This is a genomic window from Coprococcus sp. AM100_B19A (assembly GCF_027662015.1).
GTDB lineage: Bacteria > Bacillota > Clostridia > Lachnospirales > Lachnospiraceae > Allocoprococcus > Allocoprococcus comes.
Window position 1 is genome coordinate 57672 of record NZ_JAQDKN010000008.1, and the last position, 87464, is coordinate 145135.

Below are 87464 nucleotides of genomic sequence, written 5' to 3' on the forward strand. Positions count from 1 at the left end.
ATGTTTTTCCCTTATATGAAGATGCACCTTCTAACAGCGAATTTAAACAATAACAAGAGACCATTGTCTTGCTTTTATCACTTAACTTTAAATCAATAGGAACGATAAAATTTTTACCGTCGATTTGCATACCATGCCCTGCATAAAAAAATACCCCTACAGCATATTCATCTAATGCCTGTAAAAAATCATTAACAGATTTTTGAATATCTATTAAATTTGCATCCATTATTTTTGTAACATCAAAATTTAATTTATTCAAAATACTAGCAATATCGTCAGCATCATTCTTAGGATTATTCAATTTCCCTACATTTGAATAATCAGAATTACCGATTACTAATGCAATTCTATCCATTATTCTCACCTCTGAAATTATCTTACGTTTTATTTCATAATTAAAAATTTTAAATTCATTTCTTAATATAAATTTTAATCTGTTATTTTGATCATACCACCTTCTTAGCCCATTTTATATAAACTCTTACAAACACTGAAAAGCTCCCGAAGGAGCTTTCCACGCTTTAAATATACACTAATTCTTTCAACACAATCTCTTCTGCAGCATTCCGGGCATTATTTACCGCTCTAACCCATTCCATCTGGTCACGAGCTTTCAATTCTTCCGTAATGCCCTGCTTCTCCATCATCTGACTCATCAGAATATCCATTCTCTCCTGTGCTTCATCGTCCACAGTATTCAGATGTTCTGTCAGTCTGTCTTCCAGCATATACAGTGAATACATTGCCGGACGATGCTCTTTCAGATATGTTTTCCGCATCATTCCATATTTCCCATAATGCGGTTCTTCATCTGTACTGACAAGATTCGAATAGTAAATTCCGTCTGCGCCAAGTGTGTAGGTTCCACCCATTTTTCCAAATGTGCTTTTCATGTGTTATTCCTCCTTGAAATCAGCGATGTCCTTAAATCATCGCAAAATATTTCAGGGCAGCCTTGATAGCATCTTCTTTCTCTTTCGGGCATTGTGGAACTCTTGCATTTTCTGATTTTGGAAGATTATGGTTTTCTCCCACTTCAATTCCACATTTGCGTTTTACCTGAGAAATATATAAACTTGAAACCTTCAAGCCAAATTCTTTCAGCACATAATCTTTGATTTCCTGATAGGTTGCTTTCAACTCGGCACTGGTGGCATCCAGCTCGTCCAGGTCTAAGTCGATCTCTATCGTGTCATCTGGTTTTTGTTGGGACAAAAGAACAACCGTCTCAACGTGCACACTCATCGGAAACATATCAGTCGCCTTCACCTTCCTGATCTCATACCCATTCTCCCGCAGATACTTCACATCCCGAGCCAAAGTTGCTGAATCGCAGCTCACATATACGATCCTCTCTGGCTCCATCTGAACCATCGTATCCAGTACGCTTCTCTCACATCCTTTTCTCGGTGGATCGATTACGATCACATCCGCTCTCGCATGCTCTCCCGGATGCTCTTTTGCATAATCCGCATAATACTCCGGCAGCACTTCTTCTGCCTTTCCTACAAAAAACTCCGCGTTTGTAATCTCATTGATCTTAGCATTATGCTTTGCATCTTCAATTGCCTGCGGCACGATTTCCACGCCGTAAACTTTCTGTGCTTTCTGCGCAAGGAAAAGGGAAATCGTCCCGATACCACAATACACATCCCAAACCGTCTCTTTTCCAGTAAGCCCGGCGTATTCCAGTGCGGTTCCGTAAAGTACCTCTGTCTGTACCGGATTCACCTGATAGAAAGACAGCGGTGAAATCTGGTATTTGACATTACCGATATAATCGGTGATATACGTCTGTCCCCAGAGCGGACAAACCTTTGATCCCATGATCACATTCGTCTTTTCTTTATTGATATTATAAGTAATACTTGTCATTCCCGGAATCTTTGTCAGCTTTTCCAACAATTTTTCACTGCTGGGAAGCTTATCCCCGTTAATGATCAGACAAACCATGATCTCTTTTGTTGTAAATCCATACCGGACCAGGACATGGCGCACCAGCCCTTTGTGCCGTTCCTCATCATATGCAGAAATCTTCTCTTCCCGCATGTAGTCCAGAATCTGATCCAGGATCACTTTATTCTCCGGTACTCCAAGTACGCAGTCCCTGTTCGGAACCGGGATGATCTGATGGGTTCTTCCGGCATAGAATCCGGCAATCAGATTCCCTTCTTTATCCACTCCGATCGGGAACTGTGCTTTATTCCGGTAACGGAACGGTTCCTCCATTCCTGCGATCGGCTCCATAATCTGATCCAGCAATTCTTCTTCCACACTGCCAAGACGGATCAGGTTATTTCTTACTTTTGTATTTTTAAACTCCAGCTGTTTCCGGTAATCCATCTCCTGAATCTGGCATCCGCCACAGCGTCTTGCCTCCGGACAGCGTGCAGATACACGAAATGCGGATTCTTTTACAATCCGCATTAATCTCGCATATCCGTAGTTCTTTTTTGCTTTCATTACTTTTACTTCAACGGTATCTCCAATGACTGCATCCTTGATAAACAGAGTATATCCATCAACCTTTCCGATTCCTTCACCACCGATTCCGATATCTGTAACTTCTACCGTCACTACGTCATTTTTCTTCATTTTTATACTCATCTTTCTTTCAGAACTTCTCTTAGATACTGGTCTTTCTTAAGTTAGATTCAAACAGACGGTTATAACCTAACCAGTCCTTTGTATCTTTTGCCTTAAAAATCTCTGTCAGTGTCTGCATCTTTGCATCAGCATTATCTGCACAATTAAGTGCCATTGCTTCAGCAAGCGCCGGTTTCTTCGGCGAACCGTATTCGAGTTCTCCGTGATGCGCTACGATACAGTGCTTTAATTCGCTGGCAAGCTTCTTTGGGAAATCCGGGATCTCACGAATTGCATCATCCAGCATTTCCACACCGATCACAATATGACCGAGTAGCTGCCCATCATCGGTATAATCATTATCCGGGAACAGGGAAAGTTCCTGTGTCTTTCCGATATCATGACACATTGCCGCTGTATACAGAAGATCCTTATTCAGGATCGGATATGCCCCTGCCATATATTCACAGAATTTCACTACGCTTAATGTGTGCTCCAGAAGTCCTCCGGCAAATCCATGATGTACACTCTTTGCTGCAGAATGTGCCTTGAAGCTCTTGATAAACTGTTCATCATTCACAAAATAATACCGGATCACCTGCTGCAGATACGGGTTTTTCACCTGCTTTCCATAACGCATCAGTTCTTCATACATTCCATCCACACTTTTCTCGCTGGTCGGCATATAATCCGCCGGATCGTATTCTCCCTCGTCTGCTACACGGAGCTGCTTGATGTTCATCTGAAGATTGCCGTTATAGCTGATGATCTCCCCGTAAACTTCAATAAAATCTTTTTCGCTGTAATCTGCAATTCCATTTGAATTCGGATCCCAGATTTTTCCATCTAAAGTTCCTGTCTTGTCCTGAAGGATCAGGTTGTCATATGGTTTTCCGTTCCTTGTCTCCGCACTTCTTTTCCCTTTGCAAAGATACGTATTTCTGATTGTCTCGCCTTCGTGTAATGTCTCAATATATCTCATGTCATTCCTCTTCCTGCTCTATATTTTAAATTTATGGTTGCTTTTTATCTGCAAATCTATTCTTTACTTCCAACTGTCACATCAAATGTTACATCGACATAACCATCTGCGCCACGCCTCTGCCCTTTGATCCTGATCTGTGTACCGGTTCCGGCTTCTGCGATCTGTTTATGAAATCCTGCTATACCGGTGATATCTGTCTTGTTAATCTCTGTGATCACATCACCATTCTGGATCCCCGCCTGCATCGCAGGCGAATCAGCCTCTACTTCCCTGACATAAATGCCTTTCGGGATTCCCTGTTCACCGGCAAGCTTCTCCGTCACTACAACTCCGTGAACGCCAATATACGGAACTCCCTGTCCATTTGCCAGAAGTTCGATCTCTTCCTTGATATCCGAAATCGCATAAGCACTTACAAGATTTCCGTCTCTCTGCAGTTCTGACTGGTCACAGATTCCAATCACTTCACCCGCCGTGTTAAACAGAATTCCGCTCCCTTTTTCACTTCCTGCAATATCTGTATCAAGCAGCCGGTACTGCCCGTCCGCCACTGTCCGGTAATTTCTGGTGGAACTGATGATCCCATATCCGACACCACCTGCATATCCAAACTGCTCACCAAGAACGATCACGCCGTCCCCACGGTTCACTGCATTAGAATTACCAAGCATCGCCGTCTGGATCTGGTTCCTCGTACTATCCGACAGATCTGATCTCTTGATCGCAATGATCGCAAGTCCAAGATTCCGGTCCTGCTTTTTCAAAGTTGCGTTATATGTAGTATTGTCTGAAAATGTGGCTTTCAGTGCTTCTGCATCTTTTACAATTCTTGCCGGTGCCGCAATCAAAAGATCTGCTCCATTATCCCAGAAAATAACTCCCGATACAGCCTGCTCCCCTGCATTCTCCCAGCCTTCATCCCGGTGCACGGCATAGATCTCAACCACACTTTTTCCTGCTGACAATGCCACCTGGTATAATGCATGGTTCATCTCCTGATAATCTTCGACAGTCAGATCCGGATACTGAATCTCTTCCTCCTGTGCTTCCTGATCCTTGGTATCCGTCTCATTCTCAATCGGAGTTTCCTCCTGATCTAGCGGAATCGTTACCTTCTCTCCGCCCAGATGTGTCATCGCCCATGGGCGAAGGGCATAAAACGCAAGGCCTGCTGCAAGTCCAAAAATCAGTCCTCTTCCTGCAAGCCTGCACAGATTTCCCATGATTCCTTTTTTACTTCGTTGTTCATCTTTTACTGTTTCCTGCAAAAACGAATATTTTTCTTCCTCACTATCGTGCGGTTCTTCGTTATGCTTATTCTCCCGATTATCAGACATTGTGCTTCTCCTTAGGCCTCCGGAGTGCTTTCAGCCACACCTGGTTTTAGTATACATGATTCCCCGCAAATGTTCAACGAAATTTCACCTTTCCACTTTCATTTAGACGGTAAATAAGTTAGAATAGAACCAGACAAAATATGAGGTATAAATGTATTATGAATCAAAAATCTTTAACAAAATTGGAATTTCCAAAAATTATAGAGATGCTGACCGATCACGCTTCTTCCCCTGGCGGAGCTTCATTCTGCCGACGGATCAAGCCGATGACCGACCTTAACAAAATCATCACTGCACAGGAACAGACTGCCGCAGCATTTACCCGCATTGTAAAGAAGGGAATTCCTTCTTTCAGCGGCTGCTATGCTGTCTCCGACTCTCTTAAGCGCCTGGAGATCGGAAGTGCCTTAAGCGCACCGGAACTCCTCCGGATCGGCAAGCTTCTTCAGACAACCGCCCGGATCAAATCCTACGGCCGTCATGAAAATGCAGACGATCAGGCAGATTGTCTGGATGTATATTTTGAACAGCTTGCGCCGCTTACACCACTTTCTGCCGAAATTGATCGCTGTATTCTTGGTGAAGATGAGATCAGCGATGATGCCAGCAGCAAATTAAAGCAGATCCGCCGCAGTATTAACGGCATGAATGACAAGATCCATTCTACCATGACCGGACTTTTGAACGGTTCCATGCGCACCTATCTCCAGGATGCCATTATTACCATGCGTGGCGATCGTTACTGTCTCCCGGTAAAAGCCGAGTACCGCAGCCAGGTAAATGGTCTGATCCATGACCAGTCAGCAACCGGCTCCACACTTTTCATTGAGCCGATGGCCGTTGTCAAACTGAACAATGATCTGAAAGAATTATATGCCCAGGAGCAGGAAGAAATCCAGGTGATCCTTGCCCGCCTCAGTGTGAATGCAGCTGAATATATTGAAGAAATCCGTCTGAACTACAAAGCACTTGTAGAACTGGATTTTATTTTTGCAAAAGGTGCACTGGCACTGGATATGAACGCCAGCCGCCCAGTCTTTAACACCGAAGGCCGGATCCGGATCCGTGAGGGAAGACACCCTCTTCTGGACCGTAAAAAAGTTGTTCCGATCAGTCTGACACTTGGAGATACCTTTGATCTTCTCGTCATAACCGGTCCGAACACAGGTGGTAAGACCGTTTCCCTCAAAACTGTGGGACTTTTTACCCTGATGGGCCAGGCAGGTCTGCACATTCCTGCACTTGACCGTTCAGAACTTGCTGTATTTAACCAGGTTTATGCTGATATTGGTGACGAACAGAGTATTGAACAGTCTTTAAGTACCTTCTCTTCTCACATGACAAATGTGGTTTCTTTCCTAAATCATGTGGATGAGAATTCATTAGTCCTTTTCGATGAACTTGGTGCGGGAACCGATCCGACTGAGGGTGCTGCACTCGCTATCGCCATTCTGTCACATCTGCATAACCGTGGAATCCGCACTATGGCAACGACACACTACAGCGAACTGAAGGTATTTGCTCTTTCTACTCCGGGAGTAGAAAATGCCTGCTGTGAATTTGACGTGGAGACATTGAGCCCGACTTACCATCTTCTGATCGGTATTCCTGGAAAAAGTAATGCTTTCGCGATTTCCGAAAAACTCGGCCTTCCGGATTATATCATCCAGGATGCCAAAACGCATCTGACCGAGGAGGATGAATCTTTTGAAGATCTCCTTACTGATCTGGAACAGAGCCGCAAGACCATCGAGAAAGAGCGGGATGAGATTGCTTCTTACCGCCGCGAGATGGAACGTCTCAAGTCCGAACTCAAGCACCAACAGGAAAAGCTGGATACACAGCGCGACCGGATCATTCGTGAGGCAAATGCCAGAGCGACCGACATTGTTCAGGAAGCCAAAGATTTTGCAGATGAGACGATGAAGAACTTCCGCAAATTCGGCAAAGCCAGTATTTCTGCTTCCGAGATGGAAAAAGAAAGAGAACGGATCCGTAAGCAGCTTTCCAAAACTGAAAATAAAAACCGTCTGGAAAAGAAAAAACCTTCCAAAGCTTACAAGGCAAGCGATTTCCATCTGGGCGATTCTGTAAAAGTACTGAGCATGAATCTGACCGGAACGGTAAATTCACTACCGGATGCCAAAGGCAACCTGTTTGTCCAGATGGGTATTCTCCGGTCACAGGTCAATATTTCCGATCTCGAACTGATCGAAGAACCGCTTACGGTTACTGCAAAACAAATGCGCAGAACCAGCAGTGGCAAGATGAAGATGGGCAAATCCATGCATGTCAGTCCGGAGATCAATCTTCTCGGCAAGACAGTCGATGAAGCAGTTGCCGAACTTGACAAATATCTGGATGATGCCTATATCGCACACTTAAGTCCGGTACGAATTGTACACGGGAAAGGAACCGGCGCACTCAGAAACGGAATCCATCAGTATCTGCGCCGCCAGAAACACATCAAATCCTTCCGGCTGGGAGCTTTCGGGGAGGGCGATGCCGGTGTAACTATCGTAGAATTCAAATAATCATTGGGGGAACTATCATGGTGACTAAACAGAAAATCTTAATTGTAGATGACGACGAGAATATTGCAGAATTGATTTCTCTCTACCTTACAAAGGAATGCTTCGATACGATGATCGTACACGACGGGGAAGAAGCTCTTACCGCATTTGAATCCTATCAGCCAAACCTGATGCTGCTCGACCTGATGCTTCCGGGCATCGATGGCTATCAGGTCTGTCGCGAGATCCGCAGTAAGCACAATACCCCAATCATTATGCTTTCCGCAAAAGGAGAAGTATTTGACAAGGTGCTCGGTCTGGAGCTTGGTGCTGATGATTACGTCTTAAAACCATTCGATTCCAAGGAGCTTGTCGCAAGAGTAAAAGCGGTACTCAGACGCTATCAGCCTGCCAAACCAGAAACTCCTGCCGCCAGCCGCGGAAAGGTTGTTGACTATCCGGGAATCGAGATCAATCTTACCAATTACGCAGTAACCGTTGATGGTAAGAATGTAGATATGCCGCCAAAAGAACTGGAACTTTTGTATTTCCTCGCCTCTTCACCAAACCAGGTATTCACACGCGAGCAGCTCCTTGACCAGATCTGGGGCTATGAGTATGTCGGCGACACCCGTACCGTTGATGTTCATATTAAGCGTCTGCGCGAGAAGATCAAGGATCATCCTTCCTGGGGACTTAGTACCGTCTGGGGAATCGGTTACAAATTTGAGGTGAAGTAATGAAAAGTACTCTTTACCTTAAATTTATCCTCTTATATATTATTCTCGGATTTTTAAGTATTTTTACAGTGGCATCCCTGTCATCCACACTGACAACCCACTATCTGGAAAGCAGCATTTCCGGCAATATGTATCAGTCGGCGAATCTGCTTGCATCCAATTATCTGCCGGACTATTTTTCCGAAACCATTACTCTGGCAGATGTTTATACACAGCTCAATGGTATGAGCGATTATCTGAATTCAGATATCTGGTTTGTTGATAATGAGGGATCTTTGCTTGCATCTGCCAAATCCGGCGATGTATCGTATGCCCCTTCCCGAATTGAAAATTTTGATCCTGCCGAATCCGGCGGCTCCACTTATCTGACCGGTGATTATCACGGGTACTTCAACTCAGAAATGATCACCGTGATTGCTCCGGTCACAGAGAATTTTTCAACTCACGGATATCTACTTGTACATAAGCCTTACTCGCAGATCACAGACGCACATTCTGTTCTGATGCGTAACACGTATATCGTGATTCTGATCATTTATGTGCTCTCATTCATTATTTTGCTGGGTGTACATTTTCTGATCTACCGCCCGCTCGTCAAGATTACGAATGCAGCAAAGCAGTATGCTTCCGGCAATCTGGATGTTGTCATCCCGGTTAATACGCAGGATGAGATAGGATATCTTTCCGCATCTCTCAACTACATGTCTTCCCAACTGAAAGATATGGAGGATTACCAGAAGAAATTTGTGGCAAATGTATCCCATGATTTCCGTTCTCCTCTGACTTCCATCAAGGGCTATGTTGAAGCCATGGCGGATGGCACGATTCCACCTGAAATGCAGGGCAAATACTTAAATATCATCTTATTTGAAACAGAACGTCTTACTGACCTTACACGCGATCTGCTGACATTGAATGAATTTGATACGAAGGATCTTCTTCTTAATAAAACAGATTTTGATATTCACGAAGTGATCCGTAACACAGCAGCTTCTTTCGAAGGTACCTGCACTGCCAAAAAAATTTCTATCGAACTTCTTCTGGCAACTCGTACCCTGTATGTACATGCTGACCGGCACAAAATCCAACAGGTTCTATACAATCTGCTGGACAACGCGATCAAATTCAGTAATCCGGAGTCTACGATCACGATTGAAACCACACCGCGCGGTGACAAAGTATATACTTCCGTCAAAGATTATGGAATTGGCATTCCGAAATCAAGTATCAACAAAATATGGGAACGTTTTTACAAAAGCGATCTCTCCCGCGGAAAAGACAAAAAAGGAACCGGACTTGGGCTTTCGATCGTAAAAGAAATTATTCAGGCACACAATGAAAATATCAATGTGATCAGTACCGAGGGAGTTGGAACAGAATTTATCTTCTCCCTTCCACTGACGAAAAAATAGCAAAAAGAAACGGTTGTAGCCGGCATAAATAATATGTCACTCACAACCGTTTTTATATAAAAATGTCTGAAACCCATTTTCCACAGATTTCAGACATTTCTTCTTACTAATAAAGCATCTTCTTAATCGAATCTTTATTCATATTATCTTTTGTAACCCAGGTATATCCGGTACTTACCATTGCTTCATTTCCCTGACCAAGCACTGCTCTTGCGCAGGCAACAACCGTTGCATAGCCGATTCCGTATGGGTTCTGAACGATCAGTCCATCAATCTTCCCATCTTCCAGAAGCTTCATCTGATCCTCCCCGCCGTCAAAGCTCACTACCTTGATTCGGTCTTCCCCCGTTATTTTGTCCATAGAGTCCAGAACATTCACCACAAGGTCTGCTACTGTTTCATTGGTTGCAAAAATTCCTTTTACATCCGGATACTTTTCAAGAAGATACTTGATTGCATCCTGCTGTGCCGTCTGGGTATCCCGGCTATCTGCGTTCTCTTCCTCTGCTTTTTGCACATTATCTGCAGTCTCCTGGGAATTCTTTTCAGATGAATCTGCATTGATCTCTTTCGAGATCGCATCCAGATCATCCAGATGCCAGATCTCTGCAACCGTTACATTCGGATCATTCTTTTCCACTTCCTGTACAAATCCCTGCTCTCTTTCTTCAGAAGAAGTAGACTTGGAGTCATGTGCGATTACAAGGATCTGACCACTCTCACCGATACTGTTGCACAGCTTACTTGCTGCTGTTGCAGCGGCAGTTGTATTATCTGTATCAATCATGGATACAATATTCTGATAATCGGTCCCGGAATCAAATGCTACGATCGGGATCCCATTCTCTGCAGCAAGATCAAACTGAACCTCACATGCCCCTGAATCAACTGCTGCGATCCCGACCGCAACCGGATACCGTGCAAGCTCCTCATCCAGAATATTTACCTGATCATCTACATCATTCTCTGTCTCCGGCGCAGAATAAACAAGCTTTACTTTATCATTCCCTTTATATCCCAGGTTTGTATTAATATCCGCTACCGCCTGCTTTGCACCTTCCTGAACAGCTTTCCAGTATGCGGAAGAACTTCCTCTTCCTATAATAGAAATCGAGCTTCCTTTCTCCAGATTCAGTCCCTGCACATTGCCATATGCAGATGGCTGTAAAACATCCAGGTTACTCTGATGCTCATTCTCTTCCCTTGTCTCATGGCTGAATGTCTGCTCTTTTCCTGTACCTGCATCATTCTTGCTTCCAGTTCCACATCCACCAGTCAAAAGTGCCACACAAAGTACAGCCGAAAGTATACTCCACCGTTTTTTCATAAATCCACTCCACTTTCTCTATCTTAAAATCAGTTTCATTATTGGTTATAAAATGATACAGTACCCACTATACACCAAATCGCCCTGGAAAGGTAGAAAAATTTCTTAAGATTTCATAAATTCTTTTTGTTTTCATTTGTAAGTTTTATATTACTAACCTTTTGGTTTTATATTTCTAACCAAAGAAATGCCCATTTCGCGCTATTAGTTTGACATTTCTAACTCGATTGTATCTATTTTTAAGCATAAATTCCTCTTGTATATTTTCAAGTTCTGTATTAGAATAAAGTTATGCGAAAGGCATATCGATTTTAACTTTTTCATAATAATAAGGAGGATACATATCATGGCACACGTAATTTCAGACGAATGTGTAAGCTGCGGAGCTTGCGAAAGCGAATGTCCAGTAGGAGCAATCTCTATGGGTGCAGATCATATGCAGATCGATGCTTCTGCATGTGTTGACTGTGGCGCTTGCGAATCAGCATGTCCTACAGGAGCAATCAGCGCTGAGTAATCAGAACACGTAGATTGAATAAGACAGTAAGAAAGAGACGGTTTTCATCTGAAGATCGTCTCTTTTTATGTATACGTCTGAATCAAATACAGATCCAGTAAGCATCATCCTATCTGACATTCTTCCCTCTGCAACATTTGTCGAACGATTTTTCTTTCCATCTCTTCTTCTTATGCTACAATAGACTTGTACTCAATCTATATCACATACTTATTTTAATAAGGGGGTTATCGTATGGGCGACGTTCATTACATGATCTCAGAAGCTGCCAAACACGTTGGCGTAGAATCACATGTTCTTCGCTACTGGGAGGAAGAGCTTGATCTTCCGATCGGACGCACTGAGATGGGACATCGGCACTATACGGAAGAAGATATACAGCTTTTTAGCTGTATCAAAGAACTCAAAGAACAGGGACTACTCCTGAAGGAGATCAAACAGCTCCTTCCGGACATGCTTCGCACAAAAGCACTTCTGAAGGCCAGAAAATCGGATGCACCAAAGGCTGCCGCTTCGATAAACGAAGTTGCTGACCCCCAGGATCCGGCTCTTTCTGTTTATACAGCAGACAACCTTTCTCTTTCTGTTTATCAGCCTCTGCTCGAAGAGTCTCTCCGAAAAATTCTTTTGGAAAACAACCAGATCCTGGAGGGATCTCTCGGCAAATCCGTATCTGAAAAAGTAACAAAGGAAATGGATTTTCTTTTACAGGCAAAAGAACGCCTGGAAGAAGACCGTTACCGGAAGCTTGATCATTTACTTCGTCAGCAGCAGGCGCTCCGGAAAGAAGCTTCAAAATCTGGCGCCGGACATTACCTGCGGAAATTATTTGGCGAAACCACATAAAAGTCAAAAGACAGCGAACAGTTTTGATTCTGTTCCCTGTCTTTTTCATTTCATAATTTCTCATTCCCCATCCACAACTTTTCGTTCTGAATTGGCAAATTTCGTGTACTGCGGAAGCCATGTAAGCGTTACGGTTCCAATCGGACCGTTTCTCTGTTTGGCAATAATGATCTCTGCCTCATTGACATGCTCCGTATCCTTATTATAATAATCATCTCGATAAATGAACATAACCACGTCGGCATCCTGCTCGATTGCTCCGGACTCACGCAGATCAGAAAGCATCGGTCTGTGATCTGGTCTCTGCTCAACCGCACGGCTCAGCTGTGACAGCGCAATGACCGGCACACTTAATTCTCGGGCAAGCGCTTTTAAGGAACGGGAAATATCGGAAATTTCCTGTTGACGGGACTCATTACGTCCACCAACACTTCCGCTCATCAACTGCAGGTAGTCGATGATGATCAGATCAAGATTATATTCCATTTTATATTTTCTGCATTTGGAACGCATTTCCGAAATCGAAATACCCGGTGTATCATCAATGATCAGGTTCGATCTTCCAATTGTTCCGGCACCTTCGATCAGCTTTTCCCAGTCAGAATCCTTCAGATTACCGGTTCTTAAAAGCTGTGCATCTACATAGGATTCCAGCGAGAACAGACGGTTTACCAGCTGTTCCTTTGACATTTCCAGACTGAATATGGCAACTGTACGGTTCTGTTTAAACGCCACATGCTGTGCAATGTTCAGTACAAACGCCGTCTTACCCATAGAAGGACGGGCTGCGACCAGGATCAGATCGGAGGGCTGCAGACCGGATGTCTTGTAATCCAGGTCAATAAATCCAGTCGGAATTCCTGTAACAGTTCCCTTACTCTTAGATGCTTTCTCAATTTTCTCAAGGGCATTTAACACTACCTGCTTGATCGGCACGTATTCACCGTTTCCTCCGCGGTTTTGCACCAGCTCAAAAACCTGCTTCTCTGTCCTTTCAAGGATCGCCTCCAGCGGCTCCTGTCCCTGATAACATTCATCCGCAATCGCTTCATTCATCTTGATCAGATGCCTCAACGTTGCTTTTTCAGAGACGATCTCAGCATAATACTTTACATTTGCCGAGGTTGGAACTGCTGTTACCAGATCCCGGACAAATTCAAGACTACTGATCTCTTCCGGAACAGCTTTTTCACGCAGACGGTTCTGCAGTGTAATCAGGTCAACGGGTTTTCCCTCATTAAAAAGTTCTACCACTGAATCGAAAATTACACCATATGCCTTTTGATAAAAGTCGTCTCCACAAATGATCTCGGCAGCTACTGTAATCGCATCCCGGTCCATCAGCATCGCTCCGACAACAGACTGCTCTGCCTCTATGCTGTGTGGCGGTACTCTCTTAATGAGTGCTTCATCCATGTCTCAGATCCTCCTAAGCTTCCCCAACGTGCACTTTTAATTCAGCAGTCACTTTCTGGTGAAGTTTGACCGGTACAAGATGCATTCCAGGTGTACGGATCGCTTCTTTGATCTGGATCTTTTTCTTATCAAGATCATATCCAAGCTGTTCTTTTACTGCAATTGCAATTTCCTTTGAAGACACAGAACCGAATGTTCTTCCACCTTCCCCGGTCTTGATCTTGAGTTCTACTTTTGCTGCCTCTAATTTTTTTGCAAGTTCCTGCGCTGCTTCCAGATGCTCCTGTGCAACCTTTTCTTCATTCTGTTTCTGAAGCTTTAAGTCATTTAAATTCTTTCCATTTGCTTCCAGTCCAAGGTTTTTTTTGAAAATGAAGTTTCTTGCATATCCGTCACTTACATTTACAACCTCGCCTTTTTTTCCAAGGGATTTTACATCTTCCAATAAAATAACTTTCATCTTAAATATCTCCTTCTTCTATCATAATATCGATTGTCTTTTTCAGAGTTTCAATCGCTCTTTCCATATCGGAATATGGGAACTGGGCACCGGCAGTGTTGATATGACCGCCTCCGCCGAGCCGCTCCATAATGATCTGTACATTGATCTCATCAATGGAACGTGCACTGATGTAAATCTTACCATTATATTCAGTCAGTACAAAAGAAGCCTTGATCTCCTCAATATTGAGAAGCTCATTTGACGCCTGTGCTCCGATAATAGTGGGACTTTCAATTCCCAGATGTTCGCCTCGCGCGATCGCAAATACATCCCGATATACCTCAGCACTGCTGATTACTGCAGCTTTTGCCCGGTAAGATGCCATATCATCACGGAGGAGTTTTCTTACATAAGTAACATCTGCGCCACATCTTCTCAGGTACGCAGCTGCCTCAAAGGTCCGGACTCCTGTTCTGGACATGAAATTGTTGGTATCAACCAGAATACCTGCATACATACTGTTCGCTTCCATGGAATTCAAACGCAGATCATCGCCGATATACTGAAGAACCTCTGCTACCATCTCACACGCCGAAGAAGCATATGGCTCAATATACGACAGAACCGCATTCTCAATCACTTCATCACTCTGTCTGTGGTGATCCAGAACTGCAATCGTCTTCGTCAGACGAAGCAGGCGTTCACATTCTGTCATCTTTGGCTTATTGGTATCAACAACAACTACCATTGTATTGTCATCTGCCAGTTCCTCCGCCTCATGGGAAGTCACAAACAGATCATCCGGATACTTCGGATCATCAGTAAATGCTTCATAAAGCGGTCTGAGTGTCACAGAAATATCGTTCAGGACAATATTGACTTTCTTTTCCATCGCACTTGCTGCCCGGTAAATACCGATTGCCGCACCAAATGAATCCACATCTGCCATCTTATGTCCCATTACGATCACACGCTCTTTTCCGGTGATAAACTCCCGGAGTGCTTCTGCTTTTACTCTTGCTTTTACCCGGGTATTCTTAGAAGTCTGCTCACGCTTTCCGCCATAATAGCTGATTCCCTTGTTATTCTTCACAACTACCTGATCTCCGCCTCTTGCAAGTGCAAGATCGATCGCTATACGGGCATAATTATATCCTGCAGCATAGGTATCTGTACTGAGTCCAAGCCCAATACTTAGTGTAACCGGAATCTGATTGCCGATACTGACTCCTTTTACCTCATCAAGTAAAGAAAAACGGTCTTTTTCCATTCGATTGAAGCTTTCTTTTTTAATTACAACAAAATATTTGTCTTTCTCAAGCTTCTTCACAATACCGGAAAAATCCGCAATATACTGGTTGATCTTACGGTCGATCAATGCCACCAGAAGAGACTGCCTTACTTCCTCGACACTTTCCATGACCTCTTCATAGTTATCAATATAAACCAGTCCGGCCACCAGCCGCTGCTCTTCATTCGCCCGGATATACCGGTTCAGCTCTGTCACATCCTGAAGATGTATCGCAATAAAATATTCCTTTTCCTCCGGTATCTCCAGAAGCTGCTCTGTCTCACTGAAACCTTCGACCGATACGCACTGGATCTCAGCCTGATAATCTCTGTCAAGATAATTGAATTCCAGGCTTACCGATTCATTGTCTTCCTTTGGAAACACGCCCCGGTTCAACTCCGGAATATATTTACTCAGATAGGTATCCTTCCGGATAGTCGTCCCAAGGACTTCCCGGAACTGTGTGTTCGTCCAGATGATTTTTCCATCATCCAGTAAAATCGCATACGGAATCGAAAGTTCCTTCAGAAGTGTATTCTGGACAATTCCGTACTGCGCTGCAAACTCTACCATGTCTGCCAGAATCAGAGACTTGTTGTAAAAATACATAATGCCAATGACGACTGCATAAACCAACACAAACGCACTCATAAGCAGCCCGGCCTTTCGATCCATCCTGAAGATCCAGATATTCATCAGGATAAGGAAAAGAATCATAATTCCCGGCCATTGCATATACAATTTCAGTTGTCCCTTTAACTTTATATCCTTTTTCATCTTTCAGCCCTCTTAAAACCTATAGATATTTGTATTATATCACCTTTCCGGATATTAGGGAACTAAAAAATGTGCCAGGGCAACGTTCACCCTGACACATTTTTCTTTCTTTTTTTAAGCTTCGTATCCATTCGGATTCATTGTCTGCCATCTCCATGAATCCTCACACATCTTGTCGATTCCGCGTTCTGCAACCCATCCGAGCTCGTTCTTTGCTTTTTCTGCATTACAGTAGCATGTTGCGATATCTCCGGCTCTTCTTGGCTTGATCTGGTAAGGGATCTCTTTTCCGCATGCTTTTTCAAATGCATGCAATACATCCAGTACTGAATATCCTACTCCGGTTCCAAGATTGTAAATGCTTACGCCTGATTTTTCCTGGATCTTCTTCAGCGCCTTTACGTGTCCAATTGCAAGGTCAACTACATGAATGTAGTCTCTCACACCTGTTCCGTCCGGTGTATCATAATCATCACCAAATACACCCAGGCATTCCAGCTTACCGATCGCAACCTGTGCAATATATGGAAGCAGGTTGTTCGGGATACCCTTCGGATCTTCTCCCATCAGTCCGCTCTCATGTGCGCCGATCGGGTTGAAGTAACGAAGAAGAACAACATTCCACTCCGGATCAGCCTTATGCAGGTCTGTCAGGATCTGCTCAAGCATCCATTTTGTCCATCCATAAGGATTCGTGCAGGTTCCCTTCGGGCATTCTTCTGTAATCGGGATAAATGCCGGATCACCATATACCGTTGCTGAAGAACTGAAGATGATGTTCTTCACATTATGGTTACGCATAACATCACAGAGTGTAAGTGTACCTGCAATATTGTTCTGATAATATTCAAGTGGCTTTGCAACAGATTCTCCGACTGCTTTAAGTCCTGCGAAATGAATGACACATTCTACACTTTCTTTGTCAAAAATCTGATCCAGTGCTTCTTTATCTCTGATATCTGCTTTATAAAATGTAACGTTCTTACCGGTGATCTTCTCTACACGTCTGATTGCTTCTTCAGAAGCATTGCAAAGATTATCTACTACAATAACTTCATATCCTGCATTCAGCATCTCTACACATGTGTGACTGCCGATAAATCCGGCTCCGCCTGTTACTAAAATTGCCATGATTTTTTCCTCCTGAAATTAGAATCATTTACTTTTCTTTACACACTATAGCACACATTCTGCCTATATGGAAGTGTTTTTACTAAATTATTTGTATTTTTTTAGTAAATCAAATGAACTATTTACTAAATTTTAACACATTTCTACTCTTCCCAGAGATTTTCCGGATAAAGACCTTCTTTTTTCAGATTGCGGATCGCTTCTACGACAACCGGTTTGTCTTCTTTATAAGTTACGCCGTACCATTTATCTGCCGACGGAAGAACCGCTGCTGTTGCGCGGTCTGCCTCCAGAAGATTGCTTACGACTGCCGGCAGGAAATATTCACACTTCATCGGATTTTCAGTAAGTCCTTTCTTCAGGAACTGTGGAAATTCTGCTTTCAGCTCGTCCAGTATGCTTCTCGTAAATCCCCACATATTCATGGAAACCAGTGTATCCTCTGGTAAATTTTCCCAGGTTTCTCCATCATTTTCAGTAAATGCAATCTTACCGTCACGCTTCTCAATGCGGGTTCTTTCGGTAATATTTACCAGTTCCCCCTCTTCATTGGTCATACAGATTCCTCTTGCCACATGACCATTGTCTGTTACTGTATTCTTCAGAAGATATCCGACCATCGCATAACGATACTTATCATCATCCTCATGCTCAGACAGATAATTATAAATTGCTTCAAACGCATGTTTTCCATAATAATCATCTGCATTGATAACAGCAAATGGCCCGTCGATCTCATCAATGCAGCTGAGGACTGCATGTCCGGTTCCCCACGGTTTCACTCTGCCTTCCGGAACTTCAAAACCTTCCGGAATATTGTTGATATCCTGAAATACATAAGAAACCTCCATATATTTTGCCATACGGTTTCCTACTGCTTCTCTGAAACTGTCTTCATTTTCTTTCTTTATAATAAAAATAACCTTCTCAAATCCGGCTCTTTTTGCATCAAACAGGGAAAAATCCATAATGATGTGTCCCTCTTTATCAACTGGATCGATCTGTTTAAGTCCGCCATAACGGCTTCCCATTCCTGCTGCCATAATTACTAAAACTGGTTTTTTCATAATTGATTCTCCAATTCTTTTTTAGATTTCAAAACTTTCTCTTTCTTATTCTAACCCCAAATGACTCCTTTTTCAATCGTCTGCCAGACAGAAAAACAGTAAAAAAACAGGACTTCCAAAATGGAAATCCTGTTCTGATCATATTCGATTAATCCTGAACGTATGGCATTAAAGCGATATGTCTTGCTCTCTTGATTGCTACTGTAAGAGCTCTCTGATGTTTTGCACAGTTTCCTGTGATTCTTCTCGGAAGGATTTTTCCTCTCTCAGAAACATATTTCTTTAATTTTGCTGTATCTTTGTAATCGATTTCGTTGTTTTCTTTACCACAGAATACACAAACTTTTTTTCTTCTGCGTCCGCCTCTTCTCTTCATTGGAGAATCCGGTCTGTTTCCTTTTTCGAATGCCATTGTACACATCTCCTTTCAACCTTAATTAAACGGTAACTCCTCATCAATTCCGTCTGGAATGTTCATGAAACCGTCACCTGCATCAGCGCTTGGCGCCGGTGCCGGGGCTGCCTGATAAGACTGTGTATTAGCACTGCTAGCATTCTTACTTTCTGCGAATTCCTGTTCCTCAACAACAACTTCTGTTGTATAGACCTTTACACCATCCCTGTTGGTATAGCTTCCGGTCTGGATTCTTCCGCAAACCACTACGCGCATTCCCTGACGGAAATAACGTTCTGTAAATTCAGCACTCTTTCCGAACACAACACAGTTAATAAAATCTGCGGTCTGTTCTCCGTCACGCTTGAATCTGCGGTCTACAGCTAATGTATATCTTGCAATAGCGAGAGCGTTCTCACCTTGTGAATATCTCACTTCAGGATCTCTTGTCAGACGTCCCATTAAAACTACTTTATTCATACGTTGCCTCTTTCTAAGCTTCCTGTTTCACGCATAAATATCTGATTACACCATCCATGATACGAATTCTTTCTTCGATTTCGCCTGGTGTTGTTGTTTCAGATTCAAAGTGAATGAAGTAGTAGTAAGCTTCTTTCATCTTCTGGATTTCGTAAGCTAATCTCTTCTTTCCCCATTCGTCAACGTCAGTAATGTTACCACCGAAACGTGTAACAAGTGCTTTCACCTTTTCGATTACTTCTGCTCTGGCGTCGTCTTCGAGTTTTGCGCTGACAACAACTGCTAATTCATATTTGCTCATGTCCTGCACCTCCTTATGGTCTTTTGGCTCCCGGATCCGCCGGGAACAAGGATAAATAATATATCACAAGTTGGTATGATATCATAATTCAGGCTTTGTTTCAAGCCTTTTTCCTTATTTCTTTTGTATTTTTTTCAACCAGTCTGCGTGGTACCATTACCTGGTGTCCGCATCCCTGACATTTCAGACGAAAATCCGCCCCTACTCTCAGGATTTCCCACTCTGAGCTTCCGCACGGATGTGGTTTTTTCATCCGGATCACATCTCCGACTTCAAATTTTGCTTCTGCTGCCATCTCTTTACTCCTCTTTTATTCTCCTGCCGGCTGTACATTTACCCTGACACCGTGTACGATCGTTCTGTCATCATTTCCCTCCCGTGTACAGGTGGACAACGTCACGATCTGCGAATCATTTCCCACTTCCACACCTGTATCATACAAAGAAGACGCCTTCGTTGCTTCAAGGAAGGATGCAAACGCCGCATCATCTGCGAACTGATATGTATAGCCTTCGGAAGTATCTTTTACCACTCCAACAGAATAAATCTGATAAGTAGCCACATTGCCATCCGGTGTATAAATATAGAAGGAAGGGTATTTTTCCCAGAAACTTTTTTCGTGATACTGCTCCAGCTCATTAAACATCGTTCCATTATACATATAATGTCCGTAAATGATCGTGTTTCTGTCATTAAAATCCGCATGATTATAAGCATTTACAAAAATCGTTCCTACGGTATTGTCATATCCTTTGAATGTCTTACTCAGATATTCTGAATTATCACTTCCTTGCACAACCGGATAATTGATCACCGCCGGTTCATCAAAACGGATCCATGCAACCACATCCGGATTGATCTGTCTGAGTGCATCAAAATCCACGGAAAATCTGCTTCCATCCTGATCGTCCGTCCCGTTCTCCTGTTCCCCCTTATCTTCCGTAACCGCAAGCTTTACCAGATCATCATACTCACTTTCCCCTTTGTGATATCCGTTAAAGATTTTATACAGCTGAAAGGCAGAAAATGCAAACACACAGATTGCAACGATCAAAATGACCGTACTGATGATTCCACCTTTTTTCTTGCGCCGGTCACGCCTGGAATGCTTTCCATACCGACCATATTCTTTCCGTCCCATAATTTCCTCCTTGGCTTTTTATATATGATGTTCCCGGATTGCTCCATTGCCATGCAATCCCAGAAGTCCTATTTTCTTCCATATTTTCACGATATCAGCAGTATAACATACTTTTTAGAGTTTTTTAATAGAGAGTTTATTGATTTTTGTGTGTGCAGGCGTACAATGTGAACTATCGTATAGTATCATATTCTATAAATAAAAAAGATTGGGTGAATATTATGAAAGAAAAACTGATGCGTTTTATGTATGGAAGGTACGGAGTAGATACCTTCGGCAAATTTCTCTTATGGAGCGGCGTAATTCTGATGCTGATCACAAGCATCTTCCATTTTCGTATTTTTTATGTAATTGGGTGGGCATTCGTGATATACTCTTACTATCGCATGTTTTCACGTCAGACCTACAAGCGTGCACTGGAAAACCAGAAATTTCTCCAGCACACTTCAAAGATCCGTGGATTTTTTGCAAAACAGAAGTATATGGCAGCGCAGCGCAAGACACACCACATTTACAAGTGTCCAAACTGCAAACAGAAGATTCGTGTCCCAAAGGGAAAAGGTAAAATTGAGATCCGCTGTCCAAAATGCCAGACTACTTTTATCAAAAAAAGCTAATGATCAGGAGAATAATCAATTATGCAGGATCCTTACTCAATACTCGGCGTTTCACGGGATGCTTCCGACGAGGATATCAAGAAAGCCTACCGCAAATTAAGCCGTATTTATCATCCGGATGCCAATATCAACAATCCAAATAAAGATCAGGCAGAAGCCAAATTCAAAGAAATCCAACAGGCTTACCAGCAGATTATGAAAGAAAAAGAAATGGGTGCTTCCGGATATACCGGAACAGGCTCCGGAGGTTATGGTGATGCCGGAAGCGGATACGGAGGTTTTGGCGGTTTTGGTCCATTTGGCGGTTTCTACGGTCAGTATACCAATCAGAATCAGCAGACAACCGAGACAGAAGAAGATATTCATCTGCGTGCCGCCGCCAATTATCTGAACAGTGGCCATTATAAAGAAGCTTTAAATGTCCTTTCAGGGATCAAAGACCGTTCTGCCAGATGGTACTATTACAGCTCTATCGCCAATTCCGGCATGGGCAATAATGTCCTTGCCCTGGAGCACGCCAAAGAAGCACTTCGTCTGGAGCCGTCCAACTATCAATATCAGTCCCTTGTCAGCCGTCTTGAAAATGGCGGGAGCTGGTATCGTACACAACAGACAATGTATGGCGGTACACCAACGATCAACAATGATTTCTGCGTGAAGCTCTGCATTGCCAACCTCATGTGCAATCTCTGCTGTGGCGGCGGTGGATTCTTCTGCGGTTCTCCTTATACATACCACTAAATAACAGGAGGAAATATTATATGTTAGATTATCTTGTTGTCTATGAGAGTGAGACAGGAAATACAAAAAAAATAGCAACAGAAATTTTTGCATCTCTTCCGGGGATGTCCAAAGATCTGATAAATCTTCATGAACGTACCGATTTCCCAGAGGCCAAAATTTATTTTGTCGGTTTCTGTGTTCACCGCGGAACCTGTAGCCTCGAGATCGGCAACTTCCTTTCCGGTCTGTCGTACAAATCCGTTGCTCTCTTTGGAACCTGCGGTGCTGGAAACAGCCTGGAATACTACAAAAAGATCGCATCCAGTGTCCGGATCTGGCTTGAAGACGACAATCGTTATCTTGGTTCTTTTATCTGCCAGGGGAAAATGCCACTTGCTGTCCGTCAAAAATATGAATCCTTGCTGAATACACCAGAAGATTGCGATTGCCAGCAAATCCGCCGGCAATTACAGAATTTTGACGAAGCAATGATTCATCCGACACGCACAGATCTTGAAAATGCGGCCCTTTTTGCTACCGAATGTATAGAAAAAGTTAAGTCTATGTAAAAAAAGTGTAAAAAAATATCGTTTCAGTCTACCTATGGAAACTTTCTTGTTATATAATAAGGGTGTCGTATAGCGTCACTTTGTGTGATCTGCATGCAGACTTTTCATATTTAAAGTAGCTGTACGATATTTTTTTGCGACAAAATGTAAACTAATGCTTAAAGAAAAGGAAAACAAAATTATGGGAATTACAATGGTTTTGTCATTGCTCAGTGGGGTAGCCCTGTTTTTATACGGTATGTCACTGATGGGCGACAGTCTGAAGAAAGTTGCCGGCAATAAGCTTGAACTTATTTTATACAGGCTGACCAATACTCCTCTGAAAGGACTTCTGCTCGGTACTGTCGTAACCGCTATCATTCAGTCATCCTCTGCAACGACAGTTATGGTAGTCGGATTTGTAAACTCTGGTATGATGAAGGTCGCACAGGCAATTGGTATCATCATGGGTGCCAACATCGGAACCAGTATCACCGGATGGATCCTATGTCTCTCCTACATTGATGGTTCCAGCGGAATCGCGCAGCTTTTATCAACCGCTACAATTTCTGCAATCGTAGCAATCATCGGAATTATTTTCCGTACATTTATCAAGAAAAAACCGTATTCTGATATCGGTGACATCATGCTTGGCTTTGCGATCCTGATGATCGGAATGCAGACCATGAGCGGTGCTGTCTCTCCTCTGAAAGAGAATCCGCATTTCGTCAGACTTCTGACCATGTTCACGAATCCATTTATGGGAATCCTTGTCGGGATCGTATTTACAGCAGTTTTGCAGAGTGCTTCTGCTTCTGTAGGTATCCTCCAGGCACTGTCCATTACCGGATCGATCACCTTTGCAGCTGCACTTCCGATCACAATGGGTATCGGCGTTGGCGCCGCATGTCCGGTTCTTCTTTCCTCAATCGGAACGAACAAGAACGGAAAGCGTACTGCTCTGATCTATCTGCTGAACGATTTATTTGGTATGATTTTCTGGTCCATCGTATTCTATTCTGTAAATGCCATCGTGCATTTCCCATTTATGGGTGAAATTATGTCACCTTTCCGTGTGGCACTTTTGAATACGGTATTCCGGCTTCTGACGATCCTTGTTCTTGCTCCATTTATCGGCAAGATTGAAAAGCTTGTCTTCTTCCTTATTAAAGATACCGATGAAGACAACGAAGAGCAGGCAGATTTCGATCTTCTTGAGGAACGTTTCCTCAATTATCCGCCACTGGCAATCACACAGAGCCAGCTTGCAGTCAACGGAATGGCAAAGAAAGCATACAAAAATATCCGTCGTGCCCTTGCACTGCTGAAAGATTTTTCAGATAATAAGTTCAACAAAATTCAGGAAAAGGAAAATCTGATCGACAAATACGAAGATAAACTGGGAACCTATCTGATGCAGCTCAATATGCATGACCTGACACCGGAGCAGTCCAAACAGACCGCCAAGTTCCTTCATACGATCAGTGATTTTGAACGTCTGGGTGACCATGCAGTCAATATTTCCCGTGTTGCACAGGAACTTCATGAAAAATCACGTATTTTTTCAGATGCAGCCAAATACGAGCTTCATGTTCTTGAATCCGCATTAAAAGAGCTCCTTGATCTCACGATCAATTCATTTGTAGATGAAGACCTTGTAAATGCTGCCAAAGTAGAACCGCTTCGCGAACTGATCGGTATTTTATGCAATGATTTGAAAATGCGTCATATTAAAAGGCTCCGTAACGGGCAGTGTGATCTGAACACCGGATTTGCATTTAACGATCTGCTCACCAACTATGATCGTATTGCAGCCCACTGTTCTAACATTGCCGTTGCAATCCTGGAACTGGATTCTTCCAATTTCGATATGCACGAATACACTAAGAGTGTACGGAAATTGAAAGACAACAATTATGTATCCACCTTTGATTATTACGAGCAGAAATATAATATCAACGGTTATCAGCCGGAAGCGGAACAGGATACAAAAGCAGCCGCCAAAAACCCGGTCAAAGCTGTTGAAGCCAAAAAATAATCTTACAACGAGAAAGGAATCTGCTGTAATGTCTTCTTTAAATATTTCATCACAGGCGCACATTGCCAGTCAGTCCGTCATCCTAGGTGATGTCACCATCGGTGCAGACTCAAGTGTGTTCTATTATGCCGTTGTCCGCGGTGATGAATCGTCTATCACGATTGGCAAGCGAAGTAATATCCAGGATAACAGTACTGTCCATGTAGATTACGGTTTTCCGACCGTTATCGGTGATGATGTCACTGTTGGTCACAACTGTGTGATCCACGGCTGTACAATTGGTGACGCATCTCTAATCGGGATGGGAAGTACGATTTTAAACGGTGCAAAGATTGGAAAGCATTGCCTGATCGGTGCCGGAAGTCTGGTTACTCAGAACACAGTTATTCCGGATGGAATGCTGGTTATCGGAAGCCCGGCAAAAGTAAAAAGACCTCTTACCGAGAAAGAGATCCAGTCAATTTATAAAAATGCTGCGGATTATGTTGCATTATCGACTGAGCAGTTTGAATAGAATATCAAATCTGAAATATGTACACTAGTAAAAAAAGGTATCGAAAATCATTTATGTTTGATTTTCGATACCTTTTTTATTTACTACAACACTTTATTTTTCATCCACGATCTGGAACACATAGAATTTAAGATAATACGATTCTTCTGCAGACCACAGAATCGGATGATCCGGTGCCTGTGTCCGGTATTCTACCTGTCTGATCCTCTTATGCACATTCTGCGCTGCCTGGTGGATCGTCTTCGTAAAAAGCTCATAATCCATAAAATGCGAGCAGGAACAGGTTGCCAGATATCCGCCTGGTTTTACCAGCTTCATTCCGCGCATATTGATCTCACGATATCCCTTTGTCGCATTCTTGATCGTCTTACGGGATTTGGTAAATGCAGGTGGATCCAGGATTACCACATCATACTGCTTTCCTTCTTCTTCCAGCTTTGGAAGCAGGTCAAATACATCTGCACAGACAAATTCAACTCTATCCTCTAATCCATTGAGTCTTGCGTTCTCTCTTGCCTGTTCTATACCAAGTTCTGAAGCATCTACACCTGTCACATGCTTTGCCCCTGCAATCCCTGCATTCAGCGCAAAAGAGCCTGTGTGCGTGAAGCAGTCCAGCACCTCTGCATCCTTGCAAAGTCTCTGGATTGCCAGACGATTGTATTTCTGATCCAGGAAAAATCCTGTCTTCTGTCCGTCTTTGACATCAACCATATATCTGACACCATTTTCCACAATCTCAACTTTGGTATCAAATTCTTCACCGATAAAGCCTTTGACTCTCTCCATGCCTTCATTCTGACGAACCTTTGCATCGCTTCGTTCATACACGCCACGGATCGTAATTCCATCTTCTGAAAGTACCGCTTTCAAAATGTCCACGATTTCTTCTTTCATCCGGTCAATTCCGAGTGCAAGAGACTCTACAACCAACACATCCGAAAATTTATCAATCACCAGTCCGGGAAGAAAATCCGCTTCCCCGAAAATCACACGGCAGCTTGATGTATCTACTGTCTTTTTCCGGTATTCCCACGCATCTCTCACCCGCATTTCCAGAAATGCATGATCGATCTCCTGATCCTGCTTTCTTGTCATCATACGGATCCGGATCTTAGAATTCATATTGATAAATCCTCTTCCCATTCCGTACCCGTCAAAATCATGGACGATCACAATATCACCATTCTCAAATTCTCCCATAATCGAATCAATTTCATTATCGAATATCCAGGCGCCGCCTGATTTCAGCAGACGTCCCTCGCCCTTTTTCAATGTCACTATAGCCTGACGCATCTTTTCTCCTTCCACATACTCTTACGTATTCTTCTGCAAATATTATCCACGGAGTCCTGCAATGATCCGACCTGGATAGAGCAGAAGATCCAGTCCATCCTGCATAGATCTGACACAGAGATCCGCATTTTTCAATAATTTCCCATAGACCCCTTCCCGGTCCATAACAGCGATGGAAAGCGCCGCCTCTTTCAGCATCCACTCATCGTTTCTGCCATTACCGATTGCCACACAGCGTTTTGCACCGGTTGCTTTTACCAATTCCCTTTTATACTCCTTTGCATTACCTGTCGGAAATGTCTCCAGGATCACCGGAAGCCCTTCGCACTGCGCTTTCGCATTTCCATGCGTATCTGCAGTCAGTACATAAATTCGGAACTGCTCTGAAAGTGCGATAAGACGTTCCTTCACACTCGGCGGGATCACGCCGTCCACAGCGATCGTCCCGTTCATATCTAAAAATATCGTATCAAGTTCTAATGTTTTATATTCCGGAATAACCAGTTTCATAGGAACTCCTTTCCTGCCATCTGGCATGTTGCTTTTTCTATTATAATACATATTTCATACAGACTCCACATATTTTGTAACAACTGATTTATCTGATAAAGAGGAGGATTGTAAATATGAAACCAGTTGTTGGAATCTTATGCTGTGGCTTCGACGGCAAAAACCAGTTTGTAACCGATACCTATGTGCGGGCAGTCCGCATTTCCGGAGGAATCCCCCTACTGATACCGATTCTTCCTCAGGACTTCCCGATCAATTCTTATCTTGACATATGCGATGGATTTCTGCTCCCCGGAGGAGGTGATTTTACACCGTTTCTCTTCAATGAAGATCCACTTCCAGGTGTAGGACAGACCAATCTTTCTGTGGATCTTTTCCAGATTCATTTTGCAGAGGAAATCTTAAAACGTCATCTTCCGGTAATCGGCATCTGCCGGGGTATGCAGGTGCTCAACGCCGCCTGTGGCGGAAGTATCTACCAGGATCTTTCCTGTCAGCCCGGAGATCCTTTTCTGCATATGCAGACCTCACAGAACCGCAGCGATATGTGGCACCAGATTTTCATCACCAAAGACAGCCATCTTCATGAACTAACCGGAGACACTCTGTATACCAATAGTTTTCACCATCAGTCCGTTCATCTGCTCGGGAAAAATGTCCATGCATGTGCACACACTTCTGATGGCACAGTTGAGGCAATTGAAATCGAAGGACAGCCTTTTGCACTTGGCGTTCAGTGGCATCCGGAATCCATGTTTTTTACTTCTCCATGTATGCGGGAATTGTTTTCACTTTTCGTCCGGTCGATGCTTCCCGGAACAGACTAAATCCCTTTTGTCGGGCTGCAGACTCTGCTGTCTGCGGTCCCTTCAGAATATATGTATAATATGTTCACAAACGTTCATAATTCTTTCAAATTATAAACACACTTTTTTCACAAGATACGAGTATACTAATAATTGTCAAAAGGAAATAAACCTTTTCACATAATAAAATTTTTCTTTTTCATAAACGCCGATATTCGGGAAACCGGATATCGGCTCTCCTCATTTTCAGGGGTTATTTCAGATATTCCAGAAGTCCTCGCAGGTCTGGAACGACATGATCTGCCATCTTTTTGACCTCTTCGTCTGCAGGTGTCAGATCCGGAACCATCGTCACATGGCAGCCCGCCTGGTAAGCCGCATTTACCCCGTTTGGTGAATCTTCGACCGCCATGCACTCTTCAGGCTTCCGCCCGATCTTCTCACAGGCATAGAGATACACATCCGGTCTCGGTTTTCCCAATTTCACCATAGATGCACTGATGATCTCATCAAACAGCTCTTTAAATCCGACCATTTCCAGATAACGCACAGCCCTGTCTTCCGCTGTAGCCGTCACGACTGCCGTCTGATAACCACGTCTTTTCAGCTCCTTGATCGTCTCTTCCACATACGGTTTCTTCTCAATTCCGAAACGCGCAATGTGATCACTCATCAGTTCCTGTCTGCGCCGTCTGAGCTCATCGTATGGGAAATCCTCTCCAAAAATTCCCTTCATCTGTTCTCTTGCAAATACGGATGCACAACTGCGGAATTTGTATGCCGTTTCCAGATCCAACCGGTATCCCGCCTCCCGCATTGCCTTTTGTTTGTATACTGTCAGATATTTCTCTGTATCGATCAGGATGCCATCCATATCAAAAAGTACTGCTTTCATCTTGTCCTCCTGTAGTATATTTCATTTTGTAAAAACAATTACTTTCTATATCATACCATTCCCTTCAGGAAGAAAAAAGACGGAGATTTTATTCTCCGCCTTTTGAATGTTTGCTTATATCTATTTTGTACTTTCTGTGCTGCCGGTACTTCCTGTACTGTTTGAACCGCTTTTGCTGCTGTCAGATGAAGTACTTTTCACCTGCTTGCAGTTGTCTGCTACCCAGTCTTCTACGATATCCAGTCTTGCTGTCTTCTCCAGATTCTCCAGGTTTCCGGCATCTTCCAGTGCTTTTTTGAGTGCATCTACATCTTCGTATCCGTAAGCCTTTGCATACTCCTTATACTTCTTCTCAAGTGTCTTATCTGACACATTGATCTTTGCTTTCTCAATGATCAGATCTGCCGCAAGGTTGGCCTTTACCTGATCCTTTGCAGCCTGAGTTGCCTTTGAATTAAAAGTTTCCTCATCCATATTCATATACTGTTTAAGGAAATCTGCAAAATCAACGTTATAATAAGATGCCATATTCTTATACTGTGTCTTGATCGAACTGATCATATTCTTCAGATCCTTCTTCGGATACTTGTTCACAGTTGTGTTCTCAAGTACTGCTTTCCATGCATTTTCCTTGATTGTATTCTGCTGGTTTTCTTTGCTGTTTTTTTTCAGAGATTTTTTAATTTCCTTTTTGTACTCTTCCACCGTCTTGGAAGTATCAGAAACACTCTGTACAAATTCATCGGTAAGTTCCGGTAGATCGGTCTGGCTGATTCCCTTCAGTGTAACGGTAAATACAACTGCCTGACCTGCAAGATCTTCATTTCCATAGTTCTCCGGGAAAGTCAGATTCAGATCAAAAGTATCGCCAATATTGTGTCCGACAACGCCATCCTCAAATCCGTCAATAAACTGACCACTTCCTAATGTAAGCTGTGCATCTGTCGCTGTTCCACCATCAAATGCCACACCATCTTTCTTTCCTTCGTAGTCGATCGTTACCGTATCTCCGGTTTGTGCTGCACGGTCTGTAACTTCTGTTGTAGTTGATTTAGACTGAAGTACACTGTTGATCTGTGCTTCTACATCATTATCCGATACCGCATCCGCATCTACTTTATCAATCTCCACACCTTTATATTTTGTAATCGTAACATAATCATTGGAAATCTCACCGGAGCATCCGGTAAGAAATAATGACAATGCACAGATACCTGCTGCCAGTACTGCTAATTTCTTTTTCATTTTCTTTTACACCTCTTATATCTTCATTCTCTCTGACTGTCCGAATCACCCACATCAGAGCGCTACATATGATTATAACACATAATCCGTCATTGAAAAGGGATTTCCCAAAATTCACATTTATTTCAGATTTTCCATTACTTTCAAAAAGCCGCCAAAAACTTCAAATTACTTGCACTTGTCTACAAACAATGCTACAATAAGCTATGTGTAAATATGATTTGAGGAGGAAAACCCGTGAGTAAGATAACGATCGTATTACTGGTAATTCTTGCCGTACTGCTTATCGCCCTGGTTGTTCTGTATTTCCTCGGTAAGAAAGCGCAGAAAAAGCAGGCAGAACAGGAAGAGATGATTGCAGCTGCTGCACAGCAGGTCAACATCCTGGTTATCGACAAAGGTAAGATGAAGCTTAAAGATGCCGGTTTCCCGTCAGTTGTTCTTGAGAATACACCTAAGTATCTTCGTCGTTCAAAGGTACCTGTAGTCAAGGCAAAAGTCGGACCAAAGATCATGACTCTGATGTGTGATGCAAGCATCTATGATCTTATTCCAGTCAAAAAAGAAGTAAAAGCAACCGTAAGCGGTATTTACATCACTGCAGTAAAAGGAGTCAGAGGTTCTCTTGAGACTCCACCTAAGAAAAAAGGATTCTGGGCAAGACTGCGGAACAAGTAACAAAAAAGGGTAAATGATTCTGAGCTGATTGAATCATTTACCCTTTTTGTTTTATTTTCCTGAAATTGCTTCCTCTGCCTGTGCTTTCGGTCTTATGCTCATTGCGATCCGGCAGTCTGCCGTCGCTTCATGATTCACATCAAGCCCGTACTCCACAGCAATATCAATTCGCTCATCATCCACATTCACATCCAGCTTCCGTGTATGAATTCCGACATGAAGCTGCCCATACGGTGTATCATAATATGTGACATTCATCTGATTCTTCTCAAATACCATATGTGCATTCGTAATTCCGCTCTTCATGATCTCCATCGAATCTTCACCGGTGATCTTGATCTTATTCTTAACCACCCCCGGAATCCCTTCCATTACTTCATCATAAAGAATATAATGCTTTCCGTTCTTCCAGTAATAGCTCGCCGGAGTAATCACTTCGATCGGCTCATTCTCTTCATTTTCTTCCGGATCTGCAAATGCCATATCATGCAGTCCGGAAATCGTCAATAATACATCCTGTGTCATACACGTCATCCAATCTGTCTGTTATTAGATGGCAAGCTGTTTTGCGATATCGTACTGGTACTCCGGAATTCCTTTCTGCATTGCCAGTGCTTCGTTGATATCGAAGTCAATATACTCGCCATGTTTGTATCCTACTACACGGTTTGTTTTTCCTTCAAGAAGAAGATCTACAGCAAGAGATCCCATGATAGATGCATAAACTCTGTCTTTTGCTGTCGGGCTTCCTCCACGCTGCATATGACCAAGAATAGTAGCACGTGTCTCCATACCCGTCTCTTTTTCGATTCTCTTTGCCATATTCATAGAATCACCGATACCTTCGGCATTGATGATAATGTAATGCTTTTTACCGCGTTTTCTGCTTTCTTTGATGTCTGCAATAATCTTTGCTTCATCGTAGTCATGTTCCTCAGGAAGAAGAATCTTCTCTGCTCCATTGGCAATACCGCACCACAGTGCAAGGTATCCCGCATCACGTCCCATAACTTCGATAACACTACATCTTTCATGTGATGTAGATGTATCACGTACTTTGTCAATTGCTTCCATCGCTGTATTAACCGCTGTATCGAATCCGATTGTGTATTCTGTACATGCGATATCAAGATCGATCGTTCCCGGAAGTCCGATTGTATTTACTCCAAAATCAGATAATTTCTGTGCTCCCTTGAAGGAACCGTCTCCTCCGATAACTACCAGACCGTCAATTCCATATTTCTTACAGATTGCTGCTGCTTTCTGCTGTCCTTCTGGTGTACGCATTTCCTCGCAACGGGCTGTCAAAAGAATCGTTCCACCTCTCTGGATCGTGTCTGATACATCTCTGGCACTTAAATCAATAATTTCCTCGTTAAGAAGTCCTGAATAACCTCTTCTGATTCCTCTTACCTTCAGTCCTTTTCCCAATGCGGTTCTTACAACTGCACGGATTGCAGCGTTCATTCCCGGTGCGTCTCCACCACTGGTCAATACGCCGATAGTTCTGATTACTTTTTCTGCCATGATATGTCTCCTCCGTCTCTTCTACTTTGTAACTTTACTATCCTTTTGCTTAATTTATCTCAATCCACACGTTATTGTATAATATTCACCCCTTCATTTCAATGGGTTTTTCTATTACTTTTACACAATCTTCTCCAAAATAATTCGTCAATCTGCTCAAAATTCCAGGTTCTACCTGGATATTTGCGTTTTTAGGAAGTCTTTTTACCGCTCTCTCCGCTTTGCAGAAGATTACAACCTGGTCCTCACCCTCACTTTCCGCGAGCATCCGGAACAGATTCTGCTCATCTTGAAGGTAACTCTGTTTGTCGGTATACTGGATCCACAGTTCTTTTTTCATCATCTCAAACGGAATCACCTCTTCACAGATCAGCTTACTTGCATTATCATCTTCTTCCGATACACGTCCCCGCACAAATACTTTGCTGTCCTCCTGCAGATACTGCTGGCTTTTCTCATAGCTCTGCGGGAAAATGACAACCTCTACCGTTCCAAGAAGATCCTCTACGGTAATAAATGCCATCGTTTGATTCTTCTTTGTATATTTGATCGTCTTCGATGTGATCATACCACCGATGATCTCCCTTGACCCGTCACGCACTTTTGTCCGTCCGGTCTCTTCATCAAGCTGAAAATCCAATGTCGTTGCGGAAATACTCTTGCGCCATTTCTCTTCATATTCTTCCAATGGATGTCCGCTGATATACACGCCGAGTACTTCTTTTTCAAATGCAAGCATCGTTTCCTTCTGGTATTCTCCCACATCCGGAAGCGTGACCTCAAATTCTTTTTTCTGTTCGTCATCTACAATATCAAAGAGCGACATCTGTCCGGCAAGCGAATTTTTCTTGTTCTGTGCTACCTGATCCATGATCTGTACATAAATGATCATAAACTGCTTTCTGGTCCCTTTCAGACTGTCAAATGCGCCGGATTTGATAAAGTTTTCTACCGCACGTTTATTGACTTCCTTACCGGAAAGCCGTTCCAGAAAATCCTTCAGATCACGAAACGTGCCATGCTCTTCTCTGTCCCGGATGATTTGCTCAATCACCGGTCTTCCAACCCCCTTGATCGCCGCAAGTCCGTAACGGATATTACCGTTATCTACAGAAAAATCACCAACCCCACGATTGATATCCGGCGGCAGGATAGAAATTCCCATCTGTCGGCAAGTGTAAATGTATTCGGCAACCTTTCCCGGATTGTCGATGACAGAAGTCATAAGCGCTGCCATATATTCTACCGGATAATAATATTTCAGATACGCTGTCTGGTATGAGACAACCGCATACGCTGCCGCATGTGATTTGTTGAACGCATACTTCGCAAAATCGATCATTTCATCATAGATCTTATTCGCAACCTTTTCATCGATTCCATTTTTGACACAGCCCGGAATGCCTTCTTCTTCATTACCATATACAAAATTCTGACGCTCTCTCTGCATCACGTCGCCCTTTTTCTTACTCATGGCACGGCGTACAAGGTCGCTTCGCCCAAGTGAATATCCGGCAAGGTCACGCACGATCTGCATAACCTGTTCCTGGTATACAATGCAGCCATAGGTCGGTGCCAGGATCGGCTTTAACTGCGGGCATTCGTAAGTAATCAGCTCCGGATGGTTCTTTCCTTTGATATACTGTGGAATGAAATCCATCGGACCTGGCCGGTAAAGAGAAATTCCGGCGATAATATCTTCCAAACTCTGTGGACGAAGTTCCTTCATGAAGCTCTTCATCCCTGCACTTTCTATCTGGAAAATACCGTCCGTCTTTCCGGTTCCGATATAGTCAAGCACTGCTTTATCATTATAATTTAATTTTTCTGTTACCAGCTTCACACCGGTACTTTTTTCAACCAGTCTGATCGCATCCTGGATGACGGTCAGGGTACGAAGCCCAAGGAAATCCATTTTCAGAAGTCCCAGTTCTTCCAGCGTGGTCATGGTAAACTGTGTGACTACATTGTTGTCCGCTCCAAGTGCCAGCGGAACATATTCATCCACATCCTTCTGGCTGATCACGACTCCCGCGGCATGCATGGATGTATGCCGTGGCAGACCTTCCAGTCTCTTTGACATATCGATCAGCTCTTTTACCTGTGGGTCTTCATCATAGAGCTTCTTCAGCTCATGGTTCATCTTCAGGGATTTATCCAGTGTAATATTCAGTTCTTTCGGAATCATCTTTGCAATTGAATCCACAAAAGCATACGGAAGATCCATAACTCTTCCCACATCCCGCAGCACCCCGCGCGCCTGCAGTGTACCAAAGGTTACGATCTGCACTACCCGGTCTTTGCCGTATTTACGCACAACATAATCAATGACTTCCTGCCTTCTTTCAAAACAGAAGTCCACGTCGATATCGGGCATGGACACACGTTCCGGATTCAGAAAACGCTCGAACAGCAGCTGATACCGGATCGGATCGATATTGGTGATCGCAAGTGTGTACGCCACAATGCTTCCTGCCGCAGATCCACGCCCAGGTCCAACCATGATTCCGTTGCTTTTTGCAAAATGAATGAAATCCCATACAATAAGGAAGTAATCCACGTAACCCATGCTTTTGATAACGCCCAATTCATAATTCAGGCGCTCCACAAGGGCTGGATCCGGGTCTTCTCCATATCGTCTTTTTAGTCCGTCAAAACAGAGCTTATTCAAATATTCCCATGAGGTAAATCCTTCCGGCACATCGAATTTCGGAAGCTTTGTCACACCAAATTCAATCTCTACATGGCATCTGTCTGCAATCTTCTGTGTATTTTCCAGCGCCTCCGGTGCATATGGGAAAAGTGCTGCCATCTCTTCTTTGGACTTCACGTAGTACTGTCCGCCTTCATAGCGCATCCGATCCTCGTCTGCGAGCTTTTTCCCTGTCTGAAGGCAAAGCAGGATATCATGTGGCTTTTCATCTTCTGCGTAAGTATAATGCACGTCATTTGTCGCCACAAGGTCGATTCCAATTTCCTGCGACAGACGCATCAACTGCTGGTTAACGGTGCGCTGTTCCGGGATCCCATGATCCTGCAGTTCCAGGAAAAAGTTGCCTTTCCCAAAAATCTGTTCATAATGAAGCGCAGCTTTTTTTCCTTCTTCATACATCCCTCTCGCCAGGTTTCTCTGTACCTCTCCGGCAAGACATGCACTGAGGGCAATGATTCCTTCGTGATAGGTCTCCAGAAGCTCATAATCTACTCTTGGCTTATAATAGTAACCTTCCGTAAATGCACGTGACACGATCTTCATCAGATTGGCGTATCCTGTATTATTCTCGGCAAGAAGTACCAGGTGATAATATCGGTCCTCATCGCGTCCTACGGCTGTTTTATCGAATCTGGATCCCGGTGCCACATAGACTTCACATCCCAGTACAGGATTGATTCCTGCCGCTCTTGCGGCTCTGTAGAAGTCAATGACGCCATACATGACACCGTGGTCTGTGATCGCAGCCGCTGTCATCCCCAGTTCTTTGACTCTGGCAACATATTCTTTAATTTTATTCGAACCGTCCAGAAGGCTGTATTCCGTGTGGACGTGCAAATGCGCAAAATTCATATTGTGTTCGCTCCTTTTCTCTGTGTTCCATTTTAGCAGAAATGATGGGGATTTCCAACTGGTGTGGGGAAAATTTTATAGGTTGGTGGGCGGCGGATTTTCAAATATATGTACTCCGGTTCCCCTCGGCAAAACATTCCGATGAACCCCTGAAAGCGGGAATCGTGTTAACTTTCTTTTTGGGGCGTTGGTGTCACAACCTTATTTATCCTCTAACGCAAAAATACCGCCGCATCAGATCTCATTTCCAATGCGGTGGTTTCTTTTCTTACTCCACTGCTTTTACCGCAGCAGACATTTTTTCTTCATTTCGTTTTGAAAAATACAGTTTTGTTTCCCCAATGATCACTTTTCTAAGTGCAATGATTGCGATCAGGTTTGGAATGATCATCAGCGCATTCGTGATATCTGCAAGAAGCCAGATTGGTTCCAGTGATAAAAACGGTGCCAGTGCAATCGCTGCAATGTAGATGATCTTATATGGTTTGATCCATTTTGTTGTGCCGGTCAGATAAACCAGGCAGCGTTCTCCGTAATAATTCCATCCCAGAATAGTGGTAAATGCAAAGAACATAATTCCTACTGCGATCAGATGCATGCCTATATTGTGTGGCAGACACATGTTATAAGCAGCTGTAACAAGTGTGCTTCCGTTCATATCCGAACTGTCCATCAGCCCGCTGCTGATGATAACTAGTCCTGTCATGGAACAGGTCAGAATCGTAGTAACAAACACACTTGTCATGGAAAGAAGGCCCTGTCTTACACCGGAATTCGTCTTCGCCGCTGCTGCCACGATCGGTGAACTTCCAAGTCCTGCCTCATTTGTATAGACACCTCTGGCAATCCCGGTTCTCATAACCGTCATAAACGTAATGACACCTGTTCCTGCAGTTCCTCCTATTACCGATTCTTTTGCAAATGCACAGGTAAAAATGGCCTTAAAAGCACCCGGTACTGCAGCCCGGTTAATCACCAGCGCCACTACCGAGCCTCCGAGAAAAGTAAGCGCCATGATCGGCACTACAATTTCAGCAACCTTTGAAATACTTTTAATTCCTCCGATCGTTACAACTGCAGTAAGCACTGTTATGATGACTCCTGCTACAATGATCGGTATATGAAATGTCACATTGACAGATTCTGTGATCGCATTTACCTGCGGGAACGTTCCGCAGCCAAATAACGCTGTACACATGCCAAACACAGAAAAGACTTTTGCAAGCCAGATAAATCTCTCTCCCATACCATTTTGGATATAAAACATCGGTCCGCCGGCCATCTGGTTATTCTCGTCCGTCACTCGGTATTTTACCGCTAAAAGACTTTCTGAGTATTTCGTCACCATACCAAGTATGGCTGAAATCCACATCCAGAATAACGATCCCGGTCCACCAATTCGAAGCGCCGTTGCAACTCCAACAATACTTCCCGTTCCTATGTCTGCTGCCATCGTTGTACATAGAGTCGCAAATGCCGATACATCTCCTTCTCCGCTTCCGGTCCCACTTTCTTTTTCAAAAATGGCCCTTACTGCACGTGGAAATTTTGTGATCTGCAGTCCTCTCAATTTAATCGTAAAGTAAAGCCCTGTACCGATCAACAGCAACAATGTCGGAGGTCCCCATACATAACTTTGGATAGTCGTCAGCATCCCCATTAAATTACTCATTTCACTTCTCCTTCGCCTCTGTTATTGTTTTCCATCCATATTCTATTTTTACGATAATCTTTTCCCCACTAGATTTTTTTCTTCACCTTCTTAATCAACTTGTTTTTTGAAAAAGCTCTCTCCGTTCATAAAATTGTTCATTTTTCTTATTTCCGCTTCGACTTTCTTTATGCATATTATACATAACATTCCTGCCCGTGACAAATCAATTCTTTTTCTTTATAATAGAATTTCTTAACATATAATGAACGTCCATTTTCATTAAGCGACATGAAATTATATTTCCAATAAAATTTTTACAAAAAAACCGCCGCATCAGCTTCATTCTGACACAGCGGTACTTTTTTCTTTCATAAAACTAGTGGGTAGTTCCCATAGTCTCTTTTATATCTTCTGTATTATTCACTACAGCTTCAACACAATACTCCAGAGACTTTGCGATTGTCTCAAGCGGCATACTTGCCATTCCGTTCGCCTTATCTACAACCTGATCGCAGGCATATGGTACATGGATAAATCCGGCACGGATGTTAGTGTATTTGGTTGCACACATATGCAGTACATTGTACATTACACAGTTGCATACGTAGGTTCCTGCCGTGAAAGATACATGGCATGGAAGTCCGTGAGCACGTACATTCTGAACCATTGCATTTACCGGAATTGTTGCAAAGTATCCGGTTGGACCGTCTGCCTGAAGTGGCTCATCAAGTGGCTGGTCACCTGCATTGTCCGGAATCCGGGCATCTGCAAGGTTGATTCCTACTTTTTCTACAGTGACGCAGGAACGTCCGCCTGCCTGACCTACATTGATCACTATATCCGGGTTATGTTCTTTGATTGCCGCTTCAACTGCCGGTGCACTTTTCTTGAATTCTGTAGGGATCTCTACATATACGATCTCTGCCCCCGCAATTGTTGACGGAAGAAGCTTGATTGCCTCGAATGCCGGGTTTACGCTTTCTCCTCCAAATGGATCAAATCCTGTTAATAAAACCTTCATGTTAATTTCCTCCTTTATATCTCTTAGTATAACACAGGCTCCGGGATAATAACCTTCCCCTGCTGCATAATCTGTCGGTTGTCCGTGTAGATATCCGGTTCCATACATACCAAATCAAAATGTCCTTTGGCGTTCTGAATACCTCCAAGAGCAATATTACGCCCAAGTCCTACATGGAATGTCCCATAAGCAGATTCATCTTCAATATAGCAGTTTCCAAGGCATTGTGAGCATGAATTAAGCCCGATTCCGAGTTCTCCCGCAATATAGATCCGGGAATCCTGATAATCTTCCATGTATTTTTTCAACCGAATACCGGTCGGAGTCTCTTCAATCTCCGTAATCCGTCCGCCTTTAAATAAAATCCTTGTCGGTTCCTCTGCGCGACCAATATATCCCAGAGAACCGTCAAGCACCATCACACCTTCTGTCTTTGTCTCCTCGATCGGGACATAGACCTCAATACTGGAAGAAGAATATCCCTTTCCATCCTTTAGAACTCCGTTAAAAAATCCCGGATCTCTGCCCACTTTGTAGAACATCATATCCGTTCCTGCCGGAGTTGTCACACGGACTTTTTCTGAATACTTGAGATATTTGATAAATGCCTTTGCCATCAGCCGGCTCTTCTTCGTATCCATCGTCAGGAAATCGTATTCCAGAAAAGATCTTCCGTCATTGGTTGCCAGTGGCAAGGACAGAAATTTCTTGTGTCTTTGTATCGCACGCTTTGCGGCTTTCGTTGTCACCAGCGAATACTCTGTCGCCGCGATAATTGCCGTATAAGGATCAAAAACTGCTTCATTATCATCAAAAAAGATTCCCACATGGCGCCCCTTGTTCTCGACAAGCAGTGTATTCACTGACCGTGCTTTTCCGGAAGCCTCTTTTTCCATTGCTTTTGCTTCTGCAAGATATTCCTTCGATGTCACGATCAGTACTTTGTCCCACGCCCTTACTTTTACCCATTCGTGAATAATGATCCGGGCACCCCGTTCCATATTCGGTGTCATATGTCCCTCTTCTTTCTCCATACCAAAAACTAGAATAAGCTTACGAATTCTAAGGCCATTATTTTCTGCCTTTCCAGTGAAATAATGACCTTAGCTACTTATGTCTTATTTACTTTAATACTATCATATAACAGATCTGGAACACAAGCATAAAAATTGCAACCAGAACCTGATTTTTGATAGCGCCCCAGCGGTCCTTCATGTTCAGGATCGCAACCGGCAGGATGTTGAAGTTCGCTGCCATCGGTGTAAGCAGAGTTCCACAGTATCCACATGTAAGTGCGAGCATACCGATCACCACCGGATTAGCACCGTAAGCAAGAACGAACGGTGCACCAATACCAACTGTCATAACGGTGATAGCTGCGAATGCATTTCCCATGATCATGGTAAAGAGTACCATACCGATTGCATAAACGATGATCCCGATATTTACATTTCCCTTTGGAACAATCTTTTCAACAAGCTGTGCGATTACATCGCCAACTCCTGCAGCGGTAAATACACCTCCAAGACATCCAAGCAGCTGTGGCAGCATACTGAGAGGTCCTGTGATTCCAAGGAATCTTTCAGAATCATTCAAAAAGACTGCCGGTTTATTCTGTTTTGCATCGAATGCCATCAGTAAGATCATAGCTACAATCACACCAACGGTAATTGCGACCATAGAACTCATATTACTGAATAATGCAAAGAACAGAGAGCATACCGCTACGGAGAATGCCGGGACAAATATCTTCATTCCGATCTTCTTAAACTGCTGTTCTGTGTGTTCCTTTGTCGGATTATCTGTTTTTCCGATTTTTACTTTCTTGAAGATTGGCGGCAGGCACATGATCAGAACAAGCGCACCAGAAACCTTTGCCGGGAGCCATGAACCAAATCCACAAACGATACCGAAAGAGCACCAGAAAACAGCGGTTCCGACTCTTGACGGATTCTCTTTATCCAGCAGGTTCTTGATTCCTGCGTAAATCGTGATCAATCCGATAATTACCCATACTACATTCAGTCCGATTGCATTAAACGAATCGCCGACCTGTATAAATTTTAAATTACTCATCTGTCTTCCTCCCTCTATTTCTTAGTATCTGTTGATTTTCCATAGTATTTCTTCATCAGTTTGTTATCTTTCACAATAACAAATGCGCAGGAAACAACAAGTGCAACTAATGCTACCGGGATTTCAGCTGCTGCAAGGTCGATCAGTTCTACTTCGTATCCAAGACCTGCAAGTGTTGTCTGTACAAGGATTCCGCCGGCACCACCTACGAACAGTACCTGGAAGAAGAACCATGTGAAGTTCTGCATAGCAACAGCAAGTCCTTTTGCTTCTTCTACGTGATCTTCATTTGCTTTTCCTTCTTTATTGCTGATCGCACCTTCGATCATCGGAAGCAGTACCGGACGGATAAATCCGGCAACTCCACCGAAGCTGACATTGAATGCTCCAAACAGAGCATTCAGCATACCATATACAGCAACAAGCTTACCTGCTGTCGCACTTTTTACTTTACGGATCAGGTTTGCCGCTGCTTCACGCAGACCGTTTCTTTCCAGTGTACCTGTAACCAGCAGGATCATGATAAAGATTGCCATACTTCTGTTCGCTACAAAGTTTGTACCGATTGTTTCCAGAAGTCCGCCCACTCCAAGTCCTCCAACAATCCCTGTCGCGATAAGGGCCAGGAAAATAATGAGGATTGAATCCAGTTTCAGCGCGAATCCAACGATTACGATTAACACGCCAAGTAATTTGATGAGTTCCATACCTAACTCCTCCTTTAGAAAAGTATTAAAAAGTTATTTATTTTTTCCAGTCACTTTGACAATCATCGGACGCTGTCTTATGTAACTGGTCAAAATCTGTCCATCCTGCTCTTCCAGATGACATTCCATCACATGCACTGCTTCCATCAACATCCGGATAGTCGCCTCGTCATGTGCCACATGAGCCCTTGCACACAAATTCAGGTATTCACCCTGTGCGGTCTCATCTGCAACCTCGCTGGTATAAGCAACCGTTGTGATCCACGGAAAACGGATCGACGGATAACGATGGTTTGGATCTGCCGCGAACGGGATCCAGTAGTTGATCATTTCTTTATAATAGTTTGCCGGGAACAATTTCGGCATCCATGCATGTGCATATTTTTCAAACTGAGCACTCCATTCACGGTTCAATTCTCTCATCTCCGGATACTCGGCAATCTTGTCTGCAATCACATCTTCCATTACCTTATTGACCGGGTAATTGTCCTTGTACTCTGGATTGGTCACATACCAGAAATAACCATAAAGCAGAGATCTCGGAAGCCAGAAGCCTTTGTAAGACGGGGAGGTATAACCTGAAAACTGCTGCTCCCATTCATGGCTCGGTACTCCGTGATTGTCCACGATCATATCCGGGACATACCGGTCATAAATACGGGTTAATCCCATCGCCTCGCTGTGGATCGTATCCTGCTGGAAATGTTCATAGTAGAACTCTTTTCCAAGCGAATTAAATCTTGCCACATGGAATTTCCAGGTTGGATGCTCTTTCTGCAATTCATAATGGATTGCCGCACCATCCACATTTTCCATCGGAACGATTACCAGATTCAGTTTATCCGGTAAATCTTTGTAAACATCTTCTGTCAGCAGCTTCTTGATCAGGATAAATGCTGCATTTGTCGAAGATACTTCATTTGCATGATGTCTTGCATTGATCATCTCGCCAGGAATTCTTGATATACGCTTCGTCATGGACAGATAACCTTCGTATTCCGGTTTGATCCATACTGCATAGAGTTCACGTCCTGTATAAGATACCGCAGTCCGGAACACTTCGATTCCAGGAACCTGCTTCAATTCTTCGATGATCTCACGGTAAGTATCATATCCGATCAGTTCATGCTCATGCAGGTCAATCTCTTCAATCCGTTTCGTCTTTGGTTTTTCTTCTCTTTCCGGTGTAAGTGCTGCATACTGTATCTCGCCCTGCTCACTTTCAAACAAAAGCTTCGTACCTGCTGCAACACTTTCACACTCTGCTAGTACACCCTTTGACCACAATGTTGAGTAAGTGTGTAATACATTAGATTGTACCCCATTTGTGCGGATATGGAAAGTAAAATTATCATTTTCCCATGAAATAGCACGAATCCATGCATCTGCTTCTTCCCGTTTTCTCTGTAAAAGAACCGTTTTTCCATCTTTTACAATGCATGCTTCTTCTTTTAACGGCTCGGTCAGTGTCACCTTAAATACCGGTCTGCCTTCTTTTTCATGGATCACCGGAAGGATCAGTCCCGGCGCATCCAGCATGACATCTGCTTTCTTCACACCGTAATTTTTAAAATAGTCGCTTCCGACAAAATACATATCTTCATGCAAAGCATCCAGTGAAGAGATCAGATCCTCTCTTGATCCGGTCGCATAGTCCGGTTCACTTGCGGTCACGTCCAGACGCAGTTCATGGAAGAACGGCTGCAGGTCTGCGGAAATCTTTCCGCCTGTCTTTTCCTCAATATATCGTCTGCAATCCGGAAGAACTTCCTTCTGGTAAACATCCCAGATCTCTTCCATATCGGTACGGACGGTCTGATAAAATACTTCCTGTCCGTCAATCTCTGCTTTTACATAACCGGTTGCCGGATGAACCTTTCCCATCTGCGGATATTCATCCATATATGGTCTTTCCGACCAGACTGCTTTGTAAGTATCCTCACAGCAGACCTTTTCGTCCTTGATCCCCTTGCAGAGATAAGTGATATCTTCTTCGCCTTCATAAACTTTGAAAATGACTTTATCTCTTTCAATTCCAAGCTCTTTTACCAGAATATCTTCTACCGGATACAGTTCCTGCAGATAGCGGATCGGAAGATCATACCACTTGTCCGGAGTGTCTGCATTCAGATTGTGATAGGACGGGGTTGCACCGTTCTCATCCAGCCAGTCTGTCTGACCTTCCGGCAGGAACGGTTTGAAATAAATCTCAACCTGATCTGCCTGCGCTTCCTTCATCACCGGAAGCATCTCTTCAACGATCCAGGAATATCCCTGTTTGTATGCACAGATAACGGAGGTATCCTCAGGCTTGGCACCTAACATCTGGATTCTGTCTTCGATTTTTTCTTTTATCTTCTGGCGTACTTTTATATTTTCACTTACCGCACCGGTAATCTTTACCTTGCTTCCTTTCCTAATCTGCGGATAAACCTTTTCTTCCAGAAGTTTTTCAAAAACTTCCACTTCCCACGGAAGCTCATACACCTTCTCGTACATCTTCTGTCCGGATTTGTAATTATATACCTTTGCATCCCCGGCTTCTTTTTTCTGTGTATCATTCCAGAGCGGAGATCCGTACACTTCGTATTCTCCTGTCTGCTCTTTCTGCATCGCTTTCAAAGCTGCAAGCTGTCCATCTGCGCTGCGCAGTACAAAGTCATCCACCATATCCATCAGCAGGTCTTTCCAGCTTCTCTGACCATTGATCTGTGGAAATTCCATACAGAGTCGGGAGGTAAATGCGATTAGTTCCTCTCCGTCACCGCGAAGAGATACTTTTACACTTTCTCCTTCTTTTTCCCGTACAAGCTCTGTCTGCTCTGCTTTTTCCAGAACGAGCCGGTTGCCTGTATAAGCTGCATCTGCCGTAATATTTCCTTTATATCCGGTTGTCTCCATACCGAAACGCCATGCCAGGTTACATGCTGCAACGAGCATCGCATCATCTGCATCCTCCGGAAGTACAATCTTCACATCCAACACATCCGGAAGAAGATCCTGATTCTCGTCTTTCAGGAAATCCCCTTTCTGAAGCATCGTCTCCAGCCCTTTTTCCTTACGGAAATCCAGATCAAAGATCGGACCTGTATGCTTTGATGCTGATTCGTACTCTTCCGGTGTCTCCCCTGTACTCTTTTTCCACAGGGCTTTCAACTCTTCCATATTCTCCGGCACCGGAATCTCACCGTCCGCTGTGATCACCGGAAATGTAGCTGTCTCTGTCTGAAATCCCAGAAGCAGTGCTGCTTCAACCGCATAACGCTTCTGTTCTCCTGTCATGCCGGCTGCAAGTTTTAATTTTTCCATCTTACACCTCCAAAAGCACCGTAGTTCGTTTTCGTACTACAATCTAAAAAGATACTGTATTCCGAACTACGTTCTGCTTTTTATATCCTTCATTCTACTAAAGTGTTCAAATAAAGTCAACCATATTATCCTTATATGGACATTTTCAATAAAATGTATGCAGAAACAAAACATTGCGCTCTCCACATCCCTGTGTTACAATAGCTTCAATACTTTTAAGAAGGCAGGAACGATCAATTATGACAACACACGGCAAACGACATGCAAAACAGGACATCATGGATGCAGCATGGAAGCTTTTCACAGAACAGGGCTATGACGAAACTACGATTTCCCAGATCATTGAGCTTTCCGGCAAATCCCGCAGCACCTTCTATCATCATTTTCGCGGAAAAGATGAGCTTCTCTTCAGCCTCGCCTATTCCTACGACAGTGACTATGATAGCTGGCTTCAGACCTGCGACCGGACGCTTCCTGCCGCCGATCTGCTGCTCGCCTTCAACCATTTTGTGCTGAATAACCTGGAGCACTCACCATATATGGATCTCTTTGCGTCCCTCTACGGTCTTCAGGTAGCTACTACCGGAACCAGACATATTTTAAACCCGGATCGTAATTATTATAAGATCCTGCGCAAGATCCTTTTCGACGGGATCAAATGTGGAGAACTAAAGTCAGACTACTCCTACGTCGAGCTCTCCCAGATGATCACCTCTGCCCAGATCGGTCTCACCTACTCCTGGTGTCTCACCCAGAGAAGCTTCTCCCTGCTTCAATACGGCGAATCCCTCCTGACACCATTTATTGAATCTTTACGCGTCAACTAACCTAACCCACCCTCAATATAAATACCCTCTCGCATATACCAGGAAACTATCTCTCTATAGTTTCCTGAATTTTTATGTTTAGCAACCGCCAGGTCTGCGCCAAAGTCTTGAGGGCGGATTTAGAAAAAGAATAGGTGTGAAGGCACTTATTGTGCAATGGAGATGAGACTCAAAAATTGTGGAAGCCTTTGCTGACACAATTTTCGTTCTCAGAGGCTCATCGGAATGCCCTGCACAATGGACTTCACACCTATTCTTTTTCTAAATCCGCCACACAACCTCCCCCTCGCAGACCGTCTCTCTCCACAATCGAGCAGGCTGACTCCTACTCGATTTGTATACTTTGTACACCATCTCGCTTAACAGCTCGATGATGTACATTCGCCAAATGCAGATCCTTGTGCAAGCACAAATCTGCACTTGGCTCATCGTATACACAAAAAAGCAGGAACCAAATCACTTTGATTCCTGCTTCTCACTATTCCTGGTATTTATATAAATTAGCCATTGATCATGAAGTTAACCAGTTTATCGATGTCTTCTTTTTCGTATGCAATGATTTCCAGTTCCGGAATCTCTCCGTTAGAGAAAATATTTGCCATAGAAACATACTGAGAAAGTTTAGATTTCAGATTCAGTCTGTCGCCTTCTCCTGTTACAAGTTCTACTTTTCCTTTGCAGCTGTCTACTACTTCAAAAAACTTATCAATGTTTGTAATATTCTGTACCTTCATGATGTACACTCCTTTTCTTTTATCTCTTCCTATCTTTTACACCCTCAATATATACAATTTTTTTTTGAAAATCAAGGGTTTTTTTTTAAATCAGCGTTTTGGGCATTGTGAACAATTTAACAGTCTGTTTTTTGTGCATAATCACAATGTCTATTTCAAAACAATACTGTCCTTACGGATCTCGATCTTACGCTCTTTATACAGATGTCCGACTGCACGCTTGAATGCATTCTTGCTCAGATCAAACTCCGCACGGATCACCTCCGCATCTGCTTTATCGTTAAACGGAAGGACTCCGCCCTTTTCTTCCAGACGCGCCAGTACCAGAAGCGCATCCTTATCCATCTGGATAAATGCTTTCTCACGGACACTTAAATTCAGCTTTCCATCCGGTTTTACTTCTGTCACTCTCGCATGGATCTTCATTCCCGGTCTTAGACTTTTCGGTGCTTCTCTCTTTGGCACAAGCGCAGAATATTTTCCGTCCACTGCAACGAAAGCCCCGAAATTATCACTCACTTCGTAAACGATTCCCTCTACCTGATCATCCTTCTGATAAGGAGAATCACTGGTCAGATACTCATATACCTTCATGGTCGCACAGAGTCTCTGGCTCTTATCAATATAAAGTCCTACCAGACATTCATCCCCCGGTTTCACCTTATAAGTCTGCTCCTTAAATGGCAGGAACAGATCCTTTTCCAGTCCCCAGTCCAGGAAGGCACCGAATTTGCCAACCTGCGCTACCTTCAGGATTGCACTTTCCCCCAGTGTAAGCTTCGGTTCATTTATCGTTGCGATCAGACGGTCAGAAGAATCCTTATACAAAAACACCTCAATCGGATCGCCCGGTTCGATTCCTGCCGGAACCTGCTTCTTCGGAAGAAGAACCTTTTCTCTGTCATCTCCCAGATATACTCCGAAATCAACTACCTTTACTACCGTAAGCATCTGTTTTTTTCCTAATTCCATCTCTTATTTCTCCTTGAATTCTACTACCGCATACGGATTTCCCTCCGCATCACAAAGTTCCACTATTTTTCTCTGTTCCTCTACCGCCATCTTTGGATAAATAATATCACCCATAACTGCGGATTTTTTATATTCTACCCGGATCTGTCCGGCACGCTCACATTCCGGCACCACATCAATTGCCATCTGGATATACTGGCAGTTATTGACATGCTCGTTTGTGTCGATCTGATGACGTCTTACCGGAAAACTTTCTCCATCTTCCAGTTCTTTTGGAAGCACGATCTTACGCGGCGCAAACTCTACATCCAGTGGTGCTTCCGGCCGATAAGCCTCGACCTCTTCTTTCGCCGGTCTGCATGGTCTTCCTTTTTTCATATCCATATATACCCAGACCGAATTGGCCCAGGCTGTCATCTCGCCTGCTTCATCCTCCATCTTAAAATTACGAAGTCCGAAAAGTCCGGTAAAATCCGTTGCCCAGGTGGACACCCGGATATGTTCCCCGAGTTTCGGATAACGGTTTACTACAATCTGCCATGCGGAAAGAATCCATGCCTGCCCGCTTTTTTTCAGTGATTCCACGCCATATCCGATATCCTCAGACTGAAAAGTACTACAGTCCTGAAAATAATTAACAAGCCCCGGTAATGTCAGAAGCTCCGTATGGTCTGCTTCACTGAATCGTACTCTGCTTTCAAATGTATACATCTCTTTTACCTCTGTTCTTCCACATAACTTCTGTCTAATGTGATAACACACTGATACTTTGGGTTATGATGCTGCAATCGGTCCATCAAAGTCAGTGTCAGTTCATTCCCTTTTTCCTCAGAATACTCTCTCGGAATGACAAAATCAAAAATGAGATTGATCTGTTTTTCTCCATTCACCATGCGGAAATCATGGATACTGCATCTCGGATCCAGTGCTTCCACAGCTTTTTCTGTCTCATGTTTTGCCTGAAGTACTTCTTCATTACGAGTCTCCACCGGATCCATATGAATTGTCAGCGAGATCCCCAGTTGTTCCATTGCCTCTCTCTCAATCCGGTCAATGATCTCATGGGATACATCAATCGGGACATCATTCGGAACCTCTGCATGAATGATCGCCATACTTCTTCCCGGTCCGTAATTATGGATCACCAGATCATGACTGCCCTCGATTCCAGCGTATTTTTCCACAAAATGCTTGATCTTCTCATAATCTTCCCATGTCGCCGGAATTCCGATCAGCGGCTCAAGCGTATCCTTCGCAATCCCAAATCCGGCCCACATAACGACCAGTGAAACACCAAGTCCGACAAAGCCATCGATATTGATCCCTGTGATCCGCCAGAATACAACCGACAGGATCGTCGCTGCTGTCGTGATCACATCTCCAAGTGCATCTGCTGCCGTCGCCATCATCACCTGGGAAGAAATCTTTTCACCAAGTTTCCGGTTAAACATCGCAAGCCACAGCTTCACACCTATGGACAACACCAGGATCAGGATCGACACCAGACTGAATTTTAACTCTTCCGGCTCCCGGATCTTCACGATCGCATTTTTGAAAAAGGTAAATCCAACTTCGATCACCAGAAAGGATACGATCAGTGCCGCTATGTATTCCAGCCTGCCATGCCCAAAAGGATGCTCCTTGTCTGCCGGTTTTTCTGCCATCTTCACTCCGATCATTCCAATGATCGAAGAACCTGCATCCGATAAGTTGTTAAATGCATCTGCAGTAACAGACACACTGTGAAGAAGGATTCCTATCACCATCTTCGCAATCGTCAGCAGAACATTACAAAAGATGCCTACTCCGCTTGCCAGCACTCCATATGCTGTACGGACAGACACCTTTTCTACATCTTTATAATCTTTTACAAATAATTTTACAAGTATATCCGTCATTAAACTTTCCTTTACCTTAGGCGAAACAAATTTTCCTGCCATCTTCGTTGAAGTATATTCTACACATTTACTCCGTCAATTGCAAGAAAAACCATTTGATTTTTACCGGTGTGCCTTTTACGATCATCGCATACTCTTCATCCGTCAGCACACTCCGCAGCTCTTCCTTCCCTTCTTTGGGAACAATTGCATGGACAGAATCCATAAAGCAGAGATTCGGATAAAGAACACACCACCAGTTGTGCCCCTGTGCCTTTCCGATCTTGATCCGGAGTGCATCGTACCAGCCTGCGGGGAAGGTGATGTCTCCGTAAGTTTTGTCCGGAAATTCACACCGCACGACCTCAGCTGTTATCTGATCGTTACATCCTTCTTCCTGCAAGACTTCCCTGGCCGTCCGGATCAGTTCTTCTTTGTGGCGGATCGCCCATGCTTTCGCCTCCGCTGCATTCCCTGCATCCGAAAGATTCTCACACATATAATCTACAACAGCCTCTTTCACCTTCATCTTAAGTTCCTGGTCTTCTTTGCTGTCACTGTTGGCAAGCACATGAAAGCGGAACACCTCACCGGATAACTTTTCCTGCACTGCATTCGCCTTCGCTTCCACCTGCATTCCCCTTGCAAATGCCGCACCACACAGAATCATGATCAGTATCAGCACCACTGCTTTTATTTTTTTCATTTTCGTATGTACCTCCTGTCTTTGATACCAGGAGTATTGACAACATATGGAAAACTATACATTTTTATCTGTGATATTCTACCTGATCTCTCCGGATAACATCCGATACTGTAGAGGCCTGATTGTCAATATGACATCCCATGAGCTCACATGCCTCTTCAACCTCTCCACCCGAAATCAGTGCGATCAGCTTATCATGTTCTTCCAGGAGCTGTGGATAACATTCCTTCTGCTTCAGGTATTCTACACGAAACCGGTACATCTGTTCCCGCAGGTTATTCAACAGCGTGATCAGTCTCTGGTTATTGGTTGCGGCAAAGATAATATCATGGAATTTTACATCTGCTTCAGCGATCTTCGTCACATCACCACTCTTTAAGACTTTACGGAAATCTTCAGCTGCCATCTTCATTTCTTCAACCTGCTCCGGCGTGATCCGTTCACACGCAAGCTGTACGGAAAGCTCTTCCAGTGCCTTTCTGACTTCCAGCACATCCTGCATATTCTTCTCTGTGATCTGTGCCACTTCTGCCCCTTTTCGTGGAATCATCAGAACCAGACCTTCCAGCTCCAGTTTACGGATTGCTTCACGGATCGGGGTGCGGCTTACTCCAAGCTTGTTGGCAAGCTGGATCTCCATCAGCCGTTCTCCCGGCTTCAGTTCTCCTCTTAAAATTGCCTTCCGAAGTGTATTGAACACAACATCTCTCAACGGCAGGTATTCATTCATATTTACTTCAAAATCCATATCCATTCTTATCTCCTCCTGACGTTATGCACATTTGCAAGATAAATCTGTTTTGCCAGATTCTGTGCTTTTACTTTTGTAAATGCTTCCTTCGCTGTCCTGCGATCCCTGAAAATCCCAAATACAGTCGGACCGCTTCCACTCATCATCGCCCCAAGAGCACCTGCTTCCATCATACATTCTTTGATCTGTGCAATGACCGGATATGCTTCAACCGTAACCTTTTCCAGCACGTTACCCAAGGATGCTGCCACTTGCTCAAGATCCTGGTTCTTCAATCCGTCCAGGATACCATCTATATCCGGATGCTCCTTGATTTCACAGGAATCCAGCTTTTCATAAACCATCTTTGTCGATACACTGATCGGCGGCTTGGCGATCAGAATCTGACATTTCGGCATCGGAGGAAGCGGCGTCAGTTTTTCCCCGATTCCTTCTGCGAGTACTGTTCCGCGCATAATGCAGTAAGGAACATCCGCCCCAAGCTTCACGCCTCTTTCCATCAACTCTTTTTGAGAAAGTCCCAACCGGAACATCTGGTTCATTCCGTAAAGCACTGCCGCAGCATTGGAACTTCCGCCTGCCATTCCCGCTGCAACCGGTATATGCTTGTCCAGATGGATTCTAATCCCATCTTTGATATCAAATTCATCGATCAGAAGCTTTGCCGCTTTCCATGCAATATTGTCCTCATCATTCGGCAGATAAAAAAGATTCGAATCGATCTCGATACCTGGGGCCGACTTCTTTTGCAGCGTCACATTATCGTACAGATACAGCGTCTGCATGACCATGCGCACATCGTGATAACCATTCTCCCGCCGCCCCAGCACATCAAGTCCAAGATTGATTTTCCCAAGTGCTTTTAACTCCAGTTTATCCATGCGTGTATCTCCTTATTGTATTTTTTCGACCTTTTTTTGTATCTTGTATACATCATTTCATTACTATAGTATACTCAAACTCTCCCGAAAAATCAATATTTTATCACCCGTTTTCAATTCTTTTGATAATAATTCATTATTAAGCAGAATGCTTTCTTCTGTGGTCGAATATTTCTTTGCCAGGCTCCACAGATCATCTCCGTCTTTTACGATATATCCCACAATTCCCGGCTGGTTCATCCGCTCTTCTTTTTCATAATCCACAAGTGCAGCCTCTGTCACCATCTGTATTTTTTCCGCTTTTCGCATGAAGCTCCTGAACGCCACGACCGCTTTGATCTCTACTTCATCATTTCCGGCAAGATCTACCGCAAGCTGCTCCACTGCATATGTGACGTCATATTTCATATCGCTGCTTCCTTCCCGGCATTCAAGCATTGCCGAGAACGGAACCATCCCCTTCCACACACCAAATGGTACTTCATCATTTGCCTTTACATACAGAAAGCTGACATTTAGAATCCCCTCTGCCAGAATTCCTCCATCCTGCACTTCCATTTTTTCTATCTGCAGGTCTGCGCTGCTGTGGCACACCTGAAGGATCTCATCTTTCAGCTCCGGCAGACTTAATCGTTCTGTGATCTTACTTTTTGAATGATTCTGCATCAGAAGCTCCTCAACAACAACTTCTTCTGTCTCCAAAACACATTTTTTATCAAGGGAATACGCATCCTCTAAAAGCTCCAGCTTTTCTTCCCCATAGACAAAAAGACGAACCTGAAGTGCCGCTTCAATGCCAAGCGCACGCATCTCACCGTCCTCATCCATCCGCACTTCCACACTGATATCATCCAGCCGGTCATAGACATGATGATACATACCTTCTTCTGCGCCGGCACACTCGATCCGCCCCTCATAAGGAACCGTCTGCTCCACCCAGTCTGTCTTGCCCTCCTGAGATTCATAGAGAACAAAGATCTGTAATTCTCCATTTATCAGCATAGCATCCTGCACAAGTCTGGTATCCATTTTCCGGGAGCTTACCTCTGTCCACAAGAGCGTTCCGATATTCTCTTTGGTCCCCGGTATCTTAATCTCCTCTTTGATCCTGTAAATGTCTCTCTTCGCGGTAAACAGCTGCAGCAGCTCCACCGGACATTTTTTCAGATAGATTCCCTCTTCCCCATCCACATCAAGTGTCACCTGTTTTTCTGTGATCTGCTCTGTATGTACCGTCATTTCCGCAAGTGCTTTTACCGCAAGCTTTCTCGAATGGATCAGTGATACCCCGCATTCCACCCGCTGAACTTGCACAATGTCTTCGCCTTCTCCGTTCTCTTCCTCCATGTAGACCATTTCCTCAAACGGAATCATTCCTTCCAAAGCTCCGGGACGCGGATCTCCCGAATCCGTCACATACAAAACTTTAAAATTCAGTTTTCCCGTCACACGGAGATAATTTTCCACTCTTCTTGTCTCTTCAATCCGCAGACTTCCCTCACCGGAAAGCACTCTTCCCACGTCACTTTTCACATCTGGTACATTATAATCCCCACCGATCATAAACTGATCCGTCACTGTTTTTCCCATCTGATTCATGCGTACCTGTTTTCTTATCAGTTCCATAGTCAGCCTCCTACTCAAATATCACCGGTTTTTCGCTTTTTGCCATTTCCAGGACAACATATGGGTATTGGGAAAATCCATCTTCCCGCATACAGATATTTTCCATCTCCTCCCCATCTTTTTCTGTCTCGTCACTTCCCGGTCCCAGAAGTGTTGTCTGTACACAGATCACATCTTTTTCTTCCGTACAGCCATCAACCCGGATCGCATATCCCTCCATTTCCTGTCTCCCATACCCCTGTCCGACATACAGCCGGTCTCCTTGCACATACATGATCTGAAATGGGGTTTCTTCCATCCCGGCAATGCGTTCGGTCATTTCCGCCGGAACTTTTTTCTCATCCACAATGGAATATTCCAGCATTTCTCCACCCGCTTCCTCTTTTTCCATGACCTGACAGCCGCCAAGGAAAATCAGCATCCAGATCACCCCTGTCACACGGCATTTTATTCTCATAATTATTCACAAACTTTTCCATTTTTTTGTCTCTTTATTATCATATTATCTTCCTTGTATTTTCATGCCTCGAATAGTATAATCGAAGAAAAGTATGTTACTTTATACAATGAAAGAGAGGATTTTTGGGTAATGATACGATTTATCTGTATCGCAGTCTTTTTAATTCTTTACCTGATCCTGTCCATTCCGGTTTTTCTGGTGGAATGGATCATTGGTAAATTCAATCGCAGAGCCAAAGATATCAGTTCTCTGCACATCGTTCAGTGGGGCTTTAAAGTGATTCTTAAGATGACCGGTGTCACGACAACCGTGATCGGTGAAGAAAATGTTCCGGATGAACCGGTACTCTTTATCGGCAACCACCGCAGTTATTTTGATATTCTCCTTACTTACAGCCGGTGCAGGCGTCTGACCGGTTATGTTGCCAAAAAAGAAATGGAAAAGATTCCGCTTCTTTCCACATGGATGAAGAATCTGTACTGTCTCTTCCTTGACAGAGACAATATGAGAGAAGGTCTGAAGACGATCCTTCAGGCAATTGATTATGTAAAAAATGGCATTTCCATCTGCATTTTCCCGGAAGGAACCCGCAACAATGGCGAAGAGCTTTCTATGCTTCCATTCCGTGACGGTGCACTTAAGATTGCCGAAAAGACCGGGTGTGCGATCATTCCGATTAGCATGAACAATACTGCTGACATTTTTGAAGCACATTTCCCACGTGTAAAAAAAGTACATGTCGTCATCGAATACGGCAAACCAATCTATCCAAAAGAACTGGATAAAGAGACAAGAAAACATCTTGGAATCTATTGTCATGATCTTATTCAGGACACAATTAAGAAAAACGCCAGTCTGATCTAAACCTATAACAGAAAAGAGGTACGATTATGCATTCTAAAAATTTAACATTACTTACAGACTTATACGAACTGACTATGATGCAGGGTTATTACGATAAGCAGGACAATCCTACCGTAATTTTTGATGTATTTTACCGTTCCAACCCATTTTCTTCCGGTTATGCAATCGCAGCCGGACTTGAACAGGTTATTGAGTACGTGAAAAATCTAAACTTCAGCTATGATGATGTGGATTACCTTCGCAGTCTCCACATTTTTTCTGAAGATTTTCTTCAGTATCTGAGCGGCTATCACTTTACCGGAAGCATTTACGCAATTCCGGAAGGAAGCCTGATCTTCCCAAAGGAGCCGATCCTCAAAGTCGTTGCCCCGATCATGGAAGCTCAGCTTGTGGAAACCGCAATCCTGAACATTCTGAACCACCAGTGTCTGATCGCGACCAAGTCTTCCCGTATCGTATACGCTGCCGGTGATACCGGTGTTATGGAATTCGGGCTTCGCCGTGCCCAGGGACCGGATGCCGGATTATACGGCGCACGTGCTGCCGTGATCGCCGGCTGCGTGGGAACCTCCTGCGTACTTACCGGCAAGCTTTTTGACGTTCCGGTTATGGGAACCCATGCACACAGCTGGATCATGAGTTTCCCGGATGAATATACCGCATTTAAAGCCTATGCAGATCTTTATCCTGAAGGATGTACCCTTCTTGTCGATACTTACGACACCTTAAAATCCGGTGTGCCGAATGCGATCCGTGTCTTCCAGGAGATGAAAGATGCCGGCATCAGTCCGAGAAAGCTTGGTATCCGTCTTGACAGCGGCGATCTTGCCTACCTGTCCAAAAAAGCACGTAAAATGCTGGATGCGGCCGGCTTTGAAGAAGCAACGATCTGCGCATCCAACGACCTTGATGAATATCTGATCCACGACCTCAAGATGCAGGGCGCAGCGATCGATTCATGGGGGGTCGGAACCAATCTGATCACCTCCAAAGACTGTCCTTCATTCGGTGGTGTATATAAGCTCGCTGCCATCCAGAATAAGAATGGCGAGTTCGAACCTAAAATCAAACTTTCTGAGAACACAGAAAAGATCACCAATCCGGGCAACAAGACGGTTTACCGTATTTACGAAAAAGAAACCGGCAAGATGAAAGCTGATTATATCTGCTTTGTAGACGAAGAAATCAATCCGGAGGAAGATCTTCTCCTCTTTGATCCAAGCGAGACATGGAAAAAGACAAAGATGAAAGCCGGAACCTATACCGTCCGCGAAATGATGCAGCCAATCTTCATCAACGGTGAATGTGTCTACACTTCCCCGTCTGTCAAAGAGATTGCCGCTTACTGCCGTCAGGAAAAAGATACCCTGTGGGATGAATCCAAACGACTCTTCAATCCTCACCAGATGTATATCGATCTGTCTCCAAGACTTTATGAAGTAAAGAAACAGCTTCTTGACCGCATGAGTGCTGATGACTAGGTTACAATTTGAAAAGAGGTATTACCGATGAAAAATATGACATTAAAAAATATAACCGCTGCCTGCCATGGAACCTTCCATGGCGACAGCAGTTTTCTTGAAAAAGAGATTACCGGCGTTGCAATCGACAGCCGGAAAGCAGCACCGGGATTTCTTTTTGTTCCACTCAAAGGAGCCCGTGTAGACGGCCACACCTTTATCCCACAGGTTATGGAACAGGGTGCACTTGCTACTCTTACAGAAGAAGATCCTTCTTCCCTTACCTGTCCCTGCATTCATGTAGAATCCTGCGAAAAAGCACTTCGTGATATCGCAGCGTTTTACCGCATGCAGCTTGACATCAAGGTTGTCGGCATCACCGGAAGTGTTGGCAAGACCAGCACCAAAGAGACGATTGCCTCTGTCCTTTCCCGGAAATACAATGTTCTTAAGACAGAGGGAAACTTTAACAACGGAATCGGACTTCCGCTTACCATCTTCAATCTTACCGAAGAACATGAAGTCGCTGTCCTGGAGATGGGAATTGACCATTTCGGAGAGATGCATGAACTTGCATCCATCAGCCAGCCGGATATCTGTGTAATCACCAACATCGGTCTTGCACACATGGAAAATCTCGGAAGCCGCGACGGAATCTTAAAAGCCAAAACCGAAGTTTTTGATCATCTGCGTCCAAATGCTTCTGTCATCTTAAACGGAGATGACGACAAACTTTCCACAGTCGCAGAGGTACAAGGAAAAAAGCCTGTTTTCTTCGGTCTTTCAGACCAGCTGGATGCCTATGCAGACGGAATCGTAAGTCAGGGACTTCGCGGAACTGACGCTGTACTCCACCTTCCACTTGGTGAAATCAACGTACATATCCCGGTACCTGGAAATCACATGGTTTATAATGCTCTCGCCGGAGCATGTGTCGGCATGAAGCTTGGACTTACTCTGAAGGAAATCCAGACCGGGATCTCTTCCCTGAAGACGATTGCCGGACGTACCAATCTGATCGACACAGGATCTCTTTTGATCATCGATGATTGCTACAACGCTAATCCGGTTTCCATGAAATCTTCTCTGGATGTACTTTCTACCGCAACAGGAAGAACCGTAGCTGTAATGGGCGATATGTATGAGCTTGGTGATAAGGAAAATGAACTTCACTACAATACCGGCGCACATGCTGCCGAGATCGGCATTGATGTGATCTGCTGTATCGGAGAACTTTCCCACCACGCATATGAAGGTGCAAAAGCCTGTGCAAAGAGCAGTGCCGTACTTTACTTTAAAACCAAACAGGACTTCCTGGGAAAAATCCGGAATGTTGTCAAAAAAGATGATACCATTCTGGTCAAAGCTTCCCACGGTATGGAATTTCCTGAGATCATTGATGTACTCAGACAGATGAAGTTTTAAGAGAGGTAAGACATGAAATATCAGATACTTGTTCTTGACCTGGACGGAACACTTACCAACTCCAGGAAAGAAATCACTCCACCAACGTTAAAGGCTCTGATCGAGATCCAGGAAGCCGGAAAAAAAGTTGTTCTTGCAAGCGGTCGCCCTACATACGGCGTGGTTCCCCTTGCCAGGCAGCTCCATCTGGAACGTTACGGAAGCTATATCCTATCCTTCAACGGAGCACGGATCACTGACTGCCGCACCGGCCAGGTCATTTACAACAAAACACTTCCGCAGGACGTGATCCCGGATATCTACCGGATCGCTTCCAACTACCCGGTTGATATTCTGGCTTATGAGGATGGACAGCTTCTGTCCGGATTTACCCCGACAAAATATTCCGAATTAGAATCTCGGATCAACCATTTACCAATTGTACAAATTGATAATTTCTGCGAGAAAGTATCCACATTTCCAAACAATAAATTTCTCCTGACCGGAGAACCGGACAGCATCGCTGCTGCTAAAGAGGAAATGTCCGCTCATTTCCATGGTTATATCGATGTTTACTGTTCGGATCCATTTTTCCTCGAAATTGTTCCAAAGAATGTAGACAAAGCCGCCTCTCTTCTGAAGCTTCTTACCAGCATCGGTCTGACTGCTGATGAAATGATCTGCTGCGGTGACGGATACAACGACCTGACTATGATCGAAACCGCAGGTCTTGGAGTGGCAATGGAAAATGCACAGCCACTGGTCCGTGAGAAAGCAGATTTTATCACAAAATCAAATGATGATGACGGAGTTCTCTATGTGATCGATCAGTTTATGCTCGATTGACCGTCGTAGAAATATCATTTCTCAAAATATAGAAATCCCGGAGAACTGGTTTTACTTCCAGTCTCCGGGATTTTTGTTTTCAGTATTTTTCTGTACTTAGATTTCTGCAGTTTCCGCGTCGTCAGTCTCTTCCAGTACTTCCGCATACTTGTCCAGAATGATCTTCTGGATTCTGTCTCTTGTACCGGAATTGATTGGATGCGCAATATCACGATATTCCCCATCCAGTGCTCTCTTACTCGGCATTGCAATGAAAAGTCCTTTTTCCCCTTCAATGACTTTAATATCGTGAACAACAAATTCTTCGTCCATTGTAATTGATACTACTGCCTTTAATTTTCCTTCTTTTGCTACTTTGCGCACGCGTACATCTGTAATCTGCATAACTTTCTAGCCCCTTTCTCCAGTAACGCACATACCGGTCCGCTCCTTTTCCTTTATTTGACCGGCATGCCTTCTGATCCGGACTCTTACAAGTCCCCCTCAGTTTTTATAATGCGTACCTTTCGTTCTTTTCTATTACTACTTTCACGCCATCTTCACCAACATGCCGTGTATTGGCACGGATCGTATCCCTGCTCTCTACAATACAGTTCTCAATGTAAGTATTGTCCCCAAGATACACATCATTTAAAATAATTGAGTTTTTGATCACACAATTATTTCCAACAAACACTTTTTTAAACAGAACCGAATTCTCAACGGTTCCGTTGATAATGCTTCCGCTTGCCACAAGGCTGTTCTTAACGACCGCACCCGGATTATATTTTGCCGGAGGCAGGTCTGTCACCTTGGAATAAATACTTGGAAGCTGCTTAAAGAAATAGTTCCGGACTTCCGGTTTGAGGAAATCCATGTTTGTCTTATAATAGGCATCGACCGTGGAAATATTGCTCCAGTAGTCTTTTATCTTATAACCGTATATCTTTTTCAGATTCTTGTATCTGATCAGGATATCCGTTACAAAATCATATCTGTCTTCCTCAGCTGAATGCTCGATCAGATCGATCAGCTGACGTCTGCGGATGATATAGATTCCTGTGGAAATCGTGTTGGAATTTGCCACCATCGGTTTTTCCTCAAAATCTTCGATCCGCATATTCTCATTCATCTTCAGGATGCCAAAACGGGTTGCATCCTCGCCCTGATCCAGATCCCGGCATACCACAGTGATATCTGCTTTCTTGGCAATGTGGTATTCCAGTACTTTGTTATAATCCATCTTGTAAACCGCATCACCGGATGTGATGATCACATAAGGTTCATGGCACCTCTTCAGGAACTCCAGGTTCTGATAGATCGCATCTGCCGTTCCACGATACCAGTAGCCATTGTCTGCGGTGATCGTCGGTGTAAATACATAAAGGCCACCCTGCTTACGTCCGAAATCCCACCACTTGGAAGAATTCAAATGTTCATTCAGTGAACGTGCATTATACTGAGTAAGTACTGCTACCTTCTGGATGTGCGAATTGGACATATTGCTGAGTGCAAAATCAATTGCCCGGTAGCTTCCTGCGATCGGCATCGCTGCCACTGCACGCCTCTGTGTAAGCTCCCGCATCTTGTTGTTGTTACCGCCTGCTAAAATGATTCCAACTGCTCTCATGATCTGTCACCCGCCTTTATCAATACTCCGCCGCTTTCAAGAGCACCCTGTACATAATCCTCCTTCACGGTAATACCGCTGATCGCAGTATTCTTTCCAATCTGTACTCCTGCCGGAATCACAGAATTCTCACCGATCGTAACCAGTCCGGAATTGTAGATATCAGACCTGAGCTTGTTCGGTGCTTCATTACCGATTCCAAGGGTTACATTATCTCCAACCTTAACATTCTCCGCAATGATCGCTTTGTCGATCACACAGTCATTTCCTATCGTAACATCCTGCATGATGATCGAATCCCGGATCACGCAGCCTTGTCCAACAACAACACCTGCGCCGATCACACAGTTATGTATCTCGCCGTATATCTCAGCTCCGTCGCCAATGATGCTTCTGTCGATCACAGCTTCTTTTGAGATATACTGTGGCGGTATAATTGAATTATTCGTATAAATTTTCCAGAATTCCTCATAAAGATTAAATTCAGGAATAATGTCGATCAGTTCCATATTAGCTTCCCAGTAAGAACTCAATGTACCGACATCCTTCCAGTAACCATTATATTCATATGCAAACAGTCTCTGCTTCTTTTCATGACAGTACGGAATGATATGCTTTCCGAAATCACATCCCGGCTGATCTTTCATCTTAATCAGTGCCTCTTTGAGCACCGGCCAGCTGAAAATATAAATTCCCATGGACGCAAGATTGCTCCGCGGATTCGCCGGCTTCTCCTCAAACTCGGTGATTCTCTTGTCTTCATCGGTAATTACGATTCCGAAACGACTTGCTTCTTCGATCGGAACCGGCATTGCCGCGATCGTCACATCTGCATGATTCTCCTTGTGAAAATCCAACATGACCTCGTAATCCATCTTGTAAATATGATCTCCTGATAAGATCAGTACATAATCCGGATTAAATGTCTCCATATACTCCAGATTCTGATAAATTGCATTCGCCGTTCCTGTATACCATTCGCTGCTTGTACTCTTCTCATACGGCGGAAGAATTGACACCCCTCCGATATTCCGGTCCAGATCCCACGGAATACCAATTCCAATATGTGTATTAAGCCTGAGTGGTTGATACTGGGTCAGGACACCGACTGTATCGATTCCTGAGTTGATACAGTTACTCAGCGGAAAATCAATGATCCTGTATTTGCCGCCAAATGCAACAGCCGGTTTAGCAACTTTTGCAGTCAGGACGCCAAGTCTGCTGCCCTGTCCTCCTGCCAATAGCATTGCTATCATTTCCTTTTTTATCATGTCTTCACCCCTTCTCAGTAATTCTGGTTTTTTCATTATAACATATTACATACATATAGTGAACATATTTTACAAAAATATTTCTGTTTACCTATCTTTTTTATAGAAATATCACAAAAAGAAAAGGTTTGGTTTTTGACCTATCTATGTTATAATTATGCACGTAAGTCAAATACTATGAAACAAATTCACAGAACAGGAAGTGTCATTATGTATAAAATTGATTTTAATCAGCCTTGCCATATCCACTTCATCGGAATTGGCGGCATCAGTATGAGTGGACTCGCTGAGATCCTTCTTGAAGAAGGCTTCACAGTATCCGGATCCGATAACAAAGAATCGGCACTTACGGATCATCTGTCTCAGAATGGTGCAACCGTATTTTACGGTCAGAAAGCTTCCAATATTATAGACGGTATCGACCTTGTAGTTTATACCGCAGCGATCCACGAAGACAACGAAGAATTTGCAGAAGCAAAGCGTCAGAATCTTCCGATGTTATCCAGAGCAGAATTACTCGGTCAGCTTATGACTAACTATAAGACACCGGTTGCTATATCCGGTACACACGGTAAGACAACCACAACCTCTATGCTTTCTCATATTGCTCTTGCAGCAGACCTGGATCCGACAATCTCTGTCGGCGGTATCCTGAAAGCGATCGAAGGCAATATCCGTGTCGGCGGACCTGACCTTTTTATTACGGAGGCATGCGAATATACCAACAGTTTCCTGCACTTTTTCCCGAAAATCGGTATTATTCTGAATGTGGATGCGGATCACCTGGACTTTTTTAAAGACCTGGACGATATCCGTAATTCTTTCCACCTTTTTGCTAAGCTTCTTCCGGAAAACGGAACTCTCGTCATCAACGGAGATATTGATAAAATTGAAGAGATCACCTCCGATCTTTCCTGTCGTGTTATCACTTTTGGCAAAGAAGCTTCCCTGGATTACAGTGCAGCCAATATTACTTATAACGAACAGGGCAATGCCTCTTTCGATGTCGTAAAAAACGGACAGAATGTTGCCCATCTCGCTCTTGCAGTTGGCGGTGAGCACAACGTATATAACGCACTTGCGGCAATCGCAGTTGCCGATATTCTTGGTGTTCCTGCGGAGACGATCCAGACAGGTCTTGCTTCCTTCCACGGAACAGACCGCCGTTTTGAATACAAAGGTGAAGTCGGCGGAGTGACCATCATTGATGATTACGCACACCATCCGACAGAGATTGCTGCAACGCTGAAAAGTGCTGCACATTATCCACATAAAAAGCTGTGGTGTATTTTCCAGCCACATACTTATACACGTACAAAAGCATTATTCTCAGAATTTGCTGAAGCACTCGCACATGCAGACCATGTAATCCTTGCTGACATCTATGCAGCGCGTGAGACAGATACTTTAGGCATCTCTTCCGCACAGCTTGCAGATGCAGTCAAAGAACATGGATGTGACGCAACTTATCTGCCAAGCTTTGCAGCCATCGAAGAATTCGTCACCACCCATTGCCAGCCTGGCGATCTTCTGATCACAATGGGTGCCGGAGATGTTGTAACCATTGGGGAAGACCTGTTAAAAGCCTGATTTTCTCCAATATTTGCGAAATTTTATCTGTAATAACAAAAATTTCCGTCAGAAAATTCTTTTTTACAATCTGGGATGATGTTATAATGAACAAAGTCAGAAAAGAAAGGAAGCGGAAATTATGAGTGCACTTATTTTGCGCAATCATTCCCACAATAACATAACGATCGTGGAGAATGACTTTATCGATCATTATATGGTATCTGCGAACGGAGAATATGTAAAAGTCTATCTTCTTCTTCTCCGTTATCAGAATATCCCGGAGCAGCTTCCGGATATCCCGCAGATGGCAGACCTTCTGGAGAATACCGAAGGCGATATCCTGCGCGCACTCAAATACTGGGAAAAAGAAGGAATTCTTTCTCTCGAATATGACGAAACAAATGAACTCGCCGGAATCTGTATCGGAAAAGCACCAACTCATCAGACACCTGTCAAAGCGGCTTTCCATACACCTTCCGCACAGTCTGCTTCCGTTCATGAAAAATCTCCGGTCGCGCAGTCTGATGGAAATACCACTGTTTCAGACAAAGCTGCCGGTCAGAATCTTCCTGCATCAAGACGTTCCCTTGCTGCAAGAAGAGAATTAAAGCAGATTCTTTTTATTGCTGAACAATATCTTGGCAAAACCTTATCCCGTACCGATGTTGATGCGATTACCTACTTTTATGATTCCCTTGGTTTTTCCGCAGACCTGATCGAGTATCTGATCGAATACTGTGTGGAGAACGGACATAAGAGCATGCATTACATTCAGAAAGTAGCACTTTCATGGGCAGATGAACATATTACAACCGTCGATCAGGCACGTAATTCCTCTGCATTTTACAACAAAACCTGCTATTCTATCCTGAATGCATTTGGCATCAAAGGGCGGGGACCTGCATCTGCCGAACTGGATTATATCCGCAAATGGCTGGAGGATGGGAATTTCGAACTGGATCTCATTCTGGAAGCATGCAACCGCACCATCAGTGCGATCCACCAGCCAAGTTTTGAATATACTGACAAGATTCTCGAAAACTGGAAGACGGGCAACGTTCGTACACTGACAGATGTTGAGCGTCTTGATTCTGCCTTTGAGCAGGAAAAAGACCGGAGGAAAACTCCTTCGGGGCAAAACCGTACACCTTCTGCCCAGCAGCCTTCCAAATTCCGTAATTTTGAAGAACGTTCTTACAATATGGACGAGCTTACCAAAGAATTATTACGCAGTAACTAAGAAAGGGGAACACTGTGCCGTTAACTAATTCACAATACAATGCGCTGATGCGCGTATATGAAGAAAAAAGAGCGAAGAGCCGCGACCTCGCGAATCTTCACTACGAACGTGCCTGCCAGAAGATTCCGGAGCTTGCATCGATTGATGCCTCTATTTCTTCTGCCAGTCTTGATCAGGCGAAAAAGCTGCTCGCAGGCGATGACACTGCCCTCGCTTCTTTGAAGGAAGATATCCGGTCTCTTTCTGACAGACGCCGCCGACTCCTTTCCGACGCCGGATTCCCGGAAGACTATCTGGAACAGCATTTTGAATGTCCAGACTGTCAGGATACCGGCTATGTCGGCACGAAAAAGTGCCATTGCTTTTTAAAAGCGATCATTGATCTGTTCTACACCCAGTCCAACTTAAAAGGGCTTCTCGAACAGGAAAATTTTGAACATTTTAATTTTGATTATTATTCATCCAATTATAGAGACCGGCTTTCCGGTCAGAATTCCCGCGAGCTTGCAACGCGGGCTTATCAGGAATGTATGAATTTCATCCACAATTTTGATACCGAACATGGTAATCTGCTCCTTTTTGGGAATACTGGTATTGGGAAGACATTTCTCAGTCACTGCATTGCAAAAGAAGTGATGGATTCTCTGCATTCCGTTCTTTACCTGACTGCCTCTGAATTTTTCGATGCGCTCCTTGAAAAAGCACTGACCCGGAATGATGAGAGCTGTCTTTTATATGAGCAGATCCACCAGTGTGATCTGCTGATCATTGATGACCTGGGAACCGAACGAAATACAGACTTTGTCGTTTCTCAGCTTTTTGTGTGTTTAAATGATCGGATCCTGAACAGGAAATCCACGATCATTTCTACTAATCTTACTCTGGAGGAAATCAAGACGAACTATACAGAACGTACATTTTCCCGGATAAGCAACCATTATAAGATACTTCGCCTTGCCGGTGATGATATCCGCATTCAAAAGAAACTTATGTACAGGGAGGAACACTGATGTTACATCGAAGTGAACGAATTCTGGATAATATTCCAGTTGGCTCTCTCGGCATTATTGCTGTAGACGGCTGTGAAGAGATGGGAAATAAAGTCAATGACTATCTCGTAAAATGGAGAAAGGAAGAGACTCGTTTCCAGAAAGACAATCTTGTTTTCAACGGCTACGAAAAGCCGAACTATCTGATCAACGCAAAGGTACCGCGTTTTGGATCTGGTGAAGCCAAAGGTATTATCAATGAGTCTGTACGAGGAAAAGACCTTTATCTGATGGTCGATGTCTGCAACTACAGCCTGACTTATTCGCTCAGCGGCAATACCAACCATATGTCACCGGACGACCATTTCCAGAACCTGAAGCGTGTCATCGCCGCTGTAGGAGGAAAAGCACGTCGTCTGAACGTCATCATGCCTTTCCTGTATGAAAGCCGCCAGCACAAGAGAAGCGGCCGTGAATCACTGGACTGTGCACTTGGTCTGCAGGAGCTTGTCCGCATGGGTGTTGACAATATCATCACTTTCGATGCACACGACCCACGTGTCCAGAATGCGATCCCGCTGAACGGATTTGAGACGATCCGTCCGACTTACCAGTTCGTAAAAGGACTTTTAAAGCATGTACCAGATCTTCAGATCGATGCTGACCATATGATGGCGATCAGCCCGGATGAAGGTGCAACCGGACGTGCAATCTACTTTGCCAACGTACTCGGACTCGACATGGGTATGTTCTACAAACGCCGTGACTACACAACCATCGTAGACGGACGTAACCCGATCGTAGCACACGAATTCCTTGGCTCTTCCGTAGAAGGAAAAGACGTAATCATCCTCGATGATATGATTTCGTCAGGTGACAGTATCCTCGATGTAGCACGCCAGCTCAAGATGCGTAAAGCAAAACGTATCTACGCTGCTGCAACCTTCGGACTTTTCACAAACGGTATGGAAAAATTCGACCAGGCTTACGAAGAAGGACTGATCAACGGAATCCTCACAACAAACCTGATCTATCAGACACCGGAACTGCTCAGCCGTCCTTACTACATCAACTGCGACATGAGCAAGTACATCGCACTGGTGATCGATACACTGAACCATGATGCTTCTATCAGCAGCATCCTTGATCCAAGCGAACGTATCCAGAATGTAGTTGAGAAATATAAAAAAGGGGAAGCGATCGATTAATTTATACGAGCGAAATTTTTCCGCTGTATGACAAAAAATACTGCTTGAATATCATTTTCTGATATCTAAGCAGTATTTTTTTACTCTTAAACGTTAATTTGTGAATACTCGGTAATTCTCTTTTTTATCGTAATCTTTGCGGATCCCATCATCCTCATACATGGTATAACTACTGTTTTCGTATCCGATAAGCTGCAGATGTTCGGTATCAATATTCTTCACACACTCTGCTGCTTCTACAACCGGGATACATTTACCATTTCGAATGAAGAGCGGTACTTCATTTGATGCCACATCTACATAATGGATACCTTTCGCGAGAATCTCTTCCGAAATGCTTCCATCCGGCAGGAACTTGACAAATTTCATTTCTTCCGGCAGATAAACATAACGGCCTCTTGCGTTCTGCTCATAAACCGGAGCAATCATAATCTCGTTTCCGAGCATCAGCTGATCCTCTACGCGGATTGCTCTCTTGTCATCCGGATAAACAAACCCTAAAGGCTTAAAATACATATCATCACTCAGCGCAGCTTTCATATACTCGCTGTACAGATACGGCACAAGACGATATCTGGTGTTAATGACAGCACGGAAATCCTCGATATTTTCGAATTGATAACACTCCTGCTCTCTTGTCCCCGTCGCCGAATGATTACGCATCAGTGGTGTAAATACACCAAGTGCGAGAAAACGTAGCAGCAATTCTCTTGTTGTATCAGCACCAAAACCTCCAAGGTCAGCACCTGTATACAGGAAACCACACATGTTCAGAGACGGCAGCATCTTCAGGTTAAGAAGGATATGTGACCACCAGGATTTATTATCTCCGGTCCAAATTCCGCCATAACGATGCATTCCGATGTAAGAAGATCTGGAAAACATCAGAAAACGTTTTTCCGGGTCAATGCGTTCAAACGCTTCTCCGGCCGCTCTTGTCATATTATAGCCAAAAAGATTATGTACTTTGTCATGGCGGATCTTTTTGCCATCCACATTGTGATAAAATCTTTTATAGTCTTCCGGATTATTTGCAATACTGAGCATCTTGTCCTGCATTTCCCAGGGATGGGTCTTGCCTTCGGTATCCTTTGCAAACTCTCCGGCAAGTTCTCTTGCCTCTGCAAGGCCTTCGGAAGAATAAAAGATCGCAGGCTCGTTCATATCATTCCAGAAACCTTCTATTCCCTGTTCGATCAGAAAACGATATTTGTCTCCGAACCATTTTCTGGCTTCCGGATTCAGCATATCCGGAAAATGGGTATCTCCCGGCCATACAGCTGCAACAAAATCACTTCCGTCTTCTCTCTTGCAGAAATAGTTGTTTTTGACACCTTCCTCGTAAATCTCATATCCCGGCTCAACCTTGACACCGGCATCAATGATCGGAATCAGACGAATACTCTGGTCGTTCATTTCCTTTACAAATTCCGGAAAATCCGGGAAATTTTCTTCACTCACTGTGAAATCTTTGAATGACTGCATATAGTCAATATCCATGTAAATCATATCGATCGGAATATGATTCTCCCGATATCCTTTTGCGACAGTACGGAAATCTTCTTTCGTCGTATAACCCCAGCGGCTCTGTCCGAAACCAAAAGCAAACTTCGGTGGGATATAGCTGCGTCCGATTACGTGGCGGAACTGTTTTACGATATCATAAGCATTCTTACCTTCAAGCACGTAGATATCCAAATCAGCATTTTCGCAAGATACCTTAAGGGTATCCTCTCTGTCATATCCAATATCAAAGGTCAGTTTTGAGGGATAGTCGAAAAATAATCCAAACGTCCTCTTTCCGCTCACAACAATGAAGTTGTGGGCTCCGTACAGAGAACGCTTGTCCTCTGTGTGTACCGGATCATCTGTACAATTACTGATATAACAGTACCCTCTCTTGTTGATTCCACGATTGGCTTCACCCAGACCATAGACAATGTCATCTTCATCCATGATATAAGTAAAAACAAATCCTTCCTCCTGACTGACCTCTCCATACGGGAAAACGCCCTCTGTTGTTTCAATCTTTTCAGTCAGTGCCTCCGTATCAAACGGAGTTCCATATCTATATTTTCTAATCATTTCTTTATCACCTAGTGTTTATAATATAGTACAAATGCTTCATATGGATTCAGAACAATTTTTCCTTCAAATTCTTTTCTTCCAAGGTTTGTGATCAGACACTCTGCGCCTTTAAATTCTTCCGGCACTTCTACTTCTGCATTCTTATCGCTGAAGTTGCAGACAGTCAGAAGCTTTTCCTGATCCTGTTTTCTTGTGTACGCAAAAATCTGTTCATCCGCACGGTAAAGAGGTTCAAATTCACCATAAACAATAATGTCTTTTTCTTTACGCAATCGGATCAGTTTCTGATAGTAGTGGAAAACAGAATCCGGATCTTCAAGCTGCTGTGCTGCATTGATCTTCTTGTAGTTCGGATTCACTTTGATCCACGGCTCGCCCTCTGTGAATCCAGCCTGTTTACTGTCGTCCCACTGCATCGGAGTTCTCGCATTGTCACGGCTTCTCAGCATCAGACATTTCATCATGTGTTCCGGAGTCATAAGACCTGATTCCGTAAACTCTTCAAAGTAATTAATACTTTCAATATCACGGTAATCTTCCAGTTTGTCAAAGTAAATGTTTGTCATACCAAGCTCTTCACCCTGATATACATATGGCGTTCCCTGCATCATATGAATACAGGTCGCCAGCATTTTTGCAGAAGTTTCTCTGTATACCGGATTGTCATTTCCAAAACGGCTGACACTTCTCGGTTGATCATGATTCCCTAAAAACAAACTGTTCCACGCCTTCCCCTGAAGTTCTTCCTGCCATTTGATCATAATATTTTTGAACTCTTTGAAGTCATATCTTGCAGTCGTCCACTTTCCATAATCTCCGCATCCACTCTCCACATGCTCGAATTGGAATACCATGTTCAATTCATTTCGGTCATCACCCGCATATTTCTGTGCTTCTTCTATTGTGACTCCTGCGGTCTCACCGACTGTCATGATATCATATTTTGAAAGAACTTTTTGATTCATTTCCTGAAGGAATTCGTGGATCCTTGGACCATGTACACAATATGGTCCAAAGTCCCCATAAAGACCGTTATTCATTTCTCCGTCCGGAAATCTCTGATCTTTGGAAATCATACTGATAACATCCATTCGGAAGCCATCGATTCCTTTTTCACACCAGAATTTCATCATGTCATAAACTTCCTGGCGTACTTTTTCATTTTCCCAATTGAGATCCGGCTGTTTTTTTGAAAACAGATGCAGATAATACATCTGAGTTTGCGGATCATATTCCCATGCAGAACCGCCAAATACTCCGCCCCAGTTATTAGGTTCTTTTCCGTTTACCGGATCTTTCCAGATATAATAATCACGATATGGATTATCTTTTGATTTTCTGCTTTCAATAAACCAGTTATGTTCATCTGAAGTATGGTTGACTACGAGATCCATCAGAATCCTGATGGATCTTTTGTGTGCTTCACACAACAATTCCTCGTAATCCTCCATCGTTCCATATTCTTCATAAATTCTGCGGTAATCAGAAATATCGTAACCATTATCGTCCTGAGGTGATTCCAGCATCGGAGAAATCCACAATACATTTACCCCAAGTTCTTTGAGGTAATCCAGTTTCTGTATGATTCCTCTGATATCTCCCACACCATCACCGTTACTGTCTTTAAAACTCTTTGGATATATCTGATATACTACACTTTCTTTCCACCATTTTTTCTCCATGCCAAATCTCCTCGTTTATAATTGTTTAGTATTATTTAACCGCTCCTGTAATAACACTATTCATGATACCCCATACATCTTAGCAAAATCAAGAGGTTTCTCGCGAAACTATAAAAGACAACAAAGTTTATTTCCTGTTTTTATACAGTCTGCACAAAAACAACCAGACCATTCCACCGGCTTACCTGTATACATGCAAAGTTGAAAAAAGGATCCTGTCATTCCCTGACAGAATCCCTCTTTACCAGATAGACTGGATTTTTTATATTTAATTCGTCCAGTGTCTCTCCCTGAATTAATTTCAGCAGACGTTTCAGCGCCACATGCGCCTTTTGCGGAACATCCTGATGAACCGTTGTCAGTTTCGGTCGAACCATACTTGCGTAGACACTGTCATCATATCCTGTAACAGAAATCTGATCTGGAACCATGATGCCTTCATCAAAAAAGAAATTTATCGCTTCCATCGCATTATAATCTGAGGAAAACGCAAGTGCTTTTGCTTCTAAAAAACGTGGGAGAAGCTCTCTGTATTTTCTGAGACGCAATCTTTTTTCACTCGGAATAATTATATATCGGGAGCGACTGCAGAATCCCCCCGATTTTTCCATCGCCTGTTTGAATCCCATCCACCGATAGTAATCACTGTCTCTCTCCGTTTCCGCAACAAACAATGCTTTCTTATATCCACAGGAATACAGGTATTCTCCAATCTGATACCCTCCCGAATAATCATCTATACCGACATTCTGGAAGGTATAAGCACCTTCCGGATAAGCATCGATCAGAATCATTTTCTTGTTTAATCTGCGCGAAAGCCTGCGATACTGTTCTTCATTGTAGCCAAGGATAAGCAATCCCTCTACATTCCATTTTGAGGCAATATCCACTACATTCTGAATACTTTCACCGCCAATAAGCATAACATAATATCCATTTTCTTCCGTTTCCATCTGAATCGTTCCGATCAGTTCTCCCACAAATGGATCCTGAAGTGACTGCATACCATGGGCATAAGAAAATCCGAGTACTACACCTATAATTCTGGAACCATGGCCGGAAAGCATCACGGAACCCATATGCGGAACATAGTTCTGTTCTTTAAGAATAGTCGTGATTTTATCAATCGTTTTCTGGGAAACTCTTTTGGTATTGCCATTTATAACATTAGATACCGTAGTACGGCTGACACCTGCCATTTCTGCAATATCCTGAAGCCGAATCATAAAATCTTCCTCCTCTTTCTTTACAACATTATCTTATGATATCCACACCCCATCTTTTCCAGCATTTCCATCTCTCTCTTCTGGCAGCTGAATATGATCACCTGCCGCTTACTGTCTTTCAGCCAGCGAAGTGTCTGGATAAGTCTCCTGTCATCATAATAGCCAAATGCATCATCCAGGATTATCGGACATTCTTCCTCGTGGAGAATTTTTGTAGCCGCCATCCGGATTGCAAAATAGATCTGCTCCAGGGTTCCCCGGCTCACCTGATCCATGGATATCTTTTTCCCATTACTCATAAGCTGCACATGCAGATTTTCGTCTACCCAGAGTCTGTTATATTTTCCATCTGTGATGGCATCCATGACTGCAGATACTTCTGTATTCATAAGATCGCTTGTCCGGCTCTGCATCTGTGCGGCAAGTCTGGTCAACTGTTCCATAGCAAGTTCAACACCCTGCTTGTTTTTTAATCGCTCTATCTCTTCACTGTTCATCTCATCGAACTCGCCGACTCGTTCCTGCAGATTTTCATACAACACTTCTTTTTCATGATAGGTTTCCTGTACTTTTGCAAGCTTTCCTTTCTGCCTCTCATAATCTGCCTTGAGAGAAATGCCCTGTTCTTTTATCTCCTGTAATCTGGCTTTCTTTTTCTTCTTTCCATCTTTCAGACAATTCCAGACATACAGCCCTTCAGCCAGTGCCACCACGATTGCCACAAGAAAATTCCACGGCTTATGAAAAAGCAGAAAAGTCACAAAAAATGCCCCCAGCATACTCACTGCCTCCAGTGGATGAATCCTCCACCCGGCAAAATATCCTGCTGCCTCTTCCCGTTTCTTCCGCTTTTTATCTTCATTTACCCAGCTTTCCCATTCTCTGCGTTTCTCTTCACAGCTTCTTTTCAGCTGTTCCGCTTCATTTTCTAACTGATGCAGATCCCGCCAGACATAGGATGCCTCCATCTCTGCCCGCTCTTTCTTTTCGCTGATCAGCTGCCTCTTTTCACGTTCTTCTTTTTCCAGCTCTTTCTTCCGCTCTTTTAAAAGGGCAAGCGCCCCTTCGAGGTCAATCTCGCTGTTCCCGGTTGCATAATAATTTGCCGCATAATTCTTCAGCTCCGCCGCCAGTATTTCTCCGGTCTGTACCCGGAGCTGTCCTATCGAAACTGTATTTTCATAATCACTTTCTGTCATACCACCTAACAGAACTTCCAGATCCCCATGCTCAAGTGACAATTCTTCTCCATCATCTTCACAGATCAGAGAGCCGCCTTTCGCATACCGATCGAAATTTCGTTCCAGCAGGAATTTTCGACCGCCACAGGTAAACCGCAGGATTCCCGCATAAAAGTTTGGATTCTCCCAAGGCTCATAGGTACGGAATGTATCTGTTGCGGCGGCACGCCCGCGCTTTCTTTCCATTCCAAAAAGCATTCCCTTCAGAAAGGTATGCAGCGTTGTTTTTCCCGATTCGTTTTCTCCGTAAATAATATTGATCCCATCCGTAAGCAGGATCTGCTTATTCGTGAACTTACCGAAATTCTTCAGGATCAGTTCTGTTATCTTCATAATTTGCTCCCCTTTGCCTCCAGCATGGCCTGTACTCCCTCAGCCAATGCGATTGACTCCACACTGTCATCCTTTGCTTCTGCAAAACTTTCTATGTACCAGCCCAGAAGATTTCCTGCATTTTGTTTTTTCAACTTTTCATAATCATATGCCGGCTTTGTTTCATCCAGGATTTCGACAATATTTCCATAGGAATCCATCCGGTCGGTATCATAGATCATATCCGGATCCCGAAATCCCCGCAGAATGATTTTATAAATGTTCTGTATACCTCTTTCCCGTATGGAAAGGGAAATTTTTTCTTTCATTTCCCGTCCGGTCATCTCTCTTCCTGCTTCTACTTCCATATGCACATATTCTCTGGATGCAAAAGGAATAAATTCCGTCCGGGTTCTTCCATTTTTAATCTCCCCTTTGATATAACCATGCTTCCCGGTGTCATTTTTATCTGTAGGCTCCAGGGATCCTGCGTAATACATCCGGTCCTTTGCAAGCTCTGCCGGAAGATGAATGTGCCCAAGAGCAATATAATCATATCCCAGCTTCAGTAATTCGTTCTTTCGGAACGGGATATGCTTTTCATCGCCGCCATGGGCCAGAAGGATGGAGGCTATTCCTCTTTTTTCCGGAAGGATTTTCTCATAAAGCGGTTCTGTGATCTCCCGTTCCTCATAGCTGAGTCCGTATATGCGGACTCCAAGCTCTTTAAATTCCATACAGGCAGGTTTCTGAGACAAAAACATGTGCACCGGTCCCTGCCATTTATAATTCCGGTAATAGGACGTACTTTTCAGGTAATCATGGTTGCCCGCCATCAGCACGACCTGTGTATGTGTCAGTCTGGAAAATAAATAATCCAGTTCCTTCAGCTCTCTTAAAAGCGGCTGTCTGTGAAACAGATCCCCTGCGATCAGAAGAAGATCTGTCTGTTCTTCTTCACAGATATTTAAAAGACGCTCAAAGCTATTCCACAGTTCTTCCGGCCGCTTTGCGGTGTAAGAACTTCCTGCGTCCGGCTCTGCCCCCAGATGAATGTCCGCTGTGTGTATGAATTTCATTACTTTCTACTCCTCCTTTAAGGGGAAGTGTCACGATAAAACGTGTCTTTCCCTCACTGCTCTCGGCAATGATCTGTCCCTTGTGCAGCTCTACAATCTCTTTTGCAATGGCAAGCCCCAGCCCTGCTCCTCCGGTACTGCTGGATCTCGACGCATCCGCGCGATAAAATTTATCAAAGATCCTCTTCAGGCTCTCTTCCGGTATCGTATCTCCTTCATTTTCAAAACAGATTCTTACCTGGTTCTCCTCCTTGGCAGCCTGGATCAGAAGCACACTTTTCTCCCGGCAGTATGCTATGGCATTTCGCAGAATATTATCAAAAACCCTGGCAAGCTTATCCGGATCTCCCTCGATCAGGATTTCTTCCTCTGCTTCCACCTTGCAGGTAAGCATCTTCTCCTGAAGTACCCCATAGAGTTCGTCTGCAATCTGTTCCAGCATCATGGTCAGATCAATATCTACCTTATCCAGTTCAATATCCTGCAGATTCAACTTTATACTTTCAAAAAACTCTTTCAAAAGATCCCCCAGTCGATTCGCCTTCTCCAGAGATATCTGCGTATATTTGGCGCGCTCCTCTGCCGGCATCTCCGGATGAGAATCCAGCATACTCAGATACGCCACCACAGAAGTAAGCGGTGTTTTTAAATCATGTGCCAGAAAAAGCAGGACATCATTTTTCCTCTGCTCAAGCTTTTCTGCCTCTTCCTCCTGGCTCCTTAATGTCTCTTTAATCTCATTGAGACGATCCTCGATTGGTTTTAACTCCGTAATCAACCGGATTGGCTGGTCAGACGCTGAAATAATATTTTCAATCCCATCTTCTACCTGTTCCAGATAACGCGTCATTTTTGAAAGTGCCACATAAAAAAACAACGAAAATAAAAGTAAAAAACCGAGGATCATAAAGAACACTTTATTATTGCCGATCCACTGCCAATACAAAGATGTTGCGGTCTCTTCACTCACATGAAAAGCTTCCAATATTCGCAAAAAGCCATTGGCAAAGCTGTCATTATAAATACCATCGATAAAATACTCCAGAATAAATCTGCCAACCAGCACCGTCAGGGCCGTAATAAAAACCGTCTGAAGCAATATGCTCAGTTTTAATTTTCTGTAATTATTCTTCAATTTTGTATCCCACTCCCCAGACAGTCTTGATAAGATCTGATTTTCCAGTCGGTTTACTCAATTTCTCACGCAGATGCCGGATATGTACCATCACCGTATTGTTGCTGTTCTTCAGATACTCTTCATGCCAGACCTCTTCAAATAATCTTTGTGAGCTGATCACCTTTCCGCGATTCTCACAAAGAATCCACAGAATCTCAAATTCCGTTGGTGTCAGCGGAAGAGACTGCTCATTATAGATGCATTCGTGGGATTCTTTATTTAACAAGAGTCCTGCAAAATCAATGATATTCTCAGAATCACTTTTCTTACCATCGTTGTACTGCGTGTATCTGCGCATCTGTGCTTTCACTCTCGCTACCAGCTCCAGCGGGTTGAATGGTTTCGGAATATAGTCGTCAGCCCCCATCGTAAGCCCGGTGATCTTGTCCCGGTACTCCGTCTTCGCGGTCAACATAATCACCGGAAATGTGTATTTCTCACGGATCTTTCTCAGAATCGTGAAACCGTCAATATCCGGCAGCATCACATCCAGGATCGCCAGATCCACATTTGTCTTCTCAATACATTCCAATGCTTCCTGCCCTGTGTAAAATTTCAAAACATGGTATTCATTTTGCAGATATAATTCTACGACATCCGCAATTTCTTTTTCATCATCTACAACTAAAATATTCATATTTCACTTTTCCTTTCCGTATATAGAAAGATTTGCGTATAAAACAGCAGACCGGAAAACACACCCTTTTGATGCAGTTCCCGGTCCCCTTTTTCTTCATTCTTCTTTTTTACAGTTCGCAGTTATTCACAGTTCTTGGGAACGGAATTACGTCACGAATGTTGGACATTCCTGTAAGATACATGATGCATCTCTCAAATCCAAGTCCGAATCCTGCATGTCTTGTAGATCCGTACTTTCTCAGATCCAGATAGAATCCGTAATCTTCTTCCTTAAGTCCAAGCTCTTTCATTCTTGCAACAAGCTTATCGTAGTCGTCCTCTCTCTGGCTTCCTCCAATGATCTCACCGATTCCAGGAACCAGACAGTCAACTGCTGCTACGGTCTTGTTATCATCATTCATCTTCATGTAAAAAGCTTTGATCTCCTTCGGATAATCGGTAACGAATACCGGACGTTTGTAGATCTCTTCTGTCAGATAACGTTCATGCTCTGTCTGCAGATCTGCTCCCCATGATACTTTGTATTCAAATTTGTCATTGTGCTTTTCAAGGATTTCGATTGCTTCTGTGTAAGTAACTCTTGCGAAATCAGAATTTACAACGTTGTTCAGACGGTCAATCAGTCCTTTGTCTACGAAAGAATTGAAGAAATTCATCTCTTCCGGAGCGTTTTCCATCACGTAGCGGATAACATATTTCAGCATGTTTTCTGCAAGGATCATGTCATCTTCCAGATCTGCAAATGCGATCTCAGGCTCGATCATCCAGAACTCTGCTGCATGACGTGTGGTGTTCGAGTTTTCTGCACGGAATGTCGGTCCGAATGTGTAAATGTTGCGGAATGCCTGCGCGTAAGTCTCACCGTTCAGCTGTCCACTTACCGTAAGGTTTGTCTCTTTTCCGAAGAAATCCTTGGAATAATCCACGCTTCCGTCTGCGTTCTTCGGTACGTTGTTCAGATCCATGGTTGTCACCTGGAACATCTCTCCTGCACCCTCACAGTCACTTCCTGTGATCAGCGGTGTGTGTACATATACAAATCCTCTCTCCTGAAAAAATTTGTGGATCGCATATGCGGTCAGGGAACGAACTCTGAATACTGCCTGGAAAGTATTAGTTCTCGGGCGGAGATGTGCAATACTTCTTAAATATTCAAAGCTGTGACGTTTTTTCTGAAGCGGATAATCCGGTGCAGAGGTACCTTCTACAACAACTTCTGTTGCCTGGATCTCAAATGGCTGCTTTGCCTGTGGTGTTGCGACAAGTGTTCCTTTTACAATGATTGCCGCACCAACATTCAGCTTGGAAATTTCGCCAAAGTTCTCCATATTATCATGATATACTACCTGAAGGTTTTCAAAGAAAGATCCATCATTTACAACGATAAATCCAAATGTCTTAGAATCACGGATACTGCGCACCCATCCCCCGATGGTCACTTCTTTATCCAGATATTCCTCTCTGTTTCTGTATAATTCTCTTACTGTTACCAAATCCATCTGTTCTGTTCCTCCGTATTACTCTCTTATATATTTCACATAACCCCAATGAGCCTTGTAAACATTGCCGACAGCTTCTGCTGCCATTTTCTACTTTTGCAATATGTCCAGTATACCATTAAACTACCGCAGTTGCAACGATGTAAAAAGAATCTGATTACATTTGAAAGTACTTTCGCAATGATTTTTTTATTGTACTCTAATCAATATTCCTTAATCGATAGTTCATTTTTCCTTAAGAAATTTTCTTTTTCTTTTATGATATAGACATATTTTGAACACAATTTATCTGTATACTAAGAGTCAGATAGTTGATAAACAACTATCTCCCCCCTCATAAAGTAAGCGCAATCGGGTTACCCCGATTGCCGCACTTTACTCTCATTCCTTTAGAAATTAAATAAAAAGCACAAGAAAACCCGCTGGTCGAAAGATCAGCGGGTTTTCTCGTTATATCCTATTCTTCTACATCCTGCACGTCATAATACTTGATCAGCGCCTGTGTCCCAAGATCTCCAAGCCCTTCCTGTGCCAACTCTTCATAATTTGACAGTACCAGACTCAGCACCTCAAGACTCAGTCCGCTCATATTTGCCTCAGTCAGCGCAAGCTTCATATCCTTGATGAAATGCTTCATAAAGAATCCCGGTGCATAATCTCCGGCAATGATCTTTGGTCCGAAAGCATCCAACTGTTTGCTTCCTGCTGCCCCGGTAGAGACCGAATCAAAAAGGACATTCAGATCCAGTCCTTTGGCCTGCGCATAGGAAAAGGCCTCACATACACCACTTAAGGCACCGGCGATCATAATCTGATTAGCAAGCTTTGCATGCTGTCCACATCCGGCTTTTCCCTGATAATTGATGTTTGTTCCCATTGCTTTGAAAAGCTCCATACAAGCTTCATAATCTTCTTTCTCGCCGCCGACAAGGATGGATAATGTAGCGTTTTTTGCTCCGGTATCCCCACCTGTTACAGGCGCATCCAGCACATGGAATCCTTTTTCTGTGCCCTCTTTTGAAATCTTTTCTGCAAGCATCGGGCTTGTAGTTGTCATATCGATCAGATAGGTTCCCGAATCTGCATTTTCCAGAATACCGCCTTCATCGAAGTAAACCTCTTCCACATCTCTCGGAAAACCAACGATGGTGATCACTGCATCACATCCAGGTACACATTCTTTGATAGATTCATGAAAAATTGCACCCTCGCTGATCACATCATCGACTTTCGCTTTTGTTCTTGCGTAAATATGCAGTTCATAACCTGTTTTCATAAGGTTGCGCACCATGGATTTTCCCATGATGCCAACACCGATAAATCCAATTTTTTTCATAGTGAACTCCTCTACTTTGGACTTACAATCTTTCCTGCCACCGCGCAGCTTGCCGCTGTTCTCGGAGATGCCAGATAAATCTCGACCTTAGAAGTTCCCATACGTCCAAGGAAGTTACGGTTGTTGGTTGCAACCACACGTTCTCCGTCTGACAGAATTCCTCCGGTACGTCCACAGCAAAGTCCGCAACCCGGATGGGTAATGATCGCACCTGCCTCAGATAAAGTCGTAAGGATTCCCATATCTGCTGCCTGCTTGTAGATCTTACGGCTCGCCGGAGTCACGATCAGTTTTACAAAATCCGCAACTTTTTTGCCCTTTAACACTTCTGCTGCTGCCTGAAGATCCTCCAGACGTCCGTTTGTGCAAGAGCCGATAAATACCTGATCGATCTCGGTTCCTTCTACCTCGGATACATTTCTGATCTTGTCAACCTGTGACGGAAGGGCCATAACCGGTACAAAGTCCTCTGCTTTATAAGTGATCGTTCTCATATAAGTTGCATCCGGATCACCAACCAGACTCTTCTGATAATCATTTAATTCAATATTGCAATACTCGGCAGTTTTCTCATCCGGTGTGAAAAGTGCGCATTTTGCACCTGCTTCGATTGCCATGTTTGCCATTGTCATACGACTTGCAACTGTCATATTTTCAATGGTGCTTCCGGCAAATTCAAGTGCTCTGTAAGTCGCACCGTCTGCTCTCAAATCACCGATCAGTCGTAAGATGATATCCTTTGACATGACATTTTCCGGAAGTTCACCATCGATTACAACTTTGATCGTCTCCGGCACCTTGATCCACATCGTTCCGGTTCCAAGGATACTTGCCATCTCGGTATAACCGATACCGGATGAGAATGCTCCAACACATCCATAAGTTGTGGTATGGCTGTCGGTTCCAAATGCGATATCACCCGGTTTAACATAGCCAGCCTCTGTCATCAGCTGATGACAGATTCCGTCACTTCTGTGTACATGTGTAAGTCCGTATTTATCTGCAAATGCATCTCCGGTACGAAAATGTCTGGTATCATCCTGCTGACTTGCCGGAACCAGATGATCATAGATCAGAACAACCTTGTCCGGATCATGCAGTTTCGTAAATCCCATTTCTTCAAATTTTTCTGCCACAAAGGGGATGAAAATATCATGGATCATCACGCGGTCAACATTAACCGTCACAATGTCTCCCGGCTTTACGGCTTTTCCTGTATTGTGTCTGATAATTTTTTCAATAATCGTCTCGCCCATTTTCTTCTCCTTTCCGGTTAATCCAGTCCATTCAGCTTGCGCATGGCTTTTACCAGACCGCCAGCCTGAATAATGCTCATCAGATTCTCCGGCAGAGAAGCAATCGGATATTCCTTGCCATTATAATCCACATGCTCATTCATCACTACCGTGATCTCGTCGCCCTCTTTCATATCATCATAAAGATCCGGCTGTTCAATCAGAAGAAGTCCATTGTTGATCGAATTACGGAAAAAGATCCTTGCAAATGATTTGGCGATCACACACTGCACACCCATTGCCTTGATGATCTCCGGTGCCTGTTCTCTTGACGAACCGCAACCAAAGTTCTTTCCTGCTACAATGATATCCCCCTTCTGGATCTGTCCGGCAAGTTCCGGACGAAGAGGAGAAAAGCCATACTGCTTCATATCATCGATTGTTTTGAGTGCAAGGTATTCAGTTGGAATGATGATATCGGTATCAATGTCATCTCCAAGAACCCATACACGTCCTGTAAATTTATCCATCTTATGTCACCTCGTCAAACGTAATTTCGTCTCTTACACATCACTTGCCAGTGCAATTTCTCCGGCAATGGCAGATGCTGTAACGGTTGCAGCCGATCCAAGATATACCTTGGAACTCGGATGTCCTGCACGTCCCTTAAAGTTGCGGGTTCCTGTACTGATCAGGACTTCATTTTCACCGATTACGCCCTGGCAGCTTCCCCAGCATACACTACAGTTCGGGTTCATCACGATTGCACCTGCATCCATGAAGATGTCGATCAGTCCTTCTTCCAGAGCCTGTCTGTAAATAGTCTGACTTGCCGGAACAACAAGGAATCTTACTTTCTCAGATACTTTCTTTCCTTTGATAACCTGTGCTCCTACACGGAGATCTTCGATACGTCCGTTGTTGCAGGATCCAAGGAATGCCTCATCAATCTTGATACCGCGCACGTCTTTTGCCGGCGCAAGATTGTCTACAAAATCCGGTTTTGCAACAACCGGCTCTACCTTGGATAAGTCAAATGTATATTCTCTTACATAATGCGCATCCGGATCGCTGTGATATACAGCCTTTGGCTCGCGTCCATGCTCTTTTAAATATTCCATTGCCACATCATCAACTTCAAAAATACCGGTCTTAGCTCCGGCTTCTACTGCCATATTGCAAAGTGCGATACGGTCACTGATTGTCAGAGTCTTCGCGCCCTCTCCGGTAAATTCCATCACCTGATAGTTACATCCGTTGGCTCCGACTTCACCGATGATGGTGAGGATCAGATCTCTCGCATATACACCTTCCGGCAGCTTTCCAACCAGGTTGAATTTCACAGTCTCCGGTACCATTACCCAGGAAGTTCCTGTTACCATACCGTAAAGGAAGTCTGTACATCCAACACCGGTTCCGAATGCACCAAGTGCACCGTAAGAACAGGTATGGCTGTCTGCACCAAAGATCAGTTCTCCCGGACGAACATAATTTTCCATCATAATCTGGTGGCATACACCTTTCCCTTCCCAGAAATCAATGTGGTTTGCCTTTGCAAAATCACGCATCTTCTTCTGGGATGCGGCTGTCTTTGGACAGTCAGACGGTACGTTATGATCTACGATAAATACCAGCTTGCTTGTATCTGCAATATGTGGATTTTTTAATTTATTATTATACATATCAACGGTAAGATGTGTAGTTCCGTCATTACTCATCAGACGATCCAGTTCTACTGTATGGATGTCACCCGGCTTTACGCTTTCCACACCGGCTGCCGCTGCAATAATCTTTTCAGCAATTGTCATTCCCATCGTCTATTCCTCCTCACGGTTCAGAGACGCAATAAGTCCGCCCTGATTCAAAATATTCTGCATATATTCCGGCAGTTTTGTGCAGGAATAAACCTTTCCATTTGCCTCAGCGGTTCCTTCCAACATATGAAGCTCCATCTGCTCTCCGGTCTTTACTTCATCCGGAAGGTCTTTACAGACAATAGCAGGAAGTCCGATATTGATAGCATTTCTATAAAAAATTCTTGCAAATGATTTTGCGATAACAGCTTTTACACCTAACGCTTTTAACACACCCGGAGCCTGCTCTCTGGAAGATCCACATCCAAAGTTCTCTCCTCCGACCACGAAATCTCCCGGTTTTACCTTCTGTGCAAAATCCGGATCCAGAGATTCAAATGCGTGGCTCTTCATCTCCTCAAGATTCGGCAGCAACAGATACTGGGATGCAATGATCTGGTCTGTATCCAGATCGTTATGAAATTTAAAAATAGTCCCTTTTTCCATAAAGCATATTCCTTTCTGTATACACATGATTCCTTTATTTTAAGGCTTTTCCGGCATTTCCGCAAGGGAATATTTTAACAGGCTAACGTTGTACTTTATTCAATTCCTATTTTTCATAGGTTCCCTTGCAAATGATTTTTTCTTTTTGCATAAAGATTTTTCCACCTGCAATATAACTGTCAAGCTTCAGGTCATTGTCCCACAAAAGCAGATCTGCATCGGCTCCTTTTTGTATTGTCCCTTTCTTACCCTGCAATCCCAGTGCCTCCGCTACATGTGATGTCATATATGGAAGTGCATCTTCCAGCTTCATATCAAGCTCATGTACCATATACAGAAGTTCTTCCCGCAGCGCATCTACTGAGGAAACACCGATTTCCAACAGGCTTCCGTCTTCTCTGTATTTTGACCAGCTTCCGTGTCCGTCGGAGCTGATGGTAATATGCTCTGTCGGGATTCCCTTTTCTTTTGCTTCTAAAATACATCCGCCCGGACAAAAGTCCTCACTGATGCCACAGGTGAGATCGATGTATCCACCCTTTTCAAGCAACTGATACCCCTCTTCCAGAAGACCTTTTCTGCGGTTCACATGAGTCGGACGGAAAATCTTGATCGGAATCATACTCTTTTCCAAAGCTTCAAACACCGGCGACAATCCAGCATCTGCATCTCCCATATGCAGCACCACGATTCCAGGTTTTCCGCTTAACATACCTGCCGTTCTGGTCTTGCTCGCAAGTTGGATCAGTTCACTTTCCGTCACATTCGGTGCCCGGTGATCTGAAATGGCAAGTTTCACGCCAAGTACTTTTTCAACAAACATAATATCCCGATCTACCTCTCCGGTAATAGTCGGACTTGGATATCCATATGCACCGGTAAGCATATACGCACTTACCCCTTCTTCGCATAAAGCCTGTACTTTTGCGTAAAGATTTTCAACACTCCTTGTAAGTCCGTCCGTTCCAAGAAGTCCTACAACCGTTGTAATTCCGCCTTTTACCAGTTCTGACAGCTGAAGTTCCGGTGTACGGGTATGAAAGCTTCCTTCCCCACCGCCTCCGGTAACATGAACATGCTGATCAATAAACCCCGGTGTAAGAATTCTTTCCTCTGCATCAATAACTTCACATACGATCGGAAAATCCTCGATCTTATCTTCAATACATTCAATTTTTCCCCCACATACTAAAAGATCCTTTTTCCCAACATACTCCGGTGCATAAACTTTTGCATTTTTAATAAGTAACATTTCTTTCCTCCTCTTTATGACATTCTTTTATTTTCATACATTAATTTGTCTGCCTGATGATCTCCCGCAATCGGATGTCCCCATGTGTATCTACTATCTCCCTTCCCTCTTAATTTTATCTTTCTATATTATCCTGCTTCTTCAGCAATTCCAAAAGCTCTTTTTCAGGAAGCGGCTTGGAAAAATAATAGCCCTGGATCATCTCGACTCCCCAGCTGCTGATCTGTTCCATTTCTTCCTGTGTTTCCACCCCTTCGGAAACAATATGATAATTCATTTTATGAAATGTTTCTACAACACTTTCATAGAAAATTGCCCGTTTCTCATCCCTGCAGATATCAAAAAGCAGAGATCTGTCAACCTTGATCACAGAAAACGGAAGCCTCATTACCGTATTCAGATTCGCATATCCGGAACCAAAATCATCCAGACACAAACCAATGCCAGCGTCCGTAAATTCCTCCGCAACTCTTCTTAGACCCGCATTGCATTCAGTCGCAACCGTTTCCGTGATTTCAAACTGTATCCAGTTATGTGGAATCTTATAAGCATCCATAATCCGGATAAAATGTCTGCTACAGTCATTTCTCATCAGATCCAGAGAAGACAGGTTCACTTTTACATTCAGAAGATGCCTCATCAGGTATCGGTTTTCTCCTAAAAATCTGCAGACACGACTAAACTGTAGATCTGTGATCTGTTCGATCATATGATTTTTTTCTGCAATCTGAATAAATACATCTGGAGCGATCCAGCCAAGCTCCGGATGCTGAAGGCGACTTAGCGCTTCCAGTGTGATAAAGCATTTTTTCTGTGTAGAGTAAACCGGCTGATAGTATATCTCGAACAGATCCTCTGTAATCGCCTTATGCAAATACTGTTCTACCCGTTTATTATAAAGGAAACCATTCATCGTCTGATAATCATCCTGTATCACCTCTGTCAGACCATTTTTCGCAGATAAGGCTTCCAGATATTCAGCATATTCTAGAATAAGCCCACTGTCTCCGAGTTTCTGCGCATTCATGATCCCGCTTATGATCACAGGCATCGTAATAATTTTATTGTTGACATTCTGCTTACTGTTTCCATCAAACATTCTCTTCAGCTGCGTAAGATAATATTCATATTCTTCAAGTGAACCGGTGAGTATCATAAAACTCTTTCCCGTTGTACGAAATGCTTTTTTCCCGCACATCTCACCAAGTTTTCTTGCTGTCAGCTTTAAGATTGAATTACCGCCCTGTACCCCTGCGATTTTATTAATGTGCTTCAATTGATAAAGATACACCGTAATAATGTGAAATGATTTTCCCGCACTGATCAGCTCATTGCTTTTTCTGACCAGATACAGATGATTGTATAATCCGGTAAGTGTATCGATATTTGCATGAGGATTGTTGATCGTAATAAATAGTACCAGAATTCCCAGACTCATACCAAACCCTGTTGTAAGAAGCGGATGATATAAAAGCTGGATCACCACTCCCGCACCGGATATCAACAGGATTTCCAGCAGGCTCTTCACTTTTTGATAGCCCAGTTTTTTCCGCCATATGACAATAAGGATCAAGGCTGCTGCCATATGACAAAGTGCACTGTAATACATCAGCATATACCATGGACCTTTCATATAGCCTGCCGGTATATCAAAATAAAACAGCTTTTCTGTGAACGGGTTTGTCAGAATCATCCCCATCAGAATGAATGTCGGCACACCTGATAAAAACATCTTTTTTGCCGAAATGATCTTATTATCATGTAATGTCTGAATATAACAGATCACCGTAAACGGCAGCAATGCCTGAAGCAGATAAAAGATCGTTGTTGCAAGCATTGCAGCAATTTCACAATTACTATTTGGAAAAGAAATATAATAATTACTGGCAAGTTCCGCAACCACATCTAAAATACCGATGACGGCAAAGAAAAGGAATACCTGATTATTCAGATCCTCTGCTCTTTTCTGTCCCAGAAAATACCATAAAACCAGCAACAATATAACCATTGCCGCAATAAGAAAATCTATATTATAAGTCATATTTATCCTCCGCCGGTTTTTATTTATTTGAACAAAGCATATCGTCTGCCTGCTGTTTCCAGTCACTGAATGAAAGAAGACTACCATTCTTTTCTCTCAGATAACTATACCCGAACTTCAGCCGCACAGGCTGTCTGTTTCCACATTCTTCTTCCATCTCTTCTTTTATAAAATGCTCCCATTCTTCCGGTGTCTTTTGCGGGTTTTTTACGATAATCGCAAACTCACCACCATCAACACGAAAACTTACTGCCTGCTGTTCCAGAACACTCCTTTCTGCACTCTGGATGCTTCTTGCCGTTCGGATAACCGTTTCATCACCCATCTGTCTTCCAGACATATCATTAATCTTCTTCAGTTCTGCAATTTTCACAAACAGCAATAATACATTTTCAAGTAAAATCGCACCCTCCTGAATCTCTTCAAGATACATCTCAAATGATTTCCGGTTTTTCATATCTGTCATCCGGTCTTCCAAGGACATTCTCCTATAAACCTCCTGTTCCAGGCAAAACTGAATGTTGTTGGATACTTTACAAAGCAATCCCCAAAACAAAACAGCAATATAAAGAAGAATGCCAAACTGGAAAATAGATTCATACCAGTAAATGGATAATACCCAGTACAGTACCAGTGCGATTACACCGCTTATCCCTAATACACCAAATGCCTTTAGACAGAGATTTACTTCCTTCTCCTGCGTTTTCCGATACTCTTTCCACAAAAGAAGAATCATAGACACAACTCCCGTAAATAATAAAAGATGTGTGATAAATAACATGTCTATAAAAGGAATCCTAAACAGAAAATACAAGAATCCCTGTAAAACAGCATTTGCATAAAGAAGAAAAATCCAGACCTGCGGTATCCATCTTACACTTTCACTCACTGTATTTTGTACAAATAACAGCATGGGAACAGGCATCGTCATGAACGCATAAAAGGATATCAGTGTTCCTGCTGCGTTCTGACTTCCATACATCTGATAAATCCCTGAATCAAAAATGCACCACAAACTGCATAGAATCAAAAACAGTGCTACATTTAAAAATCTTTTTTCTACAATTTGCCTGTGTCTGGTATATAAAAAGACAATTACCGAGACGATACCGAGACCAGTCATTCCCAAAATCATCAGTATCGAAAAAATTGATTCTAGCAGATGCTGCCTAAAAAGAAAACAAAACTCTCCGATCATCGGGGCATACACATATAGTCTGGCATTCTTTTTAGTTTCATAGCTGATTGATAACACTTCCTGCCCGATTTTCTCCGGCAAAGAAATATCTGCCCATATTTTCCCTTTCATCTGCCTGTTTTTTTCAAATCTGTTATCCTTATATTGGTAGAGAAGCCGGTCTCCTATGCAGACTTCCAGCTGATCCTGTATTCCTCGGATCGACAAGATTTTTCCCTTATCAGCCTCTGATAACATATCATTGTAAAGAATGATCTGCCCATCTTTATCCGCTGTAACAAAACACGGCAATTTGAGCTCCGTCTTTTTCCCATCCTTCAGCTGATACCATCCATTGCTGAAGGTGTACAACTCGCCCCTTTCCGACTCCGTACCCGGCTGATACAGTATTCTGACAAAAATAAGCAACAATATCACAATGAGCAAAATGCAGAATGCTTCAATTTTTTTCCATTTCTTTCCTTTTTTCATTTCCCTCATCTCCTATGCATTCTGCCGGAAGCTTTTCTACATAGAAAATGTAATTTCCTATGTAAAAAAGTCACCTGTATAACGCAGGTGACTAAAATTTAAGCCGAATAGCTTTTTTCACTTACTCTATTAACCTATCCGCATCTTCTTATTGCAACCGGCTGACATAGCGTACTGCCTTAGTCCCTTTGGCTTTGCGTCACAGTTTTTCAACAGCTTTGCCCCTATAAACATAATTCAAGTATAGCATATTCAAGATGACGAAACAATATTTTAATTATTATAATAATCTATAGTTTTACACATAATCCATAACAAGAAACATCGGATACTTTCTGATATATTCTTCCATCTGCTCAATGGCTCCCGAAAGCTGATTTTCAATATATTTTCTGTTATTTTTTGATGTAGGAAGCACAAAGCACATTCTTCACATACCGCATTTTTATATATGGTATATTATATTTGTATACCAAAAAATCTGGAAACAATTGTTTCCAGATTTCTCCTAGAGGCGCCAACCAGATTTGAACTGGTGATAGAGGTGTTGCAGACCTTTGCCTTACCACTTGGCTATGGCGCCAGATGACTCCGACGGGAATCGAACCCGTGTTACCGCCGTGAAAGGGCGATGTCTTAACCGCTTGACCACGGAGCCAGATATTGATTTTTTCAAAATTAAAATCTGCAAGTAATTGGCTGACAGATTTTAGAACTCCCCGAGTTGGGTTCGAACCAACGACCCTTCGGTTAACAGCCGAATGCTCTACCGCTGAGCTATCGAGGACTACTTTTATTATTATAAACACTTTACATATATTTTGCAAGTGCTTTTTTCATTTTTTATGTACTCTGAAAACCACATACAAATTTAAATCTTTACTCCATCCATTCTTTCTTACCCTGTCCTACCTTCTTGGTTATGCCCTCGACCGATTAGTAACAGTCAGCTCCAT

The 87464-nt window shown here is 43.5% G+C and carries 78 protein-coding genes, 3 tRNA genes and 1 riboswitch (1 of these 82 only partly in view); of the genes, 21 read left to right on the forward strand and 60 right to left on the reverse strand.

From position 1 onward, the window contains the following. From PGQ33_RS09850 to PGQ33_RS09870, 5 genes are all read right to left on the reverse strand, one after another. Window positions 1-358: the 5' portion of a caspase family protein gene (locus PGQ33_RS09850; protein ID WP_006859000.1), read on the reverse strand. Its footprint begins 1109 nt before the window's first position; the window shows 358 of its 1467 coding nt (coding positions 1-358); it begins with the start codon at window positions 356-358; its stop codon lies beyond the left edge, outside the window. A gap of 166 nt (window positions 359-524) precedes the next feature. Continuing rightward, entirely contained in the window at window positions 525-896 is a 372-nt protein-coding gene (locus PGQ33_RS09855; protein WP_270205661.1) for a TnpV protein, read from the reverse strand. Window positions 897-927: 31 nt separating this feature from the next. Beyond that, window positions 928-2598 carry a 23S rRNA (uracil(1939)-C(5))-methyltransferase RlmD gene (gene rlmD / locus PGQ33_RS09860; protein ID WP_270205662.1) on the reverse strand — a complete coding sequence of 557 codons (1671 nt, stop codon included), beginning with the start codon at window positions 2596-2598 and terminating at the stop codon, window positions 928-930. Window positions 2599-2629: 31 nt separating this feature from the next. After that, the gene (locus tag PGQ33_RS09865; RefSeq protein WP_008368874.1) at window positions 2630-3571 is read right to left on the reverse strand and encodes a 3'-5' exoribonuclease YhaM family protein; all 942 of its coding nucleotides are present in this window, start codon (window positions 3569-3571) and stop codon (window positions 2630-2632) included. 56 nt (window positions 3572-3627) lie between these two features. Beyond that, a complete protein-coding gene (locus tag PGQ33_RS09870; RefSeq protein ID WP_270205663.1) occupies window positions 3628-4911 on the reverse strand; it encodes a S1C family serine protease in 1284 nt (427 codons plus the stop codon). A 158-nt stretch (window positions 4912-5069) separates the two neighbouring features. Between PGQ33_RS09870 and PGQ33_RS09875 the strand changes: the two genes are divergently transcribed. From PGQ33_RS09875 to PGQ33_RS09885, 3 genes are read left to right on the forward strand one after another with little or no spacing between them, the layout of a single operon-like run. Next, window positions 5070-7445 carry an endonuclease MutS2 gene (locus PGQ33_RS09875; protein ID WP_270205664.1) on the forward strand — a complete coding sequence of 792 codons (2376 nt, stop codon included), beginning with the start codon at window positions 5070-5072 and terminating at the stop codon, window positions 7443-7445. A gap of 17 nt (window positions 7446-7462) precedes the next feature. Then, window positions 7463-8164, forward strand: a complete 702-nt coding sequence (locus tag PGQ33_RS09880) for a response regulator transcription factor (protein ID WP_008368880.1) — start codon at window positions 7463-7465, stop codon at window positions 8162-8164. Beyond that, window positions 8164-9576 carry a sensor histidine kinase gene (locus PGQ33_RS09885; RefSeq protein ID WP_270205665.1) on the forward strand — a complete coding sequence of 471 codons (1413 nt, stop codon included), beginning with the start codon at window positions 8164-8166 and terminating at the stop codon, window positions 9574-9576. Before PGQ33_RS09880 ends, PGQ33_RS09885 begins: the two co-directional genes overlap by 1 nt. Before the next feature lie 106 nt (window positions 9577-9682). Here PGQ33_RS09885 and PGQ33_RS09890 read toward each other — a convergent pair whose 3' ends face one another. Continuing rightward, window positions 9683-10903 (reverse strand): substrate-binding domain-containing protein, encoded by a 1221-nt coding sequence (locus PGQ33_RS09890; RefSeq protein ID WP_270202944.1) that lies wholly within the window; start codon window positions 10901-10903, stop codon window positions 9683-9685. Window positions 10904-11249: 346 nt separating this feature from the next. Here PGQ33_RS09890 and PGQ33_RS09895 point away from each other — a divergent pair, with 346 nt between their 5' ends. Further along, window positions 11250-11420, forward strand: a complete 171-nt coding sequence (locus tag PGQ33_RS09895; protein WP_008368888.1) for a DUF362 domain-containing protein — start codon at window positions 11250-11252, stop codon at window positions 11418-11420. A 234-nt stretch (window positions 11421-11654) separates the two neighbouring features. Continuing rightward, a complete protein-coding gene (locus PGQ33_RS09900) occupies window positions 11655-12266 on the forward strand; it encodes a helix-turn-helix domain-containing protein (protein WP_117557964.1) in 612 nt (203 codons plus the stop codon). 60 nt (window positions 12267-12326) lie between these two features. Here the strand turns inward: PGQ33_RS09900 and dnaB are convergent, their stop codons facing one another. The 10 genes from dnaB to srtB form a co-directional block, all read right to left on the reverse strand. Beyond that, the gene (gene dnaB, locus PGQ33_RS09905; RefSeq protein WP_270205666.1) at window positions 12327-13682 is read right to left on the reverse strand and encodes a replicative DNA helicase; all 1356 of its coding nucleotides are present in this window, start codon (window positions 13680-13682) and stop codon (window positions 12327-12329) included. A 13-nt stretch (window positions 13683-13695) separates the two neighbouring features. Beyond that, window positions 13696-14142, reverse strand: coding sequence for a 50S ribosomal protein L9 (gene rplI / locus PGQ33_RS09910; RefSeq protein WP_008368899.1), 447 nt, complete (start codon window positions 14140-14142; stop codon window positions 13696-13698). Window position 14143: 1 nt separating this feature from the next. After that, window positions 14144-16192, reverse strand: a complete 2049-nt coding sequence (locus PGQ33_RS09915) for a DHH family phosphoesterase (RefSeq protein ID WP_118219462.1) — start codon at window positions 16190-16192, stop codon at window positions 14144-14146. A 114-nt stretch (window positions 16193-16306) separates the two neighbouring features. After that, entirely contained in the window at window positions 16307-17323 is a 1017-nt protein-coding gene (gene galE, locus PGQ33_RS09920; RefSeq protein WP_022221100.1) for a UDP-glucose 4-epimerase GalE, read from the reverse strand. Between the two features lie 143 nt (window positions 17324-17466). Then, a complete protein-coding gene (locus PGQ33_RS09925) occupies window positions 17467-18390 on the reverse strand; it encodes a nucleotidyltransferase family protein (RefSeq protein WP_270205667.1) in 924 nt (307 codons plus the stop codon). 148 nt (window positions 18391-18538) lie between these two features. Beyond that, a complete protein-coding gene (gene rpsR, locus PGQ33_RS09930; protein ID WP_008368909.1) occupies window positions 18539-18802 on the reverse strand; it encodes a 30S ribosomal protein S18 in 264 nt (87 codons plus the stop codon). 21 nt (window positions 18803-18823) lie between these two features. Then, window positions 18824-19264 (reverse strand): single-stranded DNA-binding protein, encoded by a 441-nt coding sequence (locus tag PGQ33_RS09935; protein ID WP_055155542.1) that lies wholly within the window; start codon window positions 19262-19264, stop codon window positions 18824-18826. A gap of 13 nt (window positions 19265-19277) precedes the next feature. Beyond that, window positions 19278-19565 (reverse strand): 30S ribosomal protein S6, encoded by a 288-nt coding sequence (gene rpsF, locus PGQ33_RS09940; protein ID WP_008368913.1) that lies wholly within the window; start codon window positions 19563-19565, stop codon window positions 19278-19280. 100 nt (window positions 19566-19665) lie between these two features. Then, complete coding sequence (locus PGQ33_RS09945; RefSeq protein WP_022221102.1) at window positions 19666-19860, reverse strand: DUF951 domain-containing protein; 195 nt, start codon at window positions 19858-19860, stop codon at window positions 19666-19668. Between the two features lie 15 nt (window positions 19861-19875). Next, entirely contained in the window at window positions 19876-20706 is an 831-nt protein-coding gene (srtB, locus tag PGQ33_RS09950; protein ID WP_117824224.1) for a class B sortase, read from the reverse strand. Window positions 20707-20927: 221 nt separating this feature from the next. On the opposite strand from srtB, the gene PGQ33_RS09955 reads away from it, so the two are divergent. The 5 genes from PGQ33_RS09955 to PGQ33_RS09975 all read left to right on the forward strand — a co-directional run bounded on the left by PGQ33_RS09955 (window position 20928) and on the right by PGQ33_RS09975 (window position 25146). Further along, entirely contained in the window at window positions 20928-21323 is a 396-nt protein-coding gene (locus tag PGQ33_RS09955; protein WP_022221103.1) for a hypothetical protein, read from the forward strand. A 21-nt stretch (window positions 21324-21344) separates the two neighbouring features. Beyond that, complete coding sequence (locus PGQ33_RS09960) at window positions 21345-22064, forward strand: J domain-containing protein (RefSeq protein ID WP_195502476.1); 720 nt, start codon at window positions 21345-21347, stop codon at window positions 22062-22064. Between the two features lie 20 nt (window positions 22065-22084). Further along, window positions 22085-22615, forward strand: a complete 531-nt coding sequence (gene bilS, locus PGQ33_RS09965; protein ID WP_195502475.1) for a flavodoxin family protein BilS — start codon at window positions 22085-22087, stop codon at window positions 22613-22615. Between the two features lie 181 nt (window positions 22616-22796). Further along, window positions 22797-24632: a Na/Pi cotransporter family protein gene (locus PGQ33_RS09970; RefSeq protein ID WP_022221105.1), complete on the forward strand. Its 1836-nt coding sequence runs from the start codon at window positions 22797-22799 to the stop codon at window positions 24630-24632. 28 nt (window positions 24633-24660) lie between these two features. Next, the gene (locus PGQ33_RS09975) at window positions 24661-25146 is read left to right on the forward strand and encodes a gamma carbonic anhydrase family protein (RefSeq protein ID WP_117835162.1); all 486 of its coding nucleotides are present in this window, start codon (window positions 24661-24663) and stop codon (window positions 25144-25146) included. A 93-nt stretch (window positions 25147-25239) separates the two neighbouring features. Here the strand turns inward: PGQ33_RS09975 and PGQ33_RS09980 are convergent, their stop codons facing one another. Both PGQ33_RS09980 and PGQ33_RS09985 read right to left on the reverse strand, forming a co-directional pair. Continuing rightward, entirely contained in the window at window positions 25240-26442 is a 1203-nt protein-coding gene (locus PGQ33_RS09980; protein WP_173692361.1) for a class I SAM-dependent rRNA methyltransferase, read from the reverse strand. Between the two features lie 42 nt (window positions 26443-26484). Further along, window positions 26485-26952, reverse strand: a complete 468-nt coding sequence (locus tag PGQ33_RS09985; protein WP_022221108.1) for an HAD family hydrolase — start codon at window positions 26950-26952, stop codon at window positions 26485-26487. A gap of 116 nt (window positions 26953-27068) precedes the next feature. On the opposite strand from PGQ33_RS09985, the gene PGQ33_RS09990 reads away from it, so the two are divergent. Next, window positions 27069-27779: a gamma-glutamyl-gamma-aminobutyrate hydrolase family protein gene (locus tag PGQ33_RS09990; protein WP_055247917.1), complete on the forward strand. Its 711-nt coding sequence runs from the start codon at window positions 27069-27071 to the stop codon at window positions 27777-27779. 232 nt (window positions 27780-28011) lie between these two features. Here the strand turns inward: PGQ33_RS09990 and PGQ33_RS09995 are convergent, their stop codons facing one another. Next, window positions 28012-28653: an HAD family hydrolase gene (locus PGQ33_RS09995; protein ID WP_008368935.1), complete on the reverse strand. Its 642-nt coding sequence runs from the start codon at window positions 28651-28653 to the stop codon at window positions 28012-28014. 120 nt (window positions 28654-28773) lie between these two features. Then, entirely contained in the window at window positions 28774-29898 is a 1125-nt protein-coding gene (gene tig / locus PGQ33_RS10000; RefSeq protein ID WP_270205668.1) for a trigger factor, read from the reverse strand. A gap of 237 nt (window positions 29899-30135) precedes the next feature. Between tig and PGQ33_RS10005 the strand changes: the two genes are divergently transcribed. After that, complete coding sequence (locus PGQ33_RS10005; RefSeq protein ID WP_022221110.1) at window positions 30136-30576, forward strand: hypothetical protein; 441 nt, start codon at window positions 30136-30138, stop codon at window positions 30574-30576. Window positions 30577-30627: 51 nt separating this feature from the next. On the opposite strand, the gene PGQ33_RS10010 is transcribed toward PGQ33_RS10005, so the two are convergent. From PGQ33_RS10010 to PGQ33_RS10050, 9 genes are all read right to left on the reverse strand, one after another. Next, window positions 30628-31101 carry a DUF1934 domain-containing protein gene (locus tag PGQ33_RS10010; RefSeq protein WP_055247913.1) on the reverse strand — a complete coding sequence of 158 codons (474 nt, stop codon included), beginning with the start codon at window positions 31099-31101 and terminating at the stop codon, window positions 30628-30630. Between the two features lie 24 nt (window positions 31102-31125). Further along, window positions 31126-32103 carry a 6-phosphofructokinase gene (pfkA, locus tag PGQ33_RS10015; RefSeq protein ID WP_055247911.1) on the reverse strand — a complete coding sequence of 326 codons (978 nt, stop codon included), beginning with the start codon at window positions 32101-32103 and terminating at the stop codon, window positions 31126-31128. An 85-nt stretch (window positions 32104-32188) separates the two neighbouring features. Further along, window positions 32189-35668, reverse strand: a complete 3480-nt coding sequence (locus tag PGQ33_RS10020; RefSeq protein WP_195250203.1) for a DNA polymerase III subunit alpha — start codon at window positions 35666-35668, stop codon at window positions 32189-32191. A 268-nt stretch (window positions 35669-35936) separates the two neighbouring features. Further along, window positions 35937-37340, reverse strand: coding sequence for an alanine/glycine:cation symporter family protein (locus tag PGQ33_RS10025; protein ID WP_270205669.1), 1404 nt, complete (start codon window positions 37338-37340; stop codon window positions 35937-35939). A 358-nt stretch (window positions 37341-37698) separates the two neighbouring features. Continuing rightward, window positions 37699-38343 carry a pyroglutamyl-peptidase I gene (gene pcp, locus PGQ33_RS10030; protein WP_270205670.1) on the reverse strand — a complete coding sequence of 215 codons (645 nt, stop codon included), beginning with the start codon at window positions 38341-38343 and terminating at the stop codon, window positions 37699-37701. A gap of 23 nt (window positions 38344-38366) precedes the next feature. Beyond that, the gene (locus tag PGQ33_RS10035; RefSeq protein ID WP_243002857.1) at window positions 38367-39356 is read right to left on the reverse strand and encodes a peptidase; all 990 of its coding nucleotides are present in this window, start codon (window positions 39354-39356) and stop codon (window positions 38367-38369) included. 109 nt (window positions 39357-39465) lie between these two features. Next, on the reverse strand, window positions 39466-40419 hold the full coding sequence (locus PGQ33_RS10040) for a DUF979 domain-containing protein (protein WP_008368959.1): 954 nt from the start codon (window positions 40417-40419) through the stop codon (window positions 39466-39468). 14 nt (window positions 40420-40433) lie between these two features. Then, window positions 40434-41126 carry a 5-oxoproline transporter, DUF969 family subunit gene (locus tag PGQ33_RS10045; protein WP_008368960.1) on the reverse strand — a complete coding sequence of 231 codons (693 nt, stop codon included), beginning with the start codon at window positions 41124-41126 and terminating at the stop codon, window positions 40434-40436. Between the two features lie 33 nt (window positions 41127-41159). Next, window positions 41160-44435, reverse strand: coding sequence for a M14 family metallopeptidase (locus PGQ33_RS10050; protein WP_243263246.1), 3276 nt, complete (start codon window positions 44433-44435; stop codon window positions 41160-41162). Window positions 44436-44674: 239 nt separating this feature from the next. Between PGQ33_RS10050 and PGQ33_RS10055 the strand changes: the two genes are divergently transcribed. Continuing rightward, a complete protein-coding gene (locus tag PGQ33_RS10055; RefSeq protein WP_195250205.1) occupies window positions 44675-45262 on the forward strand; it encodes a TetR/AcrR family transcriptional regulator in 588 nt (195 codons plus the stop codon). Window positions 45263-45762: 500 nt separating this feature from the next. Here PGQ33_RS10055 and PGQ33_RS10060 read toward each other — a convergent pair whose 3' ends face one another. The 9 genes from PGQ33_RS10060 to PGQ33_RS10100 form a co-directional block, all read right to left on the reverse strand. Beyond that, on the reverse strand, window positions 45763-45996 hold the full coding sequence (locus PGQ33_RS10060; RefSeq protein WP_008368971.1) for a hypothetical protein: 234 nt from the start codon (window positions 45994-45996) through the stop codon (window positions 45763-45765). Between the two features lie 150 nt (window positions 45997-46146). After that, window positions 46147-46968, reverse strand: a complete 822-nt coding sequence (locus PGQ33_RS10065) for a CvfB family protein (protein ID WP_195250206.1) — start codon at window positions 46966-46968, stop codon at window positions 46147-46149. Between the two features lie 3 nt (window positions 46969-46971). Next, window positions 46972-47679 carry an acyl-[acyl-carrier-protein] thioesterase gene (locus PGQ33_RS10070; RefSeq protein ID WP_055157924.1) on the reverse strand — a complete coding sequence of 236 codons (708 nt, stop codon included), beginning with the start codon at window positions 47677-47679 and terminating at the stop codon, window positions 46972-46974. Between the two features lie 5 nt (window positions 47680-47684). Then, window positions 47685-48866, reverse strand: a complete 1182-nt coding sequence (locus PGQ33_RS10075; protein WP_022221113.1) for a cation diffusion facilitator family transporter — start codon at window positions 48864-48866, stop codon at window positions 47685-47687. Between the two features lie 67 nt (window positions 48867-48933). Continuing rightward, a complete protein-coding gene (gene spoIIR, locus PGQ33_RS10080) occupies window positions 48934-49551 on the reverse strand; it encodes a stage II sporulation protein R (RefSeq protein WP_117824491.1) in 618 nt (205 codons plus the stop codon). A 64-nt stretch (window positions 49552-49615) separates the two neighbouring features. Then, window positions 49616-50305 (reverse strand): GntR family transcriptional regulator, encoded by a 690-nt coding sequence (locus PGQ33_RS10085; protein WP_008368980.1) that lies wholly within the window; start codon window positions 50303-50305, stop codon window positions 49616-49618. A gap of 2 nt (window positions 50306-50307) precedes the next feature. Beyond that, window positions 50308-51183, reverse strand: a complete 876-nt coding sequence (gene ispE, locus PGQ33_RS10090; protein ID WP_055297431.1) for a 4-(cytidine 5'-diphospho)-2-C-methyl-D-erythritol kinase — start codon at window positions 51181-51183, stop codon at window positions 50308-50310. 63 nt (window positions 51184-51246) lie between these two features. Beyond that, window positions 51247-52809, reverse strand: coding sequence for a DUF3794 and LysM peptidoglycan-binding domain-containing protein (locus PGQ33_RS10095; RefSeq protein ID WP_270205671.1), 1563 nt, complete (start codon window positions 52807-52809; stop codon window positions 51247-51249). A gap of 10 nt (window positions 52810-52819) precedes the next feature. After that, the gene (locus PGQ33_RS10100; protein WP_118199738.1) at window positions 52820-53266 is read right to left on the reverse strand and encodes a protease complex subunit PrcB family protein; all 447 of its coding nucleotides are present in this window, start codon (window positions 53264-53266) and stop codon (window positions 52820-52822) included. 132 nt (window positions 53267-53398) lie between these two features. Between PGQ33_RS10100 and PGQ33_RS10105 the strand changes: the two genes are divergently transcribed. Genes PGQ33_RS10105 through PGQ33_RS10120 form a run of 4 tightly spaced genes read left to right on the forward strand, consistent with a single transcriptional unit; the run spans window position 53399 to window position 57843 of the window. After that, window positions 53399-54133 (forward strand): lysophospholipid acyltransferase family protein, encoded by a 735-nt coding sequence (locus PGQ33_RS10105; RefSeq protein WP_270205672.1) that lies wholly within the window; start codon window positions 53399-53401, stop codon window positions 54131-54133. A 26-nt stretch (window positions 54134-54159) separates the two neighbouring features. Beyond that, window positions 54160-55614 (forward strand): nicotinate phosphoribosyltransferase, encoded by a 1455-nt coding sequence (locus PGQ33_RS10110; RefSeq protein WP_008368990.1) that lies wholly within the window; start codon window positions 54160-54162, stop codon window positions 55612-55614. A gap of 27 nt (window positions 55615-55641) precedes the next feature. Next, window positions 55642-57018 (forward strand): UDP-N-acetylmuramoyl-tripeptide--D-alanyl-D-alanine ligase, encoded by a 1377-nt coding sequence (locus PGQ33_RS10115; protein ID WP_270205673.1) that lies wholly within the window; start codon window positions 55642-55644, stop codon window positions 57016-57018. A 12-nt stretch (window positions 57019-57030) separates the two neighbouring features. Beyond that, the gene (locus tag PGQ33_RS10120) at window positions 57031-57843 is read left to right on the forward strand and encodes a Cof-type HAD-IIB family hydrolase (RefSeq protein WP_270205674.1); all 813 of its coding nucleotides are present in this window, start codon (window positions 57031-57033) and stop codon (window positions 57841-57843) included. A 96-nt stretch (window positions 57844-57939) separates the two neighbouring features. Here PGQ33_RS10120 and spoVG read toward each other — a convergent pair whose 3' ends face one another. The 3 genes from spoVG to PGQ33_RS10135 form a co-directional block, all read right to left on the reverse strand. Continuing rightward, complete coding sequence (spoVG, locus tag PGQ33_RS10125) at window positions 57940-58227, reverse strand: septation regulator SpoVG (RefSeq protein ID WP_008368997.1); 288 nt, start codon at window positions 58225-58227, stop codon at window positions 57940-57942. A gap of 106 nt (window positions 58228-58333) precedes the next feature. Then, window positions 58334-59452 (reverse strand): glucose-1-phosphate adenylyltransferase subunit GlgD, encoded by a 1119-nt coding sequence (gene glgD / locus PGQ33_RS10130; protein ID WP_055249425.1) that lies wholly within the window; start codon window positions 59450-59452, stop codon window positions 58334-58336. Then, a complete protein-coding gene (locus PGQ33_RS10135; protein WP_195479744.1) occupies window positions 59449-60723 on the reverse strand; it encodes a glucose-1-phosphate adenylyltransferase in 1275 nt (424 codons plus the stop codon). The genes glgD and PGQ33_RS10135 overlap by 4 nt, the downstream gene beginning before the upstream one ends. Window positions 60724-60933: 210 nt before the next feature. Between PGQ33_RS10135 and murC the strand changes: the two genes are divergently transcribed. From murC to PGQ33_RS10155, 4 genes are all read left to right on the forward strand, one after another. Continuing rightward, a complete protein-coding gene (gene murC / locus PGQ33_RS10140; RefSeq protein WP_117559023.1) occupies window positions 60934-62313 on the forward strand; it encodes a UDP-N-acetylmuramate--L-alanine ligase in 1380 nt (459 codons plus the stop codon). A 121-nt stretch (window positions 62314-62434) separates the two neighbouring features. Then, window positions 62435-63535, forward strand: coding sequence for a DnaD domain protein (locus PGQ33_RS10145; RefSeq protein ID WP_270205675.1), 1101 nt, complete (start codon window positions 62435-62437; stop codon window positions 63533-63535). Between the two features lie 14 nt (window positions 63536-63549). Continuing rightward, window positions 63550-64545: an ATP-binding protein gene (locus tag PGQ33_RS10150; RefSeq protein WP_117824499.1), complete on the forward strand. Its 996-nt coding sequence runs from the start codon at window positions 63550-63552 to the stop codon at window positions 64543-64545. Continuing rightward, a complete protein-coding gene (locus tag PGQ33_RS10155) occupies window positions 64545-65732 on the forward strand; it encodes a ribose-phosphate pyrophosphokinase (protein WP_055261717.1) in 1188 nt (395 codons plus the stop codon). Before PGQ33_RS10150 ends, PGQ33_RS10155 begins: the two co-directional genes overlap by 1 nt. A gap of 93 nt (window positions 65733-65825) precedes the next feature. Here PGQ33_RS10155 and PGQ33_RS10160 read toward each other — a convergent pair whose 3' ends face one another. From PGQ33_RS10160 to PGQ33_RS10250, 19 genes are all read right to left on the reverse strand, one after another. Next, window positions 65826-67817, reverse strand: coding sequence for a glycoside hydrolase family 31 protein (locus tag PGQ33_RS10160; RefSeq protein WP_270205676.1), 1992 nt, complete (start codon window positions 67815-67817; stop codon window positions 65826-65828). Window positions 67818-67828: 11 nt separating this feature from the next. Then, the gene (locus PGQ33_RS10165) at window positions 67829-69502 is read right to left on the reverse strand and encodes a glycoside hydrolase family 13 protein (protein ID WP_270205677.1); all 1674 of its coding nucleotides are present in this window, start codon (window positions 69500-69502) and stop codon (window positions 67829-67831) included. Between the two features lie 218 nt (window positions 69503-69720). After that, window positions 69721-70728, reverse strand: coding sequence for a LacI family DNA-binding transcriptional regulator (locus PGQ33_RS10170; protein WP_117559018.1), 1008 nt, complete (start codon window positions 70726-70728; stop codon window positions 69721-69723). A 20-nt stretch (window positions 70729-70748) separates the two neighbouring features. Beyond that, the gene (locus PGQ33_RS10175) at window positions 70749-72302 is read right to left on the reverse strand and encodes an ATP-binding protein (protein ID WP_270205678.1); all 1554 of its coding nucleotides are present in this window, start codon (window positions 72300-72302) and stop codon (window positions 70749-70751) included. After that, window positions 72299-73360 carry a metallophosphoesterase family protein gene (locus tag PGQ33_RS10180; RefSeq protein ID WP_270205679.1) on the reverse strand — a complete coding sequence of 354 codons (1062 nt, stop codon included), beginning with the start codon at window positions 73358-73360 and terminating at the stop codon, window positions 72299-72301. Before PGQ33_RS10180 ends, PGQ33_RS10175 begins: the two co-directional genes overlap by 4 nt. Then, complete coding sequence (locus PGQ33_RS10185; protein WP_270205680.1) at window positions 73266-74495, reverse strand: sensor histidine kinase; 1230 nt, start codon at window positions 74493-74495, stop codon at window positions 73266-73268. Before PGQ33_RS10185 ends, PGQ33_RS10180 begins: the two co-directional genes overlap by 95 nt. Continuing rightward, on the reverse strand, window positions 74485-75174 hold the full coding sequence (gene vanR, locus PGQ33_RS10190; RefSeq protein ID WP_008371692.1) for a VanR-ABDEGLN family response regulator transcription factor: 690 nt from the start codon (window positions 75172-75174) through the stop codon (window positions 74485-74487). The genes PGQ33_RS10185 and vanR overlap by 11 nt, the downstream gene beginning before the upstream one ends. Window positions 75175-75283: 109 nt before the next feature. Further along, the gene (gene asnS / locus PGQ33_RS10195; RefSeq protein WP_173685934.1) at window positions 75284-76675 is read right to left on the reverse strand and encodes an asparagine--tRNA ligase; all 1392 of its coding nucleotides are present in this window, start codon (window positions 76673-76675) and stop codon (window positions 75284-75286) included. A 457-nt stretch (window positions 76676-77132) separates the two neighbouring features. Beyond that, a complete protein-coding gene (locus PGQ33_RS10200; protein WP_270205681.1) occupies window positions 77133-78011 on the reverse strand; it encodes an NAD(P)-dependent oxidoreductase in 879 nt (292 codons plus the stop codon). 11 nt (window positions 78012-78022) lie between these two features. Beyond that, entirely contained in the window at window positions 78023-79267 is a 1245-nt protein-coding gene (locus PGQ33_RS10205; RefSeq protein WP_022220457.1) for a 3-isopropylmalate dehydratase large subunit, read from the reverse strand. Window positions 79268-79284: 17 nt separating this feature from the next. Continuing rightward, the gene (locus tag PGQ33_RS10210) at window positions 79285-79776 is read right to left on the reverse strand and encodes a LeuD/DmdB family oxidoreductase small subunit (RefSeq protein ID WP_008371705.1); all 492 of its coding nucleotides are present in this window, start codon (window positions 79774-79776) and stop codon (window positions 79285-79287) included. A gap of 33 nt (window positions 79777-79809) precedes the next feature. Then, window positions 79810-81060, reverse strand: coding sequence for a 3-isopropylmalate dehydratase large subunit (locus tag PGQ33_RS10215; protein WP_055249408.1), 1251 nt, complete (start codon window positions 81058-81060; stop codon window positions 79810-79812). A gap of 3 nt (window positions 81061-81063) precedes the next feature. Next, window positions 81064-81546 carry a LeuD/DmdB family oxidoreductase small subunit gene (locus PGQ33_RS10220; RefSeq protein ID WP_175305174.1) on the reverse strand — a complete coding sequence of 161 codons (483 nt, stop codon included), beginning with the start codon at window positions 81544-81546 and terminating at the stop codon, window positions 81064-81066. A gap of 106 nt (window positions 81547-81652) precedes the next feature. After that, window positions 81653-82798 carry a beta-aspartyl-peptidase gene (iadA, locus tag PGQ33_RS10225; protein ID WP_117559002.1) on the reverse strand — a complete coding sequence of 382 codons (1146 nt, stop codon included), beginning with the start codon at window positions 82796-82798 and terminating at the stop codon, window positions 81653-81655. Window positions 82799-82913: 115 nt separating this feature from the next. Continuing rightward, the gene (locus PGQ33_RS10230) at window positions 82914-84839 is read right to left on the reverse strand and encodes a GGDEF domain-containing protein (RefSeq protein WP_270205682.1); all 1926 of its coding nucleotides are present in this window, start codon (window positions 84837-84839) and stop codon (window positions 82914-82916) included. A gap of 19 nt (window positions 84840-84858) precedes the next feature. Then, entirely contained in the window at window positions 84859-86508 is a 1650-nt protein-coding gene (locus PGQ33_RS10235) for a sensor domain-containing diguanylate cyclase (protein WP_270205683.1), read from the reverse strand. Window positions 86509-86657: 149 nt separating this feature from the next. Next, window positions 86658-86741: riboswitch (cyclic di-GMP riboswitch) on the reverse strand. A gap of 279 nt (window positions 86742-87020) precedes the next feature. Then, a tRNA-Cys gene (locus PGQ33_RS10240) sits at window positions 87021-87091 on the reverse strand. Between the two features lie 3 nt (window positions 87092-87094). Then, window positions 87095-87166: transfer RNA gene (locus PGQ33_RS10245), tRNA-Glu, on the reverse strand. A gap of 57 nt (window positions 87167-87223) precedes the next feature. Continuing rightward, window positions 87224-87295: transfer RNA gene (locus PGQ33_RS10250), tRNA-Asn, on the reverse strand. Between the last annotated feature and the right edge of the window lie 169 nt (window positions 87296-87464).

Coding starts and splice junctions, on each gene's coding strand:
- PGQ33_RS09855 (WP_270205661.1), bottom strand. CDS start 896: ATGAAAAGCACATTTGGAAAAATGGGTGGAACCTACACACTTGGCGCA.
- rlmD (WP_270205662.1), bottom strand. CDS start 2,598: ATGAAGAAAAATGACGTAGTGACGGTAGAAGTTACAGATATCGGAATC.
- PGQ33_RS09865 (WP_008368874.1), bottom strand. CDS start 3,571: ATGAGATATATTGAGACATTACACGAAGGCGAGACAATCAGAAATACG.
- PGQ33_RS09870 (WP_270205663.1), bottom strand. CDS start 4,911: ATGTCTGATAATCGGGAGAATAAGCATAACGAAGAACCGCACGATAGT.
- PGQ33_RS09875 (WP_270205664.1), top strand. CDS start 5,070: ATGAATCAAAAATCTTTAACAAAATTGGAATTTCCAAAAATTATAGAG.
- PGQ33_RS09880 (WP_008368880.1), top strand. CDS start 7,463: ATGGTGACTAAACAGAAAATCTTAATTGTAGATGACGACGAGAATATT.
- PGQ33_RS09885 (WP_270205665.1), top strand. CDS start 8,164: ATGAAAAGTACTCTTTACCTTAAATTTATCCTCTTATATATTATTCTC.
- PGQ33_RS09890 (WP_270202944.1), bottom strand. CDS start 10,903: ATGAAAAAACGGTGGAGTATACTTTCGGCTGTACTTTGTGTGGCACTT.
- PGQ33_RS09895 (WP_008368888.1), top strand. CDS start 11,250: ATGGCACACGTAATTTCAGACGAATGTGTAAGCTGCGGAGCTTGCGAA.
- PGQ33_RS09900 (WP_117557964.1), top strand. CDS start 11,655: ATGGGCGACGTTCATTACATGATCTCAGAAGCTGCCAAACACGTTGGC.
- dnaB (WP_270205666.1), bottom strand. CDS start 13,682: ATGGATGAAGCACTCATTAAGAGAGTACCGCCACACAGCATAGAGGCA.
- rplI (WP_008368899.1), bottom strand. CDS start 14,142: ATGAAAGTTATTTTATTGGAAGATGTAAAATCCCTTGGAAAAAAAGGC.
- PGQ33_RS09915 (WP_118219462.1), bottom strand. CDS start 16,192: ATGAAAAAGGATATAAAGTTAAAGGGACAACTGAAATTGTATATGCAA.
- galE (WP_022221100.1), bottom strand. CDS start 17,323: ATGGCAATTTTAGTAACAGGCGGAGCCGGATTTATCGGCAGTCACACA.
- PGQ33_RS09925 (WP_270205667.1), bottom strand. CDS start 18,390: ATGAAAAAACCAGTTTTAGTAATTATGGCAGCAGGAATGGGAAGCCGT.
- rpsR (WP_008368909.1), bottom strand. CDS start 18,802: ATGGCATTCGAAAAAGGAAACAGACCGGATTCTCCAATGAAGAGAAGA.
- PGQ33_RS09935 (WP_055155542.1), bottom strand. CDS start 19,264: ATGAATAAAGTAGTTTTAATGGGACGTCTGACAAGAGATCCTGAAGTG.
- rpsF (WP_008368913.1), bottom strand. CDS start 19,565: ATGAGCAAATATGAATTAGCAGTTGTTGTCAGCGCAAAACTCGAAGAC.
- PGQ33_RS09945 (WP_022221102.1), bottom strand. CDS start 19,860: ATGGCAGCAGAAGCAAAATTTGAAGTCGGAGATGTGATCCGGATGAAA.
- srtB (WP_117824224.1), bottom strand. CDS start 20,706: ATGGGACGGAAAGAATATGGTCGGTATGGAAAGCATTCCAGGCGTGAC.
- PGQ33_RS09955 (WP_022221103.1), top strand. CDS start 20,928: ATGAAAGAAAAACTGATGCGTTTTATGTATGGAAGGTACGGAGTAGAT.
- PGQ33_RS09960 (WP_195502476.1), top strand. CDS start 21,345: ATGCAGGATCCTTACTCAATACTCGGCGTTTCACGGGATGCTTCCGAC.
- bilS (WP_195502475.1), top strand. CDS start 22,085: ATGTTAGATTATCTTGTTGTCTATGAGAGTGAGACAGGAAATACAAAA.
- PGQ33_RS09970 (WP_022221105.1), top strand. CDS start 22,797: ATGGGAATTACAATGGTTTTGTCATTGCTCAGTGGGGTAGCCCTGTTT.
- PGQ33_RS09975 (WP_117835162.1), top strand. CDS start 24,661: ATGTCTTCTTTAAATATTTCATCACAGGCGCACATTGCCAGTCAGTCC.
- PGQ33_RS09980 (WP_173692361.1), bottom strand. CDS start 26,442: ATGCGTCAGGCTATAGTGACATTGAAAAAGGGCGAGGGACGTCTGCTG.
- PGQ33_RS09985 (WP_022221108.1), bottom strand. CDS start 26,952: ATGAAACTGGTTATTCCGGAATATAAAACATTAGAACTTGATACGATA.
- PGQ33_RS09990 (WP_055247917.1), top strand. CDS start 27,069: ATGAAACCAGTTGTTGGAATCTTATGCTGTGGCTTCGACGGCAAAAAC.
- PGQ33_RS09995 (WP_008368935.1), bottom strand. CDS start 28,653: ATGAAAGCAGTACTTTTTGATATGGATGGCATCCTGATCGATACAGAG.
- tig (WP_270205668.1), bottom strand. CDS start 29,898: ATGAAAAAGAAATTAGCAGTACTGGCAGCAGGTATCTGTGCATTGTCA.
- PGQ33_RS10010 (WP_055247913.1), bottom strand. CDS start 31,101: ATGACACAGGATGTATTATTGACGATTTCCGGACTGCATGATATGGCA.
- pfkA (WP_055247911.1), bottom strand. CDS start 32,103: ATGGCAGAAAAAGTAATCAGAACTATCGGCGTATTGACCAGTGGTGGA.
- PGQ33_RS10020 (WP_195250203.1), bottom strand. CDS start 35,668: ATGAATTTTGCGCATTTGCACGTCCACACGGAATACAGCCTTCTGGAC.
- PGQ33_RS10025 (WP_270205669.1), bottom strand. CDS start 37,340: ATGAGTAATTTAATGGGGATGCTGACGACTATCCAAAGTTATGTATGG.
- pcp (WP_270205670.1), bottom strand. CDS start 38,343: ATGAAGGTTTTATTAACAGGATTTGATCCATTTGGAGGAGAAAGCGTA.
- PGQ33_RS10035 (WP_243002857.1), bottom strand. CDS start 39,356: ATGACACCGAATATGGAACGGGGTGCCCGGATCATTATTCACGAATGG.
- PGQ33_RS10040 (WP_008368959.1), bottom strand. CDS start 40,419: ATGAGTAATTTAAAATTTATACAGGTCGGCGATTCGTTTAATGCAATC.
- PGQ33_RS10045 (WP_008368960.1), bottom strand. CDS start 41,126: ATGGAACTCATCAAATTACTTGGCGTGTTAATCGTAATCGTTGGATTC.
- PGQ33_RS10050 (WP_243263246.1), bottom strand. CDS start 44,435: ATGGAAAAATTAAAACTTGCAGCCGGCATGACAGGAGAACAGAAGCGT.
- PGQ33_RS10055 (WP_195250205.1), top strand. CDS start 44,675: ATGACAACACACGGCAAACGACATGCAAAACAGGACATCATGGATGCA.
- PGQ33_RS10060 (WP_008368971.1), bottom strand. CDS start 45,996: ATGAAGGTACAGAATATTACAAACATTGATAAGTTTTTTGAAGTAGTA.
- PGQ33_RS10065 (WP_195250206.1), bottom strand. CDS start 46,968: ATGGAATTAGGAAAAAAACAGATGCTTACGGTAGTAAAGGTAGTTGAT.
- PGQ33_RS10070 (WP_055157924.1), bottom strand. CDS start 47,679: ATGTATACATTTGAAAGCAGAGTACGATTCAGTGAAGCAGACCATACG.
- PGQ33_RS10075 (WP_022221113.1), bottom strand. CDS start 48,866: ATGACGGATATACTTGTAAAATTATTTGTAAAAGATTATAAAGATGTA.
- spoIIR (WP_117824491.1), bottom strand. CDS start 49,551: ATGAAAAAAATAAAAGCAGTGGTGCTGATACTGATCATGATTCTGTGT.
- PGQ33_RS10085 (WP_008368980.1), bottom strand. CDS start 50,305: ATGGATATGGATTTTGAAGTAAATATGAATGAATACCTGCCGTTGAGA.
- ispE (WP_055297431.1), bottom strand. CDS start 51,183: ATGGATAAACTGGAGTTAAAAGCACTTGGGAAAATCAATCTTGGACTT.
- PGQ33_RS10095 (WP_270205671.1), bottom strand. CDS start 52,809: ATGGAACTGATAAGAAAACAGGTACGCATGAATCAGATGGGAAAAACA.
- PGQ33_RS10100 (WP_118199738.1), bottom strand. CDS start 53,266: ATGAGAATAAAATGCCGTGTGACAGGGGTGATCTGGATGCTGATTTTC.
- PGQ33_RS10105 (WP_270205672.1), top strand. CDS start 53,399: ATGATACGATTTATCTGTATCGCAGTCTTTTTAATTCTTTACCTGATC.
- PGQ33_RS10110 (WP_008368990.1), top strand. CDS start 54,160: ATGCATTCTAAAAATTTAACATTACTTACAGACTTATACGAACTGACT.
- PGQ33_RS10115 (WP_270205673.1), top strand. CDS start 55,642: ATGAAAAATATGACATTAAAAAATATAACCGCTGCCTGCCATGGAACC.
- PGQ33_RS10120 (WP_270205674.1), top strand. CDS start 57,031: ATGAAATATCAGATACTTGTTCTTGACCTGGACGGAACACTTACCAAC.
- spoVG (WP_008368997.1), bottom strand. CDS start 58,227: ATGCAGATTACAGATGTACGCGTGCGCAAAGTAGCAAAAGAAGGAAAA.
- glgD (WP_055249425.1), bottom strand. CDS start 59,452: ATGAGAGCAGTTGGAATCATTTTAGCAGGCGGTAACAACAACAAGATG.
- PGQ33_RS10135 (WP_195479744.1), bottom strand. CDS start 60,723: ATGATAAAAAAGGAAATGATAGCAATGCTATTGGCAGGAGGACAGGGC.
- murC (WP_117559023.1), top strand. CDS start 60,934: ATGTATAAAATTGATTTTAATCAGCCTTGCCATATCCACTTCATCGGA.
- PGQ33_RS10145 (WP_270205675.1), top strand. CDS start 62,435: ATGAGTGCACTTATTTTGCGCAATCATTCCCACAATAACATAACGATC.
- PGQ33_RS10155 (WP_055261717.1), top strand. CDS start 64,545: ATGTTACATCGAAGTGAACGAATTCTGGATAATATTCCAGTTGGCTCT.
- PGQ33_RS10160 (WP_270205676.1), bottom strand. CDS start 67,817: ATGATTAGAAAATATAGATATGGAACTCCGTTTGATACGGAGGCACTG.
- PGQ33_RS10165 (WP_270205677.1), bottom strand. CDS start 69,502: ATGGAGAAAAAATGGTGGAAAGAAAGTGTAGTATATCAGATATATCCA.
- PGQ33_RS10170 (WP_117559018.1), bottom strand. CDS start 70,728: ATGATTCGGCTTCAGGATATTGCAGAAATGGCAGGTGTCAGCCGTACT.
- PGQ33_RS10175 (WP_270205678.1), bottom strand. CDS start 72,302: ATGAAGATAACAGAACTGATCCTGAAGAATTTCGGTAAGTTCACGAAT.
- PGQ33_RS10180 (WP_270205679.1), bottom strand. CDS start 73,360: ATGAAATTCATACACACAGCGGACATTCATCTGGGGGCAGAGCCGGAC.
- vanR (WP_008371692.1), bottom strand. CDS start 75,174: ATGAATATTTTAGTTGTAGATGATGAAAAAGAAATTGCGGATGTCGTA.
- asnS (WP_173685934.1), bottom strand. CDS start 76,675: ATGGATTTGGTAACAGTAAGAGAATTATACAGAAACAGAGAGGAATAT.
- PGQ33_RS10200 (WP_270205681.1), bottom strand. CDS start 78,011: ATGAAAAAAATTGGATTTATCGGTGTTGGCATCATGGGAAAATCCATG.
- PGQ33_RS10205 (WP_022220457.1), bottom strand. CDS start 79,267: ATGGGCGAGACGATTATTGAAAAAATTATCAGACACAATACAGGAAAA.
- PGQ33_RS10210 (WP_008371705.1), bottom strand. CDS start 79,776: ATGGATAAATTTACAGGACGTGTATGGGTTCTTGGAGATGACATTGAT.
- PGQ33_RS10215 (WP_055249408.1), bottom strand. CDS start 81,060: ATGGGAATGACAATTGCTGAAAAGATTATTGCAGCGGCAGCCGGTGTG.
- PGQ33_RS10220 (WP_175305174.1), bottom strand. CDS start 81,546: ATGGAAAAAGGGACTATTTTTAAATTTCATAACGATCTGGATACAGAC.
- iadA (WP_117559002.1), bottom strand. CDS start 82,798: ATGTTACTTATTAAAAATGCAAAAGTTTATGCACCGGAGTATGTTGGG.
- PGQ33_RS10230 (WP_270205682.1), bottom strand. CDS start 84,839: ATGACTTATAATATAGATTTTCTTATTGCGGCAATGGTTATATTGTTG.
- PGQ33_RS10235 (WP_270205683.1), bottom strand. CDS start 86,508: ATGAAAAAAGGAAAGAAATGGAAAAAAATTGAAGCATTCTGCATTTTG.